Source organism: Novosphingobium clariflavum (assembly GCF_026420865.1).
GTDB lineage: Bacteria > Pseudomonadota > Alphaproteobacteria > Sphingomonadales > Sphingomonadaceae > Novosphingobium > Novosphingobium clariflavum.
Genome location: NZ_JAPCWC010000006.1, coordinates 57672 through 171139, shown reverse-complemented (window position 1 = coordinate 171139; position 113468 = coordinate 57672). Strand labels below are relative to the sequence as shown.

At 65.4% G+C, this 113468-nt stretch carries 102 protein-coding genes, 7 tRNA genes and 1 pseudogene (2 of these 110 cut by a window edge); 37 read left to right on the top strand and 73 right to left on the bottom strand.

The window, feature by feature from the left end:
• The 4 genes from recJ to OKA11_RS10495 form a co-directional block, all read left to right on the top strand.
• A protein-coding gene (gene recJ / locus OKA11_RS10510; protein ID WP_267220136.1) for a single-stranded-DNA-specific exonuclease RecJ crosses the window boundary here: on the top strand, positions 1–955 show its 3' portion. Its footprint begins 845 nt before the window's first position; only the last 955 of its 1800 coding nucleotides appear in the window; its start codon lies off the left edge, out of view; the stop codon is at positions 953–955.
• Positions 956–1123: 168 nt separating this feature from the next.
• A tRNA-Glu gene (locus OKA11_RS10505) sits at positions 1124–1198 on the top strand.
• A 37-nt stretch (positions 1199–1235) separates the two neighbouring features.
• Positions 1236–1310: transfer RNA gene (locus tag OKA11_RS10500), tRNA-Glu, on the top strand.
• A gap of 38 nt (positions 1311–1348) precedes the next feature.
• Positions 1349–1423: transfer RNA gene (locus tag OKA11_RS10495), tRNA-Glu, on the top strand.
• Between the two features lie 209 nt (positions 1424–1632).
• Here OKA11_RS10495 and OKA11_RS10490 read toward each other — a convergent pair.
• The 4 genes from OKA11_RS10490 to OKA11_RS10475 form a co-directional block, all read right to left on the bottom strand.
• Positions 1633–1878 carry a hypothetical protein gene (locus OKA11_RS10490; RefSeq protein WP_267220135.1) on the bottom strand — a complete coding sequence of 82 codons (246 nt, stop codon included), beginning with the start codon at positions 1876–1878 and terminating at the stop codon, positions 1633–1635.
• A 272-nt stretch (positions 1879–2150) separates the two neighbouring features.
• Positions 2151–2861, bottom strand: coding sequence for an extensin-like domain-containing protein (locus tag OKA11_RS10485; protein WP_267220134.1), 711 nt, complete (start codon positions 2859–2861; stop codon positions 2151–2153).
• A gap of 51 nt (positions 2862–2912) precedes the next feature.
• Entirely contained in the window at positions 2913–3110 is a 198-nt protein-coding gene (locus tag OKA11_RS10480) for a hypothetical protein (RefSeq protein WP_142634140.1), read from the bottom strand.
• A 218-nt stretch (positions 3111–3328) separates the two neighbouring features.
• Entirely contained in the window at positions 3329–4891 is a 1563-nt protein-coding gene (locus OKA11_RS10475) for an amino acid permease (protein ID WP_267220133.1), read from the bottom strand.
• A gap of 232 nt (positions 4892–5123) precedes the next feature.
• Between OKA11_RS10475 and panB the strand changes: the two genes are divergently transcribed.
• Together panB and OKA11_RS10465 are read left to right on the top strand one after the other, a co-directional pair.
• Positions 5124–5993, top strand: a complete 870-nt coding sequence (gene panB / locus OKA11_RS10470; RefSeq protein WP_267220132.1) for a 3-methyl-2-oxobutanoate hydroxymethyltransferase — start codon at positions 5124–5126, stop codon at positions 5991–5993.
• Between the two features lie 6 nt (positions 5994–5999).
• The gene (locus OKA11_RS10465) at positions 6000–6482 is read left to right on the top strand and encodes a GNAT family N-acetyltransferase (protein ID WP_323748315.1); all 483 of its coding nucleotides are present in this window, start codon (positions 6000–6002) and stop codon (positions 6480–6482) included.
• On the opposite strand, the gene prsR is transcribed toward OKA11_RS10465, so the two are convergent.
• From prsR to efp, 10 genes are all read right to left on the bottom strand, one after another.
• Positions 6457–7845, bottom strand: coding sequence for a PEP-CTERM-box response regulator transcription factor (gene prsR, locus OKA11_RS10460; protein ID WP_267220131.1), 1389 nt, complete (start codon positions 7843–7845; stop codon positions 6457–6459). The two genes, OKA11_RS10465 and prsR, sit on opposite strands and share 26 nt — an antisense overlap.
• 1 nt (position 7846) lies before the next feature.
• Positions 7847–9967, bottom strand: a complete 2121-nt coding sequence (prsK, locus tag OKA11_RS10455; RefSeq protein ID WP_267220130.1) for an XrtA/PEP-CTERM system histidine kinase PrsK — start codon at positions 9965–9967, stop codon at positions 7847–7849.
• Positions 9964–11349, bottom strand: coding sequence for a TIGR03013 family XrtA/PEP-CTERM system glycosyltransferase (locus OKA11_RS10450; RefSeq protein ID WP_267220129.1), 1386 nt, complete (start codon positions 11347–11349; stop codon positions 9964–9966). Before OKA11_RS10450 ends, prsK begins: the two co-directional genes overlap by 4 nt.
• A gap of 227 nt (positions 11350–11576) precedes the next feature.
• Positions 11577–12914, bottom strand: coding sequence for an amidohydrolase (locus OKA11_RS10445; RefSeq protein WP_267220128.1), 1338 nt, complete (start codon positions 12912–12914; stop codon positions 11577–11579).
• A gap of 88 nt (positions 12915–13002) precedes the next feature.
• A complete protein-coding gene (locus OKA11_RS10440; RefSeq protein ID WP_267220127.1) occupies positions 13003–14847 on the bottom strand; it encodes a tetratricopeptide repeat protein in 1845 nt (614 codons plus the stop codon).
• A gap of 431 nt (positions 14848–15278) precedes the next feature.
• A complete protein-coding gene (locus tag OKA11_RS10435) occupies positions 15279–15449 on the bottom strand; it encodes a hypothetical protein (RefSeq protein ID WP_267220126.1) in 171 nt (56 codons plus the stop codon).
• Positions 15449–15532: transfer RNA gene (locus tag OKA11_RS10430), tRNA-Leu, on the bottom strand. The genes OKA11_RS10435 and OKA11_RS10430 overlap by 1 nt, the downstream gene beginning before the upstream one ends.
• A 92-nt stretch (positions 15533–15624) precedes the next feature.
• Positions 15625–16443 carry an inositol monophosphatase family protein gene (locus OKA11_RS10425; protein WP_142634155.1) on the bottom strand — a complete coding sequence of 273 codons (819 nt, stop codon included), beginning with the start codon at positions 16441–16443 and terminating at the stop codon, positions 15625–15627.
• A 91-nt stretch (positions 16444–16534) separates the two neighbouring features.
• The gene (locus OKA11_RS10420) at positions 16535–16951 is read right to left on the bottom strand and encodes a hypothetical protein (RefSeq protein WP_267220125.1); all 417 of its coding nucleotides are present in this window, start codon (positions 16949–16951) and stop codon (positions 16535–16537) included.
• A complete protein-coding gene (efp, locus tag OKA11_RS10415; protein WP_142634159.1) occupies positions 16951–17514 on the bottom strand; it encodes an elongation factor P in 564 nt (187 codons plus the stop codon). Before efp ends, OKA11_RS10420 begins: the two co-directional genes overlap by 1 nt.
• Before the next feature lie 105 nt (positions 17515–17619).
• On the opposite strand from efp, the gene OKA11_RS10410 reads away from it, so the two are divergent.
• The 3 genes from OKA11_RS10410 (at position 17620) to OKA11_RS10400 (ending at position 19567) form a co-directional block, all read left to right on the top strand.
• Entirely contained in the window at positions 17620–18111 is a 492-nt protein-coding gene (locus OKA11_RS10410) for a hypothetical protein (RefSeq protein ID WP_267220124.1), read from the top strand.
• 105 nt (positions 18112–18216) lie between these two features.
• Positions 18217–19029, top strand: coding sequence for an SDR family NAD(P)-dependent oxidoreductase (locus tag OKA11_RS10405; RefSeq protein ID WP_267220123.1), 813 nt, complete (start codon positions 18217–18219; stop codon positions 19027–19029).
• Between the two features lie 10 nt (positions 19030–19039).
• The gene (locus OKA11_RS10400) at positions 19040–19567 is read left to right on the top strand and encodes a nuclear transport factor 2 family protein (RefSeq protein ID WP_267220122.1); all 528 of its coding nucleotides are present in this window, start codon (positions 19040–19042) and stop codon (positions 19565–19567) included.
• A 41-nt stretch (positions 19568–19608) separates the two neighbouring features.
• On the opposite strand, the gene OKA11_RS10395 is transcribed toward OKA11_RS10400, so the two are convergent.
• The 5 genes from OKA11_RS10395 to OKA11_RS10375 all read right to left on the bottom strand — a co-directional run bounded on the left by OKA11_RS10395 (position 19609) and on the right by OKA11_RS10375 (position 25407).
• Entirely contained in the window at positions 19609–20412 is an 804-nt protein-coding gene (locus OKA11_RS10395; RefSeq protein ID WP_267220121.1) for an SDR family NAD(P)-dependent oxidoreductase, read from the bottom strand.
• A gap of 136 nt (positions 20413–20548) precedes the next feature.
• Positions 20549–21466: an acyl-CoA dehydrogenase family protein gene (locus OKA11_RS10390; protein WP_267220120.1), complete on the bottom strand. Its 918-nt coding sequence runs from the start codon at positions 21464–21466 to the stop codon at positions 20549–20551.
• The gene (locus OKA11_RS10385; RefSeq protein WP_267220119.1) at positions 21466–22611 is read right to left on the bottom strand and encodes an acyl-CoA dehydrogenase family protein; all 1146 of its coding nucleotides are present in this window, start codon (positions 22609–22611) and stop codon (positions 21466–21468) included. Before OKA11_RS10385 ends, OKA11_RS10390 begins: the two co-directional genes overlap by 1 nt.
• Positions 22612–22718: 107 nt before the next feature.
• Positions 22719–23492 carry an SDR family NAD(P)-dependent oxidoreductase gene (locus OKA11_RS10380; protein WP_267220118.1) on the bottom strand — a complete coding sequence of 258 codons (774 nt, stop codon included), beginning with the start codon at positions 23490–23492 and terminating at the stop codon, positions 22719–22721.
• A gap of 130 nt (positions 23493–23622) precedes the next feature.
• Entirely contained in the window at positions 23623–25407 is a 1785-nt protein-coding gene (locus tag OKA11_RS10375; protein ID WP_267220117.1) for an FAD-dependent oxidoreductase, read from the bottom strand.
• Positions 25408–25583: 176 nt separating this feature from the next.
• Between OKA11_RS10375 and OKA11_RS10370 the strand changes: the two genes are divergently transcribed.
• The 4 genes from OKA11_RS10370 (at position 25584) to OKA11_RS10355 (ending at position 29300) form a co-directional block, all read left to right on the top strand.
• Positions 25584–25898 carry a Rieske (2Fe-2S) protein gene (locus OKA11_RS10370; protein ID WP_267220253.1) on the top strand — a complete coding sequence of 105 codons (315 nt, stop codon included), beginning with the start codon at positions 25584–25586 and terminating at the stop codon, positions 25896–25898.
• An 87-nt stretch (positions 25899–25985) separates the two neighbouring features.
• Positions 25986–27161 (top strand): acyl-CoA dehydrogenase family protein, encoded by a 1176-nt coding sequence (locus tag OKA11_RS10365; protein WP_267220116.1) that lies wholly within the window; start codon positions 25986–25988, stop codon positions 27159–27161.
• Entirely contained in the window at positions 27158–28159 is a 1002-nt protein-coding gene (locus OKA11_RS10360; RefSeq protein ID WP_267220115.1) for an acyl-CoA dehydrogenase family protein, read from the top strand. The genes OKA11_RS10365 and OKA11_RS10360 overlap by 4 nt, the downstream gene beginning before the upstream one ends.
• A 196-nt stretch (positions 28160–28355) precedes the next feature.
• Positions 28356–29300 (top strand): cation diffusion facilitator family transporter, encoded by a 945-nt coding sequence (locus OKA11_RS10355; RefSeq protein ID WP_267220114.1) that lies wholly within the window; start codon positions 28356–28358, stop codon positions 29298–29300.
• A gap of 6 nt (positions 29301–29306) precedes the next feature.
• On the opposite strand, the gene OKA11_RS10350 is transcribed toward OKA11_RS10355, so the two are convergent.
• From OKA11_RS10350 to OKA11_RS10325, 6 genes are all read right to left on the bottom strand, one after another.
• Positions 29307–30104, bottom strand: coding sequence for a TonB family protein (locus OKA11_RS10350; protein ID WP_267220113.1), 798 nt, complete (start codon positions 30102–30104; stop codon positions 29307–29309).
• Positions 30105–30179: 75 nt separating this feature from the next.
• On the bottom strand, positions 30180–30557 hold the full coding sequence (locus OKA11_RS10345; protein WP_323748314.1) for a c-type cytochrome: 378 nt from the start codon (positions 30555–30557) through the stop codon (positions 30180–30182).
• A 101-nt stretch (positions 30558–30658) separates the two neighbouring features.
• Positions 30659–32887 (bottom strand): catalase/peroxidase HPI, encoded by a 2229-nt coding sequence (gene katG, locus OKA11_RS10340; protein ID WP_267220112.1) that lies wholly within the window; start codon positions 32885–32887, stop codon positions 30659–30661.
• Positions 32888–33148: 261 nt separating this feature from the next.
• Positions 33149–34171 carry an alpha-ketoacid dehydrogenase subunit beta gene (locus OKA11_RS10335; RefSeq protein ID WP_267220111.1) on the bottom strand — a complete coding sequence of 341 codons (1023 nt, stop codon included), beginning with the start codon at positions 34169–34171 and terminating at the stop codon, positions 33149–33151.
• Positions 34168–35166, bottom strand: a complete 999-nt coding sequence (locus tag OKA11_RS10330; protein WP_267220110.1) for a thiamine pyrophosphate-dependent dehydrogenase E1 component subunit alpha — start codon at positions 35164–35166, stop codon at positions 34168–34170. Before OKA11_RS10330 ends, OKA11_RS10335 begins: the two co-directional genes overlap by 4 nt.
• Positions 35167–35235: 69 nt before the next feature.
• A complete protein-coding gene (locus OKA11_RS10325) occupies positions 35236–36972 on the bottom strand; it encodes a class I adenylate-forming enzyme family protein (RefSeq protein WP_267220109.1) in 1737 nt (578 codons plus the stop codon).
• A 296-nt stretch (positions 36973–37268) separates the two neighbouring features.
• Between OKA11_RS10325 and OKA11_RS10320 the strand changes: the two genes are divergently transcribed.
• Both OKA11_RS10320 and OKA11_RS10315 read left to right on the top strand, forming a co-directional pair.
• Positions 37269–37571 (top strand): hypothetical protein, encoded by a 303-nt coding sequence (locus OKA11_RS10320; RefSeq protein ID WP_142634187.1) that lies wholly within the window; start codon positions 37269–37271, stop codon positions 37569–37571.
• A gap of 81 nt (positions 37572–37652) precedes the next feature.
• Positions 37653–38345: a hypothetical protein gene (locus OKA11_RS10315; RefSeq protein ID WP_267220108.1), complete on the top strand. Its 693-nt coding sequence runs from the start codon at positions 37653–37655 to the stop codon at positions 38343–38345.
• 160 nt (positions 38346–38505) lie between these two features.
• Here OKA11_RS10315 and OKA11_RS10310 read toward each other — a convergent pair whose 3' ends face one another.
• From OKA11_RS10310 to OKA11_RS10290, 5 genes are all read right to left on the bottom strand, one after another.
• Positions 38506–40035, bottom strand: coding sequence for a hypothetical protein (locus OKA11_RS10310; protein WP_267220107.1), 1530 nt, complete (start codon positions 40033–40035; stop codon positions 38506–38508).
• Positions 40036–40202: 167 nt separating this feature from the next.
• Positions 40203–40970 (bottom strand): type I methionyl aminopeptidase, encoded by a 768-nt coding sequence (gene map, locus OKA11_RS10305; protein WP_267220106.1) that lies wholly within the window; start codon positions 40968–40970, stop codon positions 40203–40205.
• A 1-nt stretch (position 40971) separates the two neighbouring features.
• Positions 40972–41199 (bottom strand): ParD-like family protein, encoded by a 228-nt coding sequence (locus OKA11_RS10300; RefSeq protein ID WP_267220105.1) that lies wholly within the window; start codon positions 41197–41199, stop codon positions 40972–40974.
• Between the two features lie 257 nt (positions 41200–41456).
• Entirely contained in the window at positions 41457–41984 is a 528-nt protein-coding gene (locus tag OKA11_RS10295; protein WP_267220104.1) for a TPM domain-containing protein, read from the bottom strand.
• A 141-nt stretch (positions 41985–42125) separates the two neighbouring features.
• Positions 42126–43814, bottom strand: a complete 1689-nt coding sequence (locus OKA11_RS10290) for an FAD-binding protein (RefSeq protein ID WP_267220103.1) — start codon at positions 43812–43814, stop codon at positions 42126–42128.
• Between the two features lie 180 nt (positions 43815–43994).
• On the opposite strand from OKA11_RS10290, the gene OKA11_RS10285 reads away from it, so the two are divergent.
• The gene (locus OKA11_RS10285; protein ID WP_379489277.1) at positions 43995–44828 is read left to right on the top strand and encodes an enoyl-CoA hydratase/isomerase family protein; all 834 of its coding nucleotides are present in this window, start codon (positions 43995–43997) and stop codon (positions 44826–44828) included.
• Positions 44829–44870: 42 nt separating this feature from the next.
• On the opposite strand, the gene OKA11_RS10280 is transcribed toward OKA11_RS10285, so the two are convergent.
• From OKA11_RS10280 to OKA11_RS10270, 3 genes are all read right to left on the bottom strand, one after another.
• On the bottom strand, positions 44871–45206 hold the full coding sequence (locus OKA11_RS10280; protein ID WP_267220102.1) for a hypothetical protein: 336 nt from the start codon (positions 45204–45206) through the stop codon (positions 44871–44873).
• Between the two features lie 107 nt (positions 45207–45313).
• Positions 45314–46351, bottom strand: a complete 1038-nt coding sequence (locus OKA11_RS10275; RefSeq protein WP_267220101.1) for a helix-turn-helix domain-containing protein — start codon at positions 46349–46351, stop codon at positions 45314–45316.
• 193 nt (positions 46352–46544) lie between these two features.
• Positions 46545–47516 carry an enoyl-CoA hydratase/isomerase family protein gene (locus tag OKA11_RS10270; RefSeq protein WP_267220100.1) on the bottom strand — a complete coding sequence of 324 codons (972 nt, stop codon included), beginning with the start codon at positions 47514–47516 and terminating at the stop codon, positions 46545–46547.
• Between the two features lie 174 nt (positions 47517–47690).
• On the opposite strand from OKA11_RS10270, the gene OKA11_RS10265 reads away from it, so the two are divergent.
• On the top strand, positions 47691–48743 hold the full coding sequence (locus tag OKA11_RS10265; RefSeq protein ID WP_267220099.1) for an AraC family transcriptional regulator: 1053 nt from the start codon (positions 47691–47693) through the stop codon (positions 48741–48743).
• Between the two features lie 20 nt (positions 48744–48763).
• Here the strand turns inward: OKA11_RS10265 and OKA11_RS10260 are convergent, their stop codons facing one another.
• From OKA11_RS10260 to OKA11_RS10250, 3 genes are all read right to left on the bottom strand, one after another.
• A complete protein-coding gene (locus OKA11_RS10260) occupies positions 48764–49507 on the bottom strand; it encodes an alpha/beta hydrolase (RefSeq protein WP_323748320.1) in 744 nt (247 codons plus the stop codon).
• A gap of 11 nt (positions 49508–49518) precedes the next feature.
• Positions 49519–52065 (bottom strand): penicillin-binding protein 1A, encoded by a 2547-nt coding sequence (locus OKA11_RS10255; RefSeq protein ID WP_267220097.1) that lies wholly within the window; start codon positions 52063–52065, stop codon positions 49519–49521.
• Positions 52066–52165: 100 nt separating this feature from the next.
• Positions 52166–53041, bottom strand: a complete 876-nt coding sequence (locus tag OKA11_RS10250; protein WP_267220096.1) for an N-acetylmuramoyl-L-alanine amidase family protein — start codon at positions 53039–53041, stop codon at positions 52166–52168.
• A gap of 723 nt (positions 53042–53764) precedes the next feature.
• Between OKA11_RS10250 and OKA11_RS10245 the strand changes: the two genes are divergently transcribed.
• Positions 53765–56554 carry an Rne/Rng family ribonuclease gene (locus tag OKA11_RS10245; protein WP_267220095.1) on the top strand — a complete coding sequence of 930 codons (2790 nt, stop codon included), beginning with the start codon at positions 53765–53767 and terminating at the stop codon, positions 56552–56554.
• Positions 56555–56659: 105 nt separating this feature from the next.
• Here the strand turns inward: OKA11_RS10245 and OKA11_RS10240 are convergent, their stop codons facing one another.
• The gene (locus OKA11_RS10240) at positions 56660–56941 is read right to left on the bottom strand and encodes a DUF4242 domain-containing protein (protein ID WP_267220250.1); all 282 of its coding nucleotides are present in this window, start codon (positions 56939–56941) and stop codon (positions 56660–56662) included.
• 273 nt (positions 56942–57214) lie between these two features.
• On the opposite strand from OKA11_RS10240, the gene OKA11_RS10235 reads away from it, so the two are divergent.
• Complete coding sequence (locus tag OKA11_RS10235) at positions 57215–57997, top strand: succinate dehydrogenase iron-sulfur subunit (protein WP_142634212.1); 783 nt, start codon at positions 57215–57217, stop codon at positions 57995–57997.
• A gap of 124 nt (positions 57998–58121) precedes the next feature.
• Entirely contained in the window at positions 58122–59237 is a 1116-nt protein-coding gene (zapE, locus tag OKA11_RS10230; protein ID WP_267220094.1) for a cell division protein ZapE, read from the top strand.
• A gap of 1035 nt (positions 59238–60272) precedes the next feature.
• Here the strand turns inward: zapE and OKA11_RS10225 are convergent.
• The 13 genes from OKA11_RS10225 to OKA11_RS10165 all read right to left on the bottom strand — a co-directional run bounded on the left by OKA11_RS10225 (position 60273) and on the right by OKA11_RS10165 (position 79038).
• Complete coding sequence (locus tag OKA11_RS10225) at positions 60273–62573, bottom strand: EAL domain-containing protein (protein WP_267220093.1); 2301 nt, start codon at positions 62571–62573, stop codon at positions 60273–60275.
• Between the two features lie 546 nt (positions 62574–63119).
• The gene (locus OKA11_RS10220; RefSeq protein WP_267220092.1) at positions 63120–65015 is read right to left on the bottom strand and encodes an XrtA/PEP-CTERM system amidotransferase; all 1896 of its coding nucleotides are present in this window, start codon (positions 65013–65015) and stop codon (positions 63120–63122) included.
• An 11-nt stretch (positions 65016–65026) separates the two neighbouring features.
• A complete protein-coding gene (gene xrtA / locus OKA11_RS10215) occupies positions 65027–66586 on the bottom strand; it encodes an exosortase A (protein WP_267220091.1) in 1560 nt (519 codons plus the stop codon).
• Positions 66576–67799 (bottom strand): TIGR03087 family PEP-CTERM/XrtA system glycosyltransferase, encoded by a 1224-nt coding sequence (locus OKA11_RS10210; protein WP_323748313.1) that lies wholly within the window; start codon positions 67797–67799, stop codon positions 66576–66578. The genes xrtA and OKA11_RS10210 overlap by 11 nt, the downstream gene beginning before the upstream one ends.
• Positions 67799–68872: a FemAB family XrtA/PEP-CTERM system-associated protein gene (locus OKA11_RS10205; protein WP_267220089.1), complete on the bottom strand. Its 1074-nt coding sequence runs from the start codon at positions 68870–68872 to the stop codon at positions 67799–67801. The genes OKA11_RS10210 and OKA11_RS10205 overlap by 1 nt, the downstream gene beginning before the upstream one ends.
• Complete coding sequence (locus tag OKA11_RS10200; RefSeq protein WP_267220088.1) at positions 68869–69783, bottom strand: XrtA system polysaccharide deacetylase; 915 nt, start codon at positions 69781–69783, stop codon at positions 68869–68871. Before OKA11_RS10200 ends, OKA11_RS10205 begins: the two co-directional genes overlap by 4 nt.
• Positions 69784–69818: 35 nt before the next feature.
• Positions 69819–71057 carry an XrtA/PEP-CTERM system-associated ATPase gene (locus tag OKA11_RS10195; RefSeq protein ID WP_267220087.1) on the bottom strand — a complete coding sequence of 413 codons (1239 nt, stop codon included), beginning with the start codon at positions 71055–71057 and terminating at the stop codon, positions 69819–69821.
• A 23-nt stretch (positions 71058–71080) separates the two neighbouring features.
• The gene (locus OKA11_RS10190) at positions 71081–72799 is read right to left on the bottom strand and encodes a preprotein translocase subunit YajC (RefSeq protein ID WP_267220086.1); all 1719 of its coding nucleotides are present in this window, start codon (positions 72797–72799) and stop codon (positions 71081–71083) included.
• A complete protein-coding gene (locus OKA11_RS10185) occupies positions 72796–73905 on the bottom strand; it encodes a P-loop NTPase family protein (RefSeq protein ID WP_267220085.1) in 1110 nt (369 codons plus the stop codon). The genes OKA11_RS10190 and OKA11_RS10185 overlap by 4 nt, the downstream gene beginning before the upstream one ends.
• Positions 73906–73916: 11 nt before the next feature.
• Positions 73917–75437 (bottom strand): XrtA system polysaccharide chain length determinant, encoded by a 1521-nt coding sequence (locus OKA11_RS10180; RefSeq protein ID WP_267220084.1) that lies wholly within the window; start codon positions 75435–75437, stop codon positions 73917–73919.
• Positions 75438–75453: 16 nt separating this feature from the next.
• Complete coding sequence (locus OKA11_RS10175; protein ID WP_267220083.1) at positions 75454–76098, bottom strand: XrtA/PEP-CTERM system exopolysaccharide export protein; 645 nt, start codon at positions 76096–76098, stop codon at positions 75454–75456.
• 169 nt (positions 76099–76267) lie between these two features.
• Positions 76268–77494, bottom strand: a complete 1227-nt coding sequence (locus OKA11_RS10170) for a pyridoxal-dependent decarboxylase, exosortase A system-associated (protein WP_267220082.1) — start codon at positions 77492–77494, stop codon at positions 76268–76270.
• Positions 77491–79038 (bottom strand): acyl-CoA ligase (AMP-forming), exosortase A system-associated, encoded by a 1548-nt coding sequence (locus OKA11_RS10165; protein WP_267220081.1) that lies wholly within the window; start codon positions 79036–79038, stop codon positions 77491–77493. Before OKA11_RS10165 ends, OKA11_RS10170 begins: the two co-directional genes overlap by 4 nt.
• Positions 79039–79073: 35 nt before the next feature.
• On the opposite strand from OKA11_RS10165, the gene OKA11_RS10160 reads away from it, so the two are divergent.
• Genes OKA11_RS10160 through OKA11_RS10145 form a run of 4 tightly spaced genes read left to right on the top strand, consistent with a single transcriptional unit; the run spans position 79074 to position 81869 of the window.
• Positions 79074–80087 carry a GNAT family N-acetyltransferase gene (locus tag OKA11_RS10160; protein WP_267220080.1) on the top strand — a complete coding sequence of 338 codons (1014 nt, stop codon included), beginning with the start codon at positions 79074–79076 and terminating at the stop codon, positions 80085–80087.
• Between the two features lie 39 nt (positions 80088–80126).
• Positions 80127–80390, top strand: coding sequence for a phosphopantetheine-binding protein (locus OKA11_RS10155; RefSeq protein ID WP_142634238.1), 264 nt, complete (start codon positions 80127–80129; stop codon positions 80388–80390).
• A 25-nt stretch (positions 80391–80415) separates the two neighbouring features.
• Complete coding sequence (locus OKA11_RS10150) at positions 80416–81090, top strand: hypothetical protein (RefSeq protein ID WP_267220079.1); 675 nt, start codon at positions 80416–80418, stop codon at positions 81088–81090.
• Positions 81087–81869, top strand: a complete 783-nt coding sequence (locus tag OKA11_RS10145; RefSeq protein ID WP_267220078.1) for a hydrolase 1, exosortase A system-associated — start codon at positions 81087–81089, stop codon at positions 81867–81869. The genes OKA11_RS10150 and OKA11_RS10145 overlap by 4 nt, the downstream gene beginning before the upstream one ends.
• Before the next feature lie 73 nt (positions 81870–81942).
• Here OKA11_RS10145 and trxB read toward each other — a convergent pair whose 3' ends face one another.
• On the bottom strand, positions 81943–82911 hold the full coding sequence (trxB, locus tag OKA11_RS10140; protein ID WP_267220077.1) for a thioredoxin-disulfide reductase: 969 nt from the start codon (positions 82909–82911) through the stop codon (positions 81943–81945).
• A gap of 177 nt (positions 82912–83088) precedes the next feature.
• Between trxB and OKA11_RS10135 the strand changes: the two genes are divergently transcribed.
• Positions 83089–83970, top strand: coding sequence for an alpha/beta fold hydrolase (locus OKA11_RS10135; protein ID WP_267220076.1), 882 nt, complete (start codon positions 83089–83091; stop codon positions 83968–83970).
• 10 nt (positions 83971–83980) lie between these two features.
• Here OKA11_RS10135 and OKA11_RS10130 read toward each other — a convergent pair whose 3' ends face one another.
• The gene (locus tag OKA11_RS10130; protein ID WP_142634248.1) at positions 83981–84169 is read right to left on the bottom strand and encodes a hypothetical protein; all 189 of its coding nucleotides are present in this window, start codon (positions 84167–84169) and stop codon (positions 83981–83983) included.
• 301 nt (positions 84170–84470) lie between these two features.
• On the opposite strand from OKA11_RS10130, the gene modA reads away from it, so the two are divergent.
• The 3 genes and pseudogenes from modA to OKA11_RS10115 all read left to right on the top strand — a co-directional run.
• Positions 84471–85259, top strand: a complete 789-nt coding sequence (gene modA, locus OKA11_RS10125; RefSeq protein ID WP_379489276.1) for a molybdate ABC transporter substrate-binding protein — start codon at positions 84471–84473, stop codon at positions 85257–85259.
• Between the two features lie 12 nt (positions 85260–85271).
• On the top strand, positions 85272–85973 hold the full coding sequence (modB, locus tag OKA11_RS10120; protein ID WP_267220075.1) for a molybdate ABC transporter permease subunit: 702 nt from the start codon (positions 85272–85274) through the stop codon (positions 85971–85973).
• Positions 85974–85989: 16 nt separating this feature from the next.
• Positions 85990–86619, top strand: a pseudogene (locus OKA11_RS10115) (ATP-binding cassette domain-containing protein); the annotation flags it as partial.
• Here the strand turns inward: OKA11_RS10115 and OKA11_RS10110 are convergent.
• The gene (locus tag OKA11_RS10110; protein WP_267220073.1) at positions 86597–87151 is read right to left on the bottom strand and encodes an S-adenosyl-L-homocysteine hydrolase; all 555 of its coding nucleotides are present in this window, start codon (positions 87149–87151) and stop codon (positions 86597–86599) included. The pseudogene OKA11_RS10115 and the gene OKA11_RS10110 sit on opposite strands and share 23 nt — an antisense overlap.
• A gap of 173 nt (positions 87152–87324) precedes the next feature.
• Here OKA11_RS10110 and OKA11_RS10105 point away from each other — a divergent pair, with 173 nt between their 5' ends.
• Complete coding sequence (locus OKA11_RS10105; protein WP_267220072.1) at positions 87325–87804, top strand: peroxiredoxin; 480 nt, start codon at positions 87325–87327, stop codon at positions 87802–87804.
• Positions 87805–87962: 158 nt separating this feature from the next.
• Positions 87963–88643: an SDR family NAD(P)-dependent oxidoreductase gene (locus tag OKA11_RS10100; protein WP_267220071.1), complete on the top strand. Its 681-nt coding sequence runs from the start codon at positions 87963–87965 to the stop codon at positions 88641–88643.
• 9 nt (positions 88644–88652) lie between these two features.
• On the opposite strand, the gene OKA11_RS10095 is transcribed toward OKA11_RS10100, so the two are convergent.
• The 3 genes from OKA11_RS10095 to OKA11_RS10085 form a co-directional block, all read right to left on the bottom strand.
• The gene (locus tag OKA11_RS10095) at positions 88653–90044 is read right to left on the bottom strand and encodes a hypothetical protein (RefSeq protein ID WP_267220070.1); all 1392 of its coding nucleotides are present in this window, start codon (positions 90042–90044) and stop codon (positions 88653–88655) included.
• 336 nt (positions 90045–90380) lie between these two features.
• A complete protein-coding gene (folE, locus tag OKA11_RS10090; protein ID WP_142634261.1) occupies positions 90381–90992 on the bottom strand; it encodes a GTP cyclohydrolase I FolE in 612 nt (203 codons plus the stop codon).
• Positions 90989–92554 carry a phospholipase D-like domain-containing protein gene (locus OKA11_RS10085; RefSeq protein ID WP_267220069.1) on the bottom strand — a complete coding sequence of 522 codons (1566 nt, stop codon included), beginning with the start codon at positions 92552–92554 and terminating at the stop codon, positions 90989–90991. Before OKA11_RS10085 ends, folE begins: the two co-directional genes overlap by 4 nt.
• Positions 92555–92947: 393 nt before the next feature.
• On the opposite strand from OKA11_RS10085, the gene OKA11_RS10080 reads away from it, so the two are divergent.
• Positions 92948–93508 (top strand): hypothetical protein, encoded by a 561-nt coding sequence (locus OKA11_RS10080; RefSeq protein WP_267220068.1) that lies wholly within the window; start codon positions 92948–92950, stop codon positions 93506–93508.
• Positions 93509–93716: 208 nt separating this feature from the next.
• Positions 93717–95054 carry a chloride channel protein gene (locus tag OKA11_RS10075; RefSeq protein WP_379489275.1) on the top strand — a complete coding sequence of 446 codons (1338 nt, stop codon included), beginning with the start codon at positions 93717–93719 and terminating at the stop codon, positions 95052–95054.
• 136 nt (positions 95055–95190) lie between these two features.
• On the opposite strand, the gene OKA11_RS10070 is transcribed toward OKA11_RS10075, so the two are convergent.
• From OKA11_RS10070 to OKA11_RS10055, 4 genes are all read right to left on the bottom strand, one after another.
• Positions 95191–95267, bottom strand: a tRNA-Arg gene (locus OKA11_RS10070).
• 52 nt (positions 95268–95319) lie between these two features.
• Positions 95320–95396: transfer RNA gene (locus tag OKA11_RS10065), tRNA-Arg, on the bottom strand.
• A gap of 48 nt (positions 95397–95444) precedes the next feature.
• Positions 95445–95521, bottom strand: a tRNA-Arg gene (locus OKA11_RS10060).
• Positions 95522–95565: 44 nt separating this feature from the next.
• Positions 95566–95982 carry a (deoxy)nucleoside triphosphate pyrophosphohydrolase gene (locus OKA11_RS10055; protein WP_267220067.1) on the bottom strand — a complete coding sequence of 139 codons (417 nt, stop codon included), beginning with the start codon at positions 95980–95982 and terminating at the stop codon, positions 95566–95568.
• 105 nt (positions 95983–96087) lie between these two features.
• Between OKA11_RS10055 and OKA11_RS10050 the strand changes: the two genes are divergently transcribed.
• Positions 96088–96276 (top strand): Flp family type IVb pilin, encoded by a 189-nt coding sequence (locus OKA11_RS10050; RefSeq protein WP_207078375.1) that lies wholly within the window; start codon positions 96088–96090, stop codon positions 96274–96276.
• 127 nt (positions 96277–96403) lie between these two features.
• Positions 96404–96577: a Flp family type IVb pilin gene (locus OKA11_RS10045; protein ID WP_142634343.1), complete on the top strand. Its 174-nt coding sequence runs from the start codon at positions 96404–96406 to the stop codon at positions 96575–96577.
• A gap of 107 nt (positions 96578–96684) precedes the next feature.
• On the opposite strand, the gene OKA11_RS10040 is transcribed toward OKA11_RS10045, so the two are convergent.
• From OKA11_RS10040 to OKA11_RS10025, 4 genes are all read right to left on the bottom strand, one after another.
• Positions 96685–98181 carry a M48 family metalloprotease gene (locus OKA11_RS10040; RefSeq protein ID WP_379489283.1) on the bottom strand — a complete coding sequence of 499 codons (1497 nt, stop codon included), beginning with the start codon at positions 98179–98181 and terminating at the stop codon, positions 96685–96687.
• A 95-nt stretch (positions 98182–98276) separates the two neighbouring features.
• Positions 98277–99173: a tyrosine recombinase gene (locus tag OKA11_RS10035; RefSeq protein ID WP_267220065.1), complete on the bottom strand. Its 897-nt coding sequence runs from the start codon at positions 99171–99173 to the stop codon at positions 98277–98279.
• A gap of 4 nt (positions 99174–99177) precedes the next feature.
• The gene (locus tag OKA11_RS10030) at positions 99178–101061 is read right to left on the bottom strand and encodes a hypothetical protein (protein WP_267220064.1); all 1884 of its coding nucleotides are present in this window, start codon (positions 101059–101061) and stop codon (positions 99178–99180) included.
• Positions 101058–101189, bottom strand: coding sequence for a hypothetical protein (locus tag OKA11_RS10025; protein ID WP_267220063.1), 132 nt, complete (start codon positions 101187–101189; stop codon positions 101058–101060). Before OKA11_RS10025 ends, OKA11_RS10030 begins: the two co-directional genes overlap by 4 nt.
• Positions 101190–101289: 100 nt before the next feature.
• Here OKA11_RS10025 and OKA11_RS10020 point away from each other — a divergent pair, with 100 nt between their 5' ends.
• The 3 genes from OKA11_RS10020 to OKA11_RS10010 all read left to right on the top strand — a co-directional run bounded on the left by OKA11_RS10020 (position 101290) and on the right by OKA11_RS10010 (position 104647).
• The gene (locus tag OKA11_RS10020) at positions 101290–101865 is read left to right on the top strand and encodes a shikimate kinase (RefSeq protein WP_267220062.1); all 576 of its coding nucleotides are present in this window, start codon (positions 101290–101292) and stop codon (positions 101863–101865) included.
• The gene (aroB, locus tag OKA11_RS10015; protein WP_267220061.1) at positions 101856–102971 is read left to right on the top strand and encodes a 3-dehydroquinate synthase; all 1116 of its coding nucleotides are present in this window, start codon (positions 101856–101858) and stop codon (positions 102969–102971) included. The genes OKA11_RS10020 and aroB overlap by 10 nt, the downstream gene beginning before the upstream one ends.
• 203 nt (positions 102972–103174) lie before the next feature.
• Positions 103175–104647 carry a peptide MFS transporter gene (locus OKA11_RS10010; RefSeq protein WP_267220060.1) on the top strand — a complete coding sequence of 491 codons (1473 nt, stop codon included), beginning with the start codon at positions 103175–103177 and terminating at the stop codon, positions 104645–104647.
• Positions 104648–104707: 60 nt separating this feature from the next.
• On the opposite strand, the gene OKA11_RS10005 is transcribed toward OKA11_RS10010, so the two are convergent.
• The 9 genes from OKA11_RS10005 to OKA11_RS09965 all read right to left on the bottom strand — a co-directional run.
• On the bottom strand, positions 104708–105490 hold the full coding sequence (locus OKA11_RS10005; protein ID WP_267220059.1) for a thioesterase family protein: 783 nt from the start codon (positions 105488–105490) through the stop codon (positions 104708–104710).
• 60 nt (positions 105491–105550) lie between these two features.
• Complete coding sequence (locus OKA11_RS10000; RefSeq protein ID WP_267220058.1) at positions 105551–107575, bottom strand: acetyl-CoA carboxylase biotin carboxylase subunit; 2025 nt, start codon at positions 107573–107575, stop codon at positions 105551–105553.
• Positions 107575–107943: a lysozyme inhibitor LprI family protein gene (locus OKA11_RS09995; RefSeq protein ID WP_267220057.1), complete on the bottom strand. Its 369-nt coding sequence runs from the start codon at positions 107941–107943 to the stop codon at positions 107575–107577. The genes OKA11_RS10000 and OKA11_RS09995 overlap by 1 nt, the downstream gene beginning before the upstream one ends.
• Positions 107944–107950: 7 nt before the next feature.
• The gene (gene bioB / locus OKA11_RS09990) at positions 107951–109003 is read right to left on the bottom strand and encodes a biotin synthase BioB (RefSeq protein ID WP_267220056.1); all 1053 of its coding nucleotides are present in this window, start codon (positions 109001–109003) and stop codon (positions 107951–107953) included.
• 107 nt (positions 109004–109110) lie between these two features.
• Entirely contained in the window at positions 109111–111273 is a 2163-nt protein-coding gene (gene scpA, locus OKA11_RS09985) for a methylmalonyl-CoA mutase (protein ID WP_267220055.1), read from the bottom strand.
• A gap of 50 nt (positions 111274–111323) precedes the next feature.
• Positions 111324–111761: a methylmalonyl-CoA epimerase gene (gene mce, locus OKA11_RS09980; protein ID WP_267220054.1), complete on the bottom strand. Its 438-nt coding sequence runs from the start codon at positions 111759–111761 to the stop codon at positions 111324–111326.
• A 4-nt stretch (positions 111762–111765) separates the two neighbouring features.
• On the bottom strand, positions 111766–112956 hold the full coding sequence (bktB, locus tag OKA11_RS09975) for a beta-ketothiolase BktB (protein WP_267220053.1): 1191 nt from the start codon (positions 112954–112956) through the stop codon (positions 111766–111768).
• Positions 112956–113195, bottom strand: coding sequence for a hypothetical protein (locus OKA11_RS09970; RefSeq protein WP_267220052.1), 240 nt, complete (start codon positions 113193–113195; stop codon positions 112956–112958). Before OKA11_RS09970 ends, bktB begins: the two co-directional genes overlap by 1 nt.
• Positions 113192–113468, bottom strand: partial view of an acyl-CoA carboxylase subunit beta gene (locus OKA11_RS09965; RefSeq protein WP_267220051.1) — the 3' portion only. The gene runs 1250 nt beyond the window's last position; only the last 277 of its 1527 coding nucleotides appear in the window; its start codon lies beyond the right edge, outside the window; its stop codon occupies positions 113192–113194. The genes OKA11_RS09970 and OKA11_RS09965 overlap by 4 nt, the downstream gene beginning before the upstream one ends.

The window sequence follows — 113468 nt, the reverse complement described above, 5'->3', positions numbered from 1 at the left end:
CAACATCGGCATGTCCGCCCTCATCGATGCGAGCCGCCTCAGCCGCGCCCCGACGTGCTCCGACCTCGGTTTTGCGCTCGGCCCGCGCATCAACGCGGGCGGCCGTGTCGGCGAATCGACGCTCGGAGTCCGGCTTCTCACCACCACCGATGCGGACGAAGCCCGCGACATCGCCGCCCAGCTCTCGCGCCTCAACGACGAGCGCCGCGCCATCGAGCAGGCCGTGCAGGAAGCGGCAGAGGCCCAGCTCCCCGCCCAGCACAACCGCGCGGTCATCGTTGTCGCGGGGGCTGGCTGGCATCCGGGCGTGATCGGCATCGTGGCGGGCCGGATCAAGGAAAAGACCGGAAAGCCCACCCTGGTCATCGCTCTGGACGCAGACGAGAACGGTAACGGCAAGGGATCCGGCCGCTCGATCTCCGGCGTCGACCTCGGCGCGGCGATCATTGCCGCGCGCGAGGCCGGCCTGCTGGTGGCGGGCGGCGGCCACGCCATGGCAGCGGGCCTCACCATCGCCCCCGACAAGCTGGAAGCGCTGTCCGAATGGCTCGATTCCCGCCTCGCCAGCGACGTTGCCCATGCCAGTGCCCACCAGTCGATGCTGCTGGACCTTGCGCTCGCCCCCGGAGGCCTCACCCCCGACCTTGTCGAGACCCTCGAGAGCGCTGGCCCCTACGGCATGGGCTGGCCCGGCCCTCGCGTCGCGGTGGGCCCGGTGCGCATCCTCAAGGCGGACACGGTGGGCGCCGATCACGTGCGCCTGATCGTTGGCGGCAACGACGGCGGTCGCTTCAAGGCGATGGCGTTCCGCGCCGCCGAAAGCGACCTCGGGCAGGCCCTGCTCCACGCCTCGCAGGGACGCCGCCTGTGGCTCGCCGGACGGGCCAAGATCGACGATTGGGGCAGCCGTCCCCAGGCCGAACTCCATGTCGACGATGCCGCCTTCCTCGACTGAACAAAAAAGCCGGAGCAGCCAACGCCCGGTAAATCGGGCCGAAATCGAGTTTTCAACAACTGCCTGCAGAAAACCGACACAGAGAGTTCATTTAATTCGCAATGTGGGGGTTGACCCCCCGGGGGACCACAGCTAGAGGGCCGGTCCTGCCTCCGGCGCAACTCGGATGGCCCCTTCGTCTAGCGGTTAGGACGCGGCCCTTTCACGGCTGAAACACGGGTTCGATTCCCGTAGGGGTCACCATTCCGGTGCTTTGAGTGTAGAACAAAATGCCTTTGTTGGCCCCTTCGTCTAGCGGTTAGGACGCGGCCCTTTCACGGCTGAAACACGGGTTCGATTCCCGTAGGGGTCACCATTACGGTGCGTTGATCGGCAGACCACAATGCCCTTGTTGGCCCCTTCGTCTAGCGGTCAGGACGCGGCCCTCTCACGGCTGAAACACGGGTTCGATTCCCGTAGGGGTCACCAGTCTCGCGGACGAGACTCCCACTCCCGATAACAACGCCTTCCGCAAGAACCTTGCGAAGCACGGCTGCGCACCCACCGCCTGCAACAACATTTGCATCGGCGCACAGCAGCTCCCCTCAATCCCTGGCGCCCTCAAGCCTCTCAGCCAGCCCGCCTGGAAGCGCCCGGCAGCACGCCCCGGCGCCACCTGGAAGGCTGCCCCCGCGCGTTCAGAAGGCAAATGAGAGCTGATCAGGATGCGCCATGCGCGGCCGCGCGCCTCGCTCGCGCACGTTGTCCTTGTCGACCGTTCCAAAAATCACCTTGATCATCGTCAGCGCCCGGGAATTGACCGCGCTCGACGCCTCGAGACGGCGCACCGCCCGCGCGGGATCGCGATAGCCGATCGCCTTGCCCAGTTCTGCTTCGGTCAACCCGCGATTCTTGCGGGCGAGAGCCAGTTCGGCCCCGGTCATGAGGATCTCCATCGATAGGGTTTCGGGCAGCAGCACCTTGATCGAAATGGCTTTTCGATTGTGGTGCAGGCCCCTCCTAGTCGCGGCGAATCCTCCGTTCCAGCACGGACTTCGCTTTTCCACATGCTTCCCACAGCCTGTTTACAGCTTGCCCACAGAACTGTCCCAGCAACCGATTCGACCTCTTGGACACACAGAATCGTCCTTCGTCGCATCCCGATTGGGCACCGGTATTCGCACCGGATCAGGGCGCTGTACCGCCCGCGATGCGATCAGCGACACACACTCCACGACGCCGGGCGGCGCATCTGGTCGAGATGCAAGTGGTCGGCGTGCGCGGCGTTGTAGTCCGGCGACAGCACGGTCGAGAACGCCCTGCACGCATGGTCACGCACGGCATGCAGGAATGCGGCATCACGGCCGCCCGCCTTCCAGTCGCGGCGCACCTCGATGCGGTGGCCATTGGCCAGCACGAAAGCGGCAATGTCGATGCCGTTGCCGGTGGCGTGTTCGCTCCAGTTCCCCGTGCCGCCGTTGCCGATGCGCCGACAGTTCACTGTGCCGAGATGCTCCAGCATCACGACCGGGCTGCCGTAAACCGCCTGTGCCTGCGGCTGGATGCCGTGCCGAAGCCACCAGGCAAGGCCCGCCTCAACCGCGCAGGTTGCCTCGGCCCGGCGCGGCGAAAGACGCACCTGTGCCAGCAAAAGCATGCGGCGATCCTCGCGGCGGCATGCCCCCGCTCCTGCCGCCGGCAAAAGACTGTTGGCAATGCCGCTGCGCTGGAGGAAGGCCCTGCATGTCCGCACGTCCGCGCGCAGTTCCGCAAGTTTGCGGCCGGTCGCCCAGCCCGGCTTTTCGTCCAGCACCAGAGGCGCCCAGGGATCGGAGCCGGGATGGCCGTGCAACCAATTTAACACGGCCAGCGCCAGACAGCCCAGCAGCAAGCCCGTCAGCGCCGCGCGATCGAAAAGGGACATCATGCCCGTTCAACGTCTCTGCCGGCCTTGCGCTCCCCTGCCGGCACAGCCGCCCTATTCGAGCAGCGAGAAGATGGCCCATGCCAGGCCGGTCGCTCCGAGGAACAAGGGCCAGGACCAATAGAGCTCATGCCCCTGGTAATAGGTATGGGTGATGACGAGCATGCCTCCGCGCGACCCTTGCGAGCCGATCACGAGCGAAACGACCCAGGTAAGCAGAAATCCCGGGACCAGTGCCTTGATGACAGCCATTTCATTAACCTGGTTAGGTGAGCCTGCCCTGCACCGTGGCAGGAATTGGTAAATTTGATCTTACCAAAAACGCCCAGGAACCGGCTTTGCCAGCCTGTGGATAATTCCGGCAAATGCAGTGAGCATCAGGTGCACGAGCGGTGCACGGCCCCCGTGCCGGCTAACGAAAAAGGGGAGCCGAAGCTCCCCTTTCCCGAACCAGTTTGCGAACGCAACGCTCAGACCGGCGGAACCGGCTGCGGCGGCGCGTCGGCATCCGCTTCGTGCACTTCGACCAGACCGCGCCCGATGTGGCTCTTGCGGTAGCCGTAGGCGAAGTAGACGATGAGGCCGAGGCCGCCCCAGACGGGGAGCACCAGCATCGCCTCGACCGGCAGGTTGAAATAGAGCACGAGGCAGCCGACGATCGCGATCGGAGCAACCACCCACACCAGCGGCGTGCGGAACGGGCGATGGCGCTTGGGATCGCGCACGCGCAGGATCAGCACCGCGATCGACACCATCAGGAACGCGAAGAGCGTGCCGGAGTTCGAGATGTCGGCCAGCTGGCCCACCGGCAGCAGCGCGGCAGCAACGGCCACGAACACGCCGGTGATCATCGTCACGATGTGCGGCGTCTTCCACTTGGGGTGGACGGTCGCCAGCTTCTCGGGAAGCAGGCCGTCACGCGCCATCACGAAGAAGATGCGGGTCTGGCCATAGAGCATCATCAGGATGACCGACGGCAGCGCGAGGTTCGCCGCCAGGCCGATGAGGTCACCGGCAACCGAGAAGTTGACCGCGCGCAGGACGTGAGCCAGCGCCTCGTTCGAGCAGACCAGCGGAACCTGGCCCTGCTTGGCGAGCGCGGCGCACTGCATGGCGAACTCGGTCGAACCGGGCTGAACGCCCGTTGCCGTCGGCTGGGCGCCAACAGCGCCGATGGCACCGGCAGCGACGAGCAGGTAGAACACGGTGCACAGCGCGAGGCTGCCGATCAGGCCGATCGGCACGTTGCGCTGCGGATTCTTGGTTTCCTCGGCCGCGGTCGAAACCGCATCGAAGCCGACGTAGGCGAAGAAGATCGACGCCGCGGCACCAACGATGCCGAGGCCGCTGCTACCCGCCGGACCGAACCAGCCATTGGGCGCGAAGGGCATGAAATGCTCGCCCTTCATCAGCGGTAGGGTGAAGACGATGAACATCGTCAGCGCCGCAACCTTGATGGCGACGAGGATCGCGTTGAAGGTCGCGCTTTCCTTGGTGCCGATCACCAACAGCGACGTCACCGCCAGCGCCACGAAGATGGCGGGAACATTGATGATGCCGTGGCTGAAATCGACGCCCGAAAGCGACCACGCCGGCCCCGAGGAAAGTAAAGCGGGTAACTCGAACCCCGTCAAACTCTTGAGAAGCCCCATGAAGTAGCCCGACCAGCCGACCGAAACGGCCGAAGCAGCCACCGCATACTCGAGGATCAGCGCCCAGCCGACCATCCAGGCCAGCAGTTCGCCGACAACGGCATAGCTGTAGGTGTAAGCGGAGCCGGAAACCGGCACCATCGAGGCCAGTTCCGAGTAGCACAGGGCTGCCACCGCGCAGATCGCGCCGGCGATGACAAAGCTCCACATCATGCCGGGCCCAGCCTTCTGGGCCGCAGCGGCGGTAAGAACAAAAATGCCGGTACCGATGATCGCGCCGACGCCCAGCAGCGTCAGCTGCACAGGTCCAAGCGACCGGTGAAGAGATTTCTTTTCCGCTGTCGCCAAAATGGCGTCGAGCGGTTTTACGCGTCCGAACATTAGGACCCCCGAGTTCTTGTATGGGCGCGACGCTAGCGTGATGCGTGCTCAGCGCAAGCGGTTTACGCATCGGTAACCCCACGTTTGCTGCATCTCGATGACAAAATTGGGCAAACACGCCGCCAAGGGCTTAGCTCAAGGACTTTCAGGCCGCCCCATGGGCGGCTCAAAGACATGTTCGCACCGTCTTTGCGGGTTTGCCGCGAGGGGACGAGGCGCTAGAAGCACGCCCATGTCCACGACCTTCCAGCTCGACACCGCGACCAGTCGCGCCAATCCTACCCCGGCTCCGATGAAGCGCCTGACGGTACCGGCCATCCAGCGCCGCAAGGCCGGCGGGATCACGGCCGAGCCGCTGGTCATGCTCACCGCCTATACCGCGCGCCAGGCGCAGCTCCTCGACGAGCATTGCGACATCCTGCTGGTGGGAGATTCCCTGGCCCAGGTGATCTACGGCCTGCCCTCCACCCTGCCCGTCACGCTCGACATGATGATCGCGCACGGCGCCGCGGTCGTGCGCGGCAGCTATCATTCGCTGGTCGTCGTCGACATGCCGTTCGGCTCCTATGAAGAGAGCCCGCAACAGGCCTTTGCCTCGGCCGCGCGGATCATGGCCGAGACCGGCTGCGCCGCCGTGAAGCTCGAAGGCGGCACCGCCATGGCCGAAACCATCGCTTTCCTGACCCGCCGCGGCATCCCGGTGATGGCCCATATCGGCCTGACCCCCCAGGCAGTGAACGCGCTGGGCGGCTATGGTGCGCGCGGCCGCAGCCAGGAAGAGCATGCCAAGATCATCTCCGACGGCAAGGCCGTGGCCGAGGCCGGCGCATTCTCGGTCGTGGTCGAGGGGGTGATCGAGCCCATCGCCATCGCGCTGACGCAAAGCCTCGAAATTCCGGTGATCGGCATCGGTGCCTCCGCCCAGTGCGATGGCCAGGTGCTGGTCGCCGAAGACATGCTCGGCATGTTCGATCGGGTACCGCGTTTCGTGAAGCGTTATGCCGACATGGCCGCACTCGTCTCCGAAGCGGCCGCGACGTATGCCCAGGAAGTCCGTTCGCGCGCCTTCCCCGGTGCCGAGCAGACCTACCAGCCCAAGTAAGCCGGCATGACGGCGCTGGCTATCAGGACGGACGATCCGGCGGCGGCGCATGTCGCACCGCTGCTGGAGCACCACTTGCGCGAACTTGCTGCGGTGATGGGTGAACACGCCTTCGCGCTCGATGCGAGCGGGCTTTCCGCTGCCGACGTGACCTTCTGGACCGCCTGGCGCGGCGGTGTGCTGGCCGGATTTGCGGCTCTGAAGGAACTGGACGGAGACGCCGCAGAAGTGAAGTCGATGCGTGCCGCTCCCGAGGCGCGCGGCACCGGCGTCGGGCGCGCCCTGCTCGAGCATGTCGTTGCCGAGGCGCGGGCGCGTGGCCATGCCCGGCTCTATCTCGAAACCGGCACCGCCCCATTGCACCAGCCCGCAATCGGCCTCTATCGCAGCCGAGGCTTCACCTCATGTCCGCCCTTTGCCGACTATGAGGCGAGCCCGCACAACCAGTTCATGATGCTGGCGCTCAGCCCTGCAAGTCATACTGCTTGAGCAGATCGTAAAGCGTCGGCCGGCTGATTCCCAGCATCTTGGCCGTGCTGGAAATATTGCCCTCGCTACGCGCCAGCGCATGACGGATGACCTTGCGGTCCGCCTGCTCGCGCGCGGTCTTGAGATTGAGGGCATTGGCGATCTGCTGGTCGGGTTCGGCCAGATCGAGGTCGATGGCGCCGACCAGCTTCTCGTCCGCCATGATGACCGCGCGTTTCACCCGGTTTTCCAGTTCACGCACATTGCCCGGCCAGTGCCAGGCATCGATCGCCGCCAGCGCATCGGCCGAGAAGCCCCGCACCCGCGGGTTCATTTCCTTGGCATAGCGATTGAGGAACACTTTCGCGAGCAGCGTGGCATCCCCCGGCCGCTCGGCAAGGCTCGGGATCTTCACGACGATCTCGGCGAGACGGTAGAACAGGTCTTCGCGGAAACGCCCGTCGGCGATCATCGCCTCGAGATCCTGATGGGTCGCGCAGACGATGCGGGTGTCGACCGGGATCGACTCGCGCGAGCCTACCCGCTCGATCACGCGTTCCTGCAGGAAGCGCAGCAGCTTGACCTGTAGCTGAAGCGGGATGTCGCCCACTTCGTCGAGGAACAGGGTGCCGCCGCCAGCCTGCTCGATCTTGCCCGGCGTGGTCTTGACGGCGCCGGTGAAAGCGCCCTTCTCGTGGCCGAACAGCTCGCTTTCAAGGAGGTTCTCGGGGATCGCGGCGCAGTTGATCGCAACGAACTCGCCCTTGGCACGCCCGCTCGCCTCGTGCAGCCCGCGCGCCAGCAGTTCCTTGCCGGTCCCCGACGCGCCCAGCAGCATGACCGAGACATTGGTATTGGCCACACGCTCGATCGTGCGGGCGACCCGCACCATTTCCGGTGCCGCCGTGATCATCCGGCCAAGCACCTTGTCGTCCTTGTCGACCTTGGAAGCGAGACGGCGGTTCTCGTCCTCGAGGCGGTGCAACTGGTACGCCCGGCGCACGATCAGGCCCAGCGCATCGATGTCCACCGGCTTTTGATAGAAATCGTAGGCCCCGCGCGCGATCGCCTGAAGCGCGGATTCGCGCGCACCGTGCCCCGAGGCAACGATGACCTTGGTATCGGGCTTGAGCGCCATGATCTCGTCAAGCACCGCAAATCCCTCGGTCACGCCATCGGGATCGGGCGGCAGTCCGAGATCGAGCGTGACCACGTCGGGCATTTCCGAACGCAGCAGGGCCATGGCCTGCGCCCGGTCACCGGCGATCAGGACCTCGAAATCCTCGTAGGCCCACTTGAGCTGCGCCTGAAGCCCGGCATCGTCCTCGACGATCAGCAATTTGGGAAGAGCCTTGGCAGGCGCCTTTGCGGCGGTCTCGGTCATCTCAGGCTACCTTCTGATCCTTGGCGGCAAGCGTCTGGTAGAAATCGGTGGCGGCAGCCAGCGGCACCCGCACCACGAAGCGCGAGCCCAGCCCTTCGCGCGATTCGACGTCGAGGCGGCCCCGCATCGCCCGCACCAGTTCACGCGCCTCGAATGCGCCGATGCCGAAACCGCCGCTCTTGGTGGAAACGAACGGCTTGAACAGGCGATTGCGCACGAATTCGGCGGACATGCCGCAACCGGAATCGAGCACCTCGAAACGGGCATTCAGCCCATCGTTGAGCAGCGAGAGGAACACCGGGCTGTCAGGCTGACTTGCGTCCAGCGCATTCTGCAGCAGGTGCAGCAGCACCTGCTCGAGCGAATGGCGGTTCGCCGTCACCATCACCTCGATGGTTTCTGCCAGAACCACCTGCGGATTGCCCCGGAACCGCTCGATCACCGTGCGGGCGACCTCGCCGGCGGGCACCGGCTCCAGCTTGTCGACCGCGCCGTTGCCGTAGCGCGACAGGCGCGCCAGCAAGGCATTGAGCTTGTCCGAAGAATTGCGCAGCGTCACCAGCATGTCGGCGCGGAACTCGGGCTTGTCGGCATGGAGTTCGGCATTGCGCGCCAGCAGGCTGAACTGGCTCGCGAGGTTCTTGATGTCGTGCATCACGAAGGCGATGCGGCGGTGGAAATCCTCGAACCGGCTCGATTCCGCCAGCGCTTCCTGGCTCGCATTCTCGGCCAGATAGCTTGCAAGCTGCTGTCCGATGACGCGCAGGAGGTCAAAATCCTCCCAGTCGAACTTGCGCGCCAGTTGCGGCCGGGCGAGCACGACCATGCCGACCAGCCTTTCATAATGAACCAGCGGCACCAGCGCCCAGGCGCGCGGCTCGGCCAGCAGCCATGCCGGCACTTCCACCTCATAACCGGTCGCCGTGAAACCGGCGCGCTGATCGTCGAGATCGGCGATGAACGCGTTCTGCTCGAAGGGAGCCAGCGCCCGGGCGGGACAGGCAACCGCCGGCACCTCGACATCGCGCCAGTTCCAGCGCGCGGCGAGTGTGAGATCGCCTTGATCGCCGGGCGTGAGCAGCAACCCGGCTGGACTTCCAGTGACGTCCGCCACCGCCTGAACGACCCGCTCGGCAAGCGGCAGGGCCTGTTCGCCGCCACTGCCGATCGTGCGGGTAAAGCGCAGCCATTCCTCGCGATAGTCGTAGCGGTGCTGGAAGAAGTGCTTGGCCGTCATCACCTTGAGCCATCCGCGCACCCGGCGCGAGGGCAGCACCACAAGCGCAAAGGCACTCGCCAGGGTGAGGAACGCGAGTTCGATGATACGCGCGAAGTCGCCGCCGACATAGGCAAGCCACTGGGCCACCGCGACCATGGCGACAAGATAGCCCCCGATCACCAGCAGCGAGAAAGTCTGGAACGTCACCGCCCGCGAAGGGCGCAAGCGCAGTTCGTCGCTGTTGCGGGCACCGCCGATGGCAAGGCAGGCTGCGAGAACCAACGTGGCGATGCCGCGCAGCGCGCCCAGTTCCACCGGCCATTTGCTGCCGAGGTAGGCTACCGTGTAAAGATTGAGGTCAAAGGCCCAGAGCACCGCCAGTCCGGTGGCGGGCCAGCGCAGCGCCGCCCGGCCATCGCGCGGCGCCCCGGCATAGAGATTGTGGACCAGCACCAGTCCACCGACCGCGACCAGCAGGCGGAACATCACGGTAAAGTCGAACGCGACTTCCAGCACCCGCGGATCGAACGCCAGCCGGGACAGGCCGATGTCGGTGCCCAGGTGCATCAGTTCCACAAAGACCAGGGCATAGATCACCGGCCGGATCGGCCCCAGGCTGTCATGGCGCCCATCACTGGCAAACAGCGCATAGACCGCTGCAAGCCACGCGAGGTTGCGCGCGGTCTCGGCAAAGGAACGCACCAGCACATCGCCGCTGGCGACCGAGGCCACCCCCCAGATCGCTGTCATGAACAGCGCACAGACCACCGGAACTCCGGCGCGGGCAAACCGGCTGCGGCGCGGCCAGAGCCAGAAGGCAAGGCTCGCCACCGCGATCGTGCCGGCCAGATGCAGCACGCTGCCGAGACCTGACCAGATCAGGGCTGCCGGTGCACCGATCATCGCGCGCCCTCGCTCCACAGCACCACCCGCAAGGTCTGCAGGATGATCAGGAAATCGAGGAACGGCGTGTAATTCTTAGCGTAGTACAGGTCGTATTCGAGCTTGTGCCGGGAGTCCTCGATCGAGGCACCGTAGGGGTAGTTGATCTGCGCCCAGCCGGTGATGCCCGGCTTCACCATGTGCCGTTCGGCGTAATAGCGCAGCTGCCCTTCGAGATCGGCAACGAACTGGGGCCGCTCGGGCCGCGGGCCGACAAAGCTCATCTCGCCCTTGAGCACGCTCCAGGCCTGGGGCAGTTCATCGATCCGCACCTTGCGGATGAAGCGGCCCACCCGGGTGACGCGGGGATCGTCCTTCTCGGCCCATTGGGCACCGTTCGCCTCGGCATCGGTGCGCATCGAACGCAGCTTGATGACGTCGAACGGCTCGCCGAACAGGCCGACCCGCGGCTGGCGGTAGAATGCCGGACCGCGGCTGTCGATCTTCACGATCAGCGCGAACAACAGGATAACCGGGCCCGTCAGAACCAGCAGGAGCGCCGAGGCAAAGACGTCGAACACACGCTTGGCCGCGCTCGAAAACATGCGGCCGGACGAGAACCCGTCGGAAAAGATCAGCCAGCTGGGATTGACGGTATCGAGATCGACACGCCCGGTCTCACGCTCCAGGAAGCTGGAGAATTCGTTGACGTGGACGCCGGTGGTCTTGATCCGCAGCAGATCCTTGAGCGGCAGCGCATTGCGCCGTTCCTCCAGCGCCAGCACGACTTCGCTGACACCGAGATTGCCGACGAAACGGGTGAGATCATGGATCGCGCTGCGGGCGATCGCTTCCTCCACGACCGGCGGCGCCTCGCTCATGGCAATGTAGCCGACGATGGCAAAGCCGCTCTCCGGCCGTTCGGCGAGCTGATAGAGGCGCTGCGCACGGTCTCCGGCGCCCAGCACCAGGACCCGGCGGCGGAACGCCGAAGTGCCGAGCAGGCCGCTCAACAGCAGGCGGTTGGCGATCAGCAGGAAGATCGCAAAGGCCATGGCATAGGCCAGCGTCGAGCGCCAGAAATGCTGTCCGGCGAACAGGAAATCGACAAACGAAAGCGCGATGATGCCCAGTGACACCGCCACCAGCAGCCGCGCCGCGGCAAACCGCATCGATCGCAGCGCGTCCGCGCCGTAGACGCCAACCGCGACCATCGCCATGACAATCACCCCGGCAAAGGCAGCGTGAACCCCGAAACGCTGCACGACATCGCCCGGATCCATGCCGATCTGCTCGGCCCGCAGCCGCCAGGACACTTCGTTGGCGAGCATCAGCAGAACGAGGTCGACGAAGCACAGCAACACGACGGCGTGCGGGATGTAGTGTTTGAAAAGACGAATCATCGTCGCGCGTTTCGCCAGTCAACGGGCCGGTCGCGGCCCTTCCCTAAAGCTACCGATAATGGGTAAACTGTCGGTAAATCTGACAGGACGCAACCGTTAAACGGGCGATATTTCCCGCCAGAAACGGTATTTAACGAAAAAAGCGTCGGCCCGATTTACAGCAAGCTCCGACGAAAAAGGAGCCGGAAAAGGGCCAAAAAAGGGGGACGACGCCCCCTTCCCCGCAATCACCGGCGCGGCATCAGCCGCAGCGCCGTGAGCGTGATCGCCTCGCTGCCCGAGGCGATGACCTTGTCCGCCACCGGTGCCCAGAACGGGCTGTGCAGCGATGGCAAGGGCGCGCCGCCCGACTTCGCCGCCGCCAGCCTTGCGGGATCGACCCCGCCGACCCAGAAGATGACCGACTGGATGCGGTCCTCGTCCGCGCGGCGGAACTCGCCGAAGTCCTCGCCGCCCATGACAGACGGGGTGACGACGACATTGGCCTCGCCCATCTGCGCCTTGAGATCGGCAACGGCGGTCTGCGTGAATTCCGGCGAGTTCCAGGTCGCCCGGGTATGCGGCTCCTTGACGGTGACGACCGGCATCAGCGGATCCGGCAGGCCCGAGGCGATCGCCTCGCCGCGCGCGATGCGGCGGATGCCGTCGAGCAGGCGATTGCGCGTCTCGTCCGAGTAGCTGCGCACCGTCAGCTGCAGCTTGGCATCGTCGGAAATCACGTTGTGCTTGGCGCCGGCATGGAACGAGCCGACCGTGACCACCACCGGATCGAGCGGATTGGTCTCGCGGCTGGCAAGCGTCTGCAACTTCATGACGATCGCACTGGCCAGGACGATCGGATCCTTGGTCGCCTGCGGATAGGCACCGTGGCCGCCGATGCCTTTCACGTCGATGTCGACACTGTCCACGTTGGCGAGTGCCCAGCCCACCGCAGCCCCCACCTGACCGGCCGGAAGATCCGCCGAGTCGTGAAACGCCAGCGTGTAGTCCGGCTTGGGGAAACGGCTGTAGAGCCCGTCCTTGAGCATCGCCAAGGCGCCTTCCCCGGTTTCCTCGGCAGGTTGCCCGACCATGACCAGGGTACCCGACCACTGCGACTTGCGCGCGGCCATCAGCCGCGCCGTCTCGATCCACGCGGTCATGTGGGTGTCGTGCCCGCAGGCATGCATGATGCCGCTTTCGACACCCGCGGTCGACGTTCCACGCTGGACCGAGGCAAAGGGCAGCCCCGTCTGCTCGATCACCGGCAGCCCGTCCATGTCCGCCCGGATCAGGACGGTCGGCCCCTCCCCGTTCCTGAGCACCGCGACGACGCCCGTTCCGCCCACTTTCTCTGTAACCGTGAAACCAGCCTCGCGCGCGGCCTTGGCGAGGACGGCCGCGCTGCGCACTTCCTGATTGCTCAATTCAGGGTGCGAATGAAGGTCGCGGTAGGTCGTCATCAACCCGGGCAGATCCCGCGCGATCGCCGTCGCCACGTCCGGCGTCATGGGAGCGGCCTGCGCCAAAGCGGGAAACAAGGCGCAGACGGACAGCGCAGCGGCAGAATGGAGCAGGGTTTTCATGCCCGCAGCCTATGGCTCCCGCTCGCTCCCTGCAAGCACCTACCGCCATGCCATTATCGCATGCAATCAATTGGATCGAACAGGATGCTCAGCCTCCCAGCAAGCCCTGCGCCTCGAGCGGCCCGCTGATGAATTCGGGCATGTGCATTTCCCGGATCAACTCGCGCCGGTCCCGTGCGACCTTGGGAAAATCCTTAGCCGCCTGCACCAGCACCGATTCCGCCTGCTTCGGCTGCTGGTTGAGCGCCAGCGCCGACGCCAGCAGGTAGCGCGGGATAAGTCCGTAATCGTCCGCACCGAGCCGCGCGTAACGCACCGCCTTTTGTCCGTCACGGCGATAGAGCGCATCGATCGTCAGCCCCGACCAATACCATGCCGGGTGACCGGGATTGAGGCTTATGGCCTTCTCGGCCAGGGCCGGCGAATTGTCGTGCTCACCCAGCACGCCGAGAAGCCGGCTCGCCTCTGCCAGGATTTCAGCATTGTTCGGGCTGATCGCCAGAGCCTTGCCGATAGCCTCGCGCGCGGCGACAAAATCACCCTCATGAAACCGGGCTATCGCCAGATACTGATAGGCCTGCGCATTGGTGGCATTCGCGGCCACAGCCTTTTCCGCCGCGTCCAGCGCCTCACGCGATGCGCCAGCGCCGCGGCTCACCGCCTCATGCGTATAGATCCATGACAGCAAGGCCCAGGCGTTCGAATAGTTCGGTTGACGCGTGACGGCCTGGGTCAGGCACTCCTTGACTGGCGGCAAGGTTTCCGGGCGCTTTTCGCGCATGAACTGGAACGCTTCCAGCTCGCAGAAATAGTCGTCCATCGAGACGCTGCGGTGATTCTCAAGGTCATGCCGCTTCGTCTCATGGATCACCCCGTAGGGCTGCCCGAGACGTGAGGCGACACCGAGCGCTATGTCGGCCTGCATCTGCAGGATGCGACTGGGCTCGACAGTCATCAGGTCACTGCTCTCCGACCAGACGACCACACCGCCGGGAACCCGCACGAGACTGGAGTTGACGCGGAACTTGTCGCCGGAAATCAGGATCGCGCCCTGAAGCACGAAAGTGCTGCCACGCGGTGCGGTTCGCGCCCGGTGCTCCATAGTCGGAGATAGTCCGCGCGGATCGAGCCCGATCACCGCGAGATTGGGCAGTTGGGACAGATAGTTCACCAGATCGTACTGGAACCCGTCCCGGACATGGACCGCCTGCACGGTTCCCCCCGTCAACGAATAGGGCGCAACATAGACGGTCGGCCCGCGCGGCATCTCGCCGGCGCGCGATACCACCGTATCGCGCAGTTCGCCCGGCCAATAGATGATCACCAGCGCCGACACCAAGGCGAGCACCGCCAGCAGGACCCATGCCCTGCGCTTGCCCGGGGGCGCTGTGGATGGAAGGACAGCCTCGTCACCGCCGGACGACGCGGGCGGCACCGGCGGCTCAGCCTCCACGTCACCCGCTTCGAGGGCGCCACCACCGGTGCGCTCCGCCGCCTCGAGCGTCAATCGCGCCGCCGCGGCGGCTTCCGGCTCGGCCGCGGCGCCATCGTCGCCAGCGTCATCGTCGCCAGCGTCATCGCTCACCGGTTCCTGGAGTGCGGCTGCCATTTCGAGCGACGGCACATAGGAACCGCGCGAGAGAACGATCCGCGCGGGGTCCCGGACACCCTCCCCCCCATAATACTCGGCAAGTGCCTTGCGCAGGCGCGCCATCTGCACGCGCACGATCGAATCGGAGGATGCGTCAAAACCCTCGTCCCGCCCGAAGACATCGAGGGCGATCGCATACCCCTTCAGACGATCGGCGTGACCGGCAAGGGTCTGTTCGACAAGATGGACAAGAAGTTCGGAAAGACGCGGCGACGAGCGGAAGGTTGATGACCCGATGACGCGCAATAAGGCGTCGTGAAAATCGGCGGCGCTAGGTTCCATATCGTCCCCTTCACCGACAAAATACTAGAGAGTGAAGGACTTGGCAAACACACTGATCGCCCGCGACTTGGCGTTCGGCGCAGTTTTTGAAGGGATTGGAGCGCTTCGCGCCAATTGTGTTGCCACCGCACGCGGCAATGCGCGCCGGCCCGCTCCCCCCGGAACGGACCGGCGCGACGGGGCGAAGCTGTGCTTCTGCCCGCTTTGCGACCCGAAGCGACCTCGACCGCCTATGGGGACGGCAAGGCGAACTTGCGGGAAATGCCGGAACCCCTTGCGCGGCAGTAGGGGCAACCGCGCAATGCTATCCTGTCCAGACTCGGCACTCACTGAACGGATCGTTTTCCGGCAATCCTCGATACGGACGTCCATCGCGATCATGAGGAACACGGCCAGGGCCGGCGGAACCGCGATTGGCAGACATCAACGCATCAAGTGCGAAACGGCCAATGACCGATTCTTGCCGGGTTGGGCAGTGATTCACCGTTAAATGCGACAAGTCGTTGAAACGACTGGCTGGCCAGACGCAGAAACAGCTCGAAATCCAGCCCGGAAACGACTTCGGCGCGAAACCGGAGTTTCGCGCCGAAGGTCGATTGCATGGTGCCCCTGGCCCGACTCGAACGGGCACGCCTTGCGACAAACGATTTTGAGTCGTTCGCGTCTACCATTCCGCCACAGGGGCACGCTTGCCGCGTGCTGGCCGCCCACCCTGGAAAACCGAGGGCAAGCGGCGCCGGCGCTGCACGCTTAGCGGCGCCGGCGCTCGCACTCAAGTCACTTGAGTGCAGTTACCAGCAACTTGTGCAGACGGGAGTGGAGAACATCGTTGCCGGCGAGGATTTCGGTATCGCAGATCACCTGCGAACGGCCCTTCCAGTCGGAAACGAAACCACCAGCCTCGCGCACGAGGAGGCAGCCGGCGGCCGTATCCCAGGGCTTGAGGTCGGCTTCCCAGAAACCTTCGTAACGGCCGGCTGCAACCCATGCGAGGTCAAGCGCAGCCGAACCGAACCGGCGGATGCCCGCAACCTGCGGCGCCAGCGCGTGATAGATCTTGGTCCACTTGCCCGCGTCGCCATGACCGGCGAAGGGAATGCCGGTGGCGATCACGCTCTCGTCCATGTGACGACGCGAGGAAACGCGCAGGCGCTTGTCGTGCAGCCAGGCGCCGCGCGACTTTTCGGCCCAGTACGATTCGTCGGTGACCGGGTTGTAGATCAGGCCGGCGGTGACTTCGCCCCAGCCCTTGCCGTCGAGACGCGGCTCCTGCACCGCGATCGAGATCGCGAAGTGCGGAATCCCGTGCAGGAAGTTGGTCGTACCGTCGAGCGGGTCGACGATGAAACGCGGCTTGTCGGGATCGCCCTCGATCTCGCCGGCTTCCTCGAACAGGAAGCCCCAATCGGGACGCGCGGCGCGCAGTTCGTCCCAGATCGTGCGTTCGGAAGCCTGGTCGGCCTTCGAGACGAAGTCCGCCGGTCCCTTGCGCGAGACCTGCAGGTGCTCGATTTCGCCGAAGTCGCGGCGGAGACGGTTGCCCGCCTTGCGAGCCGCCTTTTCCATCACGCGCATGAGACCGGAGATGGCCATAATACCTTTAGTCCTTCGAGGGCCGGATGAACCGGCCGGTTATGCTTGGAGGGCAAGTCCGTGAAAAGCGGAACCGCCGTGAATATCGATGCGATTATCGGCCCTTGGCGGGCTGGGACGCACCGCCTTGGGCCGGATGATTGCAGATCGCGACCATGGCGGTCAGAACTTCGTTGGGCTTGTCGCGATGAACCTTTGCGGGGTTCTCCGCGATCACCTTGTCCATCGCCGTGCTGATGCGCGACAGCGAATTGTTGTACAGACAGCCCACCAGCACGCCCTTCACGGGCTGCTCGACCTGATCCGACTGCAGGCCGGAAATCAGCACCTTGAGGTAGAACATCGCATGTTCGACCTCCGGCGGCGGCGCGGTGTGTGCGCCCGCGGCAGGGGCCGCCGGCCTGGCGGCGGGGGCGGTCGCCTTCGCGGCAGGCTTGGCAGCCGCCAACACCGGCGAAGCGCCAAGCGCCAGCGACGCGCCGGCCAGCGCGAAAAGGACCGCCCGGCGCATCAGTCGGCCTTCTTCACGTACGTCTTTTCGTACACGTCGACGATGATGCGCGTGCCGCTTTCGATATGCGGCGGCACCATCACGCGCACGCCGTTGTCGAGCACGGCCGGCTTGTAGCTGGACGAGGCGGTCTGACCCTTCACCACGGCATCGGCTTCGACGATGGTGGCTTCGACCTGCTCGGGCAGCTGTACCGAGATCGGGCGCTCTTCCCACATTTCGAGCAGAACCTGCATGCCGTCCTGAAGGAAGGCCGCGGCATCGCCCAGAAGGTCGGCTGGGAGCATGATCTGTTCGTAGGTCTCGATGTCCATGAACACCAGGTCTTCGCCCTCGGCGTAGAGGAACTGGAAGTCCTTGGTGTCGAGACGGACGCGCTCGACAGTGTCGGCGCTGCGGAAGCGCACGTTGGTCTTGCGGCCGTCGATGAGGTTCTTCATCTCGACCTGCATGAAGGCGCCACCCTTGCCCGGCTGGGTGTGCTGCGTCTTGGCGACTTTCCAGATACCCTTTTCGTATTCGAGAATATTGCCGGGACGAATGTCGACGCCGCTGATCTTCATGAGTGAGCCTTCGATGGGAAAGAGCCGCTGAGCGGCGAAGCAGCCGCCCTTAGCGGAGGACGCGGACTGTGGCAATTCCTTCGCGTCAATGCTAGCGCAGCAGTCATGAATCGCGCACCGTTCATCCCCCCCATCGTCCGCGCCCCCGCTTTTCTTGCTTGCGGCCTGGCGCTTGCCGCAGTGTCGGCAGGCCTCGCCCCGGCCGTGGCGAGGCCGGCTCCGCCGCCGGTACCGGGCGGAACCATCAGCACCTTGCCGCTGGGGCACTATACCTGCGAAAAGGACGGCGATGCGGGCGGCGCGGTCGGCAATCCGGTGCCGGCACTCGATTTCCAGGTGGTCAACTACTCCAGCTACAAGGGCACGGACGGGGTTCGCGGCAGCTACCTGATGACCGGCGACAGCGTGATGATGACCGGCGGCAAGCTCAAGGGCGAAAAACTCCATCGCACCGCCCCTGCCTTCCTGCGCGTTATCGGTGCCGACGGCCAGGACAGCGAAATCCGCTGCGTGCTCACCTCGCGCAAGCGCCAGTCGGATGGCGGCTTCAACGAAAACGGCCCAGCAGATAGCGGCGGCGACTATTCGCAAGGCTGATCGCGCCTTCAGCCGCTGATCGCAGGAGCGGTTTGCCCCGCCTGCCGATCCATCCCATGCTCGCTTCGACAATGACCCGGCCTGTCCGGGCAGGAGGAGTGCGCAATGGACCTGGGGCTTGCCGGGAAACTGGCGATCGTGACCGGCGCGACGGCGAACATCGGCCGCGCCATCGCCCTTGAACTGGCCCGGGAAGGCGCAACAACCGTTCTGGTCGGGCGCGACCACGAGGCGGGCGAACGCCTGGCCGATCACTGCGTTCAGCAAGGCGCTCCTCAAGCGCCCTTTGTCGCTGCCGACCTTACCGACGTCGCCGCGCCCGAGCGCATCCTTGCCGCTGCCGAGGCGCTTGGCCCTGTCGATGTGCTGATCAACACCGTCGGCGGCAACGTCGCACAAGGCTTTTTCGCCGATTCCGATCCGGCAACCTGGATGGCCGACATCGACCTCAACTTCGGCACCGTGCTGCGCATGACCCACGCCGTGCTGCCGGGCATGATCGCCCGCAAGAGCGGCGCCGTAGTCAATGTTGGCTCGACCGCGGCCCTGGTGGGAGACTATCAACTCTCCGTCTATTCCGCCGCCAAAGGCGCCGTGCACAGCTTCACCGCGGTTCTGGCGAAGGAACTCGGCCAGCACGGCATCCGCGTCAACGCGATCGCCCCTTATGCAACGATCGCGCAAGATCCCGCCGCCTTCAGCACGGGCAGTCGCTTTCACCCGGATTCCGGCCTGTTCAGTCATGGCGCCGCCAGCGTGGCGGAAGAAGACCGGGCCATCCGCCAGCGCCGCACGTACGTCGGCCGCCCTTTCGCGAACCCCGACGAGATGGCGGGCATGGTTGCCTTCCTCGCCGGCGACCGGGCCAGCTTCATCACCGGGCAGATCTACCCGATCGACGGCGGCGCATTGCTATGAGGGAGAGACCATGAACTCCGCCGACCCGGCGCTGGCCGCGCTGCTCGACAAGGAAGCCATCCGCGAGCTTGTCCTGCTCTATGCCCGCGCGATCGACCGCCAGGACATCGCCCTGCTGCGCGACCTCTACACCGACGATGCGACCGATACGCACGGCGACAGCTTCGATGGCCCGGCTCAGGACTACTGCCAGTTCATCGCCGGCGCGTTCCCCTACATGCCCTATTCCGGGCACCACCTGTGCAATCACCTGATCGCGCTGGACGGCGATGCGGCAAGCGGCGAAGTCTACGCCCTGGCCTGGCACCTGATTCCCGGCCGCGAGGGAGGGCAGGAGGAAGACTTCATGGCCGTGCGCTACATCGACAACTACCGGCGCTGCGCCGACGGCAAGTGGCGCTTCTCGAAACGTGTCGTCACTTACGACTTCAAACTGCGCCGCCCGTTCGAAGGCGGAGGCCTGCTCGGGCAGGGTGCGCTGGACCCAAGCTATACGCTGTGCCCGCAAGCCCTGTTCGCACGAGGCGCGAGGGCCTGAGGGCCCTCGCTCTCCCGCTCGTTACATCGCCAACCGCTACGTTACATCGAGGGCGCATAGCCCCCGTTGAGCGGATAAGTCTGGCCGGTGATCCATTCGGCCGCGTCCGAGCACAGGAACGTCACCAGCGCCGCCACGTCGGTCGACTTGCCGCAGCGGCGGATGGAATAGCGGCCCATCAGGCCCTTCATGTGATCGCTCTGCATGATCTCGGCCCGCTGTTCCTCCGGCATGTCGGGAAGCAGCGCCGAGAGCGACACGCAATTGGCCGTCACGTTGTAACGCCCCAGTTCCTTGGCGATCGAGCGCATGAACCCCTGCGCGCCCGCCTTGGACGAGGCATAGACCGCCATCCTGGCCTCGCCCACCCGGCCCGAATCCGACACGATGGTGACGATCCGGCCGCATTTTGCCGCGACCATGTCGGGAATGAACGCAAAGCAGCAGTTGTAGACGCCGTAGAGGTTGGTGCCGAGGTAGCGCTGCCAGTTCGCCGGATCCTCCTCCCAGAAATTCTGCTCCGGCCGGATCGCGGCGCCGGGCCCTGCCATGCCCGCGTTGTTCACCAGCACCGTGGCTGGCCCCAGTGCGGCCGTTATCGCGGCACGTGCCGCCTGCGCCGCGGCAAGGTCGGTCACGTCAAACGGCACCGCCAGGGCAGGGACGCCCATGGCGCGTATTTCGCCAGCCACCGCCTCCGCCCGTTCCGGTACGAAATCGTTAACGGCAATGCCGCCCGCATTGTGGCGGGCCAGTTCCAGCGCCGTGGCCCTTCCCGCGTTCTGGCCCGCACCGGTAACCAGAGCCACCTGCCCGCCCAGATCGATCAGATCGCTTGCTTGCATCCTTGCCCTCTCGTCTTTTTGTCCGTGACGGCAAGTCTTGCATGAGCCGTCCTGCCCGGCGACAGGACCGCGCCCGATATCGCGCGCACGCTGCGGGCATCGCGGCGATGGCGCATGAAAACGGACTACCCCCGGACTACCCCCAGAGTGCCTCCGCCGCGGCAAGCCCCTGCCCGCCGCGCCCGCCCAGTTCCGCCGTCAGCAGTTTGAGCCGATAGGTCCACAAGTGCAGGGGATGCTCCAGCGTCATGCCCATGCCGCCAAGGAACTGGTGGTAGTCGTAGCAGACCCGCCTCGCTGCCTCCTGCGCATGGAGCAGCGCCATCGCGGCGTCCGCCCGCGTCCCGCTCGCCGCCGCCCGCATGGCGAGCCAGTAGGCGGTGTTGGTCACCACCTGGGCCTCGGCCAGCCGGTGGCGCATTGCCTGGAACGTCGCGAGCGGACGCCCGAACTGCTTGCGCTCGGATACATAAGTCACCACGCTCGCCAGCGCCGCGCCGAGCAGGCCCGCCGCTTCCGCCGCCATCGCGACGCGCCAGGCCCGGGTGACTTCGGCCGGATCGGCATCGTGCATCGTCACGTCGCCGGGCACGCCCTTCAGGAACGCGACCGGATAGGCATAGAGCGTATCCTCCTGCGCCGGGGCAATCATATCCTCGCTCGCGGTAAAGCTGTTTACGCCGCCCGGGCCGACGACAACCACCGTCGCGCCGGGCCGCAGGAAGCGCAGCGGCGCCGAAAGACGGCCCTCCTCGACAAGGCAGAGCGGGCGCGGCAAATCCGGACCGATCAGCGGGCGCACCAGCGCCGAAACTGCCGCTTCCACCGCAAACGGCAGCCGTGCGAGCTTCTCCACCACCAGTGCGGCGGTAACGGGCCCCAGTTCCTCGACCGCCATGACATCGAGGAAGCCGTTCTCCACCAGCGCCGCGTCAAGTTCCGCGCTTTCCAGAGCCAGTCCGGCATCGTGGAGCGGAGCGGAAACGAACGGCCGCGCCAGCGCTTCGACAAAATCGAGGACCTGGGTCTGGTCGTCATTGAGGGCAAGCTGCATCAGCGCGGCTCCCGGGGCAGTTCCAGCACGTCGCTGGCGATGATGTTGAGCTGGATCTCGGCCGAACCGGCGGCGATCCCGGCGACGATGCCGCGCTGGTGGTGCATCTTGAGATAGGGCGATGCCCCCGCGAGCGCTTCGGGCAGGAACTCCACCACGAATTCGCAGACGGCGCGCTCGGCCATCACGGTGGCGTAGCGCGCGGAACTGGACTCCGCACCGATCGCCAGCCCGTCGACCCGTTTCTGCACGACGGCATAGTTCGCCGTGCCCGCCCCCTCGCACAGCGCCGCGCAGCGCGCGGCCTCGATGCGCACATGCTCGCGAACGAAGTCGCCGCGCTCCTTCAGCATCGCGACCGCCCGGTCGAGCGCGGCGCGGGCCAGCGTGAAACGCGGGATACCCAGCCGCTCGTTGCGCAGCGAATAGGCGACGATCTCCCATGCCTGCCCCTCGTCGCCGAAGCGGGCGGTTTCCGGCACGGTCACATCGTCGAAGAAGACCTCGTGAATATCACCCTCACCGATCAGTGAGGGGATCTGGCGCACGGTGATGCCCGGCGTGTCCATCGGCACGAGGACGATGGTAATGCCCTTCTTGCGATCGTCGCTGGTGCGGGTGAGGAGGAAGCAGGTGTCGGCCAGCCCGGCGTAGGACGTCCAGATCTTCTGGCCATTGATGACGTAGCGACCGTCCTTCAGCACGGCACGGGTGCGTAGACTGGCAAGGTCCGATCCGGCGTCAGGTTCGGAAAATCCCTGGCACCACAGCGATTCCCCGCGCGTGATCGGTTCCAGATAACGCGCCTTCTGCGCCGCCGTGCCATACTTCTCCAGCGTCGGGCCGATCCAGTTGACGTTCATGTACTGGCCGCCGCGCGGCTCGCCGGCGATCCACATCTCTTCGGAGAGAATCTGCTGCTCCCACGGCCCCAGTCCTTCCCCGCCCATGTCCCTTGGCCAGTGGGGGAACAGCAGGCCGGCGTCGGCGAGCGTGACGCAAAAGCTGCGGGCAAATGCGGTCAGCGCGGGCGAGGCGGGGCCGTGTTCGGAGAACTTTTCCCAGCCATCCGGCAGGTTGGCGTGCAGGAAGTCCCGGATCTGCTGACGGAACGCATCCTGGTCCTCGGTCCATTCGAACTGCATGGCATCCTTCGTCTCTGCTTTCCTCCGGCGTTACCCAGCGGGCCACGCCCTCACAAGCAAAGGGCCAACGCCCCGGCGAAAACCGCCGAGGCCGTTGCAGGACAGCCTTACTGCCGCACCGCTCCGATCGCCGCCGGCGAGACATAGCGCGTGGTCGAGATACCGCCGTCCACCGCGATGGTCTGTCCGTTGACGAACCCGGCCTCGTCCGAAGCGAGAAAGGCCACCATGTTGCCGATGTCCGCCGCGGTGCAATCGCGCTGGAGCGGCGTCAGTTCGTGATTGGTGCGGCGGAAGAAATCCAGTTCCCAGAACGCCGTGGTCATCTCGGTGCGCACCACGGTCGGCGCAATGTAGTTGGAGCGGATGCCGCGCGGGCCATATTCGGCCGCCATCGTCTGCATCAGACCGATCTGCCCGGCCTTCACGGCGGAATAGGCCCCGCCGCCCGGCGTGCCGTAGAGCCCCCAGGTCGAGCCGATGAAGAGGATCGCGCTCCCCTCTTCCATGACCCGCAGCGCCTCGCGGCAGAGCCGGAACGGCGCACGCAGCGAAATGCCAAGCACTTCGTCCAGCATGGCATCGCTGGTCTGGTCCACAGGACCGAAGTTGAACGATCCGGCATTGTTCACCAGCACGTCCAGCCGCCCGAACTTCTCCACCGCGACATCGACGATCGCGCGCGGAGCTTCATCGGCGGTGGCGTCGATGGCGATGAATTCGAAATCCATCGTCCCGGCCAGCGCATCGTTCAGCGCCTGAAGCTTCTGTACGCTGCGCCCGGTGCCAAGGACCTTAAGGCCTTTGGCTCCCAGCACCCGCACGATGGCCTCGCCTATGCCGCCTGCCGCTCCGGTGACGACTGCTACCTTGCCTTGCATCTGTCCTGCTCCGCTTATGCCGCCACCGCTTGAAGAAGAAACGGGGTTCCCGCCGTCGCGGGGATGGCGAGAGTACCTTGTGGGCACATCTGATTTTCGGTTCGCTTGTCGAAGTTTCGTCGAATCCAACCTACTTCGTCATCTCCGCGAAGGCGGGAATCCCGCTTTGTTCAAGCGCCGACCCCACCCGCCCGTTTCCGGCCCGTTCGGCAATGTCATTGGCGGCGACAAACCCGAAGGTCATCGCCGGACCGATCGTCGCCCCTGCCCCCGGGTAGGTGTCGCCGAACGGGGTCCCCGAATTGTTGCCTGCGGCATAGAGCCCGGCGATCGGCCTCCCCTCCCCATCCAGCACCCGCGCCCGGGCGTCGCAGCGCAGGCCGCCCTTGGTGCCGAGATCGCCGTTGTTGATCGGCACTGCATAGAACGGTGCCGTGTCGATCGGACCGATGTTCGGATTGGGCCTGGAAGAGGGATCGCCGAACATCTGGTCATAGGGGTTCATGCCCCGCCCGAACTCTGGATCGACGCCGGTCTTCGCGTAAGTGTTCATGTTGGCGATGGTCTGACGCACGGCCTCAACCGGCAGGTGTGTCTTGGCGCAAAGGTCCTCGATGGTACTGGCCCGGAACACGTAGTGGTCCCACCAGTCCGCCGGGATCTTGTGCTCGGGCGTATGCACTGTGGGCATCAGGCCGCCAGCGCTGAATTTCCGGCGGAACTTGGCATCGAAGATCAGCCAGCACGGACAGTTCGCACCGGTTTCCAACTGATCGCGCACCATGGCCTGCCCGAATTGGTCGTACCCGCAGGCCTCATCCACGAAGCGAAGGCCCTTGCGGTTGACCACCACGCTCCACGGACGTCCCACGTCGAACGCGGCCTGATGGATCTCGTGGAAGTTCGACGCCCCCTTCATCGGCAGCGTCATCGTCGGGATCCACCAGCCCTGCTCCGTGTGCTCGGTCGAAGCTCCGACCGCTTCCGCCGCGACCAGCGCCTCGCCCCGGTTGCCGTCCTCGGGCGTGGAGGAATGGCGCGTCAGCCCCGGCACCGGATAGAAGCGGTCCCGCAGCGCCTGGTTCCACTCGAACCCGCCCGCCGCCAGCACTACCCCGTGCCGCGCCGCCACGCTGTATCTGCGCCCGAAGCGGGACACCTCGACTCCGGTGACACGGCCTCCCTCGTCCACCGCCAGCCCTTCCAGCGCCGTCTCCAGCCGAAGCTCGACTCCGCGCGCAAAGACCTGCTCGTAAGTCGCGCCCATCAGCGCGGCGCCCTGGGTGAAGCGCTTGTCGCGGTGCGAGACCTTGCGTGTCGGACGGTCCAGCCAGTAGCGCCCGATCATCCGCCCCGCGACCATCCGCCAGCCCTTCGACTGCATCATCAGGGTAAAGGTCTCGGTCAGGTCCATCGCATAGCGGCCGAACAGCTTGAAACGGTTGTACTGCTCGCGCATCAGCGCATAGCGCCCATCGCCAAGTCGCCTCCCGTCGAACGTCGGCACGATCACCGAGCGATCCGCCCGCGCGCCCCCGCGATCGGGAAAGTAGTCCGGCCAGGCCGCCGCCGCGACCTGTACGCCGGTGGACTGCAGGAAACGCAGCATCCTGGGCGCCTCGTCCACGAAGGCTTCGAGCCGCTCCCGGTTCACCGCCACGCCGATAGTGGCATCGAGATAGGCGAGAGCCGCCTCGCGGCTGTCGCCCCGGTCACCGTCCAGGCGGTGGTTGGGGATCCACATGACCCCGCCCGAAGTGGCCGAAGTGCCGCCGAACTTGTGCGCCTTCTCGACGATCAGCACTTTCAGGCCAAGATCGGCACTGCGCAGCGCCGCCATTGCCCCTGCCGAGCCCGATCCCACCACCACGACATCGAAGCTCTCGCCATTTTCGCAATTTCCGAGCGCGGACACCTGAACTCTCCCGAAACATGTTTTCGGATCACGTTATCGCGTCGGCGGCTTGCCCACGAAATGACCGCCACGGTACAGCGGCTTGCTTGGTCCTGCTTGTGCCCGCCGCGTGCTTGCACGGTGGCTGCGACACCGGACAGTCCCAGAGCCAAGATTCGCGAGAAGCCGGGAAGATGATGACCGAGAAGACCTTCGTTACCGCCGCCAGGCTGGAAGATGTGCCGCCGGGCGCCAAGCTTGTCGTGGAGGTGAACGGGATCAGCGTGATCCTGTGCAACACCAGGGACCGCATCTTCGCGGTGCGCAACTTGTGCAGCCACGCCTTCGAGACGCTGGAATGCGGACGCATGCGCAGCGGCTGGATTTCCTGCCCCGTGCACGGCGCCCGCTTCGACCTGGAAACCGGCGCACCGCTCAACCCGCCGGCGACGATGTCGATCGAGACCTATGCGGTGCGGGTTGAAGGCGGCATGATCGAAGTGGAAGTGTGAAAGCCCTGCCGCGGCCGTGTCCCGATATCGCCGCAGCGACCTGCCGCCATCTGGACGCCCCGGCACCCCATCGGCACAGACAAGGGCATGACCCACGACCTAGAAGCCCTGCGGCGCGACGTCCGCAGCTTCCTCAAGGCGCAAGCGCCTGCCGACTGGCGCGATGCCAGCCGCACCCAGGACGACTTCGTCCGCACCCAGCGAGACTGGTTCGGCAAGCTCGTGCGCGGGGGCTATGCCATCCCGCACTGGCCTGCAGAGTATCCCGGCGGCGGCCGCAGCCTGGCCGAGCAGAAGGTGATCTACGAGGAACTGGCGCGCGCCGATTGCCCGCGCCTGCTGCTCTCGTTCGTCTCCACCTACCACGCCTTCGCCACGCTCCACGAATGCGGCAATGCGGCGCAGAAGGCTCGCTATCTCCCCAGGATCCTCGAGGGTGAGACGTGGTGCCAGGGCTTTTCCGAGCCCGGTGCCGGATCGGACCTTGCCGCCATCAAGACACGGGCGGAAAGGAAAGGCGATGTCTACGTCATCAATGGCCAGAAAGTCTGGTCGACGATGGCCCAGTTCGCGGACAAGTGCCTGCTGCTGGCACGCACCGCGTCGGACGGTCCCAAACAGGCGGGCATCACCTACCTGCTGATGGACATGAAGGCTCCCGGCGTCACCGTGCGCCCGATCCACCAGATCCAGGGGGACGAGGAATTCGCCGAAATCTTCCTCGACAACGTGGAGATCCCGGTCTCCGAGCGCGTGGGCGAAGAAGGCATGGGCTGGGCCGTGGCACAGGCGACGCTGGCCTCCGAGCGCGGTCTGACGCTGATGGAACTGTCCTACCGCATGCGCGGCGCGCTCGGCCGCGTCGCCGGGCTTATCCGCAAGCACGGACATGAAGACGACCGCGGCGTCTTGCGCGATTTCGGCGTACTGGTCACGCAGGTCGACGCCGTCTGCGCGCTTGCCGACCAGTTCCTCGACAACCGCATCAACGGGATCGAGCGCATCGGTGATGCCTCCATCGTCAAGAATGCCTACAGCCGCGCGCTGAGGGCCTATTCGGCGCTGGGCCTGCGGCTGGGCGGCATGGACGAACAATACGTCGCGCCGATCACTTTCGGCGATCTCAATACCGGCAACTGGATGGCCGATTTCATGAACTCCTACGCCTGGACGATCGCCGGCGGCAGCGAGGAAGTGCAGCGCAATATCATCGCCGAGCGCATGCTGGAGATGCCGCGCGAGCCGAAGGGGTGGGTGCTGTGATCGAACGGAACGAACTCGCCGACGCCGCGCAGAAGGCCTTCCCCGCCGACACGCTCTCGCCCGCACGCGGCGAAAGCTGGCAGCTCGCCGCCGAGATGGGCTGGCTGATGGTCCGTCTTCCCGAAGCGGACGGCGGCCTTGGCCTCACGCGGGAAGCCTCGACCGCGCTGCACCTCGAAATGGGCCGCATCCTTTCCGCCATGCCCCTGATCCCGGCCCAGCTAGGCCTTCAGGCCATGGCCGCGAGCCACGATTTTGCCGAACGCGCGGAATGGCTGGAGAGACTGGCCGCAGGGGAATATGCGCCGCTGCCAATGCTCGAAGCCGCGCTGACGCCACGCCCGGACGGCACCGTTTCCGGGACGATTTCCGGCGTGTTCGAGGCGGACATGGCCGCCGCCATCATTGCTGAGCTGCCAAACGGCTATGCGCTGGTACCGCTGGATGCGCCCGGCGTCTCGATCGTTGAGCGCGCGATCTGGGATCCCAGCCGCCGCCTGTTCGACGTGATACTGGACGGATACACGCCCGGCCGCATGCTTACCGACCCGGCAGGCACGAAGGCTTTGCACGACCAGCTTTCGGGCGAGGCGCAACTGGCGCTTGCGGCAGACTGCATCGGCGCGGCGAGTGCCGCGCTCGACATGACGATCGAGTACATGAAGGTCCGCCGCCAGTTCGACCGTCCGATCGCGCTGTTCCAGGCCCTCAAGCACCGCGCCGCCGACATGAAGACGAAGATCACCGTCGCCGAAGCCCTGCTGTGGAAGCGCGTGCGGGATGAAAGCGCCGGCGTCACCGATCTCGCTGCCGCCAAAGTGCTGGCCGCCGAGGCCTTCCGCTTCGTGACCGAGGAAATGGTGCAACTTCATGGCGGCATCGGCCTCACGGACGAGCATCCCTGCCATCTCTTCCTCAAGCGAGCCCTGCTGAACCTCCAGCTTTGCGGCAACGCCGACCTGTGGAACGAGCGCGTCGGCCGCGAGGCACTCTCCTAGGCTCAGGCCCCATCAATCACGCCTGCGAGGCACCGGAATGGCGACCATATCGGGCCAGAGCGGCTGCCGGGCGGGCTGGTTGCCCGTCCAATGTCAAAATCAATCCATGAGGCATTTAAGACACTTGCGAAAACGGACCGGGCCGGAGACAGTCGCAGGCTGAATTTCAGTCTCTACCGAGGAACCCGGCCCGCCGATGGACCAGCCCGACAGCGTCGCCGCGCACTTCAAGGCCAATATCGTCCTCTACGGCGCGCTGGCGGCCAACCTCGGCATTGCCGTGGCCAAGTTCGTGGCCGCCGCGATCAGCGGTTCCTCCTCGATGCTGACCGAGGGCGTCCACTCGCTGGTGGACAGCGGCAACCAGATCCTCCTGCTCTACGGCCAGAAGCGCGCGGGTCGCAAGCCGGACCCGACCCACCCCTTCGGTTATGGCCGCGAACTCTATTTCTGGGCCTTCGTGGTCGCCATCCTGATCTTTGCGGTGGGCGCGGGCGTGTCGATCTACGAGGGGATCGTCCACATCGCCGACCCGCACCCGATCGCCGACCCGACGCTCAACTACATCGTCCTCGCCATCGCGTTCGTCATGGAAGGCGCATCCTGGTCGCTCGCCGTGCGCGAGTTCAACGCCGGGCGCGGCGAGCAGACCTGGTGGCAGGCGATTCACCGCAGCAAGGATCCTCCCGGCTTCATCGTCCTGTTCGAGGACAGCGCCGCGCTGATCGGCCTCATCATCGCGGCCCTCGGCGTCTGGGCCTCGATCCACTTCGCCGACCCGCGCATCGACGGCGTCGCCTCGGTGCTGATCGGCGGCGTGCTGGCCGGCGTCGCGATATTGCTCGCCCGCGAGTCCAAGGAACTGCTGATCGGCGAGGCGGCCGATCCGGTACTGATCGCCAAGATCCGCGAAGTGCTGGACGGCCACCCGCGCATCGACGCGGTCAACCACATCCGCACCATCCACACGAGCCCGCAGGCGATCTTTGTCGCCATCAGCGCCGACTTCGCCGACGACCTCAGGATGGGCGATGCCGAAACGCTGATCGAGGAACTCGAGCGCCGGATGAAGGCGCTCTCGCCGTGGATCACCTCGATCTACATCCGCCCGGAAAAGCGCAGCGATGCGATGGTGTGGTGATGCAGGTCAGCGAGGAACGCCAAAAACACTGAATTCGACGATGAGCTTGTGCTCGCGCCCATCCGCCGTGAATTGGCGAGTCACGGGCTCAAAGGGGCCGCCGACGCTGCACATATCCAGCGCTTTTCCAGTACCTTCACCACTCGAGATCGTTTCGCAGCGAACAACCTTGCCGTTGGCCGCAGTCTCGACAAGGGCCGATGAAAGGACATGTTTCTCAGCTCCCGCAGGTGCAATTTCCTGCGGTACCGATATCACTTCTGAAACAGCGCCGTTCTCCCTGGCCAATAAGGTCAGGCCAACACTGTCAAAACGTTCAAGGGGCTGGCCGAGTGCGAACTCGGTGATCCTGTGCACTAGAGGTTCATTGCACGAGAAAGCCTCTTTATCGGCGCCGTGGTTCTCGACCGTGCAGTTCGAAAGTTCGCCTGACCGCTCCACGTTGTAGCGAACGATCGACGCCTGATTTCCGATCTGGTCTCGCTGGACCTCCCAATGAACGGCCTGAATGACCTCTCCAGGCACACGTTTTCCATGAAGCCCCCGCGCCGGTTCGAAACGGGCCCGCTTCATCAGCAACGAACAGGTATACTCATCCAGCTTGACGTTTCCGGACGAAATGGTGACGCCGCATCCTGTTGTCATCCCGGTGGCATCGACCAAAAGCTTCACCTCGACGACACCCTCGAGCGTCTCCCGGTCCCAGGGCGGGTAGTCCGCACTCCTGATCCAATCCGGCTTGTCGATCGGCTGCGGAACAGAAGCAGCAGCAGCAGTTATAAGCACGGCCGTCAGGATAGTCATGATTCCCCCTATTCGCCGCTGACATTAGTCGTCTGCGAATAGGGGGCGCAACTGGAACCACCCATGCTTCAAATGCTATTTCAGCGTCATCAGATAATCGATCACTTCCTTACGCTTGGCAGGATCCTGGATACCGGCGAAGGGCATTTTCGTGCCCGGCACTTTCTTCTGCGGCGCGGTCAGCCAGGCGTCGAGCGTGGCGCGGTCCCAGGTGAGACCCGATGCCTTGAGCGCGGGGCTATAGGCATAGCCGGGCTGGCCAGCGGCCTTGCGGCCGGCGACGCCGTGCAGGTTGGGACCGTAGGACGTCTTGCCCACCTCGGTTGCATGGCAAGCCGCGCATGTGGCGAACATGGCGGGCCGGGGCGCCGCGCTCCGGGCTGAGCCGGAGCCCGCCACCGATGCTGCAGCCAGCACCGCAACGGGAGCAGCGGCAAGAAGATAGATCTTCACGAAAAAGCATTCCAACAGAAATAGTTGGCGCCTGTAGCGCCGGTTTTATCGCGATGCCAGAGTGATGGCGGCACCGGATCACCGGCACCGCCCTTCTCCTGTCAGAACCTGTCGAGGTTCATGACCTTGCCCCATGCCGCCACGAAGTCGGTGACGAACATCTGCTTTGCATCATCGGAGGCATAGGCTTCCGAAACCGCACGCAGTTCCGAGTTCGATCCGAACACGAGGTCGACCGGGCTCGCCGTCCACCTGAGCTTGCCGCTGACGCGGTCGTACCCCTCGTAGACGCCGGGCGCCTTGTCCGACTTCTGCCACTTGGTCCCCATGTCGAGCAGGTTGACGAAGAAGTCGTTCGACAGCGTGCCCGGATTGGCGGTGAGGACGCCCTGCGCGGAATGGCCGGTATTGGCATCGAGCGCACGCATGCCGCCAACCAGCACCGCCATCTGCGGCACCGTCAGTTCCAGCTGGTTTGCCTTGTCCACCAGCATCTGGGCGGGCGAATGGTCGCTATCCGCGCCGTAATAGTTGCGGAAGCCATCGGCACGCGGGCGAAGGTAGTCGTAGGACTTGGGATCGGTATCGGCCTGGGCGGCATCGACACGGCCCGGCGTGAACGGCACGGCAACGGTGTAGCCCGCCTTCGCTGCCGCCTGTTCCACCGCCGCGTTGCCGCCCAGCACGATCAGATCCGCCAGCGAGACCGCTTTGCCGCCCGGAGCCGAGGCGTTGAAGGCCTTGCGCACGCCGTCCAGCTTCGCCAGCACCTTGGCCAGTTCGGCAGGATCGTTGACCGCCCAGCCCTTGGCCGGATCGAGCCGCAGCCGCGCGCCGTTGACGCCGCCGCGCATGTCGGTGCCGCGGAAGGTGGCCGCCGCCGCCCATGCCGTCTTCACCAGTTCACGCGGCGCAATGCCGGTGGCGAGGATCTTCGCCTTCAGCGCGGCCGCGTCGGCCTGATCGATCGCGGTGTAGGTGGCCTTGGGCAGCGGGTCCTGCCAGACAAAGCTGACCTTGGGCAGGTCCGCGCCGAGGTAGCGCGCCGACGGCCCCATGACGCGGTGGGTCAGCTTGAACCACGCCCGCGCAAAGGCCTGCGCGAAGAGTTCGGGGTTCTCGCGCCAACGGGTAGTGATCGCGCGGAAGCCGGGGTCTTCCTTCATCGCGATGTCGGTGGTGAACATGATGGGTGCATGACGGACGTCGGGACGGTGCGCGTCGGGAACGAGCTGCCCGGCGGCCGGGTCCTTGGGAATCCACTGCGTGGCGCCGGCCGGGCTCTTGGTCTTCACCCAGTCGAAACCGTAGAGATTGTCGAGGTACTGCGTGGTGAAGTGGATCGGGTCCGCCGACCATGCGCCTTCAAGGCCGCTGGTGATGGTGTCCTCGGCATTGCCCTTGCCGCACTTGTTGGCCCAGCCAAGCCCCTGCTGCTCGACCGGTGCGGCCGAGGGATCGCCGCCAAGGCATTCTTCCGGCTTGTGGGCGCCATGCGCCTTGCCGAACGTGTGGCCACCCGCGATCAGCGCAGCGGTTTCCTCGTCGTCCATCGCCATGCGGCCGAAGGCGAGGCGGATGTCGGCGGCCGCGGCAAGCGGATCGGGGTTGCCGTTGGGGCCTTCGGGATTGACGTAGATGAGGCCCATCTGCGTGGCAGCCAGCGGGCCCTTCAGGCCGGTCTTGGGATCGCGGCGCTCATCGCCCAGCCACTTCTTCTCAGGCCCCCAGAATACCGTGTCCGGCTCCCAGCTGTCGATGCGGCCACCCGCAAAACCCAGGGTCTTGAAGCCCATGTCCTCCAGAGCGACGTTGCCCGTCAGCACCATAAGGTCGCCCCACGAGATCTTGCGGCCGTACTTCTGCTTGATCGGCCAGACGAGCCGGCGCGCCTTGTCGAGGCTGACGTTGTCCGGCCAGGAGTTGAGCGGATCGAAGCGCTGCTCGCCGCCCGCACCGCCCCCGCGGCCGTCGACCACGCGGTAGGTACCTGCCGAGTGCCAGGCCATGCGGATGAAGAACGGGCCGTAGTGGCCATAGTCCGCCGGCCACCAGGGCTGCGAGGTCGTCAGCACCTTGCGGATATCGGCCTTCACCGCCGCGATGTCGAGCGAGGCGAATTCCTTGGCGTAATCGAAGTCTGCACCATACGGGTTGGACGCGGGATCGTTCTGGCGCAGCGGCGAAAGGTCGAGCCGGTCCGGCCACCAGTCCTTGTTCGTGTTGGCGGTCTCGGCCGCCGGTGCTCCATCGGCATGGGCGGGCGTGGCGGCGAGCGGCAGCAGTACGGCAGCCATCAGCGCGCAAAGCGAAGTCGATGTTCTGGACATTGGGTCCTCCTCCTGTTGGAACGAACGCTTGTTGGAGGTCCCGGATAGCGGGGCAGGGAATTTCTAAAAAACTGATCGATTTAATGATTGTGATCGCCTGCCACGATTACGCAATCTTTTGCCACAAATGCACATTGCAACAGCAACGGGTATCTCCCACGCTCCTGCAGCAGCGCCGAAATCCGCGCCGCAGTGCAGCACGAAAAAGGCCTCCGTATCGCTACGGAGGCCTTTCCCTTGCAGTCAATTTCGTGCGCCGATTCAGCCCATCGCAACGAGGCGCTGCGCCTCGGCAATGATCTCGGGCGGCTGCACGAGGAAGGCATCTTCCAGCTTCTTGGCGAACGGCACCGAGCAGTACGGCGCGCCAAGGCGGCCGACGGGAGCCTTCAACTTGCCGAACAGCGTTTCCTGCACGGTCGCGGCGATTTCCGCACCCGGGCCGAAGTTGCGGCCAGCTTCGTGGACCACCAGCAGGCGACCGGTCTTCTCTGCCGAGGCCAGTACGGTTTCCTTGTCCCACGGAGAAATCGTGCGCAAGTCGATCACTTCGACCGAGACCCCCGCCTTGGTCAGTTCCTCATAGGCCTGCATGACGGTAAACATCATCTGGCCGTAGGACACGATGGTAATCTGGCTGCCGGGCGCCACGACGTTGGCCTTGCCCAGCGGGATCGGGCCCTGATTGACAGGCACATCCATCGGCACGAACAGCGTCTTGCCGCTTTCGACGATGATGACCGGATCCGGGTCCTGAATGGCCGAGAGGTAGAGACCCTTGAAGTCAGCCGGGGTCCAGGGGATCACCACCTTGATACCGGCAGTGTGGCAGAACCATGCCTCGTAGAAGTCGGCGTGCTGGCCGGCGGTCTGGTTGCCCGCGCCGGTGAGCGTGCGGATCACCATCGGCACCTGGCTCTGGCCGCCCGACATGAAGCGCAGCTTGGCCGCGTGGTTCACGATCATGTCCATCGCCACGGTCGTGAAGTTCATCAGCATGATCTCGGCCACGGGCTTGTAGCCGCCCATGGCCGCGCCGATCGCCGCGCCGATGATCGCCTGTTCCGAGATCGGCGTGGAACGCACGCGCATCGTGCCGAACTTGGTGGAAAGGCCGCGGGTCACGCCGACAACGCCGCCGCCTTCGTTATCGGCGATGTCCTCACCCAGCACGAGAACCTTGGGATCGGCCTCCATCGCCTCCATCAGCGCGGCGTTGATCGCCTGAAGGCCGTTCATCTTCACGGTCTCGACGACCGGAGCGTCAAGGGTATCGGTGCTCATGCCGGAATCTCCTCGGCAAACACGTCGCGGCGCAGTTCGTCGTCGGACGGATAGTCGCAGGCCATCGCGAATTCGATGGCGTCGTTCACTTCGGCCTCGATCTTCGCGGTCAGCGCATCGAGTTCCTCGGCCGTGGCGATGCCATCGTCGATCAGCTTCTGACGGTAGATCGGCAGAGGATCCTTCGCCATTGCCTCGGCCTTCTCTTCCTTGGTCATGTAGCCGTCGGCATCGCCGAAGACATGGCCCATGAAGCGGAAGGTCTTGCATTCGAGAAGCGTCGGCCCCTCGCCTGCACGCGCACGCGCGATGGCGGCGTGGGCGTGGGCGTAGACGTCGACCGGATCGTTGCCGTCCACCGTGTAGCCCGGCATGCCGTAGCCGATCGCGCGCTTGGAGATCTGGTCCACCGAAGTGCCGTTCTCGTAACGGGTGTGTTCGGCAAAGCCGTTGTTCTGGCACACGAAGATCACCGGCAGTTTCCACACGGAGGCCAGGTTCAGCGCTTCGTGGAAGGCGCCGATGTTGCTGGCGCCGTCACCGAAATAGGCCACCGTAACCTGCTTGGTGCCGTCCAGCAGCGCCGCCCAGCCGAAGCCGTTGGCGATCGGCATGGACGAACCGACGATGCCCGTCGTCACCATCACGCCGGTTTCCGGGTGAGTGAGGTGCATCGGCCCGCCCTTGCCCTTGCAGGTGCCGTCGACACGGCCGCAGATCTCTGCCCAGAGCGGGCGCAGCGGCATGTCCTTGGCGACCATGTCGTGGATGCCGCGATAGATCGTGCAGATCTTGTCGTCGTCGTTCAGCAGCACCGAGATGGCCGAGGGAATGCATTCCTGCCCGCGCGCCGAGTAATAGGGCGCGGTGATGCGGCCGCGACGGATCTGGGTGCGGGTGGCGTCGTCGTTGCGCTCGATCCGGATCATCCGGCGATAGATGTCGAGCTGGGTCTTGGCGTCCGGGGTGGCCCGGTTCTCCAGTATTTCGCTCATAGGTCCTCTCTCGATCAGCCCGATTGTTCGGGGCTGGCTGAACCCCAGTTCAGTACGCCAAGGGGAACCTCACGCAATACCGGGCCGAACCGCCTCGGCGTTATCCGCTTCCAGCCGCGCCCGGGCGAGCTTGCGAACTTCGCTTGACTTCACCTTTTCGCTTCCGGTGAGGGCAAAATCCTCGTCACGAAAGAACAGCACGCGCCGCGGCACCTTGAAGCTGGCGATGTGTTCCTTGCAGGCGGCGATCACCGCCGCCTCGTCCAGTTCCGCCCCATGCGACGGGACAATGCAGGCGACTACCATTTCGCCCAGAAGATCGTCCGCCACTCCCACCGTCTGGCTGCGTTTCACCCCCGGAATCCGGGCGATCACCTCGTCAACCTCGATCGGCGCGACATTGGCGCCGCCGGTCTTGATCATCTCCGTCATGCGCCCTTCCCAGAAGAAGCGCCCTGTCTCGTCGACCCGCCCGGCATCCCCGGTGCGGAAGAAACCTTCCGCATCGAAGCACTCCTCCGGCGCTTTCCCGAGGTAACCGGACATCAGCGTCGGCCCCTTGATGCACATCTCCCCGACCGCCCCGACCGGGACCGGTCGGCCCGATATCGGCTCTACGATCTTTAGGGTGTTCCCCGGCAATGGCGTCCCGAACGAGCCTTCCACCCGGCCGTCAGCATCGTCGGCGACGAAGGAGGTGCAGATCGTCATCGTCTCCGTGCAGCCGAACGACATCGGCACTTCCCACTGCGTGGAGACGGTGGGGTGCTGCCAGATCCGTTCGCCGCGCGGCACGTATTTCACGCTGGAAAGATCCGCCCCTGCCCACCTCGGCGAAGCCTCTAGCCGGGCCCACTGGTGCGGACGGCCGTTGAGGAATGTCACCCGCTCGCGCTCGGCGAGTTCCAGCGCCTCGTCGGCCTCGAAGGTGCGCTGGAGCACGACCGTCCCGCCCGTCGACAGCGCGGTGCCGACCACCATCGAGACATTGCCCGACCAGAAAAAGCCGTTGCCGGTCCAACTGCGCACCGGCTCGCGCATCGCGAAGAGCCTTGGCCAGCGCCACCACTGCACCGTGAAGGCGCGCTGTGAATGGACGACGCCCTTGGGCTGGCTGGTCGTGCCCGACGAAAAGAACACGCCGCCCGGGTCCGCCGGGTGCACCGCGTCGGCCCGCGCCAGCACGAGTTCGTCCGGCACCTCCTCGCCGTGCGCCAGAAACTCGTCCCAGGTCTCCACCGCGCCGCCCGCCTCGACCGCGAACGGTTCCGCCTCTCCCGGAGCCCCCCCCAGGGCAACCAGCCACCGAAGATAGGGAAAGCTGACCGAGGACAAAGCCCCGCGCCGGGCAGAAGCGATCCCCGGTTCGAGTTCACGCAGCATCGCGCCGAAGTCCTTCTTCAGCACCCGCGCCTCGTAAAGCAGGAGGGAAACGTTCGAGGCCCGCAACATGTGTCCCAGTTCCTGCGGCGTCGAGAACGTGCTGAGCGCCACCGGCACTGCCCCGGCCAGAGCTGCCCCGAACAGGCTTGAAAGGAACTCTGGCCGGTTGGTCATCAGGATGCCGATCGGCTCGCCCTTGCCAATGCCGCAGGCAACCAGAGCCCGCGCCACTTCCATCGAGCGGGCCAGCAAATCGTCATAAGTCCACGCGGTCCGCTGCTCGCCCTTGCGCAGCACCACCGCCTCGCGCGGACCGTAACGCCCTGCAACCTCGCGCACGTAGCCGCCGATGGTGTGCGCCCCCTGCCCCGGTTCCTGTGCAAGCGGCGGCCCTTCGACCCGCGACAGCCCAGCCTGCTCCATGCCTCACATCCTCCCGATCCGCCCGCCGGGGCGCTTGTCCGCAGGCGTAGCAGCGGCATGGGGCAAGGTGAAAGCGATCAGTCACCGCAAGGTCGCGGCAGTCACTTCGCTGCGCCCGTGGAGGCAATCCGGCGCGGAAATCGGAACACCCAAACGCAAATTCGGCAACCAAATCAACTGCCGTCCGTTCAGCCGAGGTGATGCACGACCGGCCAGAAACACATTGTTCCCCAATTCCGGCTCGGCTTGGAGCATCTCGGGGCGTTCGACAACATAAGTATACAGGAGCTAAAACGATGTCGCCTTACCTCACCAAACTTGCCCCCCTTGCCGTGGTCCTGGTCGGATCGGTCGGTCTGGGCGGCTGTGCGACCAAGGGCTTCGTCCGCGATCAGATCGCCACCGTGAACCAGCGTATCGACGGACTGGATTCCCGCCTGCAGCAGACCGACGCCACCGCCAAGCAAGCGCTGGCCGAAGGCCAGGCCGCTTCGGGCCAAGCCCAGCAGAACGCACAGCGTATCGACCAGCTCAACGGCCGCGTCGACAGCGTGGAACAGCAGCAGGCCGCCGCCCAGCGCAAGCGCGCCCGCAACTGACGATTTCCCGGCGTTCGTCGCCAGGACAAGGGGTCGGCGCCATCATGGGCGCCGGCCATTTCCCGCGAGTAACTTCCGACGATGACCAGCGTTCCCCTGGCCCTTGCCGCGATGGCCCTGGCAAGCGCCGCGCCCGCCAAAGGGCCGCACGTACCGGCGCACGGCACCCAGCCGAAACCTGCAGCCGAGGCCGCTCCCGAGCACGCCCCCGCCCCTCCCGCCCCTCAACGCTCGCCCGGCGCCGAACGGGTCGCCGCCTGGATCGCCTCCTCGGCCGACAACCAGGGCCTGCCCTACATCATCATCGACAAGCCCGCCGCTCGGGCCTACCTCTTCAACGCCAAGGGCAAGCCGCTGGCCGATGCGCCGGTGCTGCTGGGCAAGATGCGCGGCGACGAAGCCACGCCGGGGATCGGTGCCAAGTCGCTCTCCGAGATCGGTCCCGCCGAAAAGACCACGCCCGCAGGCCGGTTTCTGGCAAAGTTCGGTATCGCCGCGGGCAACCAGAAGGTGCTCTGGGTCGACTACGCGACGTCGGTCGCTCTCCACACGATCCCGGTAGGGAACAAGGAAAACCGCAAGGCCCGCCTGCTGTCGCGCTCCATCGAGGACAACCGGATCACCTTCGGCTGCATAAACGTGCCCCAAGCCTTTTACGGCAAGGGCGTCGCGCCGCTGTTCCGGAAGAAGGGCGGCTACGTCTACGTACTGCCCGACGTCAAACCGATCGAAGACGTGTTCCCGCGCCTTCGCGTACACGCCGCATCGCAATAGCGGACGGCGAGCCGACGTCGAAAGGGCGGCTTTTGCCTCAAGCCCCGTAGAGATTGCGCTGCAAGCTGCGCCAGCAGCGTTGCTTCGCCTTGAAAGAGCCCCTCTCTTGCTGGCGCGGCTTGCAAGGCAACCGTGGCAATGTGGAGTTTGCCAAAGCCGCCTAGCCCCCCGAGCTTGCGGAGGCGGCTGAAGCACCCTCCTGCCCGTCCCACTTCGAATCGGCCTCGATATGCGCGATCAGGCCGCGCGCCTTCTCGCTGAGCTCACCGCCATGCGGATCGTTCGCGACCAGCATCAGGACATCGCGCGCCTCCTCCGATCGCCCCAGTCGCAAAAAGGCATAACCAAGATCCATCCGCAGCCCCTGGTCGAACGGCGCCAGTTCGACGGCCCGGATCAGGCCCTGCACCGCCAGAGCCGGCGGTTTCATCCCCTGCTCGAGAAAGCTGCGGTAATAGTAGACAAGCGGCAGCGGATGATCGTTTTCGAGGTGATTGAGCGCAACGAACGGCACCCTTGCAGCCTTGAATGCCGCCGGCCTGTCCTGTGCGCCCTGTGCGATGCGGAACATCGCATAGCCTTTCTGGACGTAAGCGTTGACCTGCCTGGGATCGAGGGCGATCGCCGCGTCGGCCGCCGCGATCGCCGCCTTGTCGTCACCGGCATCGTACGCGGCTTCGGCGAGCGCCGACAGCGCCGCCGGGTCGCCGGGAAACCGCGCCGCTATCGCCTTGGCTTCGGTCAGCAGGGCCGGTGCATCCTCGGTGCTGATCCCGCGCTTCGAGCGGATTTGCACCGGCAGGATGGCCGCTTCGCCCGCGCCCAGCGCCCGCACCGTTATTGTCCCGACATGCAAGGAATTCGCAGGGAACTGCAATGCGGTCATCCGGCCTTTCTTGAGATAGAGATCGATGTCCCGATCCAGCCTTTGCAGGTCGCCGAAGGCCTTCTCGGCGGCTTCGCGCTGTCCCGCTCCGGCGCGCAACAGGTCAAGGTAGCGAGAGAGCTGTCCCCGGCGGGCGGCATCGAACGAAAGGTAATGGTAAAGCAGCCAGCTCCTGCCGTAAAAGGCGTCATAGCCACCATGCTTTTTCCTCTCGTATTGCTTCGGATCGAGAAGATCGCCGGCACTGACATCCGCGGCGAAGAACAGCTCTCCGGCACGATGCTGCGCCGCCCTGCCGAGCCATAGCGACCCGTCCTTGTCGAACCGGCTTGTCGCAAAGAATTCGGCAGCCCCTTCACTCAGCCACCGCGGCATCGCGGTCGAACTGGTGGAGATCAGGAAATGGTGGGCATATTCGTGCAAGAGCGGGATCATCGTGATCGTCGCTTCGCCGGTCGAACTGTGCACCGGCGGGATGATCGCCAGCGAACCACCGGCCCGTGGCACATAGAAACCGCCGACGTAGCGGCTACCTTCGCCGTAGATGTTCCGCACCTCGCGCTCGCTGTTCACGACATAGATCGTGACCCGGTTCGAGGGACTGGGCACCGACAACTGCGATCCCAATGCCCGCGCCATGCCGGAATGGTAGCGTTCCAGCTGTTCGGCAAACTGGGTGATGTCCCGCTCGCTATCGTCCGCATAAATGACGAAGTGTTCGCTGGAGGCCTCGAACCATGCCGCCTGTGCGGCACCCGGCCAGAACGAGGCCGCGACGATGGCGACCCAGACTTTCCACTGCATGCATGTCCCCGCACCGCGTGCGCCGACAGACCGCTTCCGCACAGCGACACCACGAAGAGCCGAAATGTCGCAATCGCAGGCGGGATTGGCAAGTAATTTCCGATTGTTAATCGGAAAATCACGCCCACGGCAAAAATGGCGCCGGAACCGGCGCCATGCAGCATTCGTCAGGCCGGGACTTTTTCGTCCCGCCGCAAGGTCAGTACTTCCACGCCGGTCTTCGTGACCGCCACGGTATGTTCGAATTGGGCCGAGAGCTTGCCGTCATCGGTCACCACCGTCCAGCCATCGTCCTCGGTCGAGACCTTGCGGCTGCCCTGGTTGACCATCGGCTCGATCGTGAAGACCATGCCCTCGCGCAGCTTCAGTCCCTTGCCGCGCCGGCCGAAGTTGAGCACCTGCGGCTCCTCGTGCATCTCGCGGCCGATGCCGTGGCCGCAATATTCCCGCACGACCGAATAGCCGTTGCGCATGGCATGTTGCTCGATGGCAAAACCGACGTCCCCCAGCGTTGCACCGGGGCGGACCTGGCGAATGCCCTGCCACATCGCTTCCTGTGCCACTTTCACCAGTTTCTGCGTGGCGGGCGGCACCCTGCCGACAATGTAGGTCTTGCTGGAATCGGCAATGAAACCGTTCTTTTCCAACGTGATGTCGAGATTGATGATGTCACCGCCGCGAATGATCTCATCATCGCTGGGCACGCCGTGGCAGACCACGTGATTGATCGAGCAGTTGAGCACGTACTTGAACCCGTACTGCCCCTTGCTGGCCGGGCGCGAGGCAAGGTCGACGGTGATGAAGCGCTCGACCATGTCGTTGACCGCCATCGTCGAAAGCCCGGCCAGGTCCTGCCCGTCGAGCATCTCGAACACGCGGGCCAGCAACTGGCCGGAAATGCGCATCAGCGCGAGTTCGTCCGGGGTCTTGACCATGTCAGGCCGCCGCCTCGGACCCGGCGTCGTAGCCGCCAACGGGCAGATGAACCTGCGCGGCGGCAAGTTCGCGCTGGACGATCTCGGTGAAGGAGAGCGTGGGATTGGCTTCGGCCAGCATGCCGACCTTCATCCAGAATTCGGCCTGTGCGTTGATCGAACGGCACATCACGGCGCTGGCACGGCGGACTTCCTCGTGAAGGTCGTCGGCAATTTTGACGATGCCCATCAGCGGGCCTCAAGCATAGAAAACATACGCTTCGTATATGAACCGTATACAAACAGGTCAAGCAGCGGTTGCGGTCTCCCGGCAGGCAGGTTCGAGCGCCAAGCGTTTTCCTACCGGGCGCAACCCGCAGTAACTTGCATGAATGGCCCGGCTCCAGCCTCACCCCGGATTTCGCGCAAGTTTACACCTTCACGGCCCAGGCGGCGTGGACGCATTCAGGGGGAGCGGTGCGACCGAGTCGGGTGGAAAGCGGACGATTACCCGGTCCGCTTCAGACCCTCGATCAAGGCATCCACTCCTGCCTCGATCCCTTCATAAAAATTGGCTTCTTTGAAACGTGGAAGCATGTTCTGCTCGATTATCGTTTTGCAGAGAGGATCGGGCAACGTTCGTTCCAAGCCGTAGCCGACAGCAATCCTCACTTTGCGCTCGTTAGGAGCAACAAGTACCACGACACCATCGTGGTGACCCTTGCGGCCGATCCCCCATGCGTTGGCTAAATTTCGGGTGAAGTCGGCAACATCTTGTCCGCCCAATGAATTAACAGTGACGACAACCATTTGATGGCTGGTCGATTTTTCTAGCAGGGCCAATCGATCGGCGAGCGCCGCTTCCTGCTTGGCACTGATGATGTTGGCCGCATCGGTGACGCGACCACCAAGCGGTATCGCCGCTTCGATTAAAGCAGAAGACTGCTCCGATTGGCTCGGGTCCATCTGCTTTGCGGATTGTCCGTTCGAGCAGGAGGCCGCGAGTGCCATCAGCAGCGGGAGAAAAAGCTTCATGGGAGCAAATCTGACACCTCTGAGAAACGGCGGCAATGGGGCGTAAGCGGCCGCTCGACTTTGTCCACGCGCCCTAGGTTGACAATTTTTGTTCTGGACCGTGTCAACAGTGTCAACCGACGTGTCCCCTTGCCGGGGACATCAGAGCTGATTGTCCAGACCGGCGGCATGCTTCGCGGCAATCCAGCCGAACGTCATCGACGGCCCCACGCTCGCGCCCGCCCCCGGATAGACACGCCCCATCGGCGAGGCGGTGGACACCCCGCAGGCATAGAGCCCCTCGATCGGCGAGCCATCGGCCTTGAGCACGCGGGAATCGCAGTCACACACCACGCCGCCATAGGTGCCGACATCGCCCGGAACGATCGGAATGGCATAGAACGGCCCCTTTTCGATCGTGCCCATGCAGGCATTGGGCCCGTCCTTGAAGTAAGGATCGCCGAGCCAGTTGTCATAGGCCCGTTCGCCGCGATGAAAGTCCTCGTCGCGGCCGCCGCGCACGAAGCCGTTCCATCGCTCCACCGTGGCCTTGAGCGCCGCGGACGGTACGCCGATCTGCTGGCCCAGCGCCTCGATCGTGTCGGCCTGCCGCATCCAGCCGGAGGCCAGCCAAGTCGCCATGTTCTTCTTCGCCATGCCTTTGCCCGCCACGGCATATTCGTCCATGTATTGCTGGTCCATGATCGCCCAGCTCGGGATCGCGGGAACGGTGCGATTGCGCACCAGCATGTTCTCGCAGAATTCCTCGTAGGACCCGCCTTCGTTGAGATAACGGACGCCGGTCTGGTCGACCTGGATGGCATGCGGCTTGCCGGTCGTGCTTTGGGTGCCGGGCTTGACGTAATCACTGTCCCAGCCGGGCGCCTCGCTCATCTGGAAGCCGACCATCTGGTCCATCTGCGCCAGGACCGCCCCCTTGCGCTCCAGTTCGGCATGCATATCCCCGGTGTCGCTCTCGATCCCGTTGGACCATGCCGCGCGGGTTCCCGGCATGTAGCGGTCCCGCATCGACTGGTTCTGCGAGAAGCCGCCCGCATTGATCAGCACGCCCAGCCGGGCGCCGATGCGCCAGAGCTTGCCGTCCTTGACGGTGACAACGCCGAGCGCCTTGCCTGCTTCCATGATCACTTCGGAAACCGGCGCTTCCAGACGGATGTCTGCAGCCTCTTTTCCCAGCACCGCCTTGAGCATGCGCCCCTGCAAGGCGGCCCCCGCAGTGACCCAGTGCTTGCCGGTAAGCTTGCCGGCGATGATCTTGAGGCCGATGCGCACGAGCAGCATCCTGATCGCCCAAGAATGCCTTGCGAACGGCAGCTTCATGCCGTCATCCAGCTTCACCGGAACTTCGGCGAAACCCTGGCGCAGCCGCGCAGCCCACAGCTTGCCCAGCTCGTTCTTGTCGAAGGGCACCGCGGTGACGGTGCGGCTCGTCTTCACCCCGCCGGGAAGTTCATCGTAATAGTCCGGCCAGAACGACGACCCGCGCTCCATCGCAACGCCCTGCGAGACGATGAAGTCCAGCATCTTGGGCGCTTCGCTCGCATACGTGCGGCGGCGTTCCGGGCTGGTTCCGGGGCTGTTCTCGCCGTCCGGCACCACGGCATCGAGATATTCGCAGGCCTGCTCGAAGCTGTCCTCGCCGGGAACCATGAAGCGATTGTTGGGAATCCACATCACGCCGCCCGACTTGGCGGTGGTGCCTCCGACCCAGGGCGACTTCTCAAGGATGACGACCGACTTGCCCGCCTGCTTCATCAGCAGCGCCGAAGCCATCGAGCCTGCACCGCTGCCCACGACCACCCAGTCGAACGTCTCGTCGAATTCGGTCATCTTGTTCTCTCACCCTCACCCTTCGCTCAAACGGCGCGGGCCTTGGCCGAGGTAGAACGGACTTGCCCGGCCTTGGCAAGCGAAGCAGGCGGTCAAGCCGCTGGCGGCAAGAAGGTTTCGCCGGGGCGAAGCCTTTGCCTCACGAACGATTGCAGGGTGGCCGAACGGACCGCTGCGCTTATGAGCGAAAGACACGAGGGAGAGATCGCGATGAGCCAGAACGCGCTGCCGGAATTCGACACCATCCTGCTCGCGCGCGAAGGACGCCTGCTGCGCCTGACGCTGAGCCGCCCAGAGGCGATGAACGCGGTCAACCTCCAGCTTCACGACGAACTGGCCGAAGCCCTGTGGTTTGCTCAGGGCGATCCCGGGTCCGATGTGATCGTCATCACCGGTGCCGGCCGCGCCTTTTCCGCAGGCGGCGACCTCGACCACATCGAGAATTCCGCCCGCAATCCGCACTTGTTCGATCATGAAGCCCGGATCGCCAAGCGGATCGTGCTAACCCTGCTGGATATCGACAAGCCCGTGATCTGCCGCCTCAACGGCCATGCGATCGGCCTCGGAGCGACACTGGCGCTGCTCTGCGATGTCATCTTTGCGGCGGAAGGGGCCAAGATCGGCGATCCCCATGTCGGCATCGGCCTTGTCGCAGGAGATGGCGGCGCGGTAATCTGGGCCCAGCGCATCGGCCTCACCCGCGCCAAGGAATACCTCCTGACCGGAGAGCTGATCACCGCCAGCAAGGCCGCCGAAATCGGCCTCGTCAATCACTGCCTGCCCGCCGCTGAACTGGACGCGGCTGTCGATGCCTTCTGCGCACGGCTGCTTGGCGGCGCGATGATGGCGATCCGCGCGACCAAGGTCCTCACCAACCTCGAACTCAAGCGCCTCGCCACGGCAGTGATGGACGCAGGCATCGCATACGAAAGCGTCAGCGTGCGCAGCGCCGATCATCTGGAAGCGGTCCTCGCGCTCAAGGAAAAGCGCGCGCCGAAGTTCATCGGGCGATAGCGCCGAAGGCCCCTCACGCCTCAGCATGAGGGGCCTTCGGGGTCAGGCGGGAACCACGCGCTCGCCCAGTTCGGAAAACAGCGCAGTGTAGCAGGTCGCCATGTCGGAAGCGTCACTCTGAGTCAGTTCGCCGGTTGCCATCGCCTTGCCGATCGCGCCAAGCAACTCCATCGGATCGTCGCAAACGATATCGTAGATGGCGAGGTACGGGTTGGTGTCGTTGCCAGTCAGCTTGGCGACCAATTCGTAGCGCTGCGCACCATGCATGCCGAACTTGTTCACTAGTTCCGGCAAGTGCGTGGTATTGTACCACTCGTGATAGTCGCCCTCGCGGCCGGGCAGCGGCGTGGTCAGCGCGACAAGTTTGTATCGGGGCATAGGCATCCTCCTCTTATGCATGTCGATACCGAGCATCACCCCGCCCCGTGCAGGCGCGCAAGTCCGCCGGACGGGCAGCGCTAGGCATCGCCCCGGCGGCGGAGGGGTTACTGAAGCAAGCTCGAGCCTCCTGAGAAATCACCAAAAGCATCGGCAATCAAGGGCAGTGCAGCCGCCCCCTCACCGCGATATTCGCGCGGATTGGCCCCGAACACGCGCTTGAACATGCGGCTGAAATGCGCAGGACTCTTGAAGCCGACACCATAGGCGATCTCGCTGATCGAGATATCGCGCGGATCCGAACTGGAAAGCCAGTCGCGCGCCTTGGCGAGCCGCTGCTCCCAGACGAGCTCGGAAAACGAGGTCTCACGCAGGCGTAGCAGGAACGAAAGGTAGCGCGGGGAAATCCTGCAGCCTTTCGCGACCATCGCCGTCGACAGCTGCGGATCCGACAAGTGCACCTCGATGAAGCGCAGCACTTCCTCCAGCCGGCGCTCCGCGATCGACCGACGTGCCGGGCGCGGCTCCTCCAGCAACCGGACGGCCTGCCCGATCAGGCCGAATGCCGTCTCGACCAGTAACCGTGCCGAACTGTCGCAGAGACGACCATCATCGGCAAAGACATCTCCCAGCAGCTTTTCGGCGATGGCCAGTTCAGGAACGCCGCGTACCCGCACATCGGAAACGACGAGCGCTCCGCTGCAATCCTGCGTGACGTGGCCGCGCAGCATGTGCGTGGGCACCGTGACGTGCAGAACTTCACTGAACCCGGCCGGGCCGGTCCGGCATTCGATCAGGAACGGCTCCGTCGAGCGGGTGATGACAAAGTCCCCCTCTCCCACGATCTTTGCGCCGCACTGGTTGGAAAACGCGAATTCACCGCGCCGCACGAACCAGAGGATCGAGAGATCGGTCGCATCCTCGCGGATATGCTGGCGCGAACGGCGGAAAAACAGGTTGCTCGAGGACCGCTGCCGGATGATCGACACCGCACCGACCGCGCGTCGTTCCGAGCGCACGTCCACCGTCGGTGCATCCTCGACCCAGAAGTCTCCTCGATAATACTCTTGCGCGCGCTCCCCGCGGAACACGTTCTGGCCTTCGTGTACATTGCGCCTGTCGAGCGCGAACAAGGTTTCCGCCATGACCCTCTCCCCGGGTGCTGAAGGCCTTGCGATTGTCCGCAAGGCCCGGATTGGCAAGGCTGTGGCCGACTGACGACAATCTCACAGGCTCAACAGCGAGAATAGCAGCCGGCGCCTCCCCCACCCTACATATGGTGCATCTTGATCTGCACTGGACGCAGATTTCGTCAGAAGCTGCAGATGGGCTGCAGTTTCAGCCCTGCCGCCCCTTCATCGAGAGGCGCCATTCGGGCGGGTAGTTCAGGTCATGGTTCTTCACGACCTTGCCGATCCCCTGCTGAAAGGTATCGCCTTTCCCGAGATTGACATCATCGGTGCCGTCGTCCTTCATCTGCGGCAGCATGCCTTCGAGCCAGCCGGTCAGCAGGCTGCCCATGTATTCACCGCGGTACTGCTTGTAGGCCTCGATAAAGGTCTTCTGAGCCACCACCACATCGGTCGGGCGGGTGATCGAACAGGCATGCGCATACTTGGCGGTTTCCGCCTCCAGCCTGTCCCGCGGGACGACCGAATTCACGAAATTGCAGTTGGCCATCTCGTCCGCGGTGAACGGGCGGCCGGTGAACAGCATTTCGGAGAACCGGCGCAGCCCCACCATCTCCAGCCACTGCCACATCCGTGGCCCCCAACCGGCGTAGCGGAACGACGGGTGGCCGAACAATGCGTCGTCCGAAGAGACGATGATGTCGGCATCGGCACACTGGTAGAAGTGCCAGCCATAGCAATAACCCTTGGCCTCGATGATCGAGATCTTCTTGAATTCCTGCAGTGGACGGTTTCCGGAACGCGCCTTGGCGTAATAGTCAGTCAGGCCGTGCAAATAACGGAAGGATCCTGGAGGCGGATATTTCACGTCGGGATCGTCGATCTCCATGTCGACCAGGAAGCCGTCGCCGGGCTTGGGGTTGAGATAGAGATCGCCGTGTTCGTCGAGGTCGCCGCCACTGCCGAGGTGGTCGCCCATGCCGCGGATGACCAGTACTTTTACTTCGTCGTCGATGTTCGCCTTGAACACGAGTTCAGCAAACCGCGCCCGCATGCCGATGGTCGCGGTATTGTGCTTGTCCAGCCGGTTGAAGGTGATCGTGGCGATCTTCGTAGCCGGGTCCTTTTCATAGAGGACATGGCTTTCGGCGACCTGCTTGTGGTCGGCTATTGTCTTCATGGCACTCTCCCCTGACCTTGCCGCAGTCCTGACTGCCGGTCCTGCCCCTAGGGCTTGTCCGAGTGCTGCCACAGGCAAGGCAAGGGGGATTGGCATTAGGCGCGGCATTGTCGATATTGGGCGCGCAGTACGAGAGGCGACCGATCGCCCGCATCGTGGTGGAAGAGGACAACAATGGTTCACGGCAACAGCTTCTTCAGCCTCGACGGCCCGCTCGACGTCGCACCGAGCGGCGGCCAGGTGCGTGCTGCCAATTTCGCCGGACTTGCCAGGCTGGCGCGCAGTCAAGGTCGGGACGCCCGCGGCATCGTCGAGCGACACGGGATGGAAGCGCGCGTGTTGATCGACCCGGAAAGCCTCGTCGCCCCGCAGCAGGTGGCGGATACACTGGAATATTGCAGCACCCTGTTCGACGATCCGTTGTTCGGCCTTCACTTCGCATCGACGCAGGATCCCGAAGTCTTCGGCTGTGTCACCGCATTGTGCCGCTCGGCCCCTACCGTGCGCGCCGGCATCCGCTGCCTGATCGAGTTCCTGCCGGTCGTCCACGCGCCGGACTGCGAGGTCGTGCTGATCGAAGGACGCGAAACCGCCGAACTCACCTGGCTGGTGAACGCGGACATCGGGGTCAACGACCAGGCCAATTATCAGGCGGCAATGCTCAACCTCAAGCTACTGCAATCGATCGGCGGCCCTGCCTTCAGGCCAAGCTGGGTGAGCCTGTCCGCCGACCCTCGGAACAGCGACCTGCCGGAAATCGAAAAGCTGCTGGGCTGCAAGGTACGCGGGCAATCCCAGCGCAATTCGGTCGCCTTCCCGGTCTCCGCACTTGAACAACCCGTGCCGAGCGCCAACCGGTTGCTCTACAAGCTGCTGGGTTCCTATCTCCAGCAGGTGAAGTCGGCGCACAGCCCCTCGATCGTCGACAAGGTGGAAAGCTATATTCGCGGTTCGCTCGCCTATGGACGTTGCTCCATCGAACGCTGTGCCGAGAAAACCGGCATATCGGTGCGCACGCTGCAATCGCGGCTTTCCGAGCAGGATGTCCGCTTCTCGGAACTGGTCGAGAAGCAGCGCGAGACATTGGCCCGCGCACACCTTGCCGACCGGCGGCTATCGCTTGACGAAATCGCCGACCGTCTCGGCTATGGAGAGCAGACCAGCTTCGGGCGTGCCTTCAAGCGGTGGACCGGAATGACCCCGCAGCAATACCGGGCGGGCTGCTGACCCGCCCGGGTCGTCTGGCGTCACTTCATCTCGATTTCCGCCAGCATGGTCTTTGCCAGCAGCAGGAAATTATCGGTGTCCTGCTGCGCCGAAGGGATGGCCTTCCTGAACGTGGCAAAGCCATGGACCAGCCCCTTGCCCTCGTAATAGGCAGTCGGCACACCGCTTTCGATGAGCTTCGCCGCATAGGCACGCCCCTGGTCGCGCAGCGGATCAAGCCCTGCCGTCACCAGAACAGTCGGCGGCAGCCCCTTTAGGTCGCCCAACAAGGGGGACGTTCTCAGACTTTTCGGATCAGCCGCGTAGTGCTTCTGGAACAACGCAGTGGCGCTCTCATCCAGCCCGTAGCCTTTGCCGAACGCCTGCTGCGATGGATAGCGACCGATAAAATCGGCCGCAGGATAGATGGGAATCTGCAGGATCACCGGCACGGCCGCCGGCGCGTCACGCAGCGCGGCGGCCACGACCAGTGTCAGGTTGGCGCCCGCACTGTCCCCGCCGAGCACCAGTCCGGTGGCCTGCCGGCTCAGCGCCTTGCCGTTTGCGGCCACCCAGCGCGCTGCGGCTTCACCATCATCCGGCGCGGCCGGCCAGGGATGCTCCGGCGCCAGGCGATATTCGACCGAGACCACCGGAATGTCAAGCTTTCTGGCGATCTCCACCGCAAGTGCAGCGTGGGTATCGATGCTGCCCAGCGCGTAACCGCCGCCATGGTAGAACACCAGTACCGGTCCCGGTCCGCGCTCGGCACGCGCGTCATACAGGCACAGCGGGATCAGTAGACCCCGCCTTGCTCCTCGACGAAGTTGGTCATGTCTCCGGAGTCCTGCGCAGCGGCGGCCGAGCGTGCCTCGCGGGCACGGCGAATTTCGGAAACCAACGCATCGCGCCGCCGGGTGAATTCATCCTCGGCCGTGTACTGACGCGGCTCGGTATCCGGCTTGAACGCCTCCCAGATCACCGCCGCCTTGGGATCGTCGCTGGGCTCCACGCCCATGACCTGCTTCCCGGTCACGCGGTCGATCCGGACCATGCGAATACCGGCAGGGGCAATGAACGGCTGCATGGACCAACGCGGGCGTGTGGACTCGACGACCTGCTTGAAGATCGGCGCTGCGATCCGGCCGCCCTGCGCATAGCCGCCCAGCGAGCGCGGGCTATCGTAACCGATGTAGACACCGCCGACGTAGTCCTGCGTACCGCCGACGAACCAAACGTCGGTCGGCCCGTTGGTGGTGCCGGTCTTGCCGAACATCGGCATGTTGAGCTCACGCAGTCGCACCGCGGTACCGCGCGTGACGACGCCTTCGAGCATATGGACCACCTGATAGGCGGTCGGCGCATCGAGCACCTGCTTGCCACGGCGATCGACACGCGGCATCGGCTTGCCGTCCCATTCAGCCATGTTGCAGCTATCGCAGCGGCGATTGTCGGACTTCCAGATGACCTTGCCGTTGCGGTCCTGGATATAGTCGATCGGCGAGGACTGGAACTGGACGCCGTTGTTGGCGAGCGCGGAATAGGCATTGACCATGCGTGCCACGGTCGTTTCGCCTGCCCCCAGCGCGAAGGAAAGATAGGCCTTGTAGTCACCGATGCCGACGTTGTGGAACGTCTTGATGACACGCGGCATGCCGGTGTCGTTGGCGATACGAACCGTCATAAGGTTGCGCGACTGCTCAAGGCCCCAGCGCATCGTGTGGCTGCCCGCCCCGCCCTCGCCGCCGAAGTTGCGGAAGCATTTGTCGCCCAGCGCCGCGCCTTGATAGACGCAGAAAGTACCGTCGAGCACCTGGGTCGCCGGGGTCATGCCGTACTGCAGCGCAGTGGCATAGACGAAGGGCTTGATCGTCGAACCAGGCTGGCGCTCGGCCTGCACCGCGCGGTTGAAGGAATCGATCCCCGCGTCGAAACCGCCCTGCATGGCAACGATCCGACCGCTGCCCGGCTGCTCCATCATCATGCCGCCTGAAACGTCAGGGATCGTGCGCACCGCATAAGTCCCTGCAGAGACCGGCGCCGCGGCGATCAGGTCCCCGGCCTTGGCCGCTTCGGGCACATTGGTGAGCGCGGACACGTTGCCATCGGCAAAACCGATCCGTCCGGTGCTGCCCGAACGGTCGAGAATGACGCCGACGCGCCAGTCCTTGTAGTCGATCGTCTTGTTGGCGACGATCAGTTCGGTCTGCCAGTTCTCGAGATCGTTGATGTGCGCGATGGGATGCGCCCAGGCACGGCCACCCTGATAGTTCAGCAGTCCGGCGCGCAGTGCATCGCGCACCGCCTTCTGCATTTCGGTATCGAGCGAAGTGCGCACCCAGAGGCCGCCCGCGTAGACGCTGTTGGGGCCATCCTCGGCCTTTTCGCCATACTGGTCGATCAACCGCCGGCGCACTTCCTCGATGAAGTAGGCATTGCTCGTGTCGTAAGTCTCGACACGGCGGGGAATGAGGCCGAGCGGCTTGGCCTTGGCAGCCTCCGCCTCGGGGCGGGTCGCCCAACCGTTGCTGACCATCTGGTCAAGCACCCAGTTGCGGCGGGTGATCGCCATTTCCTCGTATTGCTTGCGCCCGTAACGCTCCGGCGCCTTGGGCAGGATCGCGAGGAACGCGGCGTCGTGAAGATCGAGCTGGTCGACATCCTTGCCGAAATAGGCACGCGCCGCCGCCTGCACCCCGAAGCTCTGACGCCCGAGCGGGATCTCGTTGAGGTAGAGTTCGAGGATCTGCTGCTTGTTGAGCACGCCCTCGATCCGGCGAGCGACGATCATCTCCTTGAGCTTGCGCGTCACGGAGTATTCGTCGCCGATCAGGATGTTCTTGGCGACCTGCTGGGTTATCGTCGAGCCGCCCCTGGCGCGACTTCCGGTACCGAACTTGGCCGCGTAATCGACCACGGCGCCAGCCAGGCCGCCAAAATCGACGCCGCCGTGCGTCCAGAAGGTCTTGTCTTCGGCCGAAAGAAAAGCGTCGATCAGCTTGGGGGGAAAGTCGACGAACCGCAATTGCACGCGGCGCTCTCGCGCATAGCTGTAGACGATAGCGCCATCACCGCCGCGCACCATCGTCGGCAGCGGCGGCTGATACTCGAGCAGCTTGTTCGCATCAGGTAAATCGTGGGCAACGACTACGTAGAGCCCGCCGAACGCAATGCAGCCCGCGCCGGCAAGATAGCCGAACCTACGCAACCACTTGCGTTCACGCCACGCCTTGCGCAGCCCCGCAAAGCGACCGGAAATGGCGGCACGGGCGCCGCGACGCAGGCGGAAGTGGGCATCCTCGGGGGTCTGCTCGGCGCCGTTTTCGCTGATATCGTCAGTCATTACGACCGCCCTCTAGCATGGGGATTTTGCGCTAGGCCAGACTGGAGACGCCCCGCCGCGCGCTTTTCACGTTCGACGATGCCCATCCGTCACGCCTTCATCACGCCCCGATGCGCCGCGCGAACCAGGCGCGAACGGCATTGGCAGCCACCTGGGCCAGTTGATCCTGACCCTCCTTCGACGTCAGGAAACGGGCATCGTCAGCGTTGTTGATATAACCGGTCTCGAACAGCACCGAGGGAATATCGGGCGCCTTGAGCACGGCGAGCGCCGCCGTCTCGATCTGGTCGCGGTGCAACCCGACACCTGCGTCGCGCATTTCGCGCAGCAACAGGTCCGCGAACTGGCTGGAGCCGGCCTGAGAACCGCGCTGCGAAAGGTCGAGCAGGATCGCGCCGACATCCTCGCTGGTTTTTGCCAAGGCCACGCCGTTGACCTTGCCGGCCTGATTCTCGCGCGCAGCAAAACGCTCCGCCGCCTCGCTCGACCCTCTTTCCGACAGGACGTAGACGCTGGCCCCGCGCGCAGTGTCACCCTCGGCGCTATCGGCGTGGATCGACAGGAACAGGTCCGCGTTCAAGCGCCGGGCAACATCGGGACGGTCTCCCAGGGCGATGAAACGATCCGCATCGCGCGTCAGGGCGACGCGCACGCCGCCGCCTGCCAGCAGCTTCCGGCGGATCGCCTGGGCGATCTGAAGCGCCACCGTCTTTTCCCGAACGCCGCCATTTTCCGCGCCTGCCCCCGGATCGAAACCCCCGTGCCCGGCATCGATGACCACCAGCGGGCGGCTCGCATCAGCGGGACCGTCGACGCGCGGCAGATCGACCGGCGCATCGATGGAAGGCAAGTCGAATCGAACGACGTAATCGAGATCGCGCGCCGAGATCACCAGCCGCGGATAAAACACCGGCAACGCCGCCAGCAGCGCCATCGGCGCGGAAAGTAGCATGATCGACTGCATACGGCGCGACATGGAATGAATGACTAAGTGCGTCGCAACCGCCGGGCAATCCTGCATGCTTATGCTTTCCCCCGGATATTGCCCCCGCAAGGCGAGGAATGACAGCACCCCCGATCAATCAGGCAGGACCACGCCCGTCCTCCGGCGTTCGCTCGCCCATCCGCGAAGCCAGCATCCGCTGGCGGGACTCGGCACGGAGCCTTGCTGCAAGCGCAAGGAAAGCACGGCAACACGCTTGCCGTGCAAGGCCATGAATGCTAGGCCCTTCAGTTCCGGGGCAATAACGCTTCCGGTTCTCGTAATCCCGTCGATGCATGCCTACATGCCGCCGGCACAGGACCGGAAAAGCCACAGGCCCGGGCGCCAGAACCGGAAGAATTTCGTCCGGCACGAACAGGTTGACGCGAGAGATGAGAAGCCAATTGCCGCCCTGCCAGCCGACGCCCGAACGGGCGCGCATGGCGTGGCCGCAATTTTCCGCGTGTCTCATATCGCCACGCGAACTCGCTCTCGCAGACACGCTCACGTCCCGAGGGACGACAGACAAGAGAGTCGCAATCGGAGCGGCACTCCACTCCGACTTCATCTTTATCCCGCTCCGCAACGAGGCGAGCCCTGCCGCATCCGGCAGTTTCGCATCCGGCAGGCATCACGCCATCCTTGCGGACACCACTGAACAGGATCGCGCCGTCACCGCCCCAGAGGCCGGGACCGAGCGCGCATGGAGAATACACAATGGCAACGCGCATGCTCATCGATGCGCGCCACCCAGAAGAAACGCGGGTGGCGGTACTCAAGGGAAATCGCATTGAAGAGTTCGATTTCGAATCGGCCGACAAGAAGCAGATAAAGGGCAACATCTACCTGGCGAAGGTCACCCGCGTGGAACCTTCGCTTCAGGCGGCATTCGTTGACTTCGGCGGCAACCGCCACGGCTTCCTCGCCTTCAGCGAAATCCACCCCGACTACTACCAGATCCCCAAGGAGGACCGCGAGGCCCTGCTGGCGGAAGAAGCCGCCCACGCCGAGGAAGAAGCCGCGCTGCGTGCGTCGGAAGGTGATGACGAAGACGAGGACGGCGGCGAAGGCTACGACGGCGAAGGCTATTCCGACGGCGGCCTGACCGAAGTCGACACTTCCGAAAAGGATCACGTTGCCACCATCGAGGACGGCAACGTCGAGAACGGCTTCGAAGCCGCCGAGGAAGAAGCCGCCGAAGAAGACAGCTCGGGCCGCGGTCGCCGCGGTCGTGGACGCCGCCAGGGTGGCCGCAGTGGTGGCCGCTCGAAGGAAGCGGACGAACTGCGCGCCAAGCGCATGGCCCTGCGCCGCCGCTACAAGATCCAGGACGTGATCCACCGCCGTCAGGTGCTGCTGGTCCAGGTCGTCAAGGAAGAGCGCGGCAACAAGGGCGCCGCCCTCACCACCTACCTCAGCCTCGCGGGCCGCTATTGCGTGCTCATGCCGAATTCGAGCCATGGCGGCGGCATCAGCCGCAAGATCAGCTCAGCATCGGACCGCAAGCGCCTGAAGTCGATCATCGCCGAGCTGGAACTCCCGCGCTCGATGGGCTGCATCGTCCGTACTGCCGGCCTCCAGCGCACCAAGACCGAGATCAAGCGCGACTTCGACTATCTCGCCCGTCTCTGGGACGAACTGCGCGAACAGACGATGCGCTCGGCCGCTCCGGCGCTGATCCATTCGGACAGCGACCTGATCAAGCGCGCCATCCGCGACATCTACAACCGCGACATCGAGGAAGTGATTGTCGAGGGCGAGGAAGGCTACCGCGCGGCGAAGGACTTCATGAAGCTCCTGATGCCGAGCCACGGACGCAAGGTTAAGCCTTACGCCGATCCAGTTCCGCTCTTCCAGCGCTTCGGTGCCGAAGACCAGCTGACCGCAATGTACGACCCGGTCGTGCAGCTGCGTTCGGGCGGCTACATCGTCATCAACCCGACCGAGGCGCTGGTCTCGATCGACATCAACTCGGGCCGCGCCACCAAGGAGCACGGCATCGAGCAGACGGCGGTCGCCACCAACCTCGAAGCCGCGCAGGAAATCGCCCGCCAGCTTCGCCTGCGCGACATGGCCGGCCTTGTCGTCATCGACTTCATCGACATGGAGTACGGCTCCAACGTCCGCAAGGTCGAGAAGGCGATGAAGGAAGCGCTCAAGAACGACCGCGCACGCATTCAGGTGGGCCGCATTTCCAGCTTCGGCCTCATGGAAATGAGCCGCCAGCGCCTGCGCACCGGCGTTCTGGAAGCGACCACCCGTTCCTGCCCGCACTGCGACGGCACCGGCCTCGTCCGCACCGCCAGCTCGGCCGGCCTCTCGGCACTGCGTCTCATCGAAGACGAAGCTGCCAAGGGCAAGGGCATCGTGGTTTCGCTCTTCGCCTCGACCGAAGCGGCGATCTACCTGCTCAACGCCAAGCGCACAGACCTTGCCGACATCGAGGAACGCTACGGCGTTGCAGTGGAAGTGATCCCCGAAGGCGAGAACGAAGGCGCAAAGATGCGTGTCGTCTCTTCCGGTCCGCGCAACGAGTTCGTGCCCCGCTTCGAGCCGATCGCCGAAGACGTCGAAGATGATTTCATCGACGACGAGGAAGAGATCGAGGAAGAAGAGCGCGAGGAAGCGCGCAGCCGCGACGAAGACGGTGATGGCGGTTCGCGCCGCAAGCGCCGCAAGCGTCGCCGTGGCCGCAACCGCCGCGACGAACAGACCTCGGAAGACGTTGAAATCGAAGCCGAAGGCGACGAGGAAGCAAGCGAAGCCGAAGACGAGGTCGGATCCGACGGCGACGCGGGTCCTGCCAGCGAAGGCAACGGTGACGACGACGAATCCGAAGCGCCCCGCAAGCGCCGCCGCCGTGGTGGTCGCCGCCGTCGCAATCGCCGCAATGGTGAGAACGGCGAAGGCGAAAACGCCGGCGATTCGGCCGAAGGTGATGATGGCGACGAAGGACTCGAGGCTGAAGCCGCACCTGTAGTCGACGCCCCGGCAGTCGAGGCTCCGGTTGCGGAAACCATCGCCGAAGTCGTCACCGAAGTGGCCGCACCCGAAGCGGAAGAAGCCCCGAAGCCGAAGAAGCGCGCTCCACGCCGCAAGAAGGCAGAGGCTGCAGAAGTCGAAGCACCTGCCGTGACCGAAGCGGTTGCGGAAGAAGCACCGGCTCCGGTCGCCGAAAAGCCCAAGCGCACGCGCCGCAAGAAGGCCGAGCCCGCAGAAGCGGCTGCCGAAGTCGCCGCCGAAGAAGCTCCGGTTGCCGAAAAGCCCAAGCGCACGCGCCGCAAGAAGGCCGAGCCCGCCGAAACGGTTGCCGAAGTCGCCGCCGAGGAAGCTCCGGTTGCCGAAAAGCCCAAGCGCACGCGCCGCAAGAAGGCCGAGCCGGTTGAGCCCGTTGCCGAAGCGGTGGCGGAACCCGCCGCAGAACCGGCTTCGGTGGAAGTTGCGGAAGCCGCCGACGAACCCGCCGCGCCGCGCCGTGGCTGGTGGCAGCGCACCTTCGGCGAATGATCGACGCCGCTGGATCTGCTACCCGTAGATCCAACACTTGAACAAAGCCCCGCATGGCAACATGCGGGGCTTTTTCATTATCCTACAAGCCTTTGATCTGCCCCATCAGGCAAGTACACACCGCTCCGTGGTCGGGTCGATCACGCTTGCGACCTCGGTGATGCGCGTCGCCGGAAAGCCCGACAGTTCGGCATGCCTGCGAATCTGCTCCTCGTTCTCAGCTAGATAGATGCAGAATGTCTTGTCGGCAGCGACGTAGGAGTGCTCCCACTGCAGCCCATCGACCTTCGCAAGCGCTTCATTCGAAGTCCGCGCCGCGCCGCCCAGTGCCGACTCGCTCATGCCGCCAACCCCCGGGAGATCACGTTCAATTACAAATCGCTTCATCATGGTCTGAACCTTTCCCATGCCAAACCCCGCCCCTTCCTGTGGGCGGAGCCATCGCCCCCGCCTGCATTCTACCCTCAAACAACAGCGTTTCCGCGCGTGAATTTGGCCAAGTCCGCGACATTTGCGCCGGTCAGGCGCTTGCATTTGTCGTCACGGCACTTGCAATCCGCCATGGTATGCACACTTGCCCTTGCTACGCGCCGCACAATCGCTAGAGGGAGGTCAACTGTCGCGGCTCATGCCGCAGTGCAAGATCACGGGGATTCTTTCATGGCGACCTTCACCCTCCCGGCCAACAGCAAGATCAAGAAGCAGGGCAACGTCCACAAGGCCGAAGGTGCGACGCACGCCAAGAAGTTCACCGTCTACCGCTACGACCCGGATTCGGGCGAGAATCCGCGCTACGACACGTTCGAGATCGATCTCGACAAGTGCGGCCCGATGGTTCTCGACGCGCTCATCAAGATGAAGAGCGAACAGGATCCCTCGCTGACCTTCCGCCGCTCGTGCCGTGAAGGCATCTGCGGCTCCTGCGCAATGAACATCAACGGCAAGAACGGCCTCGCCTGCACCACCGCGATCGAGGACCTCAAGGGTGACATCCGCATCACCCCGCTGCCGCACATGGAAGTGATCAAGGACCTCGTTCCGGATTTCACGCACTTCTACGCGCAGTACGCCTCGATCCGTCCCTGGCTGCAAACCGTCTCGACCACGCCTTCGGGCAAGGAACGTCTTCAGAGCCCCGAACAGCGCGAAAAGCTTGACGGCCTCTACGAGTGCATCCTGTGCGCCTGCTGCTCGACTTCGTGCCCGAGCTACTGGTGGAACTCCGACAAGTTCCTCGGCCCGGCCATCCTTCTCCAGGCCTACCGCTGGCTGGCCGACAGCCGCGATGAAATGACCGGCGAGCGTCTCGACGAGCTGGAAGATCCCTTCCGTCTCTACCGCTGCCACACCATCATGAACTGCGCCAACGTGTGCCCCAAGGGTCTTTCGCCCGCACGCGCCATCGCCGAAATCAAGAAGATGCAGGCCGAACGTCAGGTCTGATCGACCTGACTGCCGCCCCCGGATCTCTCGTGATTCGCATTGACCCAGCGCTATGCCGGCCCGATTTTCGGGCGGGCGGGCGCCGTGTCGTCGCCGTCGCGACCATCCGCAAGCACACCCTGCCATGACTGCCATGCTTGAACGCTACGAAACGCTGGTTGCGACCGGCGAGCTTCGCTCCGACCCGGAGCAGGCCGCTGCCGCGCAGCGTCTGGATCGCCTCCAGCGCGAGCTCTACAAGGCCAACGCGGCCTCCGGGCTATTCGGCAAGCTTCTGGGCAAGAAGGCCGCCCCGCCCCGCGGCCTCTACATGTGGGGCGGCGTCGGACGCGGCAAGTCGATGTTGATGGACCTGTTCCACAACACGCTCGACATGCCTGAAAAGCGCCGCATCCATTTCCACGCCTTCATGCTCGAAGTTCACGCCCGTCTCCGTGAAGAACGCAAGAAGGAAACCGGCGACCCCATCCCACCGGTTGCCGCCGCAATCGCACGCGATGTGCGTTGCCTCGCGTTCGACGAGATGGTCGTCAACAACTCTGCCGACGCCATGATCATGAGCCGGCTGTTCACGCACATGATCGTAAACGAGGGCGTGACCATCGTCACCACCTCGAACCGAGCACCGAAGGACCTCTACAAGAACGGTCTCAATCGCGAGCATTTCCTGCCCTTCATCGATCTGATCGAGAAGGAACTGGACGTACTGACGCTCAACGGCCCGACAGACTATCGCCTGCACCGCCTCGGTGGCATGGCCACCTGGCATTGTCCGCTGGGTGAGGAAGCCACGAACCAGACCCGCGAAGCCTTCTACCGCCTGACCGACTATCCCCCGGAGGATAGCGAGCATGTGCCGTCGGCCGAGTTGGATGTCGGCGGCGGCCGCTTGCTGCACGTCCCCAAGAGCCTCAAGGGCGTAGGCGTGTTCAGCTTCAAGCGCCTTTGCGGCGAGGCGCGGGGTGCGGCCGACTATCTGGCGGTTGCCCGCGCCTACCACACGGTGATCGTCGTCGGCATCCCCAAGATGGGGCCCGACCGCCGCAACGAAGCCGCACGCTTCGTGACGCTGATCGACGCGCTGTACGAGCACAAGGTCAAGTTGATCGCTGCAGCCGACGCCATCCCTGAGGATCTCTATGCCGCGGGCGACGGACGCTTTGAGTTCGAGCGCACTGTCAGCCGCCTCAACGAGATGCAGAGCGCGGAATATCTCGCCAAAGGCCACGGCGAAGACTGACCGCCGGCGGGACGACATTTCATGCGTTCTGCAATCCACCATCCATCGCCGAGCCGGATCGCGGGCATTGTGCTGACGTCGCGCCAGCAAGGTAGCGGCACCATCGATGAAGGGGCGTTACTCCCACCCGTATATACGCAAGATAGTCAGGCAGGCGGTTAGAGCGTTTTCTAATCAGGTGGAATTACCTGGTGACTCGGAAAACGCGTAAAACCAAAGTCTTAGAGTGGTTGATCCGATGCAGTCGGATCGGAAACTGCTCTAGCCACGCCTTCCGGTTTGCGCGAGAAGCGTAATCGCCCCGCATGCCGAGAAGGGGATGGCGTGCTTTTCCGTCAGACTGCGGAAGTCACTCTGGCGCCAAGAACAGGTCCGATCCTACTCGCAATCGGTGCGCTGCCTCAGAGTCTCGCAGTTCGGCAACCATCCTGACGGCCTCATTGGCCCCTGCCCGCGACATCGCAGCCTGGCGTCTCCTTCGACAATCGCCAATTTCATGTCAGCGTAAACACGCTACCGATTGGCCGCCGAGATGGCATCGCGCCAAGCAGCGCATTCCCCTCAACCAATTCGTTAAAATATTGAAACGCCCCTGCCGGTCCACCCTTCGGGAAGCGTCTCCGCGCTTCAATGGGGTTAACGCTGCTTCCCTGCGGTTAACGATTCTCCCCCAGACCCTTTACGTGCTGGCCGGGAAAACGCTTGCCTGACGCATTCATCACCTCAGGCCCAGGCAAAATTAAAGCGCCCGATCCGTCTAGGAGGGCGCTGCCTGAAGGTGGTGATCATGAGATAGGAGGAAGGACAAGCCCTCAAAATATCCCAGAATTCCGTCAATTTTTATTGATTCAGTTACGGCGTTTCACGGCCATGACCGTGAAACGCCGCAAAGTACTTAAAGGATTAACGGCCGCCGAGGCCGCCCCAGTACCAGCTGTAAAGACCCTTGGTCATTGTAGTTACCCCATGTGAACCACCGCTGTTTCGCGGCTGACACAATGGATAACAATAGGTTAAAGGGTCATCAAGACTTTTTTAACCAGTTCGCCTCGCTTCCCGCTCCTTGATTTCCGCCAGCAAATCCCGGAATGGGACGGGACGACAGACGTAGTATCCCTGGATGGTGTCGCAGTTCATGCCCTTGAGAATCTCGAGAGCGGCAAGGGTTTCCACGCCTTCGGCGACAACAGTGCGGTCCTGCGAGTGCGCCATCTCGACGATCGACTGCACCAGCAGGAGGTCCTCCTTGTTTGCCTCCATCGCCTGGACGAAGACCTTGTCGATCTTGACTTCCGTAGCAGGCAGGTAGCGCAGGTAGTCAATCGTCGCGTTACCGGTTCCGAAATCGTCAATCGAGAGCCGCAGCCCCGCCTGGACAAGCTTCTGCAACATCTGGAACGTCCGCGAACTGCGATCGAGACGATCGGTCTCCGTGATCTCCAGCGTGAGCTTCTCCGGCTCAAGCCCATGGACGGCAAGAATCTCGAGGATCATGCCCGGCAAGCCCGGATTACGCAGCAGCTGCGCCGAAATGTTGACCGACATCGAGAGTTCGAGGCCCTGACGGCGAAGCTCGACGGCGGCACGAACGGCATCGTTGACAACAAAGCGCGTGATACGCTCGATCCGGTGGAATTCCTCAGCGATGCGAATGAACTTGTCCGGGCTGATCGGCCCGCGTTCGGGATGCGTCCAGCGAACCAGTGCCTCGGCACCGGTCACGCGATTGGACGCGACATCCAGCTTGGGCTGATACGCGACCCATACCTCGCCATTGTCGATGGCGCGGTCGAGTTGGGTCAGCAACGAGATTTCCCAACGGGCCTCGTGCTTGTGGCTGTCGTACTTGTAGACGAGCTCATCGTTGCGAACCGCCTCCTCGGCCGACTGCATGGCACTGGCGACACGGCTCGACACCGGGCGGTCGAACTCGGAATCAATGCCGCAGTTGAACGACAGGTCAATGTCGAGCCCGCCGACCTGAATGCCGTTCTGAACGATGCGGTGGAGGCCTTCGAGATTCTCGAAAAGGTCGAAGGTGCTGCGGATGGTCGACAGCCAGAGGAACATTCCGCCTTCGTGATAGACCACCACCTGGCTGTCGCTGATGCGGATGCGCCGGACGATTTCGTGCGCGATCTGGGCCTCGACCTCGCCGGCGAAACTGCCGATGATCGCCGAATAGTTGCGGATCTTGAGCGCCACCAGGATGCGGCTCGAAACGGCGTCATACTTGCGCAGCACCTGCACGCTCGGCAGGCCGGAACCTGCATTGGTTTCGCCCGCGACTTCCACCTTGTCGAGATGGCGCATCCGGAAGACCGCCACTGCCGCCATCGCTATGGCGGGAACGATGTCGATCTGAATGCGCAGCCCGTCGAGCGCCAGCGGCGCGGCCACAAGAATGGCCACAAGTCCGGTGAAGCGATAGACATCCAGCGAACGCCCGCGGCCAACGCCGGTAATGATCACGACCAACACCAGCAGAAACGCAGGAAGCCATCCCAATTCCAGCGGGACACCGTGCTTCAGCGTCTCCGCCGCAATCGCATGGAAAAACGCCCCTGGCGTATAACCCTGCGTGGGCAGCGGATGAATGTCGTGATAGACGTCCGCGCTTGGCGCGATGATGACATCCTTGCCGCGCACGATCCGCGGATCGGCACGCCCCTTCATGACATCGACGTAGCTTACCGTGGGTATCGTCGTATGATCGATCGAATAGTCGGGGCGGAACACGCGATCGATCGAACCGGACACGCCGGCAATCCTGGCCGCCAATCCCGGGATCTTGCCGATCGGGCTGTCCGAAGCGAACGGAAGGCTCATGCTGAGATTGAACGGGTGGTTGAGCGCCAGCAGGGACACGACATCGACGTTCGCCCGGAAGGCCGCTGCCGGGACCATGCCGGCATAATTGCCATGGGCACCGTCGCTGCTGGGCAAGGCCCCCAGAAAGATCCTGCCCTGATTGGCCTTGAGGGTGTCGATAAAGGCGTTCGTGCCCTTATCCTCATTGATGTAGGCCAGCGTCCGATCGAAAAACACGCGCTTGGCACCGCTCGCAAAGAGGTTGCGCACGGTCGTCGCATCCTGTCCGCGGGTGATATCGTAAGTCCCCAGTTCCTGGAGTGTCCGCTCGTCCTGCAGGACGATCACGATCTGGCCATCGGATGGATGGCTGCGCAACATCGTGCGTCCGTTGACGGCGATGTCCTCCAACGGCAACCCGACTTCTGTGACGCCAAACAGCACGCCGGTGAACGCCGCCCAGAAAACGATCCTGAAGCGAGGACTTTTCCAGATCTTGGCTAAGCGCGCGAACAAGTCAGCCATCGGTGTTCTCACCCATGGCAGCATCGCGCACGGTTTCGCGAGGCGCGAGACATACGCGCTGTTGCGTCCGACATTGGCGACCTACTGTCTTCATGCACGTCCCGTGATGAGGCCTGGACACTCGACCTAAGCCGAAGATCCTAAGAATAGGTTAGGTTAATCTACGTTCACGATGATTGGTGACGATGCATGATAGCATCCACCACGCAACTGTCCGCAGAGTGTGCATCCCCAAGGCATTGCTTCGCAGGCGCATCATCCAGGCCGTAAACTCATAAACGGCACCATCGAGGCGCCCAAATGGCGAACAACTCGGGCCGAATCGGCCGCCGGGCGGGCTGGTTGCCCGTCCAAGGCCGCTTCGGTTCGAGATGTAAGCCATTTGGACGCCCCTTCGGGGTTTACCTTGCGGTAAGCTTCGCTTGCCCAAAATGGTCCATCGCTGCGTCAGGAAGCCTAGAAATATCGACATATTCCGTCGCCTTCCTTCCTCACGCTGAATCATTTTGCTTCAAACCTCGATGGTGCCGTTTATGAGTTTACGGCCTAGGCGATTCCCAAACCTGCCAGGGACTTATCCAGCATCAGAAGTTGCCACAGCAGTCTCGAATGGTCCGAAACTCCACCGATATGCGCTTCTGTAAGTTCAGAAATACGCCGAGAATCGAACCATCCTGTGCGGGTGAGTGTCGCACTGGTGGCAATATCGCGGGCCGCTCCCGCCAAAGGTCCGCGTAGCCATTGCGCGATCGGCGTTACGAACCCCTGTTTGGGACGATAAAGAATAGGATCGGGAAGCACGCGGCGCATCGTCCGCTTCATCAGCCACTTGCCCTGCCCCCCTTGTACGCGCATCGCTTCGGGCAGGCTCGCGGCAAATTCGATGAGGCGGTGGTCCAGCAACGGCTCGCGCGCTTCCAACCCGACTGCCATGCTCGTACGGTCGACCTTGGTCAGGATATCGCCGGGCAACCAGTGCTTGAGATCCGCATACTGCGCGCGGTCCAGCCCGGACCGCGCAGGTGCTTCTCGCATGAGTTGCGTCACCCCGTCCTCGGCACGATAGTCGCCCCGCAGACGATGAAACGTCTCGGAATAGAGCGTTTCGCGCAGTTCCGGCGGCGTGACACCGATGGCGCGCGCGTATCCGGTAGCGCTGTCAGCAGCGAGCGAGAGAAGCGTAGCCTTGGCCCGCAGTGGCCGCGGTGCCCAATCCGCCTTCGGCCAAGCCCGTCCGAGCGCGCCGAACACGGGACCGCGCAGGCCCTGTGGAAGCAGCGCCCGCACCCGATCCTCGCTGTGCTGGAACACGTGCCTGCGGTAACCGGCAAAAGCCTCGTCTGCCCCGTCTCCCGAGAGGGCAACGGTCACCGATTCGCGTGCAAGCTGGCAGACCCGCCAGGTCGGCAAGGCTGATGCGTCGGCGAAAGGTTCGTCGAACATCGCGGCAAGACGGTCGATCGCCGTGAAATCATCCGGCGAGACCCGCCGCGACACATGATCGGTGGCAAACCTGCGGGCCACGTCTTCGGCATAGGAACTCTCGTCCAGCGCCGCGACATCAAAACCGATCGAGCAGGTTCTCACCGGACGGGCGCTGACTTCCGCCATCAGCGCCACCACGCTGGAACTGTCCACCCCGCCCGAAAGGAACGCGCCCAGCGGTACATCGGCCACCATGCGCGACGTGACGGCCTCGCGCATCAGGTAGAGCAATTCGGCTTCCAGGTCGGCGACGCTGCCCTTGCGGCGCTCGGCAAACGAAACGTCCCACCACTGCACGGGCTTCGGCACCGGGGCACCATGGCGCAGCAACAGCGAGTGCCCGGCCGGCAACTTGGAGACGCCCTTGAGGATCGCGCGCGTGTCGGGCACGTGGCCCCAGGCAAGGTAGTCCTCGACCGCCAGCGGATCGACCTCGCGCCGCAGCAGCGGATGCGCCAGCAAGGACTTCAGTTCCGAACCGAAGACCAGGCTCCCATCGCTCAGCGATGCATAATGGAGCGGCTTCACACCCAGCCGGTCGCGCGCCAGGAACAGCGTGCGAGCGTCCAGATCATAAATGGCGAAGGCGAACATGCCGTGGAGGCGTGTGACGCACTCGGGGCCCCAGCGCTGCCACGCCGCGAGAATGACCTCGCTATCCCCTTCGGTACGGAAGCGCGCCCCATAGCCTGCCAATTCGCGGCGCAATTCCCGGAAATTGTAGATCTCGCCGTTGAATGTCAGCATCGCCCTGCCGTCGAGCGAGGCCATCGGCTGGGGAGATCCTTCAAGGTCGATGATCGACAGCCGGCGATGGCCAAGCGCCACGCCGGGTGCGGTCCATACCCCCTGCCCGTCCGGCCCGCGATGGGCTATCGCGTCACACAGGGCCTCGACCCGCGCCGGATCGACCGGCTTGGGCGTTTCGAGATGGTAGATACCGGCTATTCCGCACATAAGCGCTGTGCCTAGCGGAGCTTGGCAGTGCGGTCCATCCAGCGCCCCGGGGAACCCGTCGCGGCAAGGAACCGGCCAATCGCGTCCGCAGCACGAGGACCATGATGGCCTTCTTCTGCGGAAACGATGAGCATGGCAGTCGGACGCGCCCGCAGCAGGAGATGGTCGGCGATTACCGCCAGCTTAAGGCGCGAGTTGCTCCCGGTCGTCACCGGGCCGGTGCGATACCACGTCACCGCCAGTCGCTCGACCTCGCCATGTCCCAGCAGGCGCTCGCTGCGCGCATCCGCGAAGTCCGGCCCTTTGCCCTGCCAGGCCCAGGGACTGGATGGCATGAGCGCCCCCTCCCCGAAACCGCCAGCCTCCCGCCCCTCGCCCTGCCCGGCATAAAGCGCATAGAAGACGTCCACGGCATGCCCGCTCTCATCGGCATAGCGTCCCAACAGGCGGTGGCCCGCGCCGCCCGCACGCGGCTCCCACCAGATCGTCGGGGCATAATCGACCCGGTGCCATCCGGGAACTTCAGGCAGGTCTATGGCCGCAGGCAGTGGCGCCGCCAACCGCTCTGCCGTTACCGCCCACCACAGGACCGCACCGATCAGAGCAGCCAGACCAAGCAAAGCGCCTGTCGCGGCGATCGTCGCGGTCGCCATGCGGGACAGGAACGGACTTGCCGCGATGCGCGCGGCATCGATCATCGGCACGTCGAGCGGCCGATCGAAGAAACGCCAGCCTCCGGCGATCACCGCAGCAAGCACCAGCGCGAAGAATATCCAGCCATAGACGATATGGTCAAAACCCGCGGCTTTCTGGACGCCAACGAACTGCGCGGCATAGATCGTTCCCCATGCCCGCGCGCCGTTGGCAAGGATCGGCACGACAATACAGGCGGCCATGAACACCAGACGCCGGCGCCAGCGAACGAAGCACACATTCGCGGCCAGCGCCCCAAAAGCAAACATCGCGATCAGGAACTTAACGCCCGAGCAGGCCTCGGCCACTTCGAACAGGCCTGCCGGAGTATCGATGAAAACTCCGTCGATCTGGGCCGGAACGCCCGAAAAATGGGTCAGTGCAACGGTGATCTTGGCTGTCACCGTTTGCAGCACTTCGACAAGTTCCTCGCCGAAAGGAACGAGGAGCGCCATGTAACAGAGTGGAAACAGCAGCCCCGCCATCACTTGCGGCCCCAGCAGCAGGGGAACGACCGCCCCCAAGAGCGCTACCGCCCCCGCCTGCCGCGCCAGGTCGAGCCCCGAAATGCCGCCCAGCAGCCACACGAAGGCAGCTCCTGCCACGAAAAGCAGGCCCGGCCACCAGCACGAAGGCGTCAACAGCGCGAGTTCGCCGCGCCGCTGCCAGACCAGCCAGCCAATGATCGGCAGGATCAGCAGAACATGATTGTAGGTCGATATCTCCCACCACTGACGGGCCATCGCGGTCCAATCGGCGTGAAAGACCGCCAGCAGCGCCAGCCATGACGCGGCCAACCGCAGGAGCGCCTTGCGCCATGGGGCGGGTATTGCCTGCAGGAAGGAACGATTTTCGAGCGGCATCGACTCAGGCGGCATCGCTGATGCCCGGCTTGCTCAAGCCCAGTAGCGCGGGAAGCCCTGCAAGCGCGGCGGGCCAGCCGGCGTGGGCGTCGATCCACCCTCGCGCCGCAAGACCAATGCTGCGTGCCCGCGACGGCGCAGCGGCCAGCGCGCAGATCGCTTCCGCAAGGGCAGCATCGTCGGTTCCAACCAGAAATTCGCGGCCATCCTGCGCCGCGATACCCGTGGCGGCCCCCGGCGACAGCACTACCGGCAAGCCCATGCTCATCGCCTCGAGCACCTTGTTCTGCACGCCGCGCGCGATTTCGAGCGGCACCAGCGCCATGTCGGCGGCGGCCAGGAAAGGCCGCACGTCAGCGACACGCCCCCAGATGCGGATGCCGTCCCGTCCGTCATGCCGGGTCAGCGACGCCGGGGGATTGCGGCCGACCACATGAAAGCTCGCACCGGGAAAACGTTTCCGAACCAATGGCATGATCCGCCCGATCGCCCGCTCTGCGGCGGCGATATTGGGCGCGTAGTCCATCTGTCCGGTAAACACGAGGCGCGGTGCGGGCCAGCCCGCCATCTCCGGCTCCGGTATGACCACGGCGGGATCGTAGAACGCGCTGTCGATCCCGTTGCCCAGTGCAGCGACCGCGCATTGCAGATCATCGAGGCGCTGGCGGAACAGCGCCGCCTCGGCTTCGCTGACCAGTAGCGTGGTGTGGGAACGACGGGCGATCCGGCTTTCCTCGGCACGCAGCAGGCGGCCTTCACGCCGCTCCATCCAGGCCCGGAAACCCCGTCCCGCGGCGCCATAGGCCTCGAACTTGGCCGAATCGACATCGACCAGATCGGCGATCACCCGGCCGGAAAAATCATCGGGCACATATTGCCCCATCTGCCCGGAAAACAGATAGATAGCAGTGATCGGACGCTCGCGGAGGGTCTTTTCCACCCAGCGCGTCATGCGATGGTCGCGAAACGCGGTGACGCTGATCGGCAGCCCGCCGGCCAACGCCTCAAGCCCCGCGACCGGCAGGGATTTGCGGCGTTCGAGCAACAGGTGGCTGGTCGCCATGGCCGCCAGATCGCCTTCGCAGGCGCGGTCTTCGGGGTCATCCGCAAAGCAACCTAGATGCACCTGAGCCATGGCTGAAAGGCACCTAAGCACGTGATGGGAGCGAATCTTGTCGCCGCGATCGGGCGGAAACGGGATACGGTGAGCGAGGAACAGGATTTCCATCATCCGATCCCGCGGGCGATCAGCGGCCCTAACCGATTGGCCACCGCGAGCGGCAATTTTTGCCAGACCTTGATCTGCAACGAGAGCCCGGCACTGGTCGGATCGGCATCACGCGTCCTCGCCCCGGGGGCGGTCCAGGTGGCGTAGCTCAACGGCTCGGGTTCGAAGCCCCAGTTGCGCTTGAAATGATAGGCCCCGCTGCCGGTTTTCGAGCGGCCGAAATCGAAATGACTGCAGCCGCGCCCGCGGGCGTGGCGCATGAGTTCGAAATACATGCGGTCGTTGGCGCGCAGCCCCCGTGCGGCATGGGTGCCCCCGCCCCAGTAGGGCATTGCAGCGCCGCGATGATAGAGCGTGATGACGCTGGCCACCGGTTCGCCGCCATGGCGCACGGTGAGAATGTCGGCATCGTCTCCAAAACCGTCGATCACAGAATCAAGCAGCGCCCGCGGGAATACCGGAGTGCCGAGATTGCGATAGCTTTCAGCGAAGACAGCATAGTGCGCCGCCCGGTCCCGCTCGCCGCAGCCGGTCTCGACCTGCAGATCGCCCGCCAGGCCCTTGCGCACTTCCGCCCGCTGCTTGCGGGGAATGGCGAGCAATTCGGCCTCGTCATCCGCCGCCAGCGCGCGCGCGAAGTTGCAGTGGCTTTCGCGCTTGAGCGACCATCCGCCGCGGGCTTCGGGCAGCACGCCGCCGCGCAGTTCGATCGACGGGCACGAGAGGCGCAGCGCCAGTTCCTCCAGCGCCGCGAAGACGGCCCCCTCGTCGGCGTCCGGCGTGGTCAGCAGGCCGCCGCCCACGGCAAAGCCGCTGGAGGCGAGCAGGCGTCCGAAGACCGGCGAATGGATGGCATCGAGCGGCAGGAAAGCAACGATCTCGTCCCCGCGTTGCTGCACCAGAGCCAGCGCGCGATTGCCGGTGGCGCGGGCCACCGAGACGAACCAGCAGGGCCGGTGAAACGCAGACGCGCCATGGTGCCGGGCGAGAAAGCCCTCGATCCGCGCCAGTTCGCCGGGATCGTCCAGATCGAGCAGGCGCATGCTGCCTGGCAGCACGAAGGGCGCGTTCATGCGGCCAGCGCCGTCGCCCGCAGGGCTTCACGCGCGGCCAGTTCGTCCATCCGGCCCCAGCGGAATTCCCCCACCAGCCGCCGCAGCTTGTCGGCCATCACGCCGAGATTGGTATAGTGGCGCAGCCGCGAGCGCAGCGGCGCCTGGTCCACGCGCGGCTGGCCGGGATCAATTTCCCAGGGGTGAAAATAGAAGATCGCCGGGCGCCCCTCGCCGTTCACCTGCCGGATCGCCCAGCGCGAAAAACCGTAAGGCAGCACCCGGAAGAAACCGCCGCCGCCCGCCGCCAGTCGGCGCCCGGCGAACAGCGCCGTGGTCACCGGGATTTCGACGAAGTCGCGGCCGGGGAGCGGATGGAACGCAAAGCGCGGCGCCTCGCGCCAGCCGTAATGATCGTGGACGACCGGCGCGACGCTGGAGGAATAGCGGTAGCCCTGCTCGGCCAGCACATCGAAAGCCCAGGGCGTGCGCGCGTCGATGGAAAAGCTCGGCGCGCGGTAACCGGTGACCGCCGCGCCCGCCGCATCCTCGATGGTGCGCCGCGCGCGCGACAGGTCTTCCCCGAAGCGGCGCGCGTCCATGCGGAACACGCGCTCATGATCCCAGCCATGGCTGGCGATCTCGTGCCCGGCCTCGACGATGCGCCGCACGACCGCCGGATGGCGCTCGGCGATCCAGCCCAGCGTGAAGAACGTGCCGACGACGCCCGCCTCGGCAAAGAGCGCGAGAATCTCCTCGCAGTTACGCTCGACGCGGCAGGGCAGCGAAGGCCAGTCCGCGCGGTCGATCACGGTCTCGAAGGCACCGACCTGAAACCAGTCCTCGACATCGACCGTAAGCGCATTGACCGTAAGCGCATCGACCGTAAGCGCACTGACCGTGCGCGCCTCGACCGGCCGCGTGTCCGTCATGTCTCGCACTCCGTGTGCTCTGTTCTCGGGTGCCGTCAGGCGGCGGCGCGTTGCTCGCCGCCCTCGAACCATTCGATCAGCATCGTCAGCATGTGGCGCAGCGTGGCCTCCTGCTCCTCGATCCGCGCTTCAAGGCGGGCGATGTGCGCCCGGGCATCGACAAGCTGCTCCTGCAGCGCGCTGGCCAGCGCCCCGTCGTGCGCCGAAGCGCCGCTTTCGGATGCAACCCGGCGCGCATGTTCGGCAGACGCCGCGACTTCCAGCACCGCCTGCTGCAATTCGTCGATCTGGGCATCGCGGTGCGCCAGTGCCGCCTCGATCATTGCTGCCGCCGCCGCTGCCGCCGTCGCATCAGGGTCGGCGCCGGCGGGCGCCTGTGCCACCTGTTCGGCTACGGTAGCGACCGGCACCGGCTGAAGCGGTTGCGCCGCCCTGGCCTGGGGAGCGACCAGCGCGATCGCGCCGTCGTCATCCAGTTCGCCCAGCACTTCCTCCAGCATCGCCACCTCGATCCGCGAACGCTGTTCGACCGCGCCGAGCAGCAGCAGGCGGTTCAGCACCTGGTTGATCCGGCGCGGGATGCCGCCGGTGGCGGCATGGATGCGGGCGTGGACCGCCTCGTCGAAGCTCGGGCTGCCTTGCCATCCGGCGCAGGCAAGGCGATGCTCGATATAGCCGCGCACTTCCTCGGCGGTCATCGCGGTCAGGTGATGGGTCGCGATCACGCGTTGGCGCAGCTGTTCGAGCTGGTCGCTTTCAAGCAGCAACTGGCGGAACTCGGGCTGGCCCAGCAGCAGGGTCTGCAGCAGCGGATGCGCGCCAAGCTGGAAGTTGGACAGCATGCGCAGTTCCTCGATCGCGGCGACCGAGAGGTTCTGCGCCTCGTCGACGATCAGCAGGCAGCGCCGTCCGGCGCGCGCCTCGGCGTGGAGGAAACTCTCGATCGCGCCGAGCGCGGAGGCCTTGTCATGGCCTTCGACCGCCAGCCCGAAGGCCTGCGCGCCGACATGGACGATCTGCTCGCCGTCGAGCGCGCTGGTCACGACCAGCGCCGCCGTGAGGCGCGCGGGATCGATGGTCGCCATCAGGTGCGCGACCAGTGTCGACTTGCCCGCACCGACTTCGCCGGTGATGACCACGAAGCCCTCACCCTGCGCCAGACCGTAGCCCAGGTAGGACAGCGCCTTGCGGTGCGTCGCGCTCTCGAAATAGAACGCCGGATCGGGGGTGAGTTGGAAAGGCCTCGCCCTGAGCCCGTAGAAGTCTTCGAACATTTCGCTGTTCTCCCGCGAAATTCTTAAAAACTGTACCGCAGCCCGGCGAGGGCCGATGCGGTCCAGTAATCGTCGATCAAGGCGTCATCGCGGCTCGATCCGTCGATGCTCACGGCCAGAGTAGCGCGCAATCGCCGCGCAAGCATCCGATAATACGAGAGGCTGGCGCCATAGCCCATGCTGTCGCCGGTCAGCGGGTCGTTGCTGGACAGCAGGTTGGCATAGACACTCGTCGACCAGCCCGCCTCGCGGCCGAGGCGGCCGGACAGGTAGGCGCTCAGCCACCAGTTCTCGTCGACCACGCCGTTGGCGGCGGCGAGGATGGAATCCTCCCGGGCAATATAGCTGCGCCGATCGTAACCGAGGCCGATCCCGGCATCGAGACGGCCGATCCGCGTGGCATAGCTCGCCGCGAACCCGCGCGAGCGGAACACCGCCGAACGCACCGAGCCCAGCGCGCCGGAAAGGCAATTGCTGCCATCGATCGAGGACACGCAGCCGCGCAGGTCCCCCGTCACCGGATCGGTCACCACCGTGAAATCGTCCGGCAGCGAATCGAGCGTCCGGTTGAGCTGGCCGCCGAAGGCCGAAAGGTTGTTGTAGACCGCAAGGCTCAGGCTGCTGCGGTCGTTGGGCGCCCAGGCCAGCGTGCCGCCATAGGCCGTGCCGCCGTACCGTCGCCCGAAATGGGCCGAAAGCGACGTGCGCGGGCTCGGCCGCCACATCACCGCCGCATCCCACAGCAGGCCGCTGACGTCGTAGGCCAGTTCGCGCGGCGCGCTCTTGTCGGTCTTGTAACGGCCGTTGCTGCCGATCACCGGGTTGCCGGCGGCATCGCGCTGGACGTCGCGGCTGGACACCTCGACATCCTCGTACCCCAGCGCGCCGACCACCTGCACGGTGCGGCTGACCGGCACCGTGACCATGGCCCGCCCCTGCAGGTCGCGCACGCGCTGGTCGAGGTTGGAGACGTCTTCCTGATAGAAGCTGCCGCCGACGCCGAGCCCGACCGGGGCCACCACATGCGGCTTCACCCCCGCCTCGACATTCGCCATCTGCGACACGCTGTGGTCGAAGATGTCGGCGGCATCGCTGCCGGGTGCGACCACGTAGGCATTGGGCTGCTCCACCTGGGTATAGCCGAGCAGGTAGTTCGCCTTGAGATCGATGTCGCCCGCGCGCGTTTGGTACGAAGGGCCGCCGTAGAGCGAATAGATGTTGGTGCGCGAGGAGCCGGGCACGAGGCCGCCGGACAGGGCCGAACCGTCGTTCCCGACACGCGACTGGGTGGCGAGCGCCCCCGCCTCCAGCGTCAGGCCGGGCAGCAGCGTGGTATAGCCGCGCGCGACGCCGCTGATGATGTCCCCGTCCCGCGCCTTGCCCCAGCCGATCTGCTTCTGGTAGCGGACCGAGGCCGACAGCGCGTTGTTGCGCCCCGAAATGCTGGCATCGGCGCCGACCGAAAGCTGCGTCCAGGTCAGCACGTCATTGCCCGGCGAAAGCTCGGCGGTGACGACCTGGTCGACTTCGATGTAGGGCGTGACTTCCAGACGGCGCCCGCCCTTCTTGCCGTTCCCGCTGCGGCGCGATGCCTTGTCGGACACGGCATCGCCCTCGGCGCTTGCGCCACCGCCCGCCGCGGTCGCATCGTAACCGATCGTCTGCGCCGCGCCGCCCGAGGGCGCCAGCAGCGCCGCCCCCAGCACACCGGCCAGGCAGGAGAGAACATGGACAGGCTTCATCCGCTATACCCGTAGTAGGCACCGAAACGTCGTCCGCTCGGGCTGAACTGCGCGCCGTTCAGCAGCAGTTGCACGTTGGGACAGGCCGCCAGCAGCGACACCGCATCGTCGATGGCGCCCTGCCCGGTGCGGTCCGCCCGCACGATCACGACCGCCTGGCCGACATGCTTGGCCAGTTCGGCGGCGGGCGATGCGGCCAGCGCCGGCGGGGAATCGAAGATGACGATGCGGCGCGTGGTGCCCTCGGTCAGCCGGTTCAGCACTTCCGCCGCGCGCGAGGAGGACAGATATTCGCTGTCGTTGACGGTGGTATCGCCCGCGGGCAGCACCCAGAGACCGGGCACGTCGGTGCCCAGCACGCAGTCGGCGACGTCGATGCTCTCGTCCATCAGGGCGTCCATCAGGCCCGGGCCGCCCGGCAGCCCCAGCGCCGAGAGGATCGAGGGCTTGGCGAAGTCGGCATCGACCAGCAGCACCTCGCTTTCCTTCTCCGCCGCGATTGCCAGCGCAAGGTTGAGCGCGCAGTAGGTCTTGCCCTCGCCCGGATGCGGCGAGCCGATCAGGATGCGCTGGGCCGCGGGACCGGCGTTCTGGCGGCGCAGGTCGGCGGCCTGGACCAGCAACCGACGCTTGACGATACGGAACTCTTCGAGGAGCGCGCTTACCGCGCCTTCCGGCTCGATCAGCCCCTGCGCGCGCAAATGCTCGCGATCCACCGGGTGGCGGGGACCGGAAAAGACCACCGGAAGCAATCGGGCATCGGCAAGCGGACGAGCGAACGGCGCGGCCTCGGGCGGCGGCGCCATGAGCGGCTCTGCGGGTTCGGGAACTGGGGCGGGTTCGGGAATTGCGGCGGGTTCGGGAATATCCGAGGCAGGCAAGTCCGCCAGCGGCCTGGTTACCGGCGCAACGGCGGCGCTAGGCTCCGGGCGAGGCTCCGGGCCAGCGACCGGCGCCGCCACGGGAGGAACCACCGGCGGCGTCACGCGCGCGAAATCGAAGCGGCCTGCCGCCCGCTCGAGCAAGGACTCGCGGGGGCGCGGCTTGGGTTCGGTGTCGTCGGCCATGATGGGGGTGCTCCGGGCAACGCTGCTCTGGTCGGTCATCGTCACGTACCTTACGTCACCGTGCCGCGCTGGATGAACTCCACCGCGAGCAGGACAACAAAAAGACCGCAAAGCGCCGCGCCGGCACCGCAGAACAGCTTGATACCGCGCCAGCGCAAGGCGCGCGCGCTATCGGTCATGTGCTGCGAGATCGCGCCGAGCACCGGCAGTCCGGTCGCCTTTTCGAGGCCCGCGCTGGTGGCGAACACCGAACGCACCTTGCCGAGCGCAAAGGCCGCCACGCAGCCGCCACCGATACCGGCGATCAGCACGCCCAGCAGCAGCAGCGGGCGGTTGGGCGCCACCGGCTTGCGCGGGCTCGTCGGCGGATCGACGACCTGGAACTTCACCGCCTCGCGCCCGGTCTTCACTTCGCCGCGCAGGCGCAGTTCCTCGCGGTCCTGCAGGAGCTTGTCGTACTGGTCCTTGAGCACGTCGTAATCGCGGTTGATGCGCTGCGCCTCGGTGGCCAGTTCCGGGTCCTGGATCGCCGATGCCGTCAGCGAGGCGATGTCGGACTGGAGCCCGGCCTTGCGGGCGAGCAGCGCCTGCACCGAGGCCTGGCGCTCGGCCCGGATCGACTGGAGCGAGCTGTAGGCCGGGTTCGGCGTGCCGCTGCCGCTGGCCGCCTCTTGCGCCGCCGGTCCCCTGAGCGCGGCAATCTGGTTGCGCGCGGCGATGACGTCGGGGTGATTGTCGGTCAGCCCCCGCGCCCGCATCGAGGCGAGGTCCGTCTGGGCCCGCGCCAGCGCCGCTGCGGCACCGCCGCCGCCTGCCCCCGGGATCGTGCGCGGGATGCTGGAGAGCTGTCCGTCCATGGCCGCCAGCGCGCTCTGCGCGGCGATGAGATCGGCCTCGACGTCGCGCAGCTGGGTGCGCGAGGCATCGAGCCGCTGCACCACCGCCACGCCGCCTTGCGCCAGTTCGGGATGCTGCGCCTCGAAGGCGGTGCGGCGCTGTTCGGCGCTTTCCAGTTCCTTCTCGCGCTGGCGCAGCTGCTGGTTCACGAAACTGATCGTCTCGACCATGTCGCCCTTGTCGCCCGAGAGGTTTTCCTCGCGGAAGATGTCGATCATCTTCTGGGCGATCTCGCGCGAGAACTTGGCGTTTTCGGCGTCCGAGAACGAGCGATAGTCAGCCGTGGCGCTGATCTCGAAAAGATTGTCCTCCTGGCTGACGACCTTCACCTTGTTGCCCAGCTGGAGCACCGCCTGCTCCATCTGGCTGGGCGAGGCGATGGTGTTGCCGAGGCGGGTGCCGCGCACGACCTTTTCCAGATTGACCGCGCTGGTCAGGGTCTGGCGGATGCGCTCGATGTCGCGCTTCTTGTCGGCTACGCCGATGCCGACCTGCTCGGCCAGGGCATCGTCCAGCTGGATGAAGATCCGCGCCTGCGATTCGTAGGCGTTGGGGATCAGGGCCACCGCCAGCCAACCGGCGAGACAGATCGCCCAGGCAACGGCCAGCGCGATCCAGCGCCGGTGCCAGACGCTGTAGATCGCCCCCATCAGTTCTTCGTAAAGGCCGTTCATCTCCCCCGTGCCTTCCTTAGAACATGCTCTCGGGAATGATGATCACATCGCCCGGGCTCAACATCACGTTGGCCTTGCTGTCGCCCTTCTTGAGCAAGTCGCCGAGCCGCAGGGCATATTCCTTCTGGGTGCCGCTGGACTTGTCGAAACGGATCAGCTTGGCGCGGTTTCCGGCCGCGTATTCCGACAGCCCCCCCACCGCGATCATCGCGTCGAGCACGGTCATGTTGGCGCGATAGGGGATCGAGGCGGGCTTTTCCGTAGCGCCGACCACGCGGATCTGCTGGCTGAACGTGCCCGCGAAACCATCGACGATCACCGAGACGAGCGGATCCTGGATGTACTGCGAGAGCTGGAGGCGGATATCCTCGGCCAGCATCGCCGGCGTCTTGCCGACGGCGGGCATGTCGGTGATCAGCGGGGTGGTGATGCGCCCGTCGGGCCGCACCTGCACTTTCGCGCCGAGTTCGGGATTGCGCCAGACAAAGATCGTGAGCTGATCGAGCGGGCCGATCACGTATTCCTCGCCAGGGCCTTCCTGCATCGCCACGAACTGCGCGGGAGGCAATTCGGGATGCGAGGCCCCGCCCGCACACCCGGTGAGCACCGTGCTGGCCAGCGCGGCGCCTCCGAGAAGTCGGGCAAAACGGGGGTACGACATAGGTTCTTCCCTCCAGCACCAGCTCCCGACCGGACGCATCCCGATCGCGGATATGGCAGAATTCAGCCTCCGCTATCGGTTAAAAGGGTGAACATTGCGTTAGCCAAATTACCCCGCATCCGCGAAAGTCCCAAAATGAGACAGGTCATTCATTTGTGTTAACGCGCTTTCAAACCAGCATTTCCCGTGCCGGCCCCTGCCCCAGAAAGGTGGCCGGACTGGCGCTGGCTCCGTAAGCTCCCGCAAGGAACACCGCGATCAGGTCTCCCACGTCGGCGCGCGGGAAACCGCCTTTGTCCGCCAGCTTGTCGAGCGGGGTACAGAGGCAGCCGACGATCGAGGCCTCCTCCTCCACCGGGGCGCCAAAGCGCGTGGCGATGGCGGATGGATAGTTGCGCCGCACCACGGTGCCGAAGTTGCCGGAAGCCGCCAGTTGGTGATGCAGCCCGCCATCGGTGACGAGGAAAATCTCGCCATGGCTTTCCTTCCGGTCGATCACGCGGGCGATGTAGACGCCCGCCTCGCCCACCAGATAACGCCCCAGTTCGATGCAGAAATCGGTCTGGGCCAGGCTGTCGGGCAGGGATTCGAAACGCGCGCCCAGCCGTTCGCCCACCAGCGCAAGATCGAGCGGGACGTCGCCCGGAAAATAGGGAATTCCCAGCCCGCCGCCGAGATTGCAGTGCGGCAGAGCCACACCGCTTTCCTCCGCCAGCCGCGCGGCAAGGTCGAGTGCCTGCCCCTGGGTTTCGGCAATCGCGGCCCCGTCCAGCGCCTGCGACCCCGCAAAGATATGGAAGCCACGCCACTCGGCCCCGCTGGCGGCAACCTCGCGCACCAGTGCCGGCACCCGCGCGGCATCGATGCCGAAAGGCTTGGCGCCGCCGCCCATCTTCATGCCGGACCCCTTGAGGTCGAAATCGGGGTTCACGCGAATGGCCAGACGCGGCGTGCGGCCAAGCCTTTCGCCGATGGCGAAAGCCCGCCGCGCTTCGGCTTCGGATTCCAGATTGAGCGTCACCCCGGCGGCGATGGCCGCTTCCAGTTCGCGGTCGCGCTTGCCCGGCCCGGCAAAGCTGACTTTGGCGAGGTCGATGCCCGCGCCGCGCAGGATCTCCAGTTCGCCGCCCGAGGCGATATCGAAGCCGTCGACCAGCCCGTTCATCAGCGAAAGCAGCGGCGTGAAGGGATTGGCCTTCACCGCATAGTGCAGCGCCAGTCGCGCGGGCATGGCCGCACGCAACTGCGCCGCCCGCTGGCGGATCAGATCGGCGCTGTAGAGAAACAAGGGCGTATCGCCAGCCTGCTCCGCCCAATCGGTCACCGGCCTGCCGCCTACCGAAAGGACGCCGCCAATCGCATCGTAGCCTGCCGGGATCGGCCCCAGCGGCTTCACGAAGCCGCTCCCGCCAATTCGGCCGCCAGATCGGCTGCCAGCCCGGTGCGGTCGATTTTGCCATTGGGGCCGATCGGCATCGCCTCGCGCCAGTGGACGACCTTGGGCACCATGAAATTCGGCAAATCTTCCTTGAGCTTGCGCAGCAAATCTTGTTCCGTTCCTGAACTTTCCGAAGCCCCGCGCACGACGAGGTGGACCGCCTGGCCGAGCCGCGGGTCAGGCAGGCCGAGCGCCACCGCCTCGACCACCAGCCCGGTGGCCAGTGCCGCTTCCTCGACTTCCTGCGGGCTGATGCGATTGCCCGCCGACTTGATCATGGCGTCACGGCGCCCGACGAAATAGAGCAGGCCATCGGCGTCTCGGCGCACCCGGTCACCCGACCACACCGCCATGCCGCCATAGCGCGATGCCGCCGGCGCGGGCTTGTAGCGCTCTGCCGTGCGCACCGGGTCCTGCCAGTAGCCCTTGGCCACCAGCGGCCCGGAGTGCACCAGCTCGCCTTCTTCCCCATCCTCGGAAACATCGCCCAAGTCATTGATGACAAGGACTTCCGCATGGGGAATTTCCTTGCCCATCGACGTCGGATGACTGTCGATCAGGGCGGGATCGAGATAAGTCGAGCGGAACGCCTCGGTCAGGCCGTACATCGCGAAAAGGCGCGCGTCCGGGAACAGGCTGCGCATGCGGCGGACGAGGTCCACCGTCAGCGCACCGCCGGTATTGGTGAGGCGCCGCAGCTTCGCGGCAGTCCCGGCAGGCCAGCCGACCTCGGTGATCTGCACCCAGAGCGGCGGCACCGCGCCGAGCGTGGTGATGTCATGGCGCTCCACCGCCTTCACGACGTCGCGCGGCATCAGGTAGTCAAGCGGCACCACGCAGCCCCCGGCATGCCAGGTCGAGAGCAACTGGTTCTGTCCATAATCGAAAGACAGCGGCATCACCGCCAGCGTCCGATCGTCCGCCGCCAGCCCCAGGTAGTCATGGACCGCATCGGCACCCAGCCAGAGGTTCGCATGGCTGAGCATCACGCCCTTGGGCCGCCCGGTGGAACCGCTGGTGTAGAGGATCGCGACAAGGTCATCGGGATCGGCCGCAGACGGCGGCAGGTCACCGCCCAGCGCCTGGGCGGCGGCGAGTGCGGCACCTTCCTCGAAACGCTGGCAACTATCGGGCACATCCCCTTCATCCAGCGTCGCCAGCCGGGCAGGCGTGCCGATCAGCATCACCGCGCCGCTATCGGCAAGGATATACGCGACTTGCGCATGCTTGAGCAGCGGATTGATCGGAACATGGATCAATCCCGCCCGCGCGGCCGCCAGCGGCATCAGGCAGGTCAGTTCCCCCTTGGCCGCCCAGGTCGCGACACGCGCGCCTTTTTCGGGAATTTCCTGCGCCAGCCATGCGGCAAGACGAGAGACACGCGATCTTAAGGCCTTGTAGTCCAGCGTCTCGCCGCGCAACACAAGCGCCGGGGCATCATCGGCCCCGCGCAGCGCCAGATGGTCGAGCGGCAGGATCGGGTTTTCGGCAATGCCGCTCATGTCGAGGGAAGGCTCCGCAAGAGGTTCATGGCTACGTGGTAAAGATCGATTATCACCGCGATCTTAAGCAAGTGCAATCGGACGGCCAGCTAGCGCTGTGGCTTTCCGAGAGCAACCAGCACGCACCTTTCGACCGGCTGGAGTGGTTCACGATGCTGGCCGAACACTGCGACCTTGCCCCGCTGATCGCCACGGCGCGCACCGTCAGCGACATCGCGGTGTTGCCACTATCCTCGAATCGTTCTGAGATAAGCGCTCTATCGAACTGGTATACCTTCCGTTTTCGACCGATTTTATCCGACGAGGGGTTGCTGACCGCGCTGGCACGCGACCTCGCCCGGTCCACCCACCGCGTCTCGCTACAAGGCGTGCCGGACGAGGACGGCAGCGCCACCGTGCTTGCCCGCGCCTTCCGCAAGGCGGGATGGCTCGTCTTGCGTGAAGCCTGTGATTCCAATCATGTACTTGCCGTTGGTGGGCGCGGTTATGAGGACTATCTCGCCTCGCGCCCCGGCCCTTTGCGCACGACGCTGAAACGCAAGTCGGGCAAAGTCACAACGACGATCTTCGATCACTTCGATGCCGCGGCATGGTCGGCCTACGAAGAGATATATGCCGAAAGCTGGAAAGTCGCCGAGGGCAGTCCGGCCTTCCTGCGCGCCTTTGCCGTTGCCGAGGGCAAGGCCGGGCGCCTGCGTCTTGGCGTCGCATATGCCGGAGGTGAGGCCGTGGCGGCGCAGATGTGGACCGTGGAAGGCGGCACCGCGTGGATTCACAAGCTCGCCCACCGCGAAAGCGCCAAGCCGCTCTCGCCCGGATCGGTGCTGAGCGCCGCATTGTTTCGCCATGTCATCGACATCGACAAGGTCGACCTCGTGGACTTCGGCACGGGCGACGATCCCTACAAGCGCGACTGGATGGAAATTGTCCGGCCGCGGTACAGGCTGGACATCTACCGCCCACTCGATCCCAGAAACTGGCCCAGAATCTGGCGGGCTATCGGTAAACATGGCGCGCGCCGCCTTGCCGCAGCCGCGAAGCGCGGCTAGAGGCGCGAAAGGTTAAGACAATGCCCGAAGAGAGGGGCCATGCAAGACGATACCGACCTGCTGCTGCGCCGCATCCTGACCGATGTACTGGGTCTGAAGCAGGGACAAGCCGAGACTTTCCAAGCCGATACCGGCCTGTTCGGACACCTGCCCGAACTCGATTCGATGGCCGTCGCGGGTCTCCTGACCGAGCTGGAAGACCGGCTGGACATCATCATCGAGGACGACGAGATCGACGGCGAGATGCTGGAAACGTTCGGCGGCCTGCTGGACTTCGCCAAGGCCAAGCGCACCGCCGCCTGAGCCGACTTGATGGGGGGATCAACCGATGACCCCCCACCTCTGGCCCTGCCCCTTGCCGCATGGGGGAACCGGCGAGCAATATGCCCTCGCCTGCGATTCCGGCCGCACCATGCGGCTGCTGATCGTCCCGGCCCTGTTCGACGAGGCAAACCGCTTGCGGCGGTTCTGCGCGGAGGTGATGCGCCGGCTCGACAGGGGCGGTGTCGATAGCTTCCTGCCCGACTTTCCCGGCACCAACGAAAGCCTGGGCGGACTTGGCGATCAGGACGCCGAGACATGGCGCGCGGCGATGACGGCGGCGGCCGATCATTTCGGCGCAACGCATGTGCTGGCACTGCGCGGCGGCTGCCTGTTCACGCCCCCGGGTCTGCCCGCATGGCATTATGCCCCCGTCAAAGGCGCCAACATCCTGCGCGCGATGATCCGCGCCCGCATCCTGGCGAGCCGGGAAACCGGCAAGGACGAGAACCGCGAGGCGCTGACCGGGGCGGCGCAGGACCATGGCATCGTGCTGGCCGGTCATGCGCTGGGCCCGGGGCTGTTCCGCGATCTGGACGCTCTTGCGCCCGATCCCGCCGTCGCGATCATCACGCAGGAGCAACTGGGCGGCAGCGGCCTCTGGCTGCGGGCCGAGCCGGACGAGGACGCCACGCAGGCCGATGCCCTGGCCGCGCTGCTCATCGAGGGGATGCAGGGATGACCCGGCGGCATTTCACCTTTGTCTGCGAGGGGGCGCAGCTGGTGGCCAGTCTGGACGAAGCGCCGGGCACCACGGCCCTGCTGATCGTGTCCGGCGGCAACGAGACGCGGGCCGGGGCATGGAACGGACAGGCCCTTCTCGCCGCCCGGATCGCCGCCGAGGGCTATCCGGTGCTGCGTTTCGACCGGCGCGGCGTGGGGGACAGCGAGGGCGACAACCGGGGTTTCCGCTCCAGCGCGCCGGACGTGGCCGCCGCGCTGGCAGCCCTTCGCGCCCAGTGCCCGCAAGTCGCGCGCGTGGTCGCACTCGGCAACTGCGATGCGGCAAGTGCGCTGATGCTGGCCGGTGGGGCCGGTCTGGACGGTCTGGTGCTGTCCAACCCCTGGACCTTCGACGAGGATGCCGCCGACGAGGCGCCCGCCGAAGTCGTGCGCGACCACTATCGGCGCAGGCTGGCCGACCCTGCCGCCTTGAAGCGGCTGCTGACCGGGAAAGTCGCGATCGGCCCGCTGCTACGCAGCCTGTTTGCCGCCGCGCGCCGTGCTCCCAGTGCCCCAAAGGGACTGGCGGCGGAGATCGCAGCCGGGATTGCCGATTTCAAAGGTAGCGTGCGCTTCCTGATCGCCGGAAGAGACCGCACCGGCCTCGCTTTCATCGCGAACTGGAACAAGGCGGATACCCGCCTGCAAACCTGCCCCGACGCCACCCACAGCTATGTCGAGCCGCAGGCTCAGCAATGGCTCGCAGAGCAAACCCTGCAAGTGCTGCGCAACACATAGCGCAGGGCAGAACGAAGCCGGGCAATGGGGGCGCAGGGGGCATTACCCCCCTGCTTTTCCCCTTTTAAACTTCTTACGCCTCGACCTTCGCCGCCTCGGCGAAATCGCGGTGGGCGAGGTAGCGCTCGGCATCGAGCGCGGCCATGCAGCCAGTACCGGCGGCGGTGATCGCCTGGCGGTAGGTGTGGTCCATCACGTCGCCGCAGGCGAAGACGCCCGGGATTTCGGTCTTGGGCGTGCCGGGTTCGACCAGCAGGTAGCCGGTTTCGTCCATCGGCAGCTTGCCCTTGAACAGTTCGGTCGCCGGAGCATGGCCGATGGCGACGAAGGCGCCGTCGGTGAGGATCTCGCTCTGCTCGCCGGTCTGGGTGTCGATCAGCGCCAGCGCGCGCAGTTCGCCGTTCTCGCCGTCCAGGAAGCGCTCGACGCGCTGGTTCCACACGACCTTGATCTTCGGATTGGCGAAGAGACGGTCCTGCAGGATCTTCTCGGCGCGCAGCGTGTCGCGGCGGTGGATCAGGGTCACTTCGTCGGAGTGGTTGGTGAGGTAGAGCGCTTCCTCGACCGCGGTGTTGCCGCCGCCGATGACCACCACCTTCTTGCCGCGATAGAAGAACCCGTCGCACGTGGCGCAGGCCGAAACGCCCTTGCCCGACAGTTCCTGCTCGCCCGGAACGCCCAGCCACTGCGCCTGCGCGCCGGTGGCGATGACGAGGGTTTCGCCTTCGTAGACATCACCCGAATCGCCGATCGCCTTGAAGGTCGGGCCTTCGAGATCGACCGAGGTGATCACGTCGTACATCATGCGGGTGCCGACATGGACGGCCTGCGCCTCCATTTCCTGCATCAGCCAGGGGCCCTGGATCACTTCGCGGAAGCCGGGATAGTTCTCGACATCGGTGGTGATGGTCAGCTGGCCGCCGGGCTGGAGACCCTGCACCACGATCGGCTGCATGCCCGCGCGCGCGCCGTAGATCGCGGCGGACAGGCCGCCGGGGCCGGAACCGATGATGAGCATGCGGGTCTTGTGCGTGGTCGCCATTTACGAAGCCTCCGGCCTTAATCTCATGGAATGCGATGCGTGAAAATCGTCGGGGCGCGAGATAGGGCCAAGACCCCCGGTTTGCCAAGCGTTCCGGCCCTCATGGAAATACTTGATCCCCGCAAATCATCGCTTCGCCGTGGTTGACGGGCCCCGCGCGGCGGCTCAGGCTGAGGCATGGACTATCAACTCGGGCCTACTTCCAACCACTTCGTCTCGCAGCGCCTGCGGCTCAACTATGTCGACTGGGGCAATGCCGAAGCGCCGCCGCTGATCCTCCAGCATGGCGGGCGCGACCATTGCCGCAGCTGGGACTGGGTGGCCGAGGAGCTGCGGCGCGACTGGCACGTGATCTGCCCGGACCTGCGCGGCCACGGCGATTCCGAGTGGTCGCCCGAAGGCCATTACAGCATGGACGCGATGGTCTACGACTTCGCGCAACTGGTGCACACGCTGGGGCACGAGAAAGTCACGATCGTCGCCCATTCGCTGGGGGGCAATGTCGCCACCCGCTTCACCGGCCTCTTTCCCGAGAAGGTGGAAAAGCTGGTCAATATCGAGGGGCTCGGCCCGCCCAAACACATCCGCCAGCAGATGGAAGAGCGCGGCGTCGGCCTGCGCATGCGCCAGTGGATCGACGACAAGCGCAAGGCCGCCGGTCGCTCCCCGCGCAAATACGCGACGCGGCGCGACGCCTATGAGCGCATGAAGGAGGAAAATTCCTTCCTCACCGACGATCAGGCCCGCCACCTCACCATCCATGGCACCAATCGCAACGAGGACGGCACCTGGAGCTGGAAGTTCGACAACTACGTCAACGTCTGGTCGGTGGCCGACATCCCCACCGGCGACGTGATCGACCTGTGGCAGGCGATCACCTGCCCGATCCTGATGCTCTGGGGAAAGAACAGCTTCGCCCAAAGCCCCTCGACCGATGGGCGGATCGAGCATTTCCCGTCCGCCCGGCTGATCGAGTACGAGGATGCCGGACACTGGCTGCACCATGACCAGTTCGACCGCTTCATGGCCGACGTGAAGGCGTTCCTTGCCAGCGGGTGAGCGCGGAGCGTCAGTTCAGCAGGAAATATCCAAGGCCGAGCCAGCACACACCGCACATCGCAACCGCGATGATCAGCGAGCGGGCATCGTGCCCGCCCGACAAGCCTTCACGCGCCTGCCCGTCCAGCACGGCGCCAAAGCCCGCGCCTGCCGGATCGGAGCGTTCGAAACGGATAATTCTCTCGTCAGCGACCTTCATCCACGCATCCTCTTTCGTGCGTGGGGGCAATTGGAGCCGTCGCTTTTGGCGATTTTCCCGCCTCGTGCATGATTGCACGAACGAGGCCCAGATCACTCCCACCAGTCCCCATCCGCTCGCCTTTTTGACGTAGCGGCCGGAAGCCAAGGGGCTTCCTTTGGGCATGATAACACATCGTTTCGCCCGCACAATCGTGTCGTTGCGCGTTTCGAAAGAGGTCGTTTCGCAGGCCTGGGCTCAGGACCCATTCCGCCTTGCCTAGGCAAGGCCGGCACAACCATATACAGCCCGATATAGCTTGATGCGGAGATCCCAGAACGTGCGCCGGTTCCTTGCCCTTATTCTTTCCATGCTGCTGGCCCTCACCGCGATCGGCCGCCCGGCCATGGCCCAGAGCGAAGGCCCGCTCGTCCTTGCCGCCGCCAGCCTTCAGGAAGCGATGACCGCCGCCGCCGACGGGTGGGCCGCCAAGGGCCACCCGCGCCCGCGCATCTCCTTTGCCGCCTCTTCCGCGCTTGCCCGCCAGATCGAGGCGGGCGCCCCGGCCGACATGTTCGTCTCGGCAGACGAGCCATGGATGGACGAAGTCCAGACCAGGGGCCTGCTGCGCAAAGGCACGCGGGTCTCGTTCCTGACCAACAGCCTCGTGCTGGTCGCCCCGCGCAGCCGCACGCAGGCCATCACCGTCAAGCCCGGTTTCCCGCTCGCCCGTGCGCTGGGCAATGGCCGCCTCGCCGTCGGCGATCCCGCTGCCGTCCCTGCCGGAATCTACGCGAAGCAGGCGCTGACACGGCTTGGGGTGTGGGATTCGGTGAAGGACCGCCTCGCCCCGGCCGAAAACGTGCGCGCCGCGCTGGCGCTGGTGACGCGCGGCGTGGCGCCGCTCGGCGTGGTCTATGGTACCGACGCGCGGGCCGATCCGGGCGTCCGGGTGGCGGGCACTTTCCCGGCGAGTTCGCATGCCCCGATCAGTTATCCGGTCGCGCTGCTGGCCACCTCGCGCCACCGCGACGCCGAAGGCTTCCGCCGCTACCTGCTCTCCGCCGAAGGCAAGGCCGTGTTCCGCCGCTTCGGCTTCGGAACCCGGTAAGCCGCCAGCCCCATGAGCGTACTGACCCCGGAGGAATGGGAAGTCCTGCTGCTGTCGCTCAAGGTCAGCGGCGCGGCGATGGCCTGCGTGCTGCCGGTGGCCTTTGCGCTCGCCTGGGCGCTTGCCCGCTGGCGTTTCCCGGGACTGATCCTGCTCGACGCGCTGGTTCACCTGCCGCTGGTGCTGCCGCCGGTGGTGACCGGCTGGCTGCTGCTGATCGCGCTGGCCCCCAATGCCCCGCTCGGCCGGTTCTTCGCCGATGCGCTGGGCATGACCTTCCTGTTCCGCTGGACCGGCGCCGCGCTGGCCGCCGGGGTCATGGCGCTGCCGCTGATGGTTCGCGCCATGCGGCTGTCGCTCGAAGCGGTCGACCGCAAGCTCGAGCAAGCCGCGCGCACGCTGGGGGCCGGGCGGGTCCGGACGTTCGTCAGCGTCACCCTCCCGCTCGCCATGCCGGGGGTACTCGCCGCACTGGTGCTGGGCTTCGCGCGCTCAATCGGCGAATTCGGGGCGACGATCACTTTCGCCTCGAACATTCCCGGCGAGACCCGCACGCTGCCGCTGGCGATCTACAATGCACTGCAGATCCCCGGCTCGGAATGGCAGGTCACCCGGCTTGCCGGGCTGTCGGTGCTGCTCTCGCTGTTGGCGCTGGTGCTGTCGGAATGGCTGGCCCGCCGAGGCCGCGCGCAAGGCATGCACCATGTCCTTTGATGTGGACGTCACCCTCCAGCGCGGCGGGCGCAGTTTCGAGTATCGTTTCCGGACCGAGAAGGGCGGGCTCACCGCGCTGTTCGGTACGTCCGGCGCGGGCAAGTCCACCCTGCTCGACATGATCGCCGGCCTCGTGCGGCCGACATCGGGGCGCATCGCGGTGGCCGGCGAAACCCTGTTCGACAGCGCCGCCCGCATCGATCTGCCGCCAGAACATCGCCGCTGCGGCTATGTCTTTCAGGACCTGCGCCTGTTCCCGCACCGCAATGTGCGCGAAAACCTGCTCTACGGCTGGAAGCGCGCCCGCCCCGAACACCGCTGGCTCGATGTGCCCACCACGCTCGAGGTGCTGGGCATCGGTCACCTGCTGGCCCGGGCGCCGCGCTCGCTGTCCGGCGGCGAAGCGCAGCGCGTTGCCATCGGCCGCGCGCTGCTCTCGGGGCCGCGCTTCCTGCTGATGGACGAACCGCTGGCCTCGGTCGACGCGCAGCGGCGCGAGGAAATCCTGCGGGTGATCGAGCGCGTGCGCGACGAACTGCGCCGTCCGATCCTCTACGTCAGCCACGACCGGTCCGAGGTGGACCGGCTGGCCGACCGGGTGATCCCGATCGGCGCTGCCGGGACTACTTCGCCGCCAGCACCGTAGGCCGGGGCCCGAACAACCGGGTCGCCGCCGCGACCAGCGCCGTCCGGCCCGGGGTATGCGCCAGATCGCGCGTCACTTGCCGCAGCTCCGAACAGCTCGCCCAGGGATGCCCGGCGCCATACTGGTTGGCCATGATCACACTCATCTTGTCGAGCGCCAGACGCGCGTTGCGTTCCCCGACCTGCGCGGCCAGATCCGCCTCCATGACCCGCGCGGCCTCGTTGAGTTCGGCGAGGTGGCTGCTGGTGAAATCGCCGTAGTCGGCCTGGAAATCGTCCGCCGTGGTGCGGCAGCGCAGGCCGGTCACCATCAGCATGATGTCGAGCCGGCGAAGCTGCTCGGCCGTGGAGTCGGCTGGAGACCGCTGCGCCTCGGCAGCGGTCTCCTGGCCATAGGCGGGGTCGGCCATGCCGATCGCCACGGCGGCCCCCAGCCCGACCAGCGAGGCCAGCAGCAAGCGGAATTCCGACTTGCGACGTGTCATCCCATCGCGCTTCGTCGTGCGCGGCTCATGAAGGCAGGTGCTTTGCATGGTGCTCCTCCGATCCCCGGGCGCTGTCCGCCCTGTGGATAAGATTCGCAGAGGATGGTTGCGAGCCGTTTGCGCAGTACGGTGAAGGCATCTTAACGAACGGGACATTGCCCCGCTCGCCGACAGGCCTATATCTCGGCTCCGCGATTCATTTGCAGACAAAGGACATTCCCATGACCATCGCCGTTGGTGACAAGCTGCCCGACGTGAAGCTCATCAAGGCCGGCGAAAGCGGCCCCGAGCCCGTGCAGACCGCCGATTTCTTCGCCGGCAAGAAAGTCGCGCTGTTCTCGGTTCCCGGCGCCTTCACGCCGACCTGCTCGGCCAAGCACCTTCCCGGCTTTGTCGACAAGGCCGCCGAACTGAAGGCCAAGGGCATCGACGCGATTGCCTGCACCGCCGTCAACGACGCCTTCGTCATGGGCGCCTGGGGCAAGGCCTCGGGCTCGGACGACGTGGCGATGCTGGCCGACGGCAACGGCGACTTTGTGAAGGCCATCGACCTCGTCATGGACGGCACCGGCTTCGGCATGGGTGAGCGCGGCAAGCGCTTCTCGATGGTCGTCAACGACGGCGTCGTCGAGCAGCTCAACGTCGAGGCGCCCGGCGCGTTCGAAGTCAGCTCGGCCGACTACATGCTCGGCCAGCTCTGATTTCAGGCTGACGGTTTGAAAGGCGGCGCTTCCCGCGGGAGGCGCCGCCTTTTTCATGCCCCCGGCATCGGCGGGGCGCTTCCTTGCGGATGAACGCCCGGCCCTGCTTGTTCCGCTCCTCGCCGCGCTATAGCCTTGCCGCAAAGAGAGGAGTTTCCATGTCCCGTTCGGTTATCGTCACTGGAGGTTTCGGCGTGCTCGGCCATGCCGTGGCCTCGGCTTTTGCCGCCAAGGGCGACCGCGTGACCCGCATCGACTTTGCGCCTTCGGCCAGCGAACCGGTGCCCGGCGCACTCGACATCGGCGGCGTCGACCTGGCCGACGCGGCCGCGACCCGCGCGGCGCTCGACCAGGTTGTCGCCGCGCACGGCGGCGTCGACGTGCTGGTCAATGTCGCGGGCGGTTTCACCTGGGAAACGCTCGAAGGCGGATCGCTCGCCTCCTGGGCCAGGATGCAGGCGATGAACCTGACGACCGCAGCCACGATCACCCAGCTGGCGCTGCCCATGCTCAAGGCCTCCGCGGCCGGGCGCGTGGTCAACATCGGCGCGGGCGCGGCGATCAAAGCGGGCATGGGCATGGGCGCCTACGCCGCCTCCAAGTCCGGCGTCCACCGGCTGACCGAAGCGCTGGCCGAGGAACTGGCAGGTACCAGCGTGACCGTGAACGCGATCCTGCCCAGCATCATCGACACGCCCACCAACCGGGCCGACATGCCCGATGCCGATTTTTCGGGCTGGGTGAAGCCGCAGGCGATTGCCGACGTGATCCAGTTCCTTGCCTCCGACGCCGCGCGGGCGGTAACGGGTGCCTTGGTGCCGGTAACGCGCGGCGGATAAGCGCGCCCGCTAGGTCCTGCGAACGTAGACCACCACGCCGTCCGAACCCCGGAATATCCGCTTCCAGCGCCGTGAGTGCGCCAGTTCGCCCGCGAGCGGCGCATTGTGGTCTTCCTGGATGACAAACGCCACCGGGTGCCACTTGGCGATCACATCGACCAGCGGAACATAGCCGTTCTCGATCCCGCCGTTGTACTGCCATTCCTCATGGCTGTAGCGATAGTAGCGCCCGTCGTAGGCCACGCGCCAGTCGGGCCAGCCGGCGTCGATGACCGGGCCGCCGAACGGGAAATCGGCATAGACGGTACCGCGCAGATGCTCCTGCCGGAGCCGGTTGATCGCATCCAGCGGCAGGCTGGGCGCAAAGCGCGTGGGCGCGAGAAACGGCAGCGCCAGTGCGGCAAGCACCACGGCAACCGCAGGAAGCCAGCGCGGCGCGGACTGTTGCCGCGAAGGCTCCGCCCCCGTCGATGTGGCAGCGCGCGCGATCACCGGCACCATCGCCAGCGCCCAGAACAGCACGAAACGATAGGCCAGCACCGTCATCGCCAGCAAGGCCAGCGCGGCCAGCACTTCGGCGATGTCGAACCGGCGCGTGCGCGCCACAAGGCCCAGCGTCAGCAGGAAGACCGCCAGCACCGGCACGGCATTGGTCCAGTTCGCCTCGATCCACAGCGGCCGCCACTCGCTGGCACCGATGGCAAGGCTCATCTCGGTATTGGTGGCCGAGATGGCGAGGATCGAAACCCCGTCGGGCGTCGCAAACATCGCCGCCATGGCGACCAGCGTCAGCACCGCCGCCGCGATCGGCAGCGGCCGGCTACGGTCCCTGAACCATTGGATCAGGCCGGCGGCGCTGTAGAGGCCCAGCGTCAGCACGGCGATGCTCACCGAAGGATGGAAATTCTGCCAGAGCACCAGCAGCGGCGCGCCCAGCGCGATCGTCATGAGCGGGCGCAGACGCAGCTGCATCAGGGCCAGCAGCAGCCCGAAACACAAGGCGGCAAAGCTCTGCGGGCGGATGCTGGCGGTCGGCAGCGCCGCGAAGAACGCCAGCATAAGCGCCAGCGCGGCCGCCCGGGCGCTGGCGCCGCGATACCGGCAGGCCGCCGCGACCGCCCAGAAACCGCCGAGCCAGAGCAAGGCGTCGAACAGCCGCAGCGCGCCCCAGCCGCCCACGGCGCGGACCCAGGCCATGCTTGCCTGTGCCAGCCAGCCGACCGCGGGAAGCGGTTCGCCGAGATGGAGCGCGGCAAAGGGCTCGCGCGCCACGGGACCGCCGCGAGCAAGGATGATCTCGCCCAGCTTGAGCTGCCAGAAGATGTCGACGTCCCACACCGCGCGCAGCAAGAGCACGCAAAGCATCGCAGCCGGAGCCAGCGCGGCTCCATATCGCAGCAAGCGGGCCCCCTGCCCTTCGGCGCTATCGTTCAAACCGCTCAAGATTCCCCCGGGCGCGGCGCGATGGGCGCCGCCACGCCTCCATCGCCGGACGGCGGCAGCCGTTCAAGCTCCTGCCGTCCGGAAACGGGGATAAGCGCGCGTCTCAAGACCCGCCAGCGGCGGATCGAAGCAGTGATCGGCCGGCAGAGCCGCCAGAATGCCCGCCGGGCGTGACCAGAACCGCCCGCCTGGAGCGGTCTTCACACGGAGGGCGAGCACGCGAGTGACTCGGAAAAACGCGTAAAACCGAAATCTTAGAGCAGTTGATCCGATGCAATCGGATCGGAAACTTCTCTAGTACCCCATCAGGCTCAGCACTTCCTTGCGGCTGCGCTCATCCTCGAGGAACGTGCCCATCATGCGGCTGGTGATCATGCTGACGCCGGGCGTGCGCACGCCGCGCGCGGACATGCAGGCATGGCTTGCCTCGATCACCACCGCCACGCCGTGCGGCTTCAAGTGGGTCCAGATGCATTCGGCCACTTCGGCGGTCAGGCGCTCCTGGATCTGCAGGCGGCGCGCATAGCCCTGCAGCACGCGCGCGAGCTTGGAGATGCCGACCACGTGATCGCGCGGCAGATAGGCGATCGCCGCCTTGCCGATGATCGGCGCCATGTGGTGTTCGCAGTGCGACTGGAACGGGATGTCCTTGAGCAGCACGACTTCATCGTAGCCGCCCACTTCCTCGAACACGCGGCTGAGGTGAATGGCGGGATCCTCGCCGTAACCCTGGCAATATTCCTTCCACGCCCGGGCGACGCGCTTGGGCGTGTCGAGCAGGCCCTCACGCTCCGGATCGTCGCCCGACCAGCGGATCAGGGTACGGATCGCCTCTTGAACTTCGTCCGGAACCGCAGGCTTCTTTTCGAAAGGGCTGTCCTCGTCGGGACCGACCAGGCTGCTCATCCCTTGATACTCCTTCGCAATCTTTCCTGTAGGTGCAGCCGCATGAGCTGCCCCTTGCGGCGGAACAGACCGCGCCGCTCGATCGGCTCGAACATCTCCCCGGGTCGTTCCGGATCGAGCAGAGCGCTTTCGCCAAGCGCTCTTTCAGCATCGGAGAGATGTTTCAAGGGCAAGCGTTCGAGATGTTTGCCCGCAGGCACAAGAGTTTCGATCATTTCGGCCATGCGGCCATGGCGATCCAGCGCCTCGGCGATCACGGTTTCCTCCTCGCCGCAATGTTCGGCCAGCAGGCGAATGCGCAGCGCGCGGATCGCCGGAACCACGTGGCCGTTCGCCGGCCGCGCCGCATCGATGAACACGTCGCACTCCGAATCGAGCCCCATCGACCGGTTGTTCATGTTGGCCGAGCCGACCCGCAGGATCTCGTCGTCGACGATCATCAGCTTGGCATGGACATAGATCGGCGTGCCGTCGGAGGCGACCGGGTGGAAGATGTGGAAACGCCCCAGCCGGTCGGCATTGCGCAGGGTCTGCACCAGTTCGACGCGCGCGGTGTCCATCGCCACCTGCTCCAGCCAGCCATTGGCGGTAAGCGGGTTGATGATGAGGAATTCGGGCGGGTCGTCTTCCAGCAGGCGCTGGGCGATCGCCTCGGCCACCGCGCGCGAGGCGAAGTACTGGGTCTCGGCGTAGACAAAGCGCCGGGCCCGGCGGATCTGCTCGACAAACAGCGCCTCGATCTCGGCAATCTGCGAACAGGCTCCATACTCAGCGCGCGTGCGCGCGATGCCGATCTCGACATCGTGAAACTCGGCCCGCAGGCTACCCGGCCAGGGGCTGGAGTCCTGCGGCGCGCAAGGGACGATGTCCTGCCCGCCGGCAACCTTCCAGCGTTCACGGCCAAGCTCGCCAAGCGCCTGGGCGACATCGCCTTCCATGACCATCGTCACATCATGCCACGGCCCGTAGAGCCGCCCGCTCGGCTTGCGGCGGCGCGGATCGCCGGGACGGTGGTCGGGCGTATCCCAGCGGTCGGACGTCATGTCGATGCCCCCGCAGGCGGCAAAGACATCGTCGATGACCACGATCTTCTGGTGATGGCTGCACCCGATCGGGTGCGCGCCGTCGAACTTGAAATGGATGCGCTTGCGCGCCGCCCAGCGGATCAGGTCGAACACCATGGTGCCGCGGAAAAGCGACTTCACCAGCGAGAAGTTCCACTTGAGCAGCCGGATCTCGAGACCGGGCTGGGTCCGCACGAGCCAGACGATGAACGAGCCAAGACGCGCTGGAAACCGCGCCTTGCGCCCGCCCTGCCACCAGCGCCGCCCGGACGAGAGCAAGATGCGCGAATCGAAATCCCAGCCAATCATGAAAATGCGCTGGCGCGCCTCGTCCATCGCCTCGCGGATCACGGCGAAGTAGGCGGCGGCGTCGATGACCACGTGGGCACGCCGGGCCATGGCATAGCGCCAGACCGAAGGAGACACGCCCCGATCCGTTTCGTGCCCCTTGTCCTGTTCGTCCACCCGTCCGATCCCTGGCCCGCAACATGCAATCATGTGCTTAGCGAACAAGAGCGCAACATGTTCCACAGGGCAAGTGCGCGAACCAATGCGTGAGACAATGGACCGGACGCCTGGGGGTGAAGCCGCAGTTCACCGCACGTAGCGACCGAAACGGCGGATTAGCGCCGGCTCACCGCAAACTCGGCTCATCCGAACGGTTGATCCGGCACCGTTCAGCCGCCAGACCGTTACGCACATGCAACATAGCATGTCTTCGCCCCGCTCCTTCCCACGCGTCTCGGCGCGCGGAGCGGGTCTCCGGCCACATGGCCGGGCCAAGCCGTCCGGGTCGTGAATATTCCGGACCTGTTTTTCGAGCCCTCTCGCGTTGGAGGGCAACGAGTCGGCTGCCGTTGGGGCGGTGGCCGCATCGAGAAGGAGTACGCCATGAAGAAATCCATCATCGCCGCCGCACTGGCCGCCGCCACGCTCGTGCCCGCCGCCGCCATGGCCCAGGCTGCACCGGCCGCCGCTCCGGCAACCGCAAGCGCCAACCCGACGGCGGGCGCCAAGGTCTACGATACCGATGGCAATGAAGTGGGTACGATCGAGGCCGTCCAGGGTGATGTCGTGACCGTCAACACCGGCACCGCACGCGCAGGCCTGCCCAAGTCGGCGTTCGCGACGCGCGAAAAGGGCCTGACCATCGGCATGACCAAGACCCAGCTCGAAGCCGCCGTCCAGGGTGCCCAGGCAAAGTCGGGTGAAGCCCTTGCCGCCGCGCTGGTCCCCGACGCTCCGGTGAAGAGCAGCGACGGCGTCGTCATCGGCACCGTCAGCAAGGTCGAAGGCGACAACGTGACCATCGCACTGCAGGGCGGCACGCCCGTGGCGCTGCAGAAGGCCGCGATCGGTCTTGCCGCCGACGGCGGCCTGGCGATCGGCGTGACCGCCGCGCAGTTCACCGCCTCGGTCCAGGGCGCGACCGGCGGCAGCAGCGGCAAGTAAGCCTGCCTGGCGACAAGGCCGAGAATACAAGGCTGAAAAGAAACGCCGGAATCGCACTGCGATCCCGGCGTTTTCCATGTCCCTCGCCGATCTCTGCATTTTTCCGGTAAAATGCTTGCGAGCATGAGGAGGACGGCTCAATAGGGCGCCAAGCCCGTCGCACGGCTCGGTGCGGCGCCTCCCTGCCCTCCAGCGATTGGCCCCTGCTTTGACTCCTCTGGAGCATATCCGGACCTTCCAGAAGTCCGTCCCCGGTCTCAATGCCTCGATCGACATGGCCCGCCGCCGCGCCGCCACCATCGCCGGGGCCGTCGCCCTCGGCCTGGTCGCGATCGTCTTTGCCCGCATGGGCGACCTTGCACAGAAGGTCTTCACCGAGTTTCAGGCGCAGCATCGCTACGCCCCGCTGATCCTCACCCCCCTGGTGTTCGCCGGAACCGTCGCCGCAACCCTGCGCTGGGCACCGGCGGCCAAGGGCTCCGGCATTCCGCAGGTCATGGCGGCCGGTCATGACATCCAGCTTGCCTCCTCGCGCCTGCTCGCCCTGCCCACCGCCATCGCCAAGCTGCTGCTCACCACCCTCATGCTGCTGGCAGGCGGCTCGGTGGGCCGCGAAGGGCCTACCGTGCAAGTGGCGGCAGCCATCATGGTCACCTGCCACCGCTTCCTGCGCGTGCCGATCTCTGCGGGCGTCCTGATCGCCGGCGGCGCCGCGGGCGTCGCGGCGGCCTTCAATACCCCGCTGGCCGGCGTCGTCTTCGCGATCGAGGAACTGGCAGCCGCGTTCGAGCAGAAAGTCGCCGTGCTGGTCATGGGTGCGGTTGTCATTTCCGGCCTCGTCAGCCTCGCGGTGGCTGGCGACTACGTCTATTTCGGCGCCATGCGCCAGACGCTCGACGTCCGCTCGGTGCTGATGGTGACCCCCGTGGCGGGGATCGCCGGCGGCATTCTGGGCGGCCTGTTCGCCCGGATGATGCTGGCCTTCGCCCGTAGCGCCCATCCCGCTTTCCTGGCGGTGCGCGCCCGCCCGGTCACGCTCGCCTTCGCCTGCGGTCTCGTCGTTGCCGTCGTCGGCATCGTCACCCACGGTTCGACCTGGGGCACCGGTTACGAAACCACCCGCCACATGATCGAGGGGCAGGACGATACCTCGCTGTGGTTCGGCCCTGCCAAGTTCCTCGCGACCGCCGCCACCGCCGTCTCTGGAGCGCCCGGCGGCATCTTTGCCCCCTCGCTCTCGGTCGGCGCCGGGTTTGGCCAGTTGCTCGCGCTGTGCTTCCCGGACGACCCGATGCCCGCCGTGATCCTGCTGGGCATGGTCGGCTATTTCGTGGGGGTCGTACGCGCACCGCTGACGGCGGTCATCATCCTGATGGAAACCACCGCAAGCCGCGGCATGATCGTGCCGCTGTTCCTGACCGCGATCATCGCCGACGCCGCCAGCACGCTGGTCTGCAAGGAAAAGCTCTACCACGGCCTGTCGCGCGGATTTGCCCGCGCTGCAGCTCAGCCCAGCCCGGCCCAGTCCACCCAGGAGCATACTTAAGGCCTGCACCGGAGCCGGAACCCGCGCGAAGCTGATTCGCGCGGGCAACCGCCTGGATGCCACCGGGCGGCTCGCAGCAGACACGAAAAACCCCGCCGAGGTGATCCTCGCGGGGTTTTTCGTGTCCTGAGGCAAGTGGCGCGCCCGGAACGATTCGAACGTCCGACCCTCAGATTCGTAGTCTGATGCTCTATCCAGCTGAGCTACGGGCGCGCATGATGCCCTATGTAAGGCTCGAAAGGCCTGGGACCCTTCGAAGGAAAAATGGCGCGCCCGGAACGATTCGAACGTCCGACCCTCAGATTCGTAGTCTGATGCTCTATCCAGCTGAGCTACGGGCGCGTGCCAATTTTCTTTCCAACCAAGGCCACATTTTCCCCGAAAGGAAAGTGGCGCGCCCGGAACGATTCGAACGTCCGACCCTCAGATTCGTAGTCTGATGCTCTATCCAGCTGAGCTACGGGCGCGTTGGAGTGGCGCCAATAGAAAGGGATCCGCCCCCCGTCAACGCCTATATCGAACTTTCTTCCAGGAATTTGCACAAGGCCCTCGCCAGTGGGTAATCCAGAGGCGGCATTGCAAGGGTTTCGATCGCCCCGGGGGCAAGCCAGTCGATGGCCTCGGCCTCGTGGGGATACGGCTCGCCCTGCCATCGGCGGCACGCGTAAAGAAGAATGACAAGCGAGCGGCGCTTCGCATCGCCCACCGCCCCGGTCCATCCGCTTGCGAAACCGACCGCCTCCAGCACGTCCGGATCCAGCGCCAACCCCAGTTCCTCCTGGAGCTCCCGGACGGCGGCATGCTCGGGGCTTTCTCCCGGATCAACCTTGCCCCCGGGGAATTCCCATAGGCCGCCATGCGTATTCGCAAACGGTCGCTGCTGCATCAGTACGGAGCCATCCGCGCGCACCAGCGCAACGGCGACCACCAGGAGCGGTGTAAAGGAACTTTCCAGCTTCGACGCCCTTCTTAGGAACTCGTTAACGCCCCCATGGCACTCCGCGGAGTGTTCTGGAGAACTGTGGGTTTACGCATGAGCATCCGATCGATCAGCCTTCAAGTCTTCAAGGAACAGGCCGCGGCCACCACCGTGGAATACGGTCTCATCCTGGCAATGATCGTGCTGGTCGTCGTGGTCGCCATCAGCGGCGCCGCCGACGAGACCGTGGCGATGTGGAACAGCATCTACTCCAAATCGGACGCCGCAATTTCCGCAAGTTGAAGCAAACTCCAACTTAAGCAATTTTCAACACTTCCCACCTAGAACCAAGATTGTCCGAAGCGCTGAAGCGAGACGCCAGGCGGGAAGGACCGGGTACAGAAGACTGCTATTTTTCAGGAGACATACCATGAAGTTTCTCGCCAAGCTGCGTCGCAATGAAGAAGGCGCCACCGCAATCGAATACGGCCTCATCGCCGCTCTGATCGCCGTCGCCGCCATTGCCGCCATGCAGGGCATGGGCTCGCAGCTCACCTCGACCTTCTCGAAGACCTCGTCGGCTATCGGCACGACGAACGCCTAATAGGCTTTCGAGCTAAACGGTTTGGGGGCGGCAGGTACTCACCTGCCGCCCCTTTCCGTTTCCGCCCCTTGAGGCCCCGACAAAACCCGCGGGAAACCGCGGGTTTTTCAGTATGTAACCAGCTTCACCTTCTGCCCCGGGACCAGCTTGTCTGCCGCCTGGAGGCCGTTCAGCACCAGAAAGCGATCGAGCTGCCCGTCGGCAAAAGCCATGCGCCGGGCGAGCGACTGCGAAGTGTCGCCAGTCTTTACAACCACGACGCGCAGCATTCGCGGGCGCACTTGCCCGGCTTCGGCCGCCGAGATCCGGCGGAAGCTCTTGAACATCGGATTGAACACCGCAGCGCCCCCCGAACGGGTAATGGTGACGAAGTGGTAGGCATTGCCGCCGCCAAGGTCATAAGCGAAGACCGCGACCTCGTTCGCACCGCTGGAAGTCTGCACCCGGGCCACGCCATAAGCGGCGGAAAGACCGTTCACGGTCGCCCGCTCCACGCTCTCGGGCCTGATTCGCGCCTGCCCCTTGTCGGTCAGCGCGGCAAACACGCCGTCGATGTACGAAACGAGCCCGGTTCCCAGCTTTCCGCCGGAAAACTGCGCCTTGCCCGATGCACCGCTGATCGACACCGCCTTCGTGCCATTGACCAGATAGAACCCGTCCGGCGCCTGGAACGTGAAGCGCAAGTCGGCATGGGTGAACCGGTTGCCCTCGATCACGCCCTGATGCGGGTCATCGCCGTAGACCAGCCCGTCGATTCGCGAGAGGAAAACGTCGCGATTCGTTGCGCCCGATGCCGCCTTGCCCGCCAAACTCTGCGCATCGCGCACGCGCGAGGCGGGGTCCGGGTGCGTCGAGGCCCATTCCGGCACGCGGTTCGACGTTCCCCGAAGCTGCGCCTCGAGAGCATTCTGCCGCGCCAGGCTCTCCAGCACGCTCGCCATCGCGCGCGGATCGTAACCCGCCCGCTTCAGGTAGGTGATGCCAAGCCGGTCGGCCTCGAGCTCCTGCGTGCGCGAATACTGCAGCGTCAGCATCTGCGAGCCTTGCGAGGCGATCCTCTGGCCAAGCTGGCCCAGCGCCGAATCGCCCAGCAGGACGCCGGAAAGCAGCGAACCAAGCACCCCGATGATCTGGTTGCGATTCGCCGCCTGCTGGCGCTTGGCCGAATGACGCGCGGCGACGTGGCCCACTTCGTGCCCCAGCACACCGGCCAGTTCCGCCTCGTTGTTCATCAGTGCGGTCAACTGCCGCGTCACGTAGATGTACCCACCGGGAATCGCGAAGGCGTTGTTCACCGAGGAATTGAGCAAGGTGACGGTAAAGTCCCCGCGCGCGTTCGACAGGCCGGACTGCACGGCGATGGTCTTGCCCACCTGCTCGACATAAGCCGCCTGCGGACCGGAGACGGCCCCGCCGAACTCGGCCAGCAGATCGGGATGGGCCTTGGCGCCTTGCGCCTTGTCCGACTGGCTGATCGCGCTCGCCGCCGGAATGGCGACCGCCGCCGTCGCGACACGCACGCTGACGGGCGCCAACGCCAAGATCAGCGCCGCCGCGCTCCCTCCGGTCACGGCCGCACGCCGATAGCCCCCACGCACCTTCATCATCATTTTTCCCTTACCGATCCGCCAAGTCCGGCTTCTTCTTCCGCGCGATAACGCATGGGGCAAGCCCCTGTTCCGCACTTGCCTGCAGGAGTTCAGGTCTGCCCGGCGAGCGGGTGACGCGCGTTGACCAGCGCCACCAGCCTGGCGCTGTCGACATGAGTGTAGATCTGCGTGGTCGCGATGTCGGCATGGCCGAGCAGGGTCTGCAGCACCCGCAGGTCCGCCCCGCCTTCGAGCAGATGGGTCGCAAAGGCATGGCGCAGCACATGCGGCGACACCCGCTGCGGGTCGATGTCCGCCCGCACGGCAAGGCCGCGCAGCAGCTGGAACAAGCGCACCCGCGTCAGGTGCCCGCTCTCCCCGCGCGAGGGGAACAGATGGCGCGATCCGTCGGGACGCAAGGCCAGCCAGCGCGACAGCACCGCGCGGGCCCGGGTGCTGACCGGCACCATGCGCTGCTGGCCGCCCTTGCCGGTGACATGCAGGAACGGCGCATCACGCGGCACCGCCGCCGCCGGCAGCGACACCAGTTCGCTGGCCCGCAGGCCCGAGCCGTAAAGCAGTTCCAGCAATGCAAGCAGGCGCACCGCTTCCGGGCGGTCGCCCTCAGCCTCCTCCTCCGCCCGTGCCAGGAACCGCGTGACTTCCTCGCGCGACAGCAGGCGCGGCAAGGGCCGGCGGGTAACCGGACGGGGGAGCGAGGGCGAAGGATCGTCCTCGCGCAGCCCTTCGTCGACAAGGAAACCGTAAAATTGCCGCAAGGCCGAACAGCGCCGCGCCAGCGTTGCCGGGGCAACATCGCGCCACGCCGCGCCGAGCCCGGCCAGCGCGGCGCCGTCCACCGTGACCAGATCCCCCAGTTCGTCCATCGCCGCGTCGAGATCGCGGCGATAGGCGGCCAGGGTATTGGCCGCCGCGCCGCGCTCGGCCGCGAGCATCGTCAGGAACCGTTCGGGCGCGCTGCCGGTCGACGCACCGCGCCTTCGCACGCCGTCAGGCCCGCGCGACCGCCTCGGCCGCGATCATCCGCGCCTCGGCGTCGAGCCCCACGCTGCGCAGTGCCGAAACGATATGGTAGAGATAGCGCGGTGTCATCCGGTGCCAGTCGCTGCCCTGCATGCCGAGCCCGGCGAGCAGCGCAACACTGGCCGCATCCCCATTGCCCGCCGCCCGGTCGAGCGCGGTGAGAAAACGCGAACTGCTGTCGAGGCCGAGGCCCAACTGCCCGGAGAAGCTGCGCGCATCGCCGTCGTCGATACGGCCGAGCGCCGCCAGGCCTGCCACCAGAAACGCGCTGCGGCGCTTGTCCTGGCTGTCATCGCCATCGACGAAGGTCGAAACCGCGCTCGATCCCACCGTCTTGATCCGTCCGGGGGCCGCCAGCACCAGCAGCGCCCAGCCCTGGCTGCCCGAGGCGACGACCGGCGACCAGGCCAGCGCATTGGCATCGAAGCCCGCCGCCAGCATCGAGGTCAGCAGTGCCGGCGCGTCGCCCTCCAGATCCTTGCTCGGCGCGATACGTGCGGCGGCGGCGGCAGTAAGGACCTGGCGGGCATAGACGGCATTGGCGCCGCTTGCCCCGCTCCACAGGCTCTGCATCGCCGCGAAGCGCGCCGCAGGGTCTTCCAGCACATAGGCATTGCGCAGGGTTTCCGCGCGCTGCTGCCACTCGCCCTGCACTTCGGGATCCGAGTAGAGCTGGCTGTAGAGATCGACCATCGCCGCATTCGAGAGAACGCCGGTGCCGCCCGCGTGATCGGCCGCGGCGGCGCGGCGGGCAAGGCCGACCATCGGCGCCAGCGCGGTCATGTCATCATAGATCGACCCCGCGCCGTTCATCGCGCTGTCCGGCGGGGTGAGGCCCACCGCATTGGCAAGGCCGAAGCGCCACGGCGTCACCGTCGTCACGCCGTCCCACTCGATGGTGACGGCCTTGCGTGAACGGCCGGCGGCACCGGCATACTTCTGCGCCAGCAGCACGTCGATGCGGTCCATCGAACCACGTACGCGCGCCCTGTCGAGTTTGGCCATGGCCGAAGTGCCGCTACCGCGAAACGCCTCGCAGATCGCCTTGGCGGCGTTCCACTGCGGATCGTCGCGCAGCGAGCCGAGCGACGAGAAGACCGGACACAGGCCGGTGAAATCGGCGGTATTCTGATAGGTGTCGAACGCCGCATTGCCGAGTTCCGGCGTGTAATTGGCGATGTCGATATCCTGCAGCACCGCGCGCGCCGCATCGCTTTCGCCCATGCGCAGCAAGAGCGCCACGCGCAGCGCAAGGAAACGCTGCGGGCTCATGCCCGCAGGCGGCGCCAGGCGCGAGATCAGCGCACGGCGCAGGAGAATGTGCCCCCAGCGCGATACCAGCTGGCCCCGGTTCGCGGCCAGCGCGGCCTCGACCACCGAGGCATGTTGCGAGCCCAGCGAATCCGCCGACAGGCCGCCCTCGGTATCATCAATCAGGCCAACCCGCTCCATCGAGCGGCGCGCCTGCGGCGGCATATCGAGATCGATCTTGTTGCCCAGCAGATCCTCGAAGTCCTCGGGCGACATGCGCTCCAGTTCCTCAAGGGTCGGCACGCGCGTCAGCCCGCCGGGGCCGGTGAGCGCGGGCACTGCCAGCGCGCCGTCCAGCACCATCGGCGCGGCGCTTGGCACCGACTGGACGACCGGGGTGGAGACCGAGGCGGGATTGGGACGGGAGGCGGAAGCGGCCGGCGCACTTGCAGCAGGCGCCGCGGCGGGCGGCGGCGGTGCCGGCTCGTCGAACCCCTTGGGAAGAAGCGATTCGGGGCCGGACTGCGCTACGGCCCAAACCGAAGTGAGCGCCAGCGCCGTGCCGACCATCGCATGCCAGGTGCGGATACGGACCTTCATTGCGGCACTTTCTCGCTCGTCTGGTCCGGCACTTTCACCGTCTCCACGATGTCGCGAACCTCCCGGTGACCGCCGTTGACCCATGCCCAGCTGCCCACGACCACCACAATCGCGAGGACCGCAGCCACGGTTACGCCCGGAAGCTTCCGCCTGCGCCTTGGTATCGTCACTCGTCTTCCTTCACCGATGCTTGCGCTGCGACCTAGCGCAACTATAGGCGATGGAGCAATGGACGTTCAACAGACCCGGTTTTCGACACAGGAAATTGCCGCGCTTGCCCGGCGGATCGATCGCCCCATCGTGCTGGTCGGCATGATGGGCGTCGGGAAATCGAGCGTGGGCAAACGCCTCGCCACCCTCCTCGACGTGCCATTCGTCGACGCCGACGACGAGATCGAGCGTTCCGCGCAGATGACCATCCCGGAAATCTTCGCCACTTACGGCGAATCCTATTTCCGCGACGGCGAGCGCCGGGTGATCTCGCGGCTGCTGGCCGCCGGCGCCCAGCGCTCGGTGATCGCGACCGGCGGCGGCGCCTTCTGCAATGCCGAAACGCGCGACCTGATCCTCGGCAACGCCATCACCGTGTGGCTCGACAGCGAAGTCGAGACGCTGGTTGACCGCACCGCCCGCAAGGACAACCGCCCGCTGCTGCAGGGCGGCGACCCGCGCGAGATCCTCGGCCGCCTGCGGGACGAACGTCGCCCGCACTACCAGCAGGCCCCCATCCACGTGCTGTCCTCCCCCGGGCCGCACGTGCAGACCATCAACAAGGTACTTCAAGGACTCTCGCAATGGCTGTGATTTGCGTCGACATCGCCGGGCGCCCCTATGAAGTGCGCGTCGGCGCCGGGCTGCTGGCCGAACTCGTTCCCAATTGCCGTGGCCTGCTGCGCAAGCGCGGCGTGCCGATCGTGACCGACGCCCATGTCCATGCGGCATGGGGCGAAGTGGTCGAACGGTCGCTGCGCGACAACGGACACGAACCGCACTGGCGCATCCTGCCGGCGGGCGAGGCCACCAAGTCGTGGGACGAACTGGCCGCGACGGTAAACTGGCTGCTCGAACTCGGCGTCGAGCGCGGCGACAGCGTGATCGCCCTTGGCGGCGGCGTGATCGGCGATCTCACCGGGTTCTGCGCCTCGGTGCTGAAGCGCGGCTGCAAGTTCATCCAGGTGCCGACGACCCTGCTGGCGCAGGTCGATTCGAGCGTCGGCGGCAAGACCGCGATCAACACGCCCGCGGGCAAGAACCTCGTCGGCGCCTTCCACCAGCCCTCGCTGGTGCTGGCCGACCTTTCCGCGCTCGACACCCTGCCCCGCCGCGACCTGCTGGCGGGCTATGCCGAAGTGGTGAAGTACGGCCTCATCGACGATGCCGACTTCTTCGCCTGGTGCGATGCCAATGCCGCCGCCATGATCGACGGCGATGCGGCCCTGCGCGAATATGCTGTCGCCCATTCGGTGGCGAGCAAGGCGCGCATCGTCGCCGAGGACGAGTTCGAGACCACCGGCAAGCGTGCGCTGCTCAACCTCGGCCATACTTTCGGCCATGCGCTGGAGGCCGAAACCGGCTTCTCCGCCCGCCTGCTCCACGGCGAAGGCGTGGCGCTCGGCATGGTGCTGGCGGCGCGCTATTCCGCCCGCAAGGGCCTGATGTCACAGGCGAGCGCCGAGCACGTCGCCCGCCACATCGGCGAGATCGGCCTGCCCGCCAGCCTCTCCGCGCTCGGCCTCGAATGCGATGGCCGCGCGCTGGTGGAACACATGCTGCACGACAAGAAGATGGATGCCGGCACCCTGCCCTTCCTGCTGATGAAGGGCATCGGCCAGACCTACCTCGACCGCGAAGTCTCGCTGGACGATGTCGCGCTCTTCCTCGACGGGGAACTGGCCCGCAGCCCCGCCTGAATTGGGGCCGCTGAGACGGCTTACGCGCGCCTACCCGCCTCCCTGCCAAGGTCCCCGTCGGCGGGGATGCCGCCGTGCATCCTGCAACCATGCCCCGCCCGGCGTCATGACGTCATTGGCGTGACATTTCCCTGCAGCGCCATTATGGATGCGCTGTGAGAAAATAAACGTCACTTAAATATAACAATATTTCCGGGATCGTCATGACCGTTGCCGAAGCTACCCCCGAGCTCGACTTCCCCGAGGAAGCCTCGCGAGACGACCGCGCCTTCCTTGGCCACCCCAAGGGCCTCGGCTACCTCTCGTTCGTCGAGGGCTGCGAGCGCTTTTCGTATTACGCGATGCAGACCCTGCTCGTGCTCTACATGGTCAAGTACCTGCTGCTGCCCGAAAACGTCGGCAAGGTGCTCGGCCTCTCGTGGCTGAGAGGCTGGCACTATGCCGGGCTCGACGGCCAGCCGCTCGCCTCGGCGATCTTCGGCGACTATACCTCGCTCGTCTACCTGACGCCCATTCTCGGCGGCGTGATCGCCGACCGCTGGCTGGGCCGCAAGGCGACGCTGATCGCGGGCGCCGTGATCATGTCCCTCGGCCACTTCCTGATGGCGTTCGAGGGGCTGTTCCTCTTCGCGCTGATCTCGCTGGTGGTGGGCGTCGGCCTGTTCAAGGGCAATATCGCCAGCCAGGTGGGCGAACTCTACAAGCCCAACGACCTGCGCCGCGCGATGGCGTTCCAGATCTTCTACATCGCCATCAACGTCTCGGTGATCGCGGCCCCGCTGATCTCCGGCACGCTGGGCGAAGAAGTCGGCTGGCATTACGGCTTCGGCTCGGCCGGCGTGGTCATGGTCATCAGCCTGCTGGCTTATCTCAAGGCACAGCCGTGGCTTCCGGCTGACAATCGCGCCCCGAAGAATAGCGAAAAATCCCCGCGCGCTCCCCTCACCAAATCGGATTGGCCGCGACTTGGCGCGCTTGCCGTATTGGTGCCCGTGCTGGCCATCGCGATGATGACCAATCAGGAAATCTTCAACGCTTATCTCGTTTGGGCGGACGACAGGTTCAATCTCAACATTCCCGATTGGCTTGCCGCCATCCAGTGGCACGTCAATTTTTCCATGTTCGGACACCTGATTGATTGGACGATCAAGTTCCCCGATCCCTTGCCGACAAGCTGGATGATTGCCATCGACGCCACTCTCAGCTTCTCGATGCTGGTCGCCGTGGCGGCGTTCTGGAAGTGGTACTCGGCCCGCACCGGCCGCGAGCCCGATGAACTGGGCAAGATGATCATCGGATCGGTCTTCTCGATCTGCGGTGGCATGTGCCTGGTTCTCGCGGCGGCAACCGCCGGCGGTGGCAAGATCGGCCTGTTCTGGCCGGTGATGTTCCACTTGTTCAACTCGATCGGCTTTGCGCACATCATGCCGGTCAGCCTTGCGCTCTTCACCAAGATCGCGCCGCGCTCGCTCAACGCGACGGTGGTGGGCATCTACTATCTGGCCTTCTTCGGCGCGAACAAGATCGTCGGCGTGGTCGGCGGCTGGTACTCGACGATGGATACCGTGTCGTTCTGGCTGACCCACGTGGGCGCCGCCGCATTCGGCCTGATCGCCTTCGCCGCCTTCAAGATCGCGCTGGGCAAGACGCTGGCGGGCGAGCCCGGCCCCGCCTGACAGCAATACGGCGCCCCTGCTCAGGCAAGGGCGCCGTTATTGCTTCAAGCCAAGGACGTCTCAGCCGAACACGGCGACCGACTGCATGCCCGCGATCACCGGACGGCCCGCGCCATTCCATTGCAGGATATGCTCGCTCGCCCCGCCGCCATGCGCAAATTCGCTGGTCGAGCGCAGCAGCCACCAGCCGTCCTCGCTGGCGGGCGCTGCCTCCAGCATGTTGACGTGCCAGTGCATCGAACTGATCGGCACCCTGAAGCCCAGCAGGGGCAGCACCGCCGTGGGCAGCGCATCGCCGACCAGCACCGCCTCCAGTGCCGGATCGAGCCCGTCGCGTTCCCTGACGCGCACCCACCAGCACAGATCCGCCTCACCCAGCGCCGATTTCGGCAAGGCAAAGCGCGCTTCGAAATTCTCGCGCAGGAATGCGGGCGCATGGTCCATCGGCACCGGCTTCGCCGCGGTGACCGGGGTCACGCCTTGCGGCATCGCATAGCCGGCAATATCCGCCGCGCTCTCGGCCGAGCGCATGAACACGAAGCTGGCGCTGAAACCGACGCCCTTCTCGTTCGCCAGTTCCGCTGCAACCCATGTGGCGTTGCGGCCCTTGCGCACGATCCGCGCCCGCGCCTCGACGCGGCCCGCCAGCGGCGCGATCATCGCGAACTGGCCGGAGCGCAGCGGCGGCAACTCGGCATCGACCCGCTGCGCCGCCGCCAGCGACAGCGCCGACGTCAGCCCCCCATAGGCGGTGCGGCCCTGGAGCCAGTCATCGGTGATGTCGAAGGCGAAACCACCCTCGATTTCGTCCGCTGAGGCAAGATGCGCGGCAAAACCCGTCATCGGAACAACCTTAAAGTCTTGGAAATGCGGCTCTCCGACGGATCGGAGAGCCGCAAGGCATCATTCCATTTCGAGGATGACGGCGTCCACGGCCAGGCTTTCGCCCGCCTTGGCATTAACCGCCTTCACCACGCCCGACTTCTCGGCGCGCAGGATGTTCTCCATCTTCATCGCCTCGACGACCGCGAGCGGCTGGCCGGCTTCCACCTTGTCCCCCTCGCCCACGTGGAGCGCGACGAGCAGGCCCGGCATCGGGCAGATCAGAAACTTCGAGAGATCCGGCGGGATCTTTTCGATCATGTGCTTGGCCAGCGACGCCACGCGGCTGGGCAGGATCTGCACATCGTGGATCGCGCCGCGCGTGGTCATCTTCAGCCCGGTGCGCGTGGGCGCGACGCGGATGCCGATCACCTCGCCGTCGATTTCCGCCTCGATCAGGCGGTCGCCCGGCGTGTATTCCATCGCCAACTCGACCGAGGCGCCGTTCACGGTGACGTCCTCGTCGTCGATCACGACGTCATAGGGCGCCTTGTCGATGGTGACGGTCCATTCCGACGGCGGCATCAGGCGGCGCGGCGCCAGCTGCCCGTCGACACGGCGGGCCCGGTCGGCGCGCGCGGTGGCGACAAAGGCGGCGACGGCGGCGAGCTTGCCCTTCAGCTCTTCGGACGCAGGCGCACCGTGGAAGCCCTCGGGATATTCCTCGGCAATGAAGCCGGTGGTCAGTTCGCCCGAGCGGAAGCGCGGGTGCTGCATGATGGCCGAGACGAAATCGATGTTGTGGCCAAGGCCCTCGATCTCGAACAGGTCGAGCGCGGCGACCTGCTTGTCGGCGGCCTCGTCACGGGTCTGCCCCCAAGTGATCAGCTTGGCGATCATGGGATCGTAGAACATCGAGACTTCGCCGCCTTCGTAGACGCCGTCGTCGACGCGAATGCCCTCGATGCCGCGGCGGCCATTGGCCTCGCCGTCGTCGGTCCAGCCGTCCACCGGCGGGTTATAGCGCACCAGGCGCCCGGTCGAGGGCAGGAACCCGCGATAGGGGTCTTCGGCATAGACGCGGTTTTCGATCGCCCAGCCGTCGATCTTCACGTCGGCCTGCGTCATCTCGAGCTTCTCGCCGGCGGCGACGCGGATCATCTGCTTGACCAGATCGACGCCGGTGATCGCTTCGGTAACCGGGTGCTCCACCTGAAGGCGGGTATTCATTTCAAGGAAGTAGAAGCTCTCGCCCGTCGGATCGGCACCCGAGACGATCAGTTCCACCGTGCCCGCCGAGTAGTAGCCCACCGCGCGCGACAGCGCGACGCACTGCTCGCCCATGGCCTTGCGCATCTTCTCGGTGACGAAGGGCGACGGCGCTTCCTCGACCACCTTCTGGTGGCGGCGCTGGATCGAGCATTCGCGCTCGTTCAGGTAAAGGATGTTGCCGTGCTTGTCGCCGAGGATCTGGATCTCGATGTGGCGCGGATTGAGAATGAACTTCTCGATGAAGACGCGGTCGTCGCCGAAGGAGTTGAGGCCCTCGCGCTTCACGCTCTCGAAGCCCTCGCGCACGTCCTGCTCGCTATAGGCAAGGCGCATGCCCTTGCCGCCGCCGCCGGCCGAGGCCTTCATCATCACCGGATAGCCGATCTCGTTCGAGATGCGCACGGCGTGTTCGGTATCCTCGATCTCACCGACGAAGCCGGGGACGACGTTGACGCCGGCCTGCTTGGCCAGCTTCTTGGACTCGATCTTGTCACCCATCGCCGCGATGGCGCCGACAGGAGGGCCGATGAACTCGATGCCCTCTGCGGCCAGCGCCTCGGCGAACGAGGTGCGTTCGGACAGGAAGCCGTAGCCGGGATGCACCGCCTCGGCGCCGGTCTGCTTGCAGGCCTGGATGATCTTGTCGGCAATCAGGTACGACTGCGCGGCGGGCGCGGGACCGATGTGGACGGCCTCATCGGCCATCTGCACGAACGGCGCGCGGGCGTCAGCGTCCGAATAGACGGCCACCGTCTGGATGCCCATGCGGCGCGCGGTCTTGATCACACGGCAGGCAATCTCGCCCCGGTTTGCGATCAGGATTTTCTTGAACATCAGTTCCCCGTCTCCACGTATCCGCGCAGCTGTTTCGTGCGCGCTTCGGTCAATTCCTCGAGGCAGCCGTTCTGCTGCAGCGGCCAGATCGTGCCGCTTTCCTCACGTGGGCCGTTCTCTGCGAGGCACTGGGCATCGCGGTAGGCGAGCCACTTGCGCTGCGCATCGAGCAGCCGATTGAAATTTCCGCCGGGGCCCTGCCTGTCGGCGGCTTTCGCCGCCGCTGCCGCCTTCCCCCAGGCCTCGTTCATCGCCCGGTCGGCCGACTGGAAGTCGCGGTACGAACAGATGTTCATGTCCGTCTGCGTCATCGCGTTGGCACAGTCGATCGCGGGCTCCGAGGCCAGGAGAAGGATCGGCAGGATCATGCCGCGATCACTCGGCCGCTTCCAGCTTGGCGCAGCCCTTGGGCATCCGCTGGGCTTCGACCTGCGCGGGGGTCAGTTCGATCGCCATCGGCTTGATGCCGAGGCGGGCGAACATCGCCGCGTCATTGTCGTCGCCCGAGTTCGGCGCGGTCAGCAGCTTGTCGCCGGTGAAGATCGAGTTCGCGCCGGCCATGAAGCACATCGCCTGCGTCATCTCCGACATCGATTCGCGGCCCGCCGAGAGGCGCACCATCGACAGCGGCATGGTGATGCGCGCGACCGCGACGGTGCGCACGAATTCCACGTCGTCGATCTTGGCGAGCGGGGTATCGGCCAGCATGTCGCCAAGCACGGTGCCCTTTACCGGCACCAGCGCATTGACCGGCACCGACTGCGGGTGATCGGGCAGGGTCGCCAGCGTGTGGATGAAGCCCACGCGGTCCGCGCGGGTCTCGCCCATGCCGACGATACCGCCCGAGCAGACGTTGATGCCCGCCATGCGCACGTTCGACAGCGTGTCGAGCCGGTCATCCATCGTGCGCGTGGTGATCACCTGATCGTAACGCTCGGGCGAGGTGTCGATGTTGTGGTTGTAGTAGTCGAGGCCCGCTTCGGAGAGCATGTCCGCCTGATCGGGCGTCAGCATGCCCAGCGTCATGCAGGTTTCCATGCCCATCGCGCGCACGCCCTTCACCATCTCGATGATGGCCGGCATGTCGCGGTCCTTGGGGTTGCGCCAGGCGGCGCCCATGCAGAAGCGGGTCGAGCCCTGATCCGCCGCCTGTGCCGCGCGCTGCAGCACCTGCTGCACTTCCATCAGCTTGGTGGCCTTGACCCCGCTGTTTGCCGAAACCGACTGCGAGCAGTAGCCGCAGTCTTCCACGCAGCCGCCGGTCTTGATCGAAAGCAGCGTGGACAGCTGCACTTCGTTGTGCGGATGGCTGGCCCGGTGCACTTCGGCCGCGCGGAACACCAGTTCGGTGAACGGCAGGTCGAACAGGCCGGCGATTTCCTCGCGGGTCCAGTCGGTACGGGGGGTGATGGCGGGGGTCTCGGTCATGATCATTCCTCAGGCGGCCGGAACGCGCGCGGGATGCCGCACGGGATTGCTGGGGGCCAAAGCTCCGCCATAATCGCAAGCGCCGCGCCGATCCAGCATCGCCGTTCTTATTCCGCCGCTTCCAGCGCCGAACCGAGCGGCGGCATGTTGTGACCGAGCAGGCGCAGCACGTCGGCGGCGCACTCCACCACGTTCGTACCGGGGCCATAAATGCCCTGAACGCCCGCATTGCGGAGGAACTCGTAATCCTGCGGCGGGATCACGCCGCCGGCGATCACCTTGATGTCGCTGCGGCCGGCTTCGCGCAGTTTCTGGATCAGTTCGGGGATCAGCGTCTTGTGACCGGCGGCCAGCGACGATGCGCCGACCACATCCACGCCGCTTTCCAGCGCCAGCACCACGGTTTCCTCCGGGGTCTGGAACAGAGGACCGGAAACGACGTCGAAGCCCATGTCCCCGAAGGCCGAGGCGATCACGTTGGCACCGCGATCATGGCCATCCTGGCCCATCTTGGCGACCAGCAACCTGGGCTTGCGGCCGAGACGACGCTCCACTGCCGAGACGCCGTCCACGACCTGCTGCCAGCGGCTGTCGCCTTCGTAAGGCGCGGCATAGACGCCCTTCACCGGGGTCGGCTGGGTGCCATAGCGCTGGAAGCTGTCTTCCATGGCCGAGCTGATCTCGCCGAGCGTCGCACGGGCACGCGCGCATTCGACAGCCAGCGCGAGCAGGTTGTTCTCGATGCTGGCGGGCGCGGCGGCACCGTCGCGCAGCGCCTTGAGCGCGGCCTGGCAGGCTGCCTCGTCCCGTTCCGCCTTCATCTTGTTGATGCGGGCGATCTGGCCTTCGCGGACCTTGGCGTTGTCCACTTCCAGCGTTTCGAGCAGGTCTTCGCTGGCAAGGCGGTACTTGTTGACGCCGACGATCACGTCATCGCCGCGGTCCACGCGGGCCTGACGGGCGGCAGCAGCGGTCTCGATCATCGCCTTGGGCCAACCGGCGGCGACGGCCTTGGCCATGCCGCCTTCCGCCTGCACGCGCTCGATGATCTCCCAGGCCTGGTCGACCAGTTGCTGCGTCAGCGATTCAATGTAGTAGGACCCACCCAGCGGATCGACGACATTGCACATGCCGGTCTCTTCCTGGATGATGATCTGGGTGTTGCGCGCGATGCGGGCCGAGAAATCGGTCGGCAGCGCGATCGCCTCGTCCAGCGCGTTGGTGTGGAGCGACTGGGTGCCGCCCAGCATCGCCGCCATCGCCTCGATCGTGGTGCGGATGACGTTGTTGTAGGGGTCCTGCTCCTGCAGCGACACACCCGAAGTCTGGCAGTGGGTGCGCAGCATCTTCGAGCGTTCGTCCTTGGCACCAAGCTGCGTCATCACCCGGTGCCACAGCACGCGTGCGGCGCGCAGCTTGGCCACTTCCATGAAGAAGTTCATGCCGATGGCGAAGAAGAACGACAGGCGGCCCGCGAACTTGTCGATGTCGAGGCCCGAGGCCACGCCGTACTTCACGTATTCCGCGCCGTCGGCGATGGTGAAGGCCAGTTCCTGCACCTGCGTCGCGCCGGCTTCCTGCATGTGATAGCCGGAAATCGAGATCGAGTTGAACTTCGGCATCTCGCGGCTGGTGTAGCCGAAGATGTCCGAGATGATCCGCATCGAAGGCTCTGGCGGATAGATGTAGGTGTTGCGGACCATGAACTCCTTGAGGATGTCGTTCTGGATGGTCCCGTCGAGCAGCTTGCGGTCGACGCCCTGCTCTTCGCCGGCCACGATGAAGAAAGCGAGGATCGGGATCACCGCACCGTTCATCGTCATCGAGACCGACATCTTGTCGAGCGGAATGCCGTCGAACAGGATCTTCATGTCCTCGACGGAATCGATGGCGACGCCGGCCTTGCCCACGTCGCCGACGACGCGCGGATGGTCGCTGTCATAGCCGCGGTGGGTGGCAAGGTCGAAGGCGACCGAAAGGCCCTTCTGGCCCGCGGCAAGGTTGCGCCGGTAGAAGGCGTTCGATTCCTCGGCCGTGGAGAAGCCCGCGTACTGGCGGATGGTCCAGGGGCGGCCGGCATACATCGAGGCGCGCACGCCGCGCGTGAACGGCGCAAAGCCGGGAAGGCCGGGATCGCCCACCTTGTCCGGGGTCACGTCCTCGGCGGTGTAGAGCGGCTTCACCGCAATCCCCTCGGGCGTGTTCCAGGTCAGGTCTTTGCCCTTGACCTCCTTGTCGGCGGCTGCCTTCCAGTCGTTGATGTCTGCCATGTTCCGCATCCCTTCCGGCCCGCGCTGATTGCCGCGGACCGCCCTCTATCTCAGTGATGCCCCTTGGGCGTTTCCATGATCTCGGTGAGCTGTCCGCCCATGTCGCGGGGGTGGACGAAGAAGATCAGCGTCCCGTGCGCGCCCACGCGCGGTTCACCCAGCACGCGCTTGCCGAGGCCTTCGAACCAGGCCTTGGCGGCGTGAATATCGGGCACTTCGTAGCAGATGTGGTGCTGCCCCCCGAGCGGGTTCTTCTCCAGCCACTTGCCCACCGCCGAGTCCGGCGTGGTCGGCTGGAGCAGCTCGATCTGCGTGCCCTGCGTGCCATTTTCACCCGGTGTGTTGACGAAGCAGACGCGCACCTGCTGGCTTTCGAGCACGAACGGCTCGGTGATGTCGGTCGCGCCCATGACGTCGCGGTAGAACGCGATAGAAGCGTCGAGATCGGGCGTCGCGACGCCGATGTGGTTGAGACGGCCAAGCTTCACAGTCTTACTCCGCATTCTCGATAACAAGGGCGATGCCCTGCCCGCCGCCGATGCACATGGTGACGAGGCCGTACCTGCCGCCCGAACGCTTCAGTTCGTAGGCCGCCTTGATCGTCAGCATGCAGCCCGTCGCGCCGACCGGGTGGCCGATCGAGACGCCCGAGCCGTTGACGTTGGTCTTGGCAGGATCGAAACCGAGCACCTTGGCGCAGGCCGCGGCCTGCGCGGCAAAGGCCTCGTTGCTCTCGATCACGTCGATCTCGTCGAGCGTGAGCCCGGCGCGTTCGAGCGCGATGGGAGTGGCCTTGATCGGCCCCTCGCCCATGTATTCGGGCTCGACCCCGGCGTGGCCCCAGGCGACGATCCTGGCCAGCGGCTTGAGCCCGCGCTTTGCGACTTCGCTGCCGGTCGCCAGCACGACCATCGCCGCGCCGTCGTTGATGCCCGAAGCATTGCCCGCGGTGACGGTGCCGTCCTTCTTGAAGGCCGTGCGCATCGCGCCCAGCACTTCCATGGTGGTGTCGCCCTTCACGTGCTCGTCCGTGTCGAACACGGTCACGCCCTTGCGGGTCTTGATCTCGATGGGAAGGATCTGCTCCTTGAAGCGCCCATCCGCGATCGCCGCCGCAGCGCGCTGGTGGCTGGTGACGGCCAGCCGGTCCATGTCCTCGCGGGTGATCTGGTGGCGCTCGGCCACGTTCTCCGCCGTGATGCCCATGTGATAGCCGCCGATGGCGTCCGACAGGCCAAGCGTGAGCGCGTCTTCCTGCGTATTCGCGCCCATCTTGCGCCCCCAGCGCACGCCGTGGTCATGGTAGGGCACGTTCGACATCGATTCCGCACCGCCCGCGAGCGTGATCGAGGCCTCGCCCAGCTTCATTGCGCGCGCCGCGTTGACGATCGCCTCAACACCAGAGCCGCACAGGCGGTTGAGCGTGAGTGCGGGCGTCGAGAGCGGGACGCCGGCATTGATGCCGATCACGCGGCTGAGCATCTCGTCACGCGCGCTGGTCGGCATGACCTGCCCGACGACGACGTGGCCCACGGCCTCGGGCTCCACCCCTGCACGCTTGAGCGCTTCGGTGGCGACAAGGCCGCCGAGGTCCGACGGCATGAACGACTTCAGCGAACCGCCGAAGTCGCCGACTGCCGTGCGCACGCCGCTGACGATGTAGATGTCTTCAAGATCAGCCATCACCCGGTTCCCAATTTCAACCAGATCAGCCCGGCAAGCACGCCAAGGCCGCCCAGAAAGTTCATTGTCACGGCGAGGCCGAACATCGTCGTGCCTCGCTCGAATTCATCGTCGTTCAGGAACTGCAACGGAATGCGCACAGTCCCTTCACGCAATCCTCTCACGCCGTTCCACAGGAACGCGCTGGCGATGCCGGTAAGAACAATGATCTGCCAGACATCGAGGAATTCCAGCGTCACAGGGGAATGTTGTCGTGCTTCTTCCAGGGGTTCTCGAGGCTCTTGGTCCGCAGCTTGCGCAGGCCCAGCGCGATGCGCCGACGGGTCGAGTGCGGGTAGATGACCTCATCGATATAGCCCCGGCTCGCCGCCACGAAGGGGTTGGCGAAGCGGTCTTCGTATTCCTTGGTCTTCTCGGCAATGCCCTCGCTCGAGAGGCCGCGGAAGATGATCTCCACCGCGCCCTTGGCGCCCATCACCGCGATCTCGGCAGTCGGCCAGGCATAGTTGAGA

Excerpts from the sequence above, each read along its gene's own strand:
- OKA11_RS10490 (WP_267220135.1), bottom strand. The coding sequence starts at position 1,878 with ATGACCGGGGCCGAACTGGCTCTCGCCCGCAAGAATCGCGGGTTGACC.
- OKA11_RS10485 (WP_267220134.1), bottom strand. The coding sequence starts at position 2,861 with ATGATGTCCCTTTTCGATCGCGCGGCGCTGACGGGCTTGCTGCTGGGC.
- OKA11_RS10480 (WP_142634140.1), bottom strand. The coding sequence starts at position 3,110 with ATGGCTGTCATCAAGGCACTGGTCCCGGGATTTCTGCTTACCTGGGTC.
- OKA11_RS10475 (WP_267220133.1), bottom strand. The coding sequence starts at position 4,891 with ATGTTCGGACGCGTAAAACCGCTCGACGCCATTTTGGCGACAGCGGAA.
- panB (WP_267220132.1), top strand. The coding sequence starts at position 5,124 with ATGTCCACGACCTTCCAGCTCGACACCGCGACCAGTCGCGCCAATCCT.
- OKA11_RS10465 (WP_323748315.1), top strand. The coding sequence starts at position 6,000 with ATGACGGCGCTGGCTATCAGGACGGACGATCCGGCGGCGGCGCATGTC.
- prsR (WP_267220131.1), bottom strand. The coding sequence starts at position 7,845 with ATGACCGAGACCGCCGCAAAGGCGCCTGCCAAGGCTCTTCCCAAATTG.
- prsK (WP_267220130.1), bottom strand. The coding sequence starts at position 9,967 with ATGATCGGTGCACCGGCAGCCCTGATCTGGTCAGGTCTCGGCAGCGTG.
- OKA11_RS10450 (WP_267220129.1), bottom strand. The coding sequence starts at position 11,349 with ATGATTCGTCTTTTCAAACACTACATCCCGCACGCCGTCGTGTTGCTG.
- OKA11_RS10445 (WP_267220128.1), bottom strand. The coding sequence starts at position 12,914 with ATGAAAACCCTGCTCCATTCTGCCGCTGCGCTGTCCGTCTGCGCCTTG.
- OKA11_RS10440 (WP_267220127.1), bottom strand. The coding sequence starts at position 14,847 with ATGGAACCTAGCGCCGCCGATTTTCACGACGCCTTATTGCGCGTCATC.
- OKA11_RS10435 (WP_267220126.1), bottom strand. The coding sequence starts at position 15,449 with ATGCAATCGACCTTCGGCGCGAAACTCCGGTTTCGCGCCGAAGTCGTT.
- OKA11_RS10420 (WP_267220125.1), bottom strand. The coding sequence starts at position 16,951 with ATGCGCCGGGCGGTCCTTTTCGCGCTGGCCGGCGCGTCGCTGGCGCTT.
- efp (WP_142634159.1), bottom strand. The coding sequence starts at position 17,514 with ATGAAGATCAGCGGCGTCGACATTCGTCCCGGCAATATTCTCGAATAC.
- OKA11_RS10410 (WP_267220124.1), top strand. The coding sequence starts at position 17,620 with ATGAATCGCGCACCGTTCATCCCCCCCATCGTCCGCGCCCCCGCTTTT.
- OKA11_RS10405 (WP_267220123.1), top strand. The coding sequence starts at position 18,217 with ATGGACCTGGGGCTTGCCGGGAAACTGGCGATCGTGACCGGCGCGACG.
- OKA11_RS10400 (WP_267220122.1), top strand. The coding sequence starts at position 19,040 with ATGAACTCCGCCGACCCGGCGCTGGCCGCGCTGCTCGACAAGGAAGCC.
- OKA11_RS10395 (WP_267220121.1), bottom strand. The coding sequence starts at position 20,412 with ATGCAAGCAAGCGATCTGATCGATCTGGGCGGGCAGGTGGCTCTGGTT.
- OKA11_RS10390 (WP_267220120.1), bottom strand. The coding sequence starts at position 21,466 with ATGCAGCTTGCCCTCAATGACGACCAGACCCAGGTCCTCGATTTTGTC.
- OKA11_RS10385 (WP_267220119.1), bottom strand. The coding sequence starts at position 22,611 with ATGCAGTTCGAATGGACCGAGGACCAGGATGCGTTCCGTCAGCAGATC.
- OKA11_RS10380 (WP_267220118.1), bottom strand. The coding sequence starts at position 23,492 with ATGCAAGGCAAGGTAGCAGTCGTCACCGGAGCGGCAGGCGGCATAGGC.
- OKA11_RS10370 (WP_267220253.1), top strand. The coding sequence starts at position 25,584 with ATGACCGAGAAGACCTTCGTTACCGCCGCCAGGCTGGAAGATGTGCCG.
- OKA11_RS10365 (WP_267220116.1), top strand. The coding sequence starts at position 25,986 with ATGACCCACGACCTAGAAGCCCTGCGGCGCGACGTCCGCAGCTTCCTC.
- OKA11_RS10355 (WP_267220114.1), top strand. The coding sequence starts at position 28,356 with ATGGACCAGCCCGACAGCGTCGCCGCGCACTTCAAGGCCAATATCGTC.
- OKA11_RS10350 (WP_267220113.1), bottom strand. The coding sequence starts at position 30,104 with ATGACTATCCTGACGGCCGTGCTTATAACTGCTGCTGCTGCTTCTGTT.
- katG (WP_267220112.1), bottom strand. The coding sequence starts at position 32,887 with ATGTCCAGAACATCGACTTCGCTTTGCGCGCTGATGGCTGCCGTACTG.
- OKA11_RS10335 (WP_267220111.1), bottom strand. The coding sequence starts at position 34,171 with ATGAGCACCGATACCCTTGACGCTCCGGTCGTCGAGACCGTGAAGATG.
- OKA11_RS10330 (WP_267220110.1), bottom strand. The coding sequence starts at position 35,166 with ATGAGCGAAATACTGGAGAACCGGGCCACCCCGGACGCCAAGACCCAG.
- OKA11_RS10325 (WP_267220109.1), bottom strand. The coding sequence starts at position 36,972 with ATGGAGCAGGCTGGGCTGTCGCGGGTCGAAGGGCCGCCGCTTGCACAG.
- OKA11_RS10320 (WP_142634187.1), top strand. The coding sequence starts at position 37,269 with ATGTCGCCTTACCTCACCAAACTTGCCCCCCTTGCCGTGGTCCTGGTC.
- OKA11_RS10315 (WP_267220108.1), top strand. The coding sequence starts at position 37,653 with ATGACCAGCGTTCCCCTGGCCCTTGCCGCGATGGCCCTGGCAAGCGCC.
- OKA11_RS10310 (WP_267220107.1), bottom strand. The coding sequence starts at position 40,035 with ATGCAGTGGAAAGTCTGGGTCGCCATCGTCGCGGCCTCGTTCTGGCCG.
- map (WP_267220106.1), bottom strand. The coding sequence starts at position 40,970 with ATGGTCAAGACCCCGGACGAACTCGCGCTGATGCGCATTTCCGGCCAG.
- OKA11_RS10300 (WP_267220105.1), bottom strand. The coding sequence starts at position 41,199 with ATGGGCATCGTCAAAATTGCCGACGACCTTCACGAGGAAGTCCGCCGT.
- OKA11_RS10295 (WP_267220104.1), bottom strand. The coding sequence starts at position 41,984 with ATGAAGCTTTTTCTCCCGCTGCTGATGGCACTCGCGGCCTCCTGCTCG.
- OKA11_RS10290 (WP_267220103.1), bottom strand. The coding sequence starts at position 43,814 with ATGACCGAATTCGACGAGACGTTCGACTGGGTGGTCGTGGGCAGCGGT.
- OKA11_RS10285 (WP_379489277.1), top strand. The coding sequence starts at position 43,995 with ATGAGCGAAAGACACGAGGGAGAGATCGCGATGAGCCAGAACGCGCTG.
- OKA11_RS10280 (WP_267220102.1), bottom strand. The coding sequence starts at position 45,206 with ATGCCCCGATACAAACTTGTCGCGCTGACCACGCCGCTGCCCGGCCGC.
- OKA11_RS10275 (WP_267220101.1), bottom strand. The coding sequence starts at position 46,351 with ATGGCGGAAACCTTGTTCGCGCTCGACAGGCGCAATGTACACGAAGGC.
- OKA11_RS10270 (WP_267220100.1), bottom strand. The coding sequence starts at position 47,516 with ATGAAGACAATAGCCGACCACAAGCAGGTCGCCGAAAGCCATGTCCTC.
- OKA11_RS10265 (WP_267220099.1), top strand. The coding sequence starts at position 47,691 with ATGGTTCACGGCAACAGCTTCTTCAGCCTCGACGGCCCGCTCGACGTC.
- OKA11_RS10255 (WP_267220097.1), bottom strand. The coding sequence starts at position 52,065 with ATGACTGACGATATCAGCGAAAACGGCGCCGAGCAGACCCCCGAGGAT.
- OKA11_RS10250 (WP_267220096.1), bottom strand. The coding sequence starts at position 53,041 with ATGTCGCGCCGTATGCAGTCGATCATGCTACTTTCCGCGCCGATGGCG.
- OKA11_RS10245 (WP_267220095.1), top strand. The coding sequence starts at position 53,765 with ATGGCAACGCGCATGCTCATCGATGCGCGCCACCCAGAAGAAACGCGG.
- OKA11_RS10240 (WP_267220250.1), bottom strand. The coding sequence starts at position 56,941 with ATGAAGCGATTTGTAATTGAACGTGATCTCCCGGGGGTTGGCGGCATG.
- OKA11_RS10235 (WP_142634212.1), top strand. The coding sequence starts at position 57,215 with ATGGCGACCTTCACCCTCCCGGCCAACAGCAAGATCAAGAAGCAGGGC.
- zapE (WP_267220094.1), top strand. The coding sequence starts at position 58,122 with ATGACTGCCATGCTTGAACGCTACGAAACGCTGGTTGCGACCGGCGAG.
- OKA11_RS10225 (WP_267220093.1), bottom strand. The coding sequence starts at position 62,573 with ATGGCTGACTTGTTCGCGCGCTTAGCCAAGATCTGGAAAAGTCCTCGC.
- OKA11_RS10220 (WP_267220092.1), bottom strand. The coding sequence starts at position 65,015 with ATGTGCGGAATAGCCGGTATCTACCATCTCGAAACGCCCAAGCCGGTC.
- xrtA (WP_267220091.1), bottom strand. The coding sequence starts at position 66,586 with ATGCCGCCTGAGTCGATGCCGCTCGAAAATCGTTCCTTCCTGCAGGCA.
- OKA11_RS10210 (WP_323748313.1), bottom strand. The coding sequence starts at position 67,799 with ATGGAAATCCTGTTCCTCGCTCACCGTATCCCGTTTCCGCCCGATCGC.
- OKA11_RS10205 (WP_267220089.1), bottom strand. The coding sequence starts at position 68,872 with ATGAACGCGCCCTTCGTGCTGCCAGGCAGCATGCGCCTGCTCGATCTG.
- OKA11_RS10200 (WP_267220088.1), bottom strand. The coding sequence starts at position 69,783 with ATGACGGACACGCGGCCGGTCGAGGCGCGCACGGTCAGTGCGCTTACG.
- OKA11_RS10195 (WP_267220087.1), bottom strand. The coding sequence starts at position 71,057 with ATGTTCGAAGACTTCTACGGGCTCAGGGCGAGGCCTTTCCAACTCACC.
- OKA11_RS10190 (WP_267220086.1), bottom strand. The coding sequence starts at position 72,799 with ATGAAGCCTGTCCATGTTCTCTCCTGCCTGGCCGGTGTGCTGGGGGCG.
- OKA11_RS10185 (WP_267220085.1), bottom strand. The coding sequence starts at position 73,905 with ATGACCGACCAGAGCAGCGTTGCCCGGAGCACCCCCATCATGGCCGAC.
- OKA11_RS10180 (WP_267220084.1), bottom strand. The coding sequence starts at position 75,437 with ATGAACGGCCTTTACGAAGAACTGATGGGGGCGATCTACAGCGTCTGG.
- OKA11_RS10175 (WP_267220083.1), bottom strand. The coding sequence starts at position 76,098 with ATGTCGTACCCCCGTTTTGCCCGACTTCTCGGAGGCGCCGCGCTGGCC.
- OKA11_RS10165 (WP_267220081.1), bottom strand. The coding sequence starts at position 79,038 with ATGAGCGGCATTGCCGAAAACCCGATCCTGCCGCTCGACCATCTGGCG.
- OKA11_RS10155 (WP_142634238.1), top strand. The coding sequence starts at position 80,127 with ATGCAAGACGATACCGACCTGCTGCTGCGCCGCATCCTGACCGATGTA.
- OKA11_RS10150 (WP_267220079.1), top strand. The coding sequence starts at position 80,416 with ATGACCCCCCACCTCTGGCCCTGCCCCTTGCCGCATGGGGGAACCGGC.
- OKA11_RS10145 (WP_267220078.1), top strand. The coding sequence starts at position 81,087 with ATGACCCGGCGGCATTTCACCTTTGTCTGCGAGGGGGCGCAGCTGGTG.
- trxB (WP_267220077.1), bottom strand. The coding sequence starts at position 82,911 with ATGGCGACCACGCACAAGACCCGCATGCTCATCATCGGTTCCGGCCCC.
- OKA11_RS10135 (WP_267220076.1), top strand. The coding sequence starts at position 83,089 with ATGGACTATCAACTCGGGCCTACTTCCAACCACTTCGTCTCGCAGCGC.
- OKA11_RS10130 (WP_142634248.1), bottom strand. The coding sequence starts at position 84,169 with ATGAAGGTCGCTGACGAGAGAATTATCCGTTTCGAACGCTCCGATCCG.
- modA (WP_379489276.1), top strand. The coding sequence starts at position 84,471 with ATGCGGAGATCCCAGAACGTGCGCCGGTTCCTTGCCCTTATTCTTTCC.
- modB (WP_267220075.1), top strand. The coding sequence starts at position 85,272 with ATGAGCGTACTGACCCCGGAGGAATGGGAAGTCCTGCTGCTGTCGCTC.
- OKA11_RS10110 (WP_267220073.1), bottom strand. The coding sequence starts at position 87,151 with ATGCAAAGCACCTGCCTTCATGAGCCGCGCACGACGAAGCGCGATGGG.
- OKA11_RS10105 (WP_267220072.1), top strand. The coding sequence starts at position 87,325 with ATGACCATCGCCGTTGGTGACAAGCTGCCCGACGTGAAGCTCATCAAG.
- OKA11_RS10100 (WP_267220071.1), top strand. The coding sequence starts at position 87,963 with ATGTCCCGTTCGGTTATCGTCACTGGAGGTTTCGGCGTGCTCGGCCAT.
- folE (WP_142634261.1), bottom strand. The coding sequence starts at position 90,992 with ATGAGCAGCCTGGTCGGTCCCGACGAGGACAGCCCTTTCGAAAAGAAG.
- OKA11_RS10085 (WP_267220069.1), bottom strand. The coding sequence starts at position 92,554 with ATGATTGCATGTTGCGGGCCAGGGATCGGACGGGTGGACGAACAGGAC.
- OKA11_RS10080 (WP_267220068.1), top strand. The coding sequence starts at position 92,948 with ATGAAGAAATCCATCATCGCCGCCGCACTGGCCGCCGCCACGCTCGTG.
- OKA11_RS10050 (WP_207078375.1), top strand. The coding sequence starts at position 96,088 with ATGAGCATCCGATCGATCAGCCTTCAAGTCTTCAAGGAACAGGCCGCG.
- OKA11_RS10045 (WP_142634343.1), top strand. The coding sequence starts at position 96,404 with ATGAAGTTTCTCGCCAAGCTGCGTCGCAATGAAGAAGGCGCCACCGCA.
- OKA11_RS10040 (WP_379489283.1), bottom strand. The coding sequence starts at position 98,181 with ATGAAGGTGCGTGGGGGCTATCGGCGTGCGGCCGTGACCGGAGGGAGC.
- OKA11_RS10030 (WP_267220064.1), bottom strand. The coding sequence starts at position 101,061 with ATGAAGGTCCGTATCCGCACCTGGCATGCGATGGTCGGCACGGCGCTG.
- OKA11_RS10020 (WP_267220062.1), top strand. The coding sequence starts at position 101,290 with ATGGACGTTCAACAGACCCGGTTTTCGACACAGGAAATTGCCGCGCTT.
- aroB (WP_267220061.1), top strand. The coding sequence starts at position 101,856 with ATGGCTGTGATTTGCGTCGACATCGCCGGGCGCCCCTATGAAGTGCGC.
- OKA11_RS10010 (WP_267220060.1), top strand. The coding sequence starts at position 103,175 with ATGACCGTTGCCGAAGCTACCCCCGAGCTCGACTTCCCCGAGGAAGCC.
- OKA11_RS10005 (WP_267220059.1), bottom strand. The coding sequence starts at position 105,490 with ATGACGGGTTTTGCCGCGCATCTTGCCTCAGCGGACGAAATCGAGGGT.
- OKA11_RS10000 (WP_267220058.1), bottom strand. The coding sequence starts at position 107,575 with ATGTTCAAGAAAATCCTGATCGCAAACCGGGGCGAGATTGCCTGCCGT.
- OKA11_RS09995 (WP_267220057.1), bottom strand. The coding sequence starts at position 107,943 with ATGATCCTGCCGATCCTTCTCCTGGCCTCGGAGCCCGCGATCGACTGT.
- bioB (WP_267220056.1), bottom strand. The coding sequence starts at position 109,003 with ATGACCGAGACCCCCGCCATCACCCCCCGTACCGACTGGACCCGCGAG.
- scpA (WP_267220055.1), bottom strand. The coding sequence starts at position 111,273 with ATGGCAGACATCAACGACTGGAAGGCAGCCGCCGACAAGGAGGTCAAG.
- bktB (WP_267220053.1), bottom strand. The coding sequence starts at position 112,956 with ATGGCTGATCTTGAAGACATCTACATCGTCAGCGGCGTGCGCACGGCA.